General features: G+C 50.9%; 100 protein-coding genes, 1 other RNA gene and 1 other annotated feature. Of the genes, 91 read left to right on the top strand and 10 right to left on the bottom strand.

What is annotated here, in order from left to right:
• The 3 genes from L6H65_RS18530 to L6H65_RS18520 all read right to left on the bottom strand — a co-directional run.
• On the bottom strand, window positions 1–1,243 hold a 1,243-nt coding region (locus tag L6H65_RS18530), incomplete at its 3' end, for a transposase (RefSeq protein WP_236344138.1).
• A 179-nt stretch (window positions 1,244–1,422) separates the two neighbouring features.
• Window positions 1,423–1,611: a hypothetical protein gene (locus L6H65_RS18525; RefSeq protein WP_236344137.1), complete on the bottom strand. Its 189-nt coding sequence runs from the start codon at window positions 1,609–1,611 to the stop codon at window positions 1,423–1,425.
• 116 nt (window positions 1,612–1,727) lie between these two features.
• On the bottom strand, window positions 1,728–3,053 hold the full coding sequence (locus tag L6H65_RS18520; RefSeq protein ID WP_236344136.1) for an FAD-dependent oxidoreductase: 1,326 nt from the start codon (window positions 3,051–3,053) through the stop codon (window positions 1,728–1,730).
• A 385-nt stretch (window positions 3,054–3,438) separates the two neighbouring features.
• Between L6H65_RS18520 and L6H65_RS18515 the strand changes: the two genes are divergently transcribed.
• The 30 genes from L6H65_RS18515 (at window position 3,439) to rnpB (ending at window position 31,047) form a co-directional block, all read left to right on the top strand.
• A complete protein-coding gene (locus L6H65_RS18515) occupies window positions 3,439–3,840 on the top strand; it encodes a hypothetical protein (protein ID WP_236344135.1) in 402 nt (133 codons plus the stop codon).
• A 143-nt stretch (window positions 3,841–3,983) separates the two neighbouring features.
• Window positions 3,984–4,325, top strand: coding sequence for a histidine triad nucleotide-binding protein (locus tag L6H65_RS18510; protein WP_236344134.1), 342 nt, complete (start codon window positions 3,984–3,986; stop codon window positions 4,323–4,325).
• A gap of 129 nt (window positions 4,326–4,454) precedes the next feature.
• Window positions 4,455–4,628, top strand: coding sequence for a 30S ribosomal protein S21 (gene rpsU / locus L6H65_RS18505; protein ID WP_005547957.1), 174 nt, complete (start codon window positions 4,455–4,457; stop codon window positions 4,626–4,628).
• Window positions 4,629–4,643: 15 nt separating this feature from the next.
• Entirely contained in the window at window positions 4,644–5,087 is a 444-nt protein-coding gene (locus tag L6H65_RS18500) for a GatB/YqeY domain-containing protein (protein ID WP_236344133.1), read from the top strand.
• A 107-nt stretch (window positions 5,088–5,194) separates the two neighbouring features.
• Window positions 5,195–5,521: an MATE family efflux transporter gene (locus tag L6H65_RS26910; RefSeq protein WP_443093993.1), complete on the top strand. Its 327-nt coding sequence runs from the start codon at window positions 5,195–5,197 to the stop codon at window positions 5,519–5,521.
• 17 nt (window positions 5,522–5,538) lie between these two features.
• Window positions 5,539–5,811 (top strand): hypothetical protein, encoded by a 273-nt coding sequence (locus L6H65_RS26905; RefSeq protein ID WP_443093992.1) that lies wholly within the window; start codon window positions 5,539–5,541, stop codon window positions 5,809–5,811.
• A 164-nt stretch (window positions 5,812–5,975) separates the two neighbouring features.
• Window positions 5,976–7,361, top strand: coding sequence for an NfeD family protein (locus L6H65_RS18490; protein ID WP_236344132.1), 1,386 nt, complete (start codon window positions 5,976–5,978; stop codon window positions 7,359–7,361).
• 21 nt (window positions 7,362–7,382) lie between these two features.
• Window positions 7,383–8,372, top strand: coding sequence for a flotillin-like protein FloA (floA, locus tag L6H65_RS18485; protein WP_290370453.1), 990 nt, complete (start codon window positions 7,383–7,385; stop codon window positions 8,370–8,372).
• A gap of 62 nt (window positions 8,373–8,434) precedes the next feature.
• Entirely contained in the window at window positions 8,435–8,896 is a 462-nt protein-coding gene (locus L6H65_RS18480) for a YqfB family membrane protein (RefSeq protein WP_236344131.1), read from the top strand.
• Between the two features lie 148 nt (window positions 8,897–9,044).
• Entirely contained in the window at window positions 9,045–9,329 is a 285-nt protein-coding gene (gene yqfC / locus L6H65_RS18475; protein ID WP_236344130.1) for a sporulation protein YqfC, read from the top strand.
• Window positions 9,330–9,356: 27 nt separating this feature from the next.
• Window positions 9,357–10,550 carry a sporulation protein YqfD gene (yqfD, locus tag L6H65_RS18470; protein WP_236344129.1) on the top strand — a complete coding sequence of 398 codons (1,194 nt, stop codon included), beginning with the start codon at window positions 9,357–9,359 and terminating at the stop codon, window positions 10,548–10,550.
• Window positions 10,551–10,556: 6 nt separating this feature from the next.
• Window positions 10,557–11,534, top strand: coding sequence for a PhoH family protein (locus L6H65_RS18465; protein ID WP_236344128.1), 978 nt, complete (start codon window positions 10,557–10,559; stop codon window positions 11,532–11,534).
• A 1,106-nt stretch (window positions 11,535–12,640) separates the two neighbouring features.
• Window positions 12,641–14,848, top strand: coding sequence for an HD family phosphohydrolase (locus tag L6H65_RS18460; protein ID WP_236344127.1), 2,208 nt, complete (start codon window positions 12,641–12,643; stop codon window positions 14,846–14,848).
• Complete coding sequence (gene ybeY, locus L6H65_RS18455; protein WP_236344126.1) at window positions 14,845–15,348, top strand: rRNA maturation RNase YbeY; 504 nt, start codon at window positions 14,845–14,847, stop codon at window positions 15,346–15,348. Before L6H65_RS18460 ends, ybeY begins: the two co-directional genes overlap by 4 nt.
• Entirely contained in the window at window positions 15,348–15,710 is a 363-nt protein-coding gene (locus tag L6H65_RS18450) for a diacylglycerol kinase family protein (protein WP_236344125.1), read from the top strand. The genes ybeY and L6H65_RS18450 overlap by 1 nt, the downstream gene beginning before the upstream one ends.
• A gap of 249 nt (window positions 15,711–15,959) precedes the next feature.
• A complete protein-coding gene (locus L6H65_RS18445; RefSeq protein ID WP_236344124.1) occupies window positions 15,960–16,394 on the top strand; it encodes a cytidine deaminase in 435 nt (144 codons plus the stop codon).
• Between the two features lie 30 nt (window positions 16,395–16,424).
• Window positions 16,425–17,339, top strand: coding sequence for a GTPase Era (era, locus tag L6H65_RS18440; protein ID WP_236344123.1), 915 nt, complete (start codon window positions 16,425–16,427; stop codon window positions 17,337–17,339).
• Between the two features lie 121 nt (window positions 17,340–17,460).
• Entirely contained in the window at window positions 17,461–17,607 is a 147-nt protein-coding gene (locus L6H65_RS18435) for a YqzL family protein (RefSeq protein WP_236344122.1), read from the top strand.
• A gap of 56 nt (window positions 17,608–17,663) precedes the next feature.
• The gene (gene recO, locus L6H65_RS18430) at window positions 17,664–18,410 is read left to right on the top strand and encodes a DNA repair protein RecO (RefSeq protein WP_236344121.1); all 747 of its coding nucleotides are present in this window, start codon (window positions 17,664–17,666) and stop codon (window positions 18,408–18,410) included.
• An 82-nt stretch (window positions 18,411–18,492) separates the two neighbouring features.
• Window positions 18,493–19,911 carry an MATE family efflux transporter gene (locus L6H65_RS18425; RefSeq protein WP_236344120.1) on the top strand — a complete coding sequence of 473 codons (1,419 nt, stop codon included), beginning with the start codon at window positions 18,493–18,495 and terminating at the stop codon, window positions 19,909–19,911.
• A 435-nt stretch (window positions 19,912–20,346) separates the two neighbouring features.
• Window positions 20,347–21,234 carry a glycine--tRNA ligase subunit alpha gene (gene glyQ / locus L6H65_RS18420; protein ID WP_236344119.1) on the top strand — a complete coding sequence of 296 codons (888 nt, stop codon included), beginning with the start codon at window positions 20,347–20,349 and terminating at the stop codon, window positions 21,232–21,234.
• Window positions 21,227–23,308 carry a glycine--tRNA ligase subunit beta gene (gene glyS / locus L6H65_RS18415; RefSeq protein ID WP_236344118.1) on the top strand — a complete coding sequence of 694 codons (2,082 nt, stop codon included), beginning with the start codon at window positions 21,227–21,229 and terminating at the stop codon, window positions 23,306–23,308. Before glyQ ends, glyS begins: the two co-directional genes overlap by 8 nt.
• A 39-nt stretch (window positions 23,309–23,347) precedes the next feature.
• The gene (locus L6H65_RS18410; protein ID WP_236344117.1) at window positions 23,348–24,181 is read left to right on the top strand and encodes a pyruvate, water dikinase regulatory protein; all 834 of its coding nucleotides are present in this window, start codon (window positions 23,348–23,350) and stop codon (window positions 24,179–24,181) included.
• 78 nt (window positions 24,182–24,259) lie between these two features.
• Window positions 24,260–24,730: a YaiI/YqxD family protein gene (locus L6H65_RS18405; protein ID WP_236344147.1), complete on the top strand. Its 471-nt coding sequence runs from the start codon at window positions 24,260–24,262 to the stop codon at window positions 24,728–24,730.
• 41 nt (window positions 24,731–24,771) lie between these two features.
• Window positions 24,772–26,613: a DNA primase gene (dnaG, locus tag L6H65_RS18400; protein ID WP_236344116.1), complete on the top strand. Its 1,842-nt coding sequence runs from the start codon at window positions 24,772–24,774 to the stop codon at window positions 26,611–26,613.
• Between the two features lie 28 nt (window positions 26,614–26,641).
• Window positions 26,642–27,766, top strand: a complete 1,125-nt coding sequence (rpoD, locus tag L6H65_RS18395) for an RNA polymerase sigma factor RpoD (protein WP_236344115.1) — start codon at window positions 26,642–26,644, stop codon at window positions 27,764–27,766.
• 81 nt (window positions 27,767–27,847) lie between these two features.
• Window positions 27,848–28,675 carry a hypothetical protein gene (locus tag L6H65_RS18390; RefSeq protein ID WP_236344114.1) on the top strand — a complete coding sequence of 276 codons (828 nt, stop codon included), beginning with the start codon at window positions 27,848–27,850 and terminating at the stop codon, window positions 28,673–28,675.
• A 1-nt stretch (window position 28,676) separates the two neighbouring features.
• Window positions 28,677–29,459, top strand: a complete 783-nt coding sequence (locus tag L6H65_RS18385; RefSeq protein ID WP_307728367.1) for a tRNA (adenine(22)-N(1))-methyltransferase — start codon at window positions 28,677–28,679, stop codon at window positions 29,457–29,459.
• Entirely contained in the window at window positions 29,426–30,547 is a 1,122-nt protein-coding gene (locus tag L6H65_RS18380) for a Nif3-like dinuclear metal center hexameric protein (protein WP_236344113.1), read from the top strand. The genes L6H65_RS18385 and L6H65_RS18380 overlap by 34 nt, the downstream gene beginning before the upstream one ends.
• An 85-nt stretch (window positions 30,548–30,632) precedes the next feature.
• An RNA gene (gene rnpB, locus L6H65_RS18375) (RNase P RNA component class A) lies at window positions 30,633–31,047 on the top strand.
• Between the two features lie 89 nt (window positions 31,048–31,136).
• Here rnpB and L6H65_RS18370 read toward each other — a convergent pair.
• The gene (locus tag L6H65_RS18370) at window positions 31,137–32,999 is read right to left on the bottom strand and encodes a S8 family peptidase (protein WP_236344112.1); all 1,863 of its coding nucleotides are present in this window, start codon (window positions 32,997–32,999) and stop codon (window positions 31,137–31,139) included.
• Between the two features lie 187 nt (window positions 33,000–33,186).
• On the opposite strand from L6H65_RS18370, the gene L6H65_RS18365 reads away from it, so the two are divergent.
• From L6H65_RS18365 to thiI, 6 genes are all read left to right on the top strand, one after another.
• Window positions 33,187–33,687, top strand: coding sequence for a YpuI family protein (locus L6H65_RS18365; RefSeq protein WP_236344111.1), 501 nt, complete (start codon window positions 33,187–33,189; stop codon window positions 33,685–33,687).
• A 53-nt stretch (window positions 33,688–33,740) separates the two neighbouring features.
• Complete coding sequence (locus L6H65_RS18360; protein ID WP_236344110.1) at window positions 33,741–33,953, top strand: DUF1540 domain-containing protein; 213 nt, start codon at window positions 33,741–33,743, stop codon at window positions 33,951–33,953.
• A gap of 8 nt (window positions 33,954–33,961) precedes the next feature.
• Entirely contained in the window at window positions 33,962–34,342 is a 381-nt protein-coding gene (locus L6H65_RS18355; protein ID WP_236344109.1) for a hypothetical protein, read from the top strand.
• A 1,309-nt stretch (window positions 34,343–35,651) separates the two neighbouring features.
• Window positions 35,652–36,359 (top strand): lytic transglycosylase domain-containing protein, encoded by a 708-nt coding sequence (locus tag L6H65_RS18350; RefSeq protein ID WP_236344108.1) that lies wholly within the window; start codon window positions 35,652–35,654, stop codon window positions 36,357–36,359.
• A 54-nt stretch (window positions 36,360–36,413) separates the two neighbouring features.
• Window positions 36,414–37,691 carry a cysteine desulfurase family protein gene (locus tag L6H65_RS18345; protein WP_236344107.1) on the top strand — a complete coding sequence of 426 codons (1,278 nt, stop codon included), beginning with the start codon at window positions 36,414–36,416 and terminating at the stop codon, window positions 37,689–37,691.
• Window positions 37,688–38,908, top strand: coding sequence for a tRNA uracil 4-sulfurtransferase ThiI (thiI, locus tag L6H65_RS18340; RefSeq protein WP_236344106.1), 1,221 nt, complete (start codon window positions 37,688–37,690; stop codon window positions 38,906–38,908). The genes L6H65_RS18345 and thiI overlap by 4 nt, the downstream gene beginning before the upstream one ends.
• Before the next feature lie 57 nt (window positions 38,909–38,965).
• Here thiI and L6H65_RS18335 read toward each other — a convergent pair whose 3' ends face one another.
• Window positions 38,966–39,673 (bottom strand): TerC family protein, encoded by a 708-nt coding sequence (locus L6H65_RS18335; protein WP_236344105.1) that lies wholly within the window; start codon window positions 39,671–39,673, stop codon window positions 38,966–38,968.
• A 160-nt stretch (window positions 39,674–39,833) separates the two neighbouring features.
• Here L6H65_RS18335 and L6H65_RS18330 point away from each other — a divergent pair, with 160 nt between their 5' ends.
• The 7 genes from L6H65_RS18330 to L6H65_RS18300 all read left to right on the top strand — a co-directional run bounded on the left by L6H65_RS18330 (window position 39,834) and on the right by L6H65_RS18300 (window position 45,628).
• Window positions 39,834–40,511 carry a TerC family protein gene (locus tag L6H65_RS18330; protein ID WP_236344145.1) on the top strand — a complete coding sequence of 226 codons (678 nt, stop codon included), beginning with the start codon at window positions 39,834–39,836 and terminating at the stop codon, window positions 40,509–40,511.
• Window positions 40,512–40,615: 104 nt separating this feature from the next.
• On the top strand, window positions 40,616–41,101 hold the full coding sequence (locus L6H65_RS18325) for a hypothetical protein (RefSeq protein WP_236344104.1): 486 nt from the start codon (window positions 40,616–40,618) through the stop codon (window positions 41,099–41,101).
• Between the two features lie 56 nt (window positions 41,102–41,157).
• Window positions 41,158–43,002, top strand: coding sequence for a translational GTPase TypA (gene typA / locus L6H65_RS18320; protein WP_236344103.1), 1,845 nt, complete (start codon window positions 41,158–41,160; stop codon window positions 43,000–43,002).
• A gap of 32 nt (window positions 43,003–43,034) precedes the next feature.
• The gene (locus tag L6H65_RS18315; RefSeq protein WP_236344144.1) at window positions 43,035–43,322 is read left to right on the top strand and encodes a YlaH-like family protein; all 288 of its coding nucleotides are present in this window, start codon (window positions 43,035–43,037) and stop codon (window positions 43,320–43,322) included.
• Window positions 43,323–43,762: 440 nt separating this feature from the next.
• Window positions 43,763–44,035, top strand: a complete 273-nt coding sequence (locus L6H65_RS18310) for a hypothetical protein (RefSeq protein ID WP_236344102.1) — start codon at window positions 43,763–43,765, stop codon at window positions 44,033–44,035.
• Window positions 44,036–44,049: 14 nt separating this feature from the next.
• Window positions 44,050–45,096, top strand: a complete 1,047-nt coding sequence (locus tag L6H65_RS18305; RefSeq protein ID WP_236344101.1) for an LCP family protein — start codon at window positions 44,050–44,052, stop codon at window positions 45,094–45,096.
• Window positions 45,097–45,175: 79 nt separating this feature from the next.
• Entirely contained in the window at window positions 45,176–45,628 is a 453-nt protein-coding gene (locus L6H65_RS18300; protein ID WP_236344100.1) for a PNPOx family protein, read from the top strand.
• Between the two features lie 54 nt (window positions 45,629–45,682).
• Here the strand turns inward: L6H65_RS18300 and L6H65_RS18295 are convergent, their stop codons facing one another.
• A complete protein-coding gene (locus tag L6H65_RS18295; RefSeq protein WP_236344099.1) occupies window positions 45,683–46,198 on the bottom strand; it encodes a YhcN/YlaJ family sporulation lipoprotein in 516 nt (171 codons plus the stop codon).
• Between the two features lie 112 nt (window positions 46,199–46,310).
• Between L6H65_RS18295 and L6H65_RS18290 the strand changes: the two genes are divergently transcribed.
• Window positions 46,311–47,642: a PhoH family protein gene (locus tag L6H65_RS18290; protein ID WP_236344098.1), complete on the top strand. Its 1,332-nt coding sequence runs from the start codon at window positions 46,311–46,313 to the stop codon at window positions 47,640–47,642.
• Window positions 47,643–47,644: 2 nt separating this feature from the next.
• On the opposite strand, the gene L6H65_RS18285 is transcribed toward L6H65_RS18290, so the two are convergent.
• Window positions 47,645–48,142, bottom strand: coding sequence for a hypothetical protein (locus L6H65_RS18285; protein WP_236344097.1), 498 nt, complete (start codon window positions 48,140–48,142; stop codon window positions 47,645–47,647).
• A 146-nt stretch (window positions 48,143–48,288) separates the two neighbouring features.
• On the opposite strand from L6H65_RS18285, the gene L6H65_RS18280 reads away from it, so the two are divergent.
• Window positions 48,289–49,602 carry an extracellular solute-binding protein gene (locus tag L6H65_RS18280; RefSeq protein WP_236344096.1) on the top strand — a complete coding sequence of 438 codons (1,314 nt, stop codon included), beginning with the start codon at window positions 48,289–48,291 and terminating at the stop codon, window positions 49,600–49,602.
• Here the strand turns inward: L6H65_RS18280 and L6H65_RS18275 are convergent.
• Window positions 49,592–50,677: a coiled-coil domain-containing protein gene (locus L6H65_RS18275; protein ID WP_236344095.1), complete on the bottom strand. Its 1,086-nt coding sequence runs from the start codon at window positions 50,675–50,677 to the stop codon at window positions 49,592–49,594. The genes L6H65_RS18280 and L6H65_RS18275 overlap by 11 nt on opposite strands.
• A gap of 103 nt (window positions 50,678–50,780) precedes the next feature.
• Here L6H65_RS18275 and L6H65_RS18270 point away from each other — a divergent pair, with 103 nt between their 5' ends.
• Window positions 50,781–51,962 (top strand): class I SAM-dependent methyltransferase, encoded by a 1,182-nt coding sequence (locus tag L6H65_RS18270; RefSeq protein ID WP_236344094.1) that lies wholly within the window; start codon window positions 50,781–50,783, stop codon window positions 51,960–51,962.
• Between the two features lie 82 nt (window positions 51,963–52,044).
• On the opposite strand, the gene L6H65_RS18265 is transcribed toward L6H65_RS18270, so the two are convergent.
• Window positions 52,045–52,281, bottom strand: coding sequence for a DUF2626 domain-containing protein (locus tag L6H65_RS18265; RefSeq protein ID WP_236344093.1), 237 nt, complete (start codon window positions 52,279–52,281; stop codon window positions 52,045–52,047).
• 267 nt (window positions 52,282–52,548) lie between these two features.
• On the opposite strand from L6H65_RS18265, the gene L6H65_RS18260 reads away from it, so the two are divergent.
• From L6H65_RS18260 to L6H65_RS18090, 35 genes are all read left to right on the top strand, one after another.
• Window positions 52,549–53,196, top strand: a complete 648-nt coding sequence (locus tag L6H65_RS18260; RefSeq protein WP_236344092.1) for an RsfA family transcriptional regulator — start codon at window positions 52,549–52,551, stop codon at window positions 53,194–53,196.
• Between the two features lie 163 nt (window positions 53,197–53,359).
• Window positions 53,360–54,295, top strand: a complete 936-nt coding sequence (locus L6H65_RS18255) for a ketopantoate reductase family protein (RefSeq protein WP_236344091.1) — start codon at window positions 53,360–53,362, stop codon at window positions 54,293–54,295.
• A gap of 22 nt (window positions 54,296–54,317) precedes the next feature.
• On the top strand, window positions 54,318–54,713 hold the full coding sequence (locus L6H65_RS18250; RefSeq protein WP_236344090.1) for a DUF3397 domain-containing protein: 396 nt from the start codon (window positions 54,318–54,320) through the stop codon (window positions 54,711–54,713).
• A 117-nt stretch (window positions 54,714–54,830) separates the two neighbouring features.
• A complete protein-coding gene (bshC, locus tag L6H65_RS18245) occupies window positions 54,831–56,495 on the top strand; it encodes a bacillithiol biosynthesis cysteine-adding enzyme BshC (RefSeq protein WP_236344089.1) in 1,665 nt (554 codons plus the stop codon).
• Between the two features lie 15 nt (window positions 56,496–56,510).
• On the top strand, window positions 56,511–57,779 hold the full coding sequence (locus L6H65_RS18240) for an adenosylhomocysteinase (RefSeq protein ID WP_236344143.1): 1,269 nt from the start codon (window positions 56,511–56,513) through the stop codon (window positions 57,777–57,779).
• Window positions 57,780–58,695: 916 nt separating this feature from the next.
• Window positions 58,696–59,856, top strand: coding sequence for a DUF4349 domain-containing protein (locus L6H65_RS18235; RefSeq protein ID WP_236344088.1), 1,161 nt, complete (start codon window positions 58,696–58,698; stop codon window positions 59,854–59,856).
• 80 nt (window positions 59,857–59,936) lie between these two features.
• The gene (locus L6H65_RS18230) at window positions 59,937–60,242 is read left to right on the top strand and encodes a hypothetical protein (RefSeq protein WP_236344087.1); all 306 of its coding nucleotides are present in this window, start codon (window positions 59,937–59,939) and stop codon (window positions 60,240–60,242) included.
• Window positions 60,243–60,478: 236 nt separating this feature from the next.
• Window positions 60,479–60,916: a division/cell wall cluster transcriptional repressor MraZ gene (gene mraZ / locus L6H65_RS18225; protein ID WP_219870871.1), complete on the top strand. Its 438-nt coding sequence runs from the start codon at window positions 60,479–60,481 to the stop codon at window positions 60,914–60,916.
• 48 nt (window positions 60,917–60,964) lie between these two features.
• Window positions 60,965–61,897, top strand: a complete 933-nt coding sequence (gene rsmH, locus L6H65_RS18220) for a 16S rRNA (cytosine(1402)-N(4))-methyltransferase RsmH (protein WP_236344086.1) — start codon at window positions 60,965–60,967, stop codon at window positions 61,895–61,897.
• Window positions 61,898–61,954: 57 nt separating this feature from the next.
• Entirely contained in the window at window positions 61,955–62,356 is a 402-nt protein-coding gene (gene ftsL / locus L6H65_RS18215; protein ID WP_236344085.1) for a cell division protein FtsL, read from the top strand.
• A gap of 10 nt (window positions 62,357–62,366) precedes the next feature.
• The gene (locus tag L6H65_RS18210; RefSeq protein WP_236344084.1) at window positions 62,367–64,553 is read left to right on the top strand and encodes a penicillin-binding transpeptidase domain-containing protein; all 2,187 of its coding nucleotides are present in this window, start codon (window positions 62,367–62,369) and stop codon (window positions 64,551–64,553) included.
• A gap of 119 nt (window positions 64,554–64,672) precedes the next feature.
• The gene (locus tag L6H65_RS18205) at window positions 64,673–66,613 is read left to right on the top strand and encodes a stage V sporulation protein D (protein WP_236344083.1); all 1,941 of its coding nucleotides are present in this window, start codon (window positions 64,673–64,675) and stop codon (window positions 66,611–66,613) included.
• Window positions 66,614–66,856: 243 nt separating this feature from the next.
• Complete coding sequence (locus L6H65_RS18200) at window positions 66,857–68,344, top strand: UDP-N-acetylmuramoyl-L-alanyl-D-glutamate--2,6-diaminopimelate ligase (protein WP_236344142.1); 1,488 nt, start codon at window positions 66,857–66,859, stop codon at window positions 68,342–68,344.
• Window positions 68,341–69,801 carry a UDP-N-acetylmuramoyl-tripeptide--D-alanyl-D-alanine ligase gene (locus L6H65_RS18195; RefSeq protein WP_236344082.1) on the top strand — a complete coding sequence of 487 codons (1,461 nt, stop codon included), beginning with the start codon at window positions 68,341–68,343 and terminating at the stop codon, window positions 69,799–69,801. Before L6H65_RS18200 ends, L6H65_RS18195 begins: the two co-directional genes overlap by 4 nt.
• A gap of 15 nt (window positions 69,802–69,816) precedes the next feature.
• Window positions 69,817–70,773, top strand: coding sequence for a phospho-N-acetylmuramoyl-pentapeptide-transferase (gene mraY / locus L6H65_RS18190; RefSeq protein ID WP_236344081.1), 957 nt, complete (start codon window positions 69,817–69,819; stop codon window positions 70,771–70,773).
• A 1,285-nt stretch (window positions 70,774–72,058) separates the two neighbouring features.
• Complete coding sequence (gene murD, locus L6H65_RS18185; RefSeq protein WP_236344080.1) at window positions 72,059–73,498, top strand: UDP-N-acetylmuramoyl-L-alanine--D-glutamate ligase; 1,440 nt, start codon at window positions 72,059–72,061, stop codon at window positions 73,496–73,498.
• A 45-nt stretch (window positions 73,499–73,543) separates the two neighbouring features.
• Window positions 73,544–74,641 carry a stage V sporulation protein E gene (gene spoVE, locus L6H65_RS18180; protein WP_236344079.1) on the top strand — a complete coding sequence of 366 codons (1,098 nt, stop codon included), beginning with the start codon at window positions 73,544–73,546 and terminating at the stop codon, window positions 74,639–74,641.
• Between the two features lie 6 nt (window positions 74,642–74,647).
• Window positions 74,648–75,757, top strand: a complete 1,110-nt coding sequence (murG, locus tag L6H65_RS18175) for an undecaprenyldiphospho-muramoylpentapeptide beta-N-acetylglucosaminyltransferase (protein ID WP_236344078.1) — start codon at window positions 74,648–74,650, stop codon at window positions 75,755–75,757.
• A 175-nt stretch (window positions 75,758–75,932) separates the two neighbouring features.
• Complete coding sequence (gene murB / locus L6H65_RS18170; RefSeq protein ID WP_236344077.1) at window positions 75,933–76,838, top strand: UDP-N-acetylmuramate dehydrogenase; 906 nt, start codon at window positions 75,933–75,935, stop codon at window positions 76,836–76,838.
• 15 nt (window positions 76,839–76,853) lie between these two features.
• On the top strand, window positions 76,854–78,134 hold the full coding sequence (murA, locus tag L6H65_RS18165) for a UDP-N-acetylglucosamine 1-carboxyvinyltransferase (RefSeq protein ID WP_236344076.1): 1,281 nt from the start codon (window positions 76,854–76,856) through the stop codon (window positions 78,132–78,134).
• A gap of 82 nt (window positions 78,135–78,216) precedes the next feature.
• A complete protein-coding gene (locus L6H65_RS18160) occupies window positions 78,217–78,987 on the top strand; it encodes a cell division protein FtsQ/DivIB (RefSeq protein WP_236344075.1) in 771 nt (256 codons plus the stop codon).
• 228 nt (window positions 78,988–79,215) lie between these two features.
• Window positions 79,216–80,457: a cell division protein FtsA gene (gene ftsA, locus L6H65_RS18155; RefSeq protein WP_236344074.1), complete on the top strand. Its 1,242-nt coding sequence runs from the start codon at window positions 79,216–79,218 to the stop codon at window positions 80,455–80,457.
• A 17-nt stretch (window positions 80,458–80,474) separates the two neighbouring features.
• Complete coding sequence (gene ftsZ, locus L6H65_RS18150) at window positions 80,475–81,611, top strand: cell division protein FtsZ (protein ID WP_236344073.1); 1,137 nt, start codon at window positions 80,475–80,477, stop codon at window positions 81,609–81,611.
• A gap of 1,125 nt (window positions 81,612–82,736) precedes the next feature.
• Entirely contained in the window at window positions 82,737–83,807 is a 1,071-nt protein-coding gene (gene spoIIGA / locus L6H65_RS18145; RefSeq protein WP_236344072.1) for a sigma-E processing peptidase SpoIIGA, read from the top strand.
• Window positions 83,786–84,508 (top strand): RNA polymerase sporulation sigma factor SigE, encoded by a 723-nt coding sequence (gene sigE / locus L6H65_RS18140; protein ID WP_236344071.1) that lies wholly within the window; start codon window positions 83,786–83,788, stop codon window positions 84,506–84,508. The genes spoIIGA and sigE overlap by 22 nt, the downstream gene beginning before the upstream one ends.
• A 187-nt stretch (window positions 84,509–84,695) precedes the next feature.
• Window positions 84,696–85,478, top strand: a complete 783-nt coding sequence (gene sigG, locus L6H65_RS18135) for an RNA polymerase sporulation sigma factor SigG (RefSeq protein ID WP_236344070.1) — start codon at window positions 84,696–84,698, stop codon at window positions 85,476–85,478.
• 301 nt (window positions 85,479–85,779) lie between these two features.
• Entirely contained in the window at window positions 85,780–86,058 is a 279-nt protein-coding gene (locus tag L6H65_RS18130) for a PRC-barrel domain-containing protein (protein ID WP_236344069.1), read from the top strand.
• 98 nt (window positions 86,059–86,156) lie between these two features.
• The gene (pgeF, locus tag L6H65_RS18125) at window positions 86,157–87,032 is read left to right on the top strand and encodes a peptidoglycan editing factor PgeF (protein WP_236344068.1); all 876 of its coding nucleotides are present in this window, start codon (window positions 86,157–86,159) and stop codon (window positions 87,030–87,032) included.
• Window positions 87,029–87,757, top strand: coding sequence for a YggS family pyridoxal phosphate-dependent enzyme (locus L6H65_RS18120; RefSeq protein WP_236344067.1), 729 nt, complete (start codon window positions 87,029–87,031; stop codon window positions 87,755–87,757). The genes pgeF and L6H65_RS18120 overlap by 4 nt, the downstream gene beginning before the upstream one ends.
• On the top strand, window positions 87,754–88,206 hold the full coding sequence (locus L6H65_RS18115) for a cell division protein SepF (RefSeq protein WP_236344066.1): 453 nt from the start codon (window positions 87,754–87,756) through the stop codon (window positions 88,204–88,206). The genes L6H65_RS18120 and L6H65_RS18115 overlap by 4 nt, the downstream gene beginning before the upstream one ends.
• A gap of 7 nt (window positions 88,207–88,213) precedes the next feature.
• Complete coding sequence (locus L6H65_RS18110; RefSeq protein WP_236344065.1) at window positions 88,214–88,480, top strand: YggT family protein; 267 nt, start codon at window positions 88,214–88,216, stop codon at window positions 88,478–88,480.
• A complete protein-coding gene (locus tag L6H65_RS18105) occupies window positions 88,480–89,262 on the top strand; it encodes a YlmH family RNA-binding protein (RefSeq protein WP_236344064.1) in 783 nt (260 codons plus the stop codon). The genes L6H65_RS18110 and L6H65_RS18105 overlap by 1 nt, the downstream gene beginning before the upstream one ends.
• Before the next feature lie 117 nt (window positions 89,263–89,379).
• Window positions 89,380–89,874: a DivIVA domain-containing protein gene (locus L6H65_RS18100; RefSeq protein WP_236344063.1), complete on the top strand. Its 495-nt coding sequence runs from the start codon at window positions 89,380–89,382 to the stop codon at window positions 89,872–89,874.
• Window positions 89,875–89,947: 73 nt separating this feature from the next.
• Window positions 89,948–90,268 (top strand) — a binding site (T-box leader).
• 54 nt (window positions 90,269–90,322) lie between these two features.
• A complete protein-coding gene (gene ileS / locus L6H65_RS18095) occupies window positions 90,323–93,421 on the top strand; it encodes an isoleucine--tRNA ligase (RefSeq protein WP_236344062.1) in 3,099 nt (1,032 codons plus the stop codon).
• Window positions 93,422–93,587: 166 nt separating this feature from the next.
• Window positions 93,588–93,884 carry a DUF5665 domain-containing protein gene (locus L6H65_RS18090; protein WP_236344141.1) on the top strand — a complete coding sequence of 99 codons (297 nt, stop codon included), beginning with the start codon at window positions 93,588–93,590 and terminating at the stop codon, window positions 93,882–93,884.
• 21 nt (window positions 93,885–93,905) lie between these two features.
• Here L6H65_RS18090 and L6H65_RS18085 read toward each other — a convergent pair whose 3' ends face one another.
• Window positions 93,906–94,619: a TraR/DksA C4-type zinc finger protein gene (locus tag L6H65_RS18085; RefSeq protein ID WP_236344061.1), complete on the bottom strand. Its 714-nt coding sequence runs from the start codon at window positions 94,617–94,619 to the stop codon at window positions 93,906–93,908.
• A gap of 175 nt (window positions 94,620–94,794) precedes the next feature.
• On the opposite strand from L6H65_RS18085, the gene lspA reads away from it, so the two are divergent.
• The 10 genes from lspA (at window position 94,795) to pyrE (ending at window position 106,782) form a co-directional block, all read left to right on the top strand.
• Window positions 94,795–95,316 (top strand): signal peptidase II, encoded by a 522-nt coding sequence (lspA, locus tag L6H65_RS18080; protein WP_236344060.1) that lies wholly within the window; start codon window positions 94,795–94,797, stop codon window positions 95,314–95,316.
• Window positions 95,267–96,238 carry an RluA family pseudouridine synthase gene (locus L6H65_RS18075; RefSeq protein WP_236344059.1) on the top strand — a complete coding sequence of 324 codons (972 nt, stop codon included), beginning with the start codon at window positions 95,267–95,269 and terminating at the stop codon, window positions 96,236–96,238. The genes lspA and L6H65_RS18075 overlap by 50 nt, the downstream gene beginning before the upstream one ends.
• A gap of 133 nt (window positions 96,239–96,371) precedes the next feature.
• Window positions 96,372–97,607, top strand: a complete 1,236-nt coding sequence (locus L6H65_RS18070) for an LL-diaminopimelate aminotransferase (RefSeq protein ID WP_236344058.1) — start codon at window positions 96,372–96,374, stop codon at window positions 97,605–97,607.
• Window positions 97,608–97,992: 385 nt separating this feature from the next.
• Window positions 97,993–98,547, top strand: a complete 555-nt coding sequence (gene pyrR, locus L6H65_RS18065) for a bifunctional pyr operon transcriptional regulator/uracil phosphoribosyltransferase PyrR (protein ID WP_236344140.1) — start codon at window positions 97,993–97,995, stop codon at window positions 98,545–98,547.
• Entirely contained in the window at window positions 98,544–99,443 is a 900-nt protein-coding gene (locus L6H65_RS18060) for an aspartate carbamoyltransferase catalytic subunit (RefSeq protein ID WP_236344057.1), read from the top strand. The genes pyrR and L6H65_RS18060 overlap by 4 nt, the downstream gene beginning before the upstream one ends.
• Before the next feature lie 43 nt (window positions 99,444–99,486).
• Window positions 99,487–100,776, top strand: a complete 1,290-nt coding sequence (gene pyrC / locus L6H65_RS18055) for a dihydroorotase (protein WP_236344056.1) — start codon at window positions 99,487–99,489, stop codon at window positions 100,774–100,776.
• Window positions 100,777–100,918: 142 nt separating this feature from the next.
• On the top strand, window positions 100,919–102,064 hold the full coding sequence (locus tag L6H65_RS18050; protein ID WP_236344055.1) for a carbamoyl phosphate synthase small subunit: 1,146 nt from the start codon (window positions 100,919–100,921) through the stop codon (window positions 102,062–102,064).
• A complete protein-coding gene (carB, locus tag L6H65_RS18045) occupies window positions 102,051–105,269 on the top strand; it encodes a carbamoyl-phosphate synthase large subunit (RefSeq protein WP_236344054.1) in 3,219 nt (1,072 codons plus the stop codon). The genes L6H65_RS18050 and carB overlap by 14 nt, the downstream gene beginning before the upstream one ends.
• 126 nt (window positions 105,270–105,395) lie before the next feature.
• Complete coding sequence (gene pyrF / locus L6H65_RS18040; protein ID WP_236344053.1) at window positions 105,396–106,142, top strand: orotidine-5'-phosphate decarboxylase; 747 nt, start codon at window positions 105,396–105,398, stop codon at window positions 106,140–106,142.
• Window positions 106,135–106,782 (top strand): orotate phosphoribosyltransferase, encoded by a 648-nt coding sequence (gene pyrE, locus L6H65_RS18035; RefSeq protein WP_290370452.1) that lies wholly within the window; start codon window positions 106,135–106,137, stop codon window positions 106,780–106,782. Before pyrF ends, pyrE begins: the two co-directional genes overlap by 8 nt.
• Window positions 106,783–107,317: the final 535 nt, after the last annotated feature.

Raw genomic sequence — 107,317 nt, 5'->3', positions numbered from 1 at the left:
TCGAAGATGCAACAGGCGCAATCACTTCCAGGTTGAAAGCCTTCAGTTCGAATCGCTGTTTGCCGTGACCGTAGGCCGTGTCTCCTAAAACCGCTTTCGGTATGACCCCGAAAAAGGCTTGGACGGTTCGGAGCATGCCCGTCATCGCCTCTCGGTCATGCTCGGAACCAGGGATCGCCTTCGTCCCTAACACAACGCCCTGGGTGGTGCATAGATTTTGAGTTTTGTACCCTTTTATCGAGGTGGAGGCATTCTTCGTCCCTCGTCTAGCGTCCGTGTCATAGGGACTGATGATGCGATGTGAAGGTCTGTCCTTTCTAGGGATCTTCACATATGCCAGTTGTTCGGCTTCAGGTGCTTCAGAACTTGCCGTGACGGTCGCATCAGCCGCGTCCGTTTTTGTAGTCGGTGACGCATCTGTCCCTTCTGGCTCGAATGGCTTTGGGGGCTCAGGTAGATAAGGTTTTGCATTTTCCATTAGGATTTGCGCCAGCAGAGCCTGAAGTTCCAACGATTTCAACTGGGCGTTTTTTGGCTTCCAATCCCAGAACAAAGCACTATTTTCAAACCAGCTAAGCAGGCCGAATGCGTGGACGACCAGTTTACTGAACGCAGACAGCCTTGCTTGGGAAGTAGATCCCGGCGGCAGGCGGTAGGTCAGGGCCTCCAACGGAAGCTTATGACAAGCAAGATCAAATAAAGGGCGATTGAACCGCTTTGTATGCTGCAACAGTCGGAGCGCGGACTTTTGAACGAGTCGGTAAGATCCAACACAAGCGATGCGGGCCGTGGAAGGAAATGAGTCGATGATCCAACGTTCGTTCTTATCTCCCCACAGACCCAACTCAAGCATTTGCGAAAGGATATACAAGTGGCAGGCCTGCAGCAAAAACGACCCCATCCGGTCGCGATCTAAACCAATGGTGCTGTGATCGAATCCGAAGAAGTCCACTGGCAGACCCAAGAATCGCTTGATGAATAAATCACCGATGATTTTTTCCTCGGTCTGGCGATCGGTGAGGACGTAGTAGGCTTGAACCAAATGGATCTTTAGCTTGAGCGATGGAGCATAGGGACGCTGCCCGCGACCGGAATACAACCCGGCACACAGCTCATCGGCGAATGAAAAGTCAATTTTGGATTCGATGTGACTCCAAAAAGGATGGGCCGGAAGTTTGGAATAAACCAAAAAATCCTCAAAGGAGGGTTGATCAAATGTTTTAAACTGAACTTTATGAGCCATGCGCACCACGCTCCGAAATCCAAAATATTTACTTTTATTTTACCACGAAAACAGAAGCATTTTCGAGGAAACATGATGTTTTATTCAAAAAACAAACCATTTTGAATGAATATAAAGAAACCCCACATTAGATAACATGGGGTTTGTAAACGAATTAATCGACAGTCTCCAAAACAGCCTTACAGCGGCGCTGGTGTCGAAGGCAAGGCGCAGAACCGCAACAGTTCCCTCCCTGCCGGTACGAGCATTCCATCGATCAGCATAAGCAAAACAAAGAAGCAGGCGCATTCCACGCCTGCTTCTTTGCCATACAGCCTGAGCCGCCGAATATTTCCTAATCGTTCCCAATCGCTCGAAATCGTTCCCAATCGCTCGAAATCGCTCCCAATCGCTCGAAATCGCTCCCATTCGCTCCCATTCGTTCAGAAAATCATTCTGCCCCCGCAGCGGCTTCTATGCCTATCTTTCATTCAGCAGCTACCCGTTATTTATGCACTTTCTGCAGTTGCAGAAGCTCGGCAGCAATTTGCTCCGCGACAGCCCTTGCGCTGGAAAAAGCGCGTTCAGCGAGCTCGCCCTTGCCTTCGCAGCCGTCACCGCAGAAGTAGAACGGCATGCTCTCAATCCGGTTAGGCAGCAGCCGATTGCTGGCAACGTTTTTCACGCTTTGGACCATCGCTTTTTTCGATACGCGTTTGACGGCAACGCAATCACGCCATCCGGGATAATGTCTATCGAACAGAGCCTCCATCTTGGCGGTTCGCTCCTCCAAATAAGCTTTGCGGTCGCCGCCTTCAGCGTCAGACTCATCGTTCAGATAAGCGATCCCTTGAAGCAGCTGACCGCCCTCTGGTACTAGCGTGTAGTCTGTCGCGGACACATCTGATATGAACATTTTGCTGTTCATATCGCTAATATAACTGAATGGACGCGCCACAACTTCGCTCAGTCCGACATCGTATACCATAACCTCAGTCGCCGTATTATGCTCATACGGCTCCAGAAACGGCTCCCACGGCGTTCCGCGAAGCAGCTTCACGACCTGCTGAACCGGCATTGCGAAGATAATGCGGTCAAACATCTCTTCACGCGCCTTTGTTTTGAGCACATACTTGCCTTGCTCATAGCGTATGCCATCGACGCCCTCTTGGAGCGCAATAGACCAGCGGCTGCTTTGCTCGGTTTTCGAGCGAAGCTGATTTGTAATTACAGCCCAGCTGCCAAGCACATAGTTGACGGGACGATTAGATAGAAACAAATTGTGGTAGTAGGTGCTAATCACTGTCCCTGGCACGCGCCGAGCATCCTCAGGCGTAATGAAAAAGTTGCTGCATACGAGATGCTCCCACAGCTCCTTGACATCCTCGTCGGCGCCGGATTCGGCCAAATAATCGCCTAAAGTGGCATAATTCTTAAGCTGATGAATATTCGCGATGATGGCCGTTATTTCACCTACGAAACGAACCTTCTGCATCATAGTCAAAATATCGGTTTTCATCAAATTGACAAAATCGAGAGGCGCAGGCGTCAACTGCTCGCCTTTCTCGTACATAACCTTGCGGCGGTCGACCTGCTTGCTGCCGAAGGCAAGGTCTAGCTCACGCTCCATGACGGACAAGGTATGCCGGTCAAGGGCATAGATCGCATGAGCGCCGTAGTTCAGCGTAAAGCCGGCCTTTTCATATGTAAAAGCGCGACCTCCAAGCTGCGGACTGCGTTCAAACAGAACGCCTTTCATGCTTGTCTGCTCGGATAAGTATGCCGCTGCGGTCAGACCTGCAAGTCCGCCCCCGATAATTGCAACTTTCATTGGTGAATCCCCCTCTAGTTCTAGTGAAGCGCATAAACCGCTTCCATATCTGTCAGTATGGGCTGTATTTATTCCAGCGCCTGATGGAGCTAATCCTGTCCAAGCGCATGCATATAACATCTCATGCTCCTTCCGGAGCGAGAAGAGACAACGAACCGCTGGTTACAGCGCAAGGAGACATAGAATGGCCTCCAGTCGTTCATTGTCCATTATACGTGGGAAATTAGAGCCAATCCATCTCGATTTAGGCTGATAGTCTAATCAAATCGGCATGAATCGCTGTCAATGGGACGCAGCCTATTTTTTCGATGGTCAAGCGCCAACCGCCTGAGGGCGAATATCATGGTAAGAAGAGAAGATAATTTCCCGGGAGGTAATATTTTTAATGGAGAAGAAAATAATGACCGAGCCATTTCCGAAAAAAACTTCGACCGCACCGCTGCCAATAGCACCTGCGCCAATAGCGCCGCCGCCAGTCAAGCATGTAGAGAAGCACGAAATAAAGAAGTGGTGTACAGACCAGAAGTATCGGTATGTGCTCGTTCAAACGAGGGATGGCTGGTGCTGTGATGGCTTCATCGAGCATATTGATGATGAGACGCTGTGTATCGCAATTCCCCATTGTGGCCCGAATTATGATCCAAGAGGATTTGTTCCGTTTACTCCGTTCAACCCTTTCTTCCCTGCGCCATTCTTTCCAGGTCCCTTCTTCCCGCGCAGACGCTTCATTCGCCAGACCTTTCCTATAGCTGCTCTGCTTGGACTGTCATTGCTCCCGTTCTTCTAAGCTGCTATCTGAACCGATTGCGCCAGCGTATGTTGCGCTGGCCTTATTGAATTGGACGAACCCGGAATTAATAGGGATTTTAGCATTGGACGAGCCCGATAATTTTCGCTATTATGGAATGAAGAGGAAGCGGGGTGTGAACGATGGATTGTGTTTTTTGTAAAATTATCGAAGGATCTCTTCCTTCCAGACAGGTATTTGAGAATGAGCGCGTCATTGCGATTCATGACATTAAGCCCGAAGCTCCAGTACATATTCTCGTTATTCCGAAGAAACATATCCCAACGATGAATGACGTAACGGATGGGGATAATGAATTGATAGCAGAGATGTTTTCTGTTGCCAGAGCAATCGCCAAGGAGCAGGGAATTGCTGAAGCAGGCTACAGACTTGTCTTTAATTGCAATAAAGAAGGCGGGCAAATTGTTTATCATCTGCATCTCCATATATTAGGTGGAAAGCAGCTGACGACCCATATTGCATAGCGCAGGAATGCGAAGTCGAATAAGCTTGTCTTTTCGAGTTGACACTACCTTTTGTTATAACATATAATGAAGTTTGATGAGCCGTGTTATCTTTCTTGGACGGTCTGTTTTCGGAGGGAGGGAAAACTGGTGTCTGAAACAAAAGTTCGCAAAAACGAGACAATCGATGCTGCACTCCGCCGTTTTAAACGTTCCATCGCAAAGGATGGCGTGCTGGCTGAGGTGAAGAAACGCAAGCATTATGAGAAGCCTAGTGTCAAGCGCAAGAAGAAGTCCGAGGCTGCGCGTAAGAGAAAGTTTTAGGAGGATCCTTCCACAATGAACCTTAGCGAACGATTGAACGACGATATGAAACAAGCTATGAGAAGTCAGGAGAAGTTCAAGCTGACCACGATTCGAATGATTCGTTCTTCCATGAAGAATCTGGAAATTGACTTGAAACGACCTCTTGAGGACGCTGAGGTGCTTGATATCCTTAGTCGGGAGATCAAACAACGTAAAGATTCCCTCCAAGAATTTGAAAAAGCCGGCCGCGAAGATCTTGCGAAAGATGTCGCAGCAGAAATTGAAATTATTAGTGTATACCTGCCTCAGCAGCTGACTGAAGAAGAAATCAAAGTGATTGTTCAGCAGACCATCCAGGAAACCGGTGCTTCTTCGAAAGCCGAGATGGGGAAAGTCATGAGCGCTCTATTGCCGAAGGTAAAAGGGCGTGCTGATGGTAAACTAGTAAACACATTTGTGCAGCAATTTCTGCAATAACATAGGCTGAAAGCCAAACACTCCCTTGTTAAGGGGGTGTTTTTTCGTTAATAATGTAACCATCCCGTCAGGACTTAGAATACATCATGGAATGAGGCAACGGCACGATGCTGCGAAATTGGTGGAGCATTCTGGTTCTGGCCATTCCGTCACTGGTTTCCTTCGCAACGCAAACGGTGACAGGCACGGTTAACTTGATCATGGTTGGCCATCTAGGATTTATAACGATTGCAATTGTCGGTGTTTCGAACATCATTATGTATAACGCGTTTGCTATTTTTTCCGGCATCGGACATACCGTTAATTACTTGGTAGCTCAAAATTTCGGCGCTGGCGATATGCGCAAAGGAATTGAACGTACATATCTGGCTATGATCATGTGTCTGTTTTTTGCCGTCATTATTGCTCTGGCGGGTTGGGGAGCGGCTTTCTGATCAAGGTGTCGGCATATTTGCAAATTTTCGATGGCTTGCTGAATTACTACGCGGGCGGGCTGCGGGGAATCGGGGATACGACCTTTCTGCTGCGCATTTCGTTTTTGGTTAGCTGGCTATTGTTCGTGCCGCTGGCTTACATCTGTATTTTTGTACTTGATATGGGCAGCTTGGGCGCATGGCTCGCTCTATACTCCTTCCTGCTTGTGTTCGGAATTGCGGTTATGGTTCGCTTCTATCGTACCGACTGGAATGCAGTCAAGCTCAAACAGGCTGAGGGTGGCCACTGAGTGCGAGCAAGGGGTGCGCCCTCCGGGCTGCGGGTGGACTGAAACCGCTGCGCGGCTAGTTTTGAAACGTAACAGCTATCTGAACGTATCACTTATTATATAAGTTGATCTTATATTTAGTGCGATGCATGAGCTGGAAAATATACGTTTAGGAGGGGCATGAGATGCAGCAAACTGCACCAAGGCTTGGACTGAGAATGATTTCGGCAGCAGCACTTCTTGTCATGTTGTTCCTGCTGCTGCTGCCTGCCGGAGCTTATGCGGCAGACAATAGCAAGGAAAGCGCCTCGATCGGTCCGGCTGTCTATGTTATTCGGGCAGAGCAAACCGTTGAATCGGGGCTGCAGTCTTTTCTGGAGCGGGCTTATCAGGAGGCTGAGGAAGCGCGTGCAGAGCAGGTACTGCTTGTGATCAACACGTTAGGCGGCCGCGTGGACAGCGCGGAGGAAATCGGTCATCTTGTCCGCACGAGCAAGATCCCTACGACTGCCTTCGTACAAGGCAAGGCTGTATCGGCGGGAACGTACATCGCCCTTAATGCGCAGCGTATTATTATGGAGCCGGGGAGTGCAATCGGAGCGGCAGCAGTTGTTGACAGCTCTGGCGAGCTGGTCGACAATCCCAAGATCATCTCCTACTGGACGAAGGCGATGATGGAAGCGGCTGAACTGAACGGCCGCAATCCAGAAATCGCAGCCAAAATGGTTGATCCACGAATAAAGCTGGCATTGCCTCAGCTAGGGCAGACTTTGGAGCAAGGCGAGATTCTAACCTTATCTGCAACAGAAGCGGTCAAGGTCGGTTACGCCGAATTTACTGCCAAGTCCGTTGCAGAGGCGCTTCGTCATATCGGGCTTGAAGACCGGGATATTATCGAGATCAAGCCGTCTGTGGTGGAGAAGATCGGCGAGTTTTTAACCTCGCCGGTTATCGTTACGCTGTTGCTCATCATCGGAATTGTCGGTGTAGCAATTGAACTGCTAGTACCAGGCTTTGGTTTCCCAGGCATACTGGGTGTTGTCGCATTCACGCTCTATTTCTTCGGCCATTTCGTGGCAGGCTTCGCTGGGATGGAATCCGTCATTCTATTCTTGATTGGGCTCGTGCTGCTCGTAAGCGAGCTGTTCATACCGAGCTTCGGAATATTGGGGATATTAGGGACCGCCTCGCTTATTGGAGGCATATTGCTCTCAGCGGCGGATACCCGCACAGCTATCATTTCATTGGTCATTGCGCTTGCAGTTGCCGCGCTGATTGTTATCTTCGTAGCGATTCGGTTCAAGCATCTGGGAATATGGAATAAATTTATTCTGAAAGACCAGCTAACGACCGACGAGGGGTATGTATCGACTGCAACGAGGGCCACGCTTTTGGGCAGGACCGGAACCGCCTTGACACCGCTTAGACCTGCAGGAACGGCTGTCATTGAAGATGAACGAGTTGATGTGGTGACCTCCGGCGAGTTTATAAGCGCTGGCGCAGCGGTAAAAGTAGTGAAGGTGGACGGCGCCCGCATCGTTGTGCAGCAATGGAATGAAACGGGCAAATAATAAAATATTGGAGGGGTTTCTATGACATTGGATCCAATCGTCAGCATATTGATCATTGTTGTTCTGGCTGTTATTGCACTATCTGTATTTCTCAGCTTTTTCCCAATTATGCTATGGATTTCGGCGCTGGCATCCGGTGTGCGCGTCGGCATTATAACGCTGGTCGCAATGCGATTGCGGCGCGTAGTGCCAAGCCGTATCGTTAATCCGCTTATTAAGGCATCCAAAGCAGGACTCGGTCTAACGATTAACCAACTGGAGAGCCACTTTCTGGCCGGCGGTAATGTTGACCGTGTTGTCAATGCGCTTATCGCCGCCCAGCGCGCGAATATAGAGCTTGTGTTCGAGCGTGCGGCAGCAATTGACCTTGCAGGCCGGGATGTTCTGCAGGCTGTACAGATGAGCGTTAATCCGCGTGTAATCGAAACGCCAATCGTCGCTGCTGTAGCGAAAGACGGCATTGAAGTGAAGGTTAAAGCACGTGTAACCGTGCGCGCCAACATTGAACGGCTCGTGGGCGGCGCGGGTGAAGAAACGATCATTGCGCGTGTTGGTGAAGGTATTGTAACGACCGTTGGTTCATCCAATTCGCATAAGGATGTGCTGGAGAATCCTGATATGATCTCTCGTACTGTGCTTGGCAAAGGACTTGATGCAGGAACGGCATTCGAAATTCTATCCATTGATATCGCGGATGTGGATGTAGGCAAGAACATTGGCGCACATTTGCAAACCGAGCAGGCGGAGGCAGACAAACGTATTGCGCAGGCTAAAGCGGAAGAGCGCCGCGCAATGGCCGTTGCGCAGGAGCAAGAGATGAAGGCTCGTGTCGTTGAGATGCGCGCGCGCGTTGTAGAGTCAGAGTCGCAGGTTCCGCTTGCTATGGCGGATGCGCTTAAGAATGGCAAGCTTGGCGTTCTCGATTACATGAATTTGAAGAACATTGAGGCAGATACGCAAATGAGGGGCTCTATCGGCAAGCCAGATACAACCGCTACCGATAAAGAGTAATGTGCATGTAACGATTGCAGGTTTGGATGCTGATAGACTAATGATTCGTCGGAGGTGATGAATTGGACGAAATCATCGATTTTCTGAGTAATAATATGTTTATTGTTGCCATTGCGGTTGGGCTTGTCGTCTCGTTGTTCAACAAGAGCAGACAAAAGGGCGCTGCCCGAATGCCGGATTTCAGCGGCAGGACTGGGGCGCCTGCAACAGAGCAGCAGGCTTCGGAGCAGCAGATCTCGAATCAGCAGATCTCGAATCAGCAGATCTCGAATCAGCAGATCTCGAATCAGTATCGGGAGCATCGTCCCGCAATGGCTGCTGCTCCGCCCCCGCCTGTGCAGCAATACGGGGCTTCAACCCTTCGAACAGGCCAATTATCTTCGATGCACAATGCCTCTGATATGCAGCCAGCCCGTGAAGCTGAGGCATTCCGCATGCCTGAGGGCGACGAGCTGCGCAAAGCAATCATTGTTGCAGAGATACTCGGTCCTCCCCGGTCCAAGCGGCCTTATCGTCTCAAATAAATGATATCTACAAGCAACCGCCATTCTCATGGAGAAAGGGCTGGTTGCTTGTTTTTATGATAAGAGCTTCTTTCTGTGCCCTTCCTCCTCATAATTTCAGCGCTGCTCGCATATTTTGGTACAGTACGGAAAGGGGGCTTCTGCATACATGCGCCGCTTTAATCGCAAATTGCGTAAAATGGCCGCCGATCTGCTTGATTTGCCTCAGGACGTTGTCTTTGACCTGCCCCGTCTTACGATGATTGGCGATCGCCAGCTCTATATTGAGAATCATCGCGGCGTGCTTCATTTCTCCAGCGACAGGCTGAGGCTGGCACTCAGCAAGGGAGAGCTTGAAATAACAGGGCAGGAGCTTGTCATACGTACGATATGGACCGAAGAAGTGTTTGTGGAAGGCCAAATCAAACATATTGAAGTTCGCGATATGGAATAATCGTCAATCGTTAAGGAGGCGGCGGCAATGAATGCATCCTGGATGCAGTGGGTACGAGGGATCGTTACGATCCGGGTACGAGGCGAGGGGATGGAGGGGCTCGTTAATCGGGCGCTTGCAGCCGGTCTTCAACTGTGGTCGATCCGCTTTGCAAGCGGGGGGGAGCTTGAATGCGAGGTGACGGTCGGCGACTTCTTCCGTCTTCGTCCGATTCTAAGGGAGACAGGCTGCCGACTGCATGTTGTCGCACGTCTGGGGCTGCCGTTCTGGCTCGTGAAGGTGCAGCGGCGGCTTTTTTTTGCAGGGGGACTAGCCCTCTTCTTCGTCGGCATGTATTTGCTGTCTTCTCTGGTTTGGACAATTGAGGTCAAAGGAAACGAGCTGCTGTCCGAAGAGCAGATTCTACAGGTTGCGCGGCAGGAGGGGGTCTTTCCCTTCCAATGGTCGTTCAGGCTGGAGGGCACAGAGGTGCTGTCCAAGCGTCTCACCCAGAAGCTGCCGGGAGCGGCATGGATCGGTGTAGAGAAACGCGGCACCAAAATTACGATTCAAGTCGTCGAGACGAAGAACGCTGCGCCGAAGCCGCTTCTCAATCCGCGACATCTTGTGGCATCGATGGATGCGGTCGTTACGCATATTTTGGCAGAGAGCGGCAGACCAGTCGTCAAACGGAACATGAAGGTGAGAAAGGGCGATGTCCTCATATCAGGGATATATGGAGATGCTGCCCATACGAAGACAGTCGTAGCCAAGGGGACGGTCAAGGGTCTGGTCTGGCATGAATACAACATCGTATCACCGCTCCAGCGGGAGTTGAAAGTATATACGGGAAATACGGAGACAAGGTGGTATGCCGTCATTGGCGGACGAGCCTTCAAGGTAAGCGGGTTCGGCAAATCGAAGTTTGCCGCCTATGAAACAGCGAGGCATATGGAGAAAGTGACATGGCGTTCGAACGAGATGCCTCTCGGACGGATCAAGGAGACGGTCATGGAGGTGCGGAAGGACAACCATTCCATAAGCGCAGAAGAGGCAAAAGCAACGGGGCTGCTGCAAGCGCGTGCCGATATATTGGCGAAGGCAGGGTCATCTGCGGAGATTCGCGCGGAAAACATTTTGCATGAAAAGACGGACAATGGTAAAGTTTATATGAAAGTGCTTTTTGAAGTGGAACAATCGATTGTAGCAGAAAGACCGCTAGTTTATATGCAAGGGGAATGAGAATTTTTGTCGAATGAAACCAAGAGTATAAAGATCCCGCTAGCGAATGCGGCGGAAGGACTTGCACTGTTCGGTCCACAGGACAGATTTCTGAGACTGGTGCAGGAGCAGACAGATGCGGATATTTTGTCCCGAGAAGCGGAAATAACGATTACCGGTCGTAGTGAAGAGGTTGACACGCTTGAACAGCTGTATACCGTTCTGCAGCAGCTTGTTCGAGGCGGGTACACACCTTCCGAGCGCGATATTGCGTATGCGCTTGATTTGTCCAAGACATTGCAGGCTGATCAATTGCTAGATTTGTTCAAAGCGGAAATTACGACGACGTACCGTGGAAAGCCAATTCGCGTCAAAACGATTGGACAGCGTCATTATGTGAAAATGATCAAGCGGCACGATATTGTATTCGGCATCGGTCCGGCGGGAACAGGAAAAACCTACCTAGCTGTCGTATTGGCGGTAGCTGCGCTCAAGGAAGGCGCTGTAAAACGGATTATTCTGACACGGCCTGCTGTTGAAGCGGGTGAGAACCTCGGTTTTCTGCCGGGTGATTTGCAGGAGAAGGTTGATCCTTATTTGCGCCCGCTGTATGATGCGCTTCATGATGTGCTGGGTCCTGATCAAACGACTAAAGCGTTCGAACGCGGCTTGATTGAGGTTGCTCCGCTGGCGTACATGAGGGGCAGGACGCTTGACGATTCGTTCATTATTCTAGATGAAGCGCAGAATACGACGCCGGAGCAGATGAAGATGTTTCTGACGCGGCTGGGCTTTGGTTCGAAGATGGTCGTAACAGGCGACGTTACGCAAATCGATCTGCCGCGAGGCAAACGATCCGGATTGAACGAAGCAAGACGTATTTTGCAAAATATCGACGAAATCGGGTTTGTCCTATTCTCTGAACAGGACGTAGTGCGCCATTCTCTCGTCCAAAAGATCATCGTTGCCTACAACGGAGACGCCGAAGCACAGGAAAACCAGTAATGCCGCATATCTAGCAAATGCAGCTAGCTCATGCGGTCGACCGACCGCCGTCATGCAGCGAAACACCGCGCGCTGGGAGCTGCGTGCGACGCGAAAAGACATGCGTCCCAGAAGGACAGCATAATCAGGGCATTCAGGGCATTCAGGGCATTCAGGGCTTTTTTGCCCAGGAGCAGGAGCCATTGATGAGACGCTTTTATTTTATCGTGCTCGAATTCATTTTCCGATCATAGATCAAGCAACGAACCCGCTAGCTTTTACATGCTGTTAGGGAGATAAAACCCTCTTACAGCTGATCAAAAGCAGCAAAAGGGACTCTGTAAGCGGTAAAAACAGCTTTACAGCTCCAGAAAGGGCTGAATCACGGTCTGCTGGGAGCTGTTAAGCGTATAAAACCCTCTTACAGCTGATCAAAAGCAGCAAAAGGGACTCTGTAAGCGGTAAAAACAGCTTTACAGCTCCAGAAAGGGCTGAAATGCGGCCAGTTGGGAGCTGTTAAGCATATAAAACCCTCTTACAGCTGATCAAAAGCAGCAAAAGATACTCTGTAAGCGGTAAAAACAGCTTTACAGCTCCAGAAAGGGCTGAAATGCGGCCAGTTGGGAGCTGTTAAGCGTATAAAACCCTCTTACAGCTGATCAAAAGCAGCAAAAGATACTCTGTAAGCGGTAAAAACAGCTTTACAGCTACTTTACAGCTCCAGAAAGAGCTAAATCACGGAATGACGGCTACTCGTCGGTTATTGGGCTGTTTGACGCTATTTGACGCTGTTTTGACGGTTGTGAGAGTTGGTTGATTGTACAGTGAATTGAAAAGAGAACCACTTTTCAAGAACATTCAAGAGCATTCAAGAGCATTCAAGAACAATAAGCATGAAGACGGAGATTCATTAGGCGGGAAGCCCGTTCGTTCAAAGTGGAGGCCTGGCCCGTTCATTCGGGCAGAAATCCAATCGAGGGCGGGCTCATTCGTCTTGAAGGAATCCCCATTCACAGTGGATGTCCATTCATTTGAGTGGAGGCCCATTCATAGGGATGACTTTTCATCCGTGGGGTCCTTGTCCATTTCAGGATGATGTCCAAGTCCTGCTCATAGGGGGAATGCATATGAGATTAAGTAATTGGAAGCATAGTATAGCGGTGCGTTCGGTACTGCTTTTTCTATTTGTATTGCTATTTTATTTCAGCATGGCTCCGAGTCTGCTGCCCACGACCTATGATATTGAGCTGGGCAAGCGGAGCGAACGCAACATTGAAGCGCAGAAGGAAATCAAGGACGATAAGGCGAGACTTCAAGCGCAGGAAGAAGCGGCGGAGAAGGTTGAGCCGAAGTATGCGATTGTTGCGCTCAGGAGTGAGCAGCTGCTTGAACGGGTTTTCTCGCGGATGGAGCAGCTCAATCAAGATGACCAGGTGTCGCTTGAGAACAAGGTGACGATCTATCGGACCGAAATACCACGCCATTATAACGAATTTGTTGATAAATTCGTGGAGAATAATCATGGCAACGAAATTTATAATGATACACTGCTTGAGGAAATGTCGAGCATCGTGAAATCACAATCGTACCGTATTCCCGAGGAAACGTATTATAAGCTTCCATCGCTGAGCTCCACCCAGCTATCTGAGATGCGTGAGGTCGGTGTTGTTATTGTCCGCAAGCTGATGAGCGACCCGCTCCGTGAAGCGGAGACAGCGCGGACTAAGGTGGCAGAGCTCGTGAATGCCAGCACCCTTAGTGAACGGAAGACGAGGGAAATTGTTCAGGAGCTTGCACGTTATGCGATTATGCCGAACAAATTTTCCGATAATGAAGCGACGAATGCGGCGCGTGTTGCCGCCAAGGAAAATACGCCGGAGGTAACCATCAAGCAAGGCGAGGTAATTCTTCATAAAGGCGAGATGGTAACGAAGGAAGTCTATGACCGTCTATCGGCATGGGGCTTGCTGCAGGATAAGAAATCGTATTGGCCGCAAGTAGGCTTATTGCTGTTGTCTGCTCTGTTCGTACTCGTTATCTACAGCTATCTGGAGAAAACGTCAGGCATGAATGCGGCTGCGAGCGCCAAATATAATAATGTGCAGCTTTCCATGCTTTGGCTCATCTTCCTGCTGAACATTGTAGCGATGAGAATTGTCGAATTGACGCAGACGGAATCGATGCCGTACGTCGGATATTTGGCACCTACTGCGATGGGGGCAATGCTAATAACGCTGCTGCTTGATGTACAGCTGGCTGTTGTCAGCTCGTTCCTGTTTGCCATTGCTGGTAGTGTCATTTTCAACATGGATTCAAACCGAATTTTCGATTTCAACTACGGATTTGTGACGGCGGTTATTTCATTCGCAGCGATCTTTGCCATACATCGAGCAAGCCAGCGATCTACAATCTTGAAGGCCGGAATTATGGTCAGTCTATTCGGGTCCGGCTCGGTATTGGCATTGCTGCTGTTGAAGGATTTGCCGTCACAGTCAGAGGTTGTTCTAACAGTGGGCTTTGCTTTTGCCAGCGGCCTGTTGACCGCCGTATTGGTTATTGGAATTATGCCATTCTTTGAAATATCGTTCGGTATCTTGTCGGCGCTCAAGCTGGTGGAGTTGTCGAATCCGAACCATCCGCTGCTGCGCAAGCTGCTGACAGAGACGCCAGGGACCTATCACCATAGCGTGATGGTGGGCAATTTGTCCGAGGCTGCAGCTGAGGCGATCGGCGCGAACGGCCTGCTCTGCAGGGTCGGTTCCTTCTACCACGATATCGGCAAAACGAAGCGACCGAGCTATTTTATCGAGAATCAGTCCAATATGGAAAACCCGCATGATCATATCGAACCGAAGCTGAGCAAATCGATCATTATCGCTCATGCGCGAGACGGAGTTGAAATGCTCAAGAGCCATAACATTCCTAAGCCGCTTCGCGATATTGCAGAGCAGCATCATGGCACGACTTTCCTTAAGTTCTTTTATCACAAGGCGCTTAAGCTGGCAGAGGAAGCCGGCGAGGAGCCGGATTTCACTGAGGATGATTTCCGCTATCCTGGTCCCAAGGCGCAATCGAAGGAAGCGGCAATTGTCGGCATCGCCGATTGTATTGAAGCGGCTGTCCGCAGCCTGCGCCAACCGACGGTCGAGCATATCGAGTCGATGATCAACAAGATTATGAAGGATCGGATGGATGATGGGCAGTTTAATGATTGTGATCTGACACTCAAGGAATTGGAGAAAATTGCGCAAACGTTGAAAGAAACGGTATTCGGCATTTTCCATTCCCGTATTGAATATCCCGATGACGTGAAGCCAAAGGAGCGGCTGGTATGAGTTTAGAGCTTGGTTGGAGCAATAATCAGGACAAGCTGAACATTCCTGAGTCCTATATTGAGCGGCTGGAGCAGTTGCTTCAGCTTGCGGGACATGCGGAAGGCATTGAGGAGGGAGAGGTTACGCTCACCTTTGTCGATGATGAGGAGATTCATCAATTGAACCGCGACTATCGCGGTATCGACCGGCCAACAGATGTACTGTCATTCGCGATGCAGGAGGCCGGAGAGGACGAGCTGGAGATCGTATACGAGGTAGACAGCGAGGATGACCCCATTCCTGCCGAGCTGGAGAGCATGCTTGGCGACATTATTATTTCTGTTGAACGGGCACAAGCGCAGAGTGAGGAATACGGCCACTCGCTGGAGCGGGAAATCGGCTTCCTGTTCGTACACGGATTTCTTCATTTGCTCGGTTATGATCATGGGGATGAAGCGAGCGAGGCTGTCATGACTGGGAAGCAAGAGGCTGTATTGTCGCAAGCAGGCCTCCAGCGTTAATGGCCCGCTTCCTGCGAAGCGCGGGTTGGGCGCTGTCCGGCATCGGACATGCCCTTCGTACGCAGCGGCATATGCGATTCCATGTCATGATGGCTGTTCTTGTCATCGCCGCTGGATTATGGTTCAGAATATCGGGATTAGAGTGGGTCATAGTGCTGCTCACAGCAGCGCTTGTCATTGCCGCTGAGCTGTTCAACACAGCTATCGAGAGCATCGTTGATCTGGCAAGCCCGGGGCAGCATCCGCTGGCGAAAGCGGCCAAGGATATCGCGGCTGGCGCCGTACTCGTATTGGCCTTTGCAGCTGTTGTCATTGGCTTGATCGTGTTTCTGCCGCATATGCGGATATTGCTTTTTGACTGAGAGCAGCGCGCTATGCTGACAATTGTCTAATGAATGATGGACTATTTAAGGTGAATGAAAAAAGAACAACAGAGCGGAGCAGGAGAATGTTTCTGGAGAAGCGTCAGCGGTCGCCTTTGTTTCCGGAATTCGACCATGAACCACGTAAATTCAACAATTCCGGGAACAACAGCGATCGTAAGAACATTCCCCAGCGCAGCGACCCCCTTGTTCCTTTCAATCGTTCTTATATAGCAGGAGGGAACAGGAATGGATAAACCCCAACATAATACAGAGCTTCCCGAAGGATGGAAGGGGCTGCTCACTGAGGCATTAGAGGCCAGAAAGCGCGCTTATGTCCCTTACTCAGGCTTTCAAGTAGGCGCAGCGCTGCTTGGCGGAGACGGCAAGGTTCATTGGGGCTGCAATGTGGAGAACGCTGCTTACGGCCCCACCAATTGCGCTGAACGCACGGCGTTGTTCCGGGCTGTCGCTGATGGAGATAAGCCGGGTTCGTTCCAGGCGATCGCTGTTGTCGGAGAAACGCCGGAGCCCATTACGCCTTGCGGGGTGTGCAGACAGGTGCTGGCTGAATTGTGCCTGCCGGATATGCCTGTTATTATGGGGAATCTGCAGGGAGACTGGCGCGTAATGACGGTAGCAGAGCTGCTGCCGGGCGCTTTTTCATTGAATGTGGAGAAATAAGCTAGTCTGGAAGGGGAACAAGGCATCATTATGAGTGGATCAACAAAAGGCAAGGAGAAGTTTCATTCGGGTTTCGTCGCGATTGTCGGCCGTCCCAATGTGGGCAAATCTACCCTCATCAACGAAATGATCGGTCAGAAGATTGCGATTATGTCGGACAAGCCGCAAACAACGCGCAATAAGATTCATGGCGTCTATACGAAGGAAAACAAGCAAATTGTATTTCTGGATACGCCAGGCATTCACAAGCCGCAATCGAAGCTTGGCGATTTCATGGTGAAGGCTGCCGTGGGAACATTGGGCGAGGTTGACGCAGCGCTGTTTCTTATTGACGCATCGGAAGGTCTGGGCGGCGGAGACCGTTTTATTATCGAGCAGCTGAAAAATGTCAAAACACCGGTTATTCTCGTTATGAACAAAATCGACAAAATTCATCCAGAGGCGCTGCTGCCGCTTATAGCGCAGTATAGCGCATTGCATGATTTTGCTGAAGTTGTGCCGATTTCGGCTCTGCAGGGCAATAATGTAAATACGCTGCTGGATGTGTTGACCAAATATTTGCCGGAAGGACCGCAATATTATCCTGCTGATCAAGTGACTGACCATCCGGAGCAGTTCGTTTGCGCCGAATTGATCCGCGAAAAAATTCTGCATCAAACAAGGGAAGAAATTCCCCATTCGATTGCTGTTTCCATTGAGGATATGCGCGTTCAGGAGAATGGCGTGGTCAGCATCGGCGCCGTAATTTTCGTCGAACGGGATTCGCAGAAGGGCATCGTCATCGGCAAGCAGGGCGCGCTGCTGAAAGAGGTTGGCAGGCTGGCAAGGCGTGACATCGAGCTGCTGCTGGGATCGCGCGTCTTTCTGGAGCTGTGGGTAAAGGTGAAGAAGGATTGGCGCAACCATGACCGCGTATTGAAGGATCTTGGATTCCGCAACGACTGATAATTTGAATGGGCATCCAATTTAAGGGTTTCATGCCCTTTTATGCTTCGCATAGGCCGGCCCTGAACATCGCATTCTATCCGTATGCAGCATTTCTGATCGCGGAGAGGGATGAATACGAATGCGAGACTTTTCGTGGAAGTATTTTGCGCTGACAGGGGACGTGGACGCTTTTTTACTTTATAAAGAGATGGATGGCCTGCAGGCAGTGGACGGCGTGGACGAGGAAGAAGACGGTGAAGCTGCCTCAGAGCTCGAAGGTATGTGAATAATGGGTTGGGCAGTCAGGCCGCGCAAGCAAGCGCAGGTTAGGGGAGAAACGCTATGCAGTACCGGGTTGAAGGCATTGTCATCCGGAGCATGGATTACGGGGAAGGCAATAAAATTATTAACGTACTGACACGTACGAACGGCAAGGTCGGCATCATTGTTCGCGGAGCTAAAAAAACAAAGAGCCGTCATGGCTCGCTCGCGCAATTGTTTACGCACGGTGAATTTTTGTTTTTTCGCAATAGCGGGCTAGGTACGTTGACACATGGTGAGATTATTGAATCTCACCATCTTTTGCGTGAGCGGCTTGAGCTGGCGGCATATGCGTCATATGCAGCAGAGCTGACGGACCGCGCCTTGCAGGAGGATGAGTCCAGCGGTTATATTTTCGAACAGCTTAAGGCTTGCATGGCCGCTTATGCGGAAGGGAAGGATGCGGCAATTATTACACAGCTTTATGAGATGCGAATCCTTGAGGTGATGGGGTATGGTCCGGTATTCGATGCCTGTGTGTCCTGCGGAAATGTAGTCGGCTCCATGTCGCTCAGCGCCCACTCCGGCGGCGTCCTGTGCAGCAGGTGCGGGTACAAAGATTCATTCGCTCAACCGCTGGGCGACGGTGCGCTCAAGCTGCTAAGGCTGTTCAGAAGAATGGATTTGCGCCGTTTGGGATCGATTCAGGTGAAAGAGGAAACAAAAGGAGAGCTTAAGCGAGCTATGCGGCTCTTAGTGGATGCTAATTTAGGCTTGACGCTGAAATCACGCTCTTTTCTGGATCAGATGGATAAATTCCCATTGTAGGGACATATTCAGGACGTTGACCTTTCGCTGGCTAAGAGCATACAATCAGTTCGTTCAGAGTGAAAGGATGGATTGAAGCTCTATGGCCAAAGGAAATGTTCAACACGAGAAATTGAGACAAGAGACACCGGCCATATGGGCGCTTACATGGCCGATTATGGTTGAGATGATGCTTCAATTCATGCTGGGAACTGCGGACACCTTAATGGTAAGCCGTATCTCGGACGACGCTGTTGCTGTTGTCGGCATAGCGAATCAGTTTTTTAATGCGGTCGTTATTTTGTTTACACTTATTTGCGGAGGAGCGGGTATTCTTATTTCCCAGAAGCTTGGCTCTGGAAGAGCAGCGGATGCGCGAAAGATTGGCGTGATGTCGGTCGCATTGACCGCGATTATAGGCATCGGGGTTAGTGTGCTGCTGGCAACCTCCTCCCACACCTTTGCATCGATTCTGCAAGTGCCGGACGATCTGAAGGAAATGTCCTACACTTATCTGTCCATTGTGGGCGGCGGCATTATTCTGCTTGCGCTTAATTTGTCGCTCAGCTCTGCGGTTCGCAGTACTGGCGATACACGCTCACCGATGTATGTTTCTATCGGAATGAATATTTTGCACATTGTATTGAATTATGCTTTTATTTTCGGCGCCTTCGGGTTTCCGCAGTGGGGTTTGTTCGGTATTGCGATCTCGACGGTCATAAGCCGTTTTGTCGCCTTGCTGTTCCAGTACTGGATGTTTCGCAACGCCTTTGGAACGCCGATTGTGCTGCGGGAATTTGTCAGCTTCAACCGCAAACTGCTGAAGGAAATCGTCAAGATCGGTTGGCCGCTTAGTATGAACGGAGCCTCCTGGACGATCTCGCAAGTGGTGCTCTTTAGCATGGTTGCCTCCATGGGGCAGCTTCCGCTTGCTGCCCGTACGTATATGAATACGATGGAGTCGTTTGCCTTTCTATTCGGCTGGTCGCTGGCGCTGGCTGTTCAAATCCAGATTGCTCACTTGTATGGGGCAAACAAGCTAAAGGAAGCTTATTATAGCGCTTATCGCGTGCTGGGCTTCGGTATTCTGATCGTGCTGGCGAATACGCTCCTGCTCATCTTGTTCCGCAGCCCCATCATTACAACTTTCACGGATGATGAATGGATTATTGAGATGGTTGTTGCGCTTCTATGGCTCAATCTTGCGCTGCAGCCGGGTAAAATGCTCAATATGGCGCTTGGGCAATCGCTTAATGCGATTGGCGACGGACGCTATGTCATGATGACCGCGCTGACCAGCATGTGGATTATCGCGGTAGGTCTGGCCTTCGTACTGGGCATCGGTCTGGAATGGGGATTGTACGGGATCTATGTCGGCATGATTCTGGATGAATATACAAGGGGCATACTATGCTTTTTCCGTTGGCGCAAGCATCGCAGCAAGCTTGCTTTCGCGGAAGCATTTCGATCCGAAGACGCTGCATTGAAGAAGAACGAGAATGCGAATGGGGCTGCCTTTTAATCGGCAGGATAGATCTGGCTTGGCAGAGCAGGTTGAATCGATAATTAGGTTAGAATGACAGCGGAAATAGTTGTGGGCGGAAATAGTTGTGAGTTGACAAGCAATCAGATATTAGATATGATATAATATCATGTATATGGAACGATGATGGAGAAAGTAGTCGGTTACGGCCTATAGAGTATCAGCGATCCGGGGGAGGTGAGAGCCCGGAAGGACGGACTAGACGAAAGGCGCTCCGGAGTTTGCGAATTTGAAAGCGGGTTTCCTGCATCGCGCTAATGTGCGAGAGGAAGCCAAGTAGGGTGGAACCGCGGGAGAACAGCTCTCGTCCCTATGTCTGTCATCAGACGTAGTGGACGGGAGCTTTTTGTGATATCGTCTTATACAGCTGTCTGATGTGCGCCAATAGTTGACCAATAAGGAGAGACGCGCGTAATGAATTTTCAAGGTATGATTTTGACATTGCAGCAGTTTTGGGCCGAGCAGAATTGTATTCTCGTTCAGCCGTATGATGTTGAGAAAGGTGCGGGAACGATGAACCCGATGACCTTCCTGCGGACAATAGGGCCGGAGCCGTGGAATGTCGCTTATGTGGAGCCTTCCCGCCGCCCGGCGGATGGCAGATACGGCGAGAACCCGAATCGGCTGTACCAGCATCATCAGTTTCAGGTTATTTTGAAGCCGTCGCCAGACAATATTCAGGAGCTGTATCTCGAAAGCTTAAGCAGACTCGGAATTGATCCGCTCAAGCATGATATTCGCTTTGTTGAGGACAACTGGGAATCGCCGACGCTGGGCGCTTGGGGCCTTGGCTGGGAAGTATGGCTGGATGGCATGGAAATTACGCAGTTCACTTATTTCCAGCAGGTTGGCGGTATTGACGCAAATCCGGTTGCAGTTGAGATTACGTACGGGATGGAACGTCTGGCGTCCTATATTCAAGACAAGGAAAATGTATTCGACCTGGAATGGGTGGAAGGTGTAACCTATGGCGATGTCTTCCTCCAGCCAGAGTACGAGCATTCCAAATATACGTTCGAAACATCCGATGTCGCGATGCTGTTCTCGCTGTTCAATATGTACGAGGAAGAAGCGAAGCGAACGATGGAACAGAAGCTTGTATTCCCGGCTTATGATTATGTGCTGAAATGCTCGCATACATTCAACCTGCTTGATGCTCGCGGAGCAATTAGCGTAACAGAGCGCACAGGTTATATTATGCGTGTCCGCAATTTGGCTCGCTCCTGCGCGGCTACTTATTTGGAGGAGCGCGAGCGTCTCGGCTTCCCGCTGTTGAAGAAAGGGGTGAACGCTAATGGCTAAGGATTTATTGCTTGAGGTCGGTCTTGAAGAGGTTCCTGCCCGTTTCGTTCGCGGCGCCATGAACCAATTGAAGGAGAAAACGGTCAAATGGCTGGAATCGGCCCGTATCGGCCATGGTGAGGTTGAGGCTTACGGAACACCGCGCCGAATTGCTGTTCTTATCCATGATGTGGAGGAGAAGCAGGCCGATGTGAACGAGGAAGTGAAGGGTCCTTCCCGCAAAATCGCGCAGGATGCCGAAGGGAACTGGAGCAAGGCCGCGCTGGGCTTCGCAAGAAGTCAAGGCGTCGAGCCCCATTCGTTCTACTTCAAGGAGCTGGGCGGCGTTGAATATATTTACGCGAACAAGAGCAGCATCGGCACAGTAACGAGCGATGTGCTGCCTGAAGGCTTGTCGTCTCTGATTACCTCGATGTCGTTTCCGAAAAATATGCGCTGGGGCAGTCATGAGCTTCGTTTTGTCCGCCCGATCCGCTGGCTTGTCGCTCTGTTCGGAGAGGATATTATTCCGCTTGAAATTACCGGTGTGCAGGGCGGCAATGTGACGCGCGGCCATCGCTTCCTTGGCGGAGAAGCTGTCATCGCGCAGCCGTCTCAATATGTCGAGCAGCTTCGGGCTCAGCATGTCATCGTGAATGTCACCGAGCGGGAAGGCATGATCATGGAGGGCATTCATGCGCTTGCCGCCGAGCAAGGCTGGCAAATTGCCGTGAAGGAGGATTTGCTTGAGGAGGTATTGTTCCTCGTCGAATATCCGAGCGTGCTTTTCGGCAAGTTTGATCCGTCCTTCCTTAACATTCCGCAGGAGGTGCTCGTCACCTCTATGAGGGAGCATCAGCGGTATTTCCCGGTGCTTGATGATGGGGGCAAGCTGCTGCCGTTCTTCGTCACTGTGCGCAACGGCAATCGCGATGCTATCGAAGCGGTAGCTAAGGGGAATGAGAAGGTGCTTCGCGCACGGCTGTCTGACGCGAAATTTTTCTACGCTGAGGATCAGAAGCTTGCCATCGACGATGCGCTCGCAAAGCTGGAGAACATCGTTTATCATGAGGAGCTTGGAACAGTGGCCGATAAAGTACGCCGCATTCATGCCATTGCTGTGAAGCTTGCGGATACGCTGGGCGCAGATGCGCAGGTTTCGGAGGATACCGCGAGAACTGCGCTGATATGCAAATTCGATCTCGTAACTCAGATGGTCTATGAATTTCCTGAGCTGCAGGGCATTATGGGCGAGGATTATGCGCGTAAAGCCGGAGAGCGGGAAGAGGTGGCGCAAGCGATCAATGAGCATTATCAGCCGCGTTTTGCAGGAGACCGTGCACCGGCCTCATGGGCAGGCGCATTAGTAAGTCTGGCGGACAAAATAGATACGATTGCAGGCTGCTTCTCAATTGGCATCATTCCAACAGGCTCGCAGGATCCTTATGCGCTTCGCCGTCAGGCTGCCGGTATCGTACAAATTATTCTGGCTCATGAGCTTCCGCTGTCGCTTGATGTATTGTTCGGACTCGCCATTGAGGTGCATGCGGCAAAAACGTTGAAACGCGATGTGGACGATATTCGTAAGGAATTGTATGAGTTTTTCGGTCTGCGCGTTAAAAATGTGTTGACGGAGCAGGGGATTCGCTACGATGTCATCGATGCGGCAATGGCTAGCGGCTACAACGATCTTGGCAGAACGATCGATCGCGCTGCCGCGCTGACAGCAGCCGCCGCAGGGGAACGACGTGATGAATTCAAGGCTGTTGTAGATGCCTTGACTCGTATCTGCAACCTTGCTTCAAAAGCAACGTCTAAAGAAGTAAAGCCGGAATTGTTTGCGGATCATACGGAAAAAGAGCTGTATGAGGCATGGCTGTCGGTTAGAGACGAGATTGCCGCAGCGATTCAATCTGCTCAAACTGCCCGGGCAATTGCTAAGCTTGCCGGTTTGAAGGATGCCATCAACCATTACTTCGACGGGGTCATGGTTATGGCTGAGGATGAAGCCGTTCGGAACAACAGGCTGGCGACTCTGGCAGTCATTGCCGAGCAAATCAATGATGTAGCCGACTTCTCCAAGCTTGTCTGGTAAATGGCAACTCCCGCAAAACTTTGATTGGAGCGTGATTCGATGGCCGATTTAAAGCCTGAGGTGATCATCTATGTCGTCTCGGATTCTGCCGGTGATACAGGCGAGCTTGTCATTCGGGCGGCGGTCGCTCAATTTCATCCGATCTACGCCGATATCCGAAGAGCGGCATTTATACATGATGAAGCGACACTGGAGCGTGTAGTGATTGGGGCGAAGGAGCATAATGCGATATTATTGTATACACTCGTCATTCCGCATCTTCGCTCTGCCTTGATCCGGTTTGCCGAGCTGCATAAGGTTACGGCTATCGATTTATTGGGACCGCTGGTCAACAGTCTTGAGGAGAAGACAAGAAGGAAATCCAGGCAGGAGCCGGGTCTTAATCATGTGCTCGACGAGGATTACTTCCGCAAGGTCGAGGCTGTAGAATTTGCCGTTAAGTATGATGATATGCGGGATACAATGGGAATCCTTAAAGCCGATATCGTGCTGGTAGGCGTCTCCAGAACGTCGAAAACTCCGCTGTCGATGTACTTGGCGCATAAGAAATTCAAGGTTGCCAACGTGCCGTTAATGCCTGAGCTGTCGCCGCCGGCGGAAATATTCAGCATTCCGAAGGAGAAGATCATTGGGCTTACGATTGATGTCAATTATTTGAATGTCATTCGCAAGGAACGGCTGAAAGCGCTTGGCCTGCCTAACAGCGCAGCTTACGCGACCCCTGCCCGAATCGAACGGGAACTGTCCTATGCGGCAGAAATTATGGAGCGCATCGGCTGTGCCGTCATCGATGTATCGCATCGGGCGGTAGAGGAGACTGCAAGCCTCATCATGGAATGTATACAGTCGATTGACAGCCGAAAACAGCTTTGACGGCGCTAAGCAGGATTTTTTCATAATATGCCGTATATAATAGTACGGTACTTTAGAAGAAGATGCGGTGATGCATAAATCGTGACAACTATTCCTACGATTGTAGTGGATGCCGATGCGTGCCCGGTAAAGCGTCAAATCATTGATGTGGCACGCAAATTTGCTGCACCTGTGCTAATGGTTGCATCCTACGATCACCGGCTTGAGCCGGAGGCAGGGGTAACTATTGTGCAGGTTGACCGAAGCGACCAGTCGGTGGACCTCTATATTTCCAATCATGTTGCAAGAGGAGACATTGTTGTAACGCAGGACTTTGGACTGGCGACAATCGTGCTGGCCAAGGGAGCGATTGCATTATCGCCGCGAGGCCAGCAATACGATGACGGGAACATCGATTTCCTGATGGCGCGGCGGCATGAGCTGGCCAAGCTGAGACGAAGCGGAGGCAGATCCAAGGGGCCTAGAGCAATGAAGGACGAGGACCGCGAGCTGTTTCAGCAAAAGCTGACAAAAGTTTTGCGCAATCGGCAGGAGAATGATGAACGGTAGCGAATAGTTATACGTGTCATTTAGGATGAAGGTGAAGGTGTATGGCTTACAATAGAATACCAGAATCCATTATCGAGGAAGTACTCAGACATCATGATATCGTGGATACGGTAGGGAAGTACGTTCACCTCTCGAAACACGGGAAATATATGAAAGGCTTATGTCCGTTTCATTCCGAGAAATCGCCATCGTTTACGGTTACGCCGGAGAAGCAGATTTTCTACTGCTATGGGTGCGGTATAGGTGGGCATTCCATTAAGTTCATGGAGGAAATCGAGGGCTACTCCTTTCCTGAAGCAGTACGAATAATGGCAGAGGAAGCCGGTATTCCCGTCACATGGGCAGGAGCAACAGACAATCATGGGTCGGCCGAACATCGCGAGCGGGATAAGCTGATTGAAGCTCATGAGCTTACGGCTAAACTGTATAATTACTTGCTCAAGAATACGACACACGGACAACCGGCTCTGGAATATCTTCGCTCCAGAGGGGTCACTGACAAGCAGATTGATCAGTTCATGATCGGTTATGCGCCTCCTCAGTGGGATACATTGGTTCGTTTTCTGGAGAAGAAACAGTTTGATCCGGAGCAAATGGAGAAGGGCGGCTTATTCATTGCCAAAGGGGACGGCAGCGGTTATCTGGACCGTTTTCGCGACCGCATTATGTTTCCGATCTGGAGTCGGGAGGGGAAAGTGATTGCTTTCGCCGGCAGAACGCTGGGCGATAGCCAGCCGAAATATTTGAACTCGCCAGAAACCGTATTGTTCAATAAGAGCGGGATTCTATACAACTTCCACCAATCAAAGACGCTCATGCGCAAGAATCGGCGTGTTGTCTTGTTCGAAGGCTATATGGATGTCATCAAATCCTGGAGCGCAGGTGTTCACAACGGGGTTGCCTCAATGGGCACTTCGTTGACGGAGGAGCATGCGACCATTCTCCAGCGGCATGCAGATGAAGCCATCATCTGCTATGACGGAGATAATGCCGGACAAGCAGCCGTTCTTAAGACGATTCCATTGCTGGAGCGTGCCGGATTGAAGGTGCAGGTGGCGATGCTTCCCAAAGGGATGGACCCGGATGAGTATATAACGGCAAACGGAAAGCATCTCTTTATGAAGGAGATCATCGAGCATCCTGTATCTGTCACAAAATTTAAGCTACTATATGCTAGAAAAAACCATATACTCCTAGAAGAAGAGGGACGGAAGAACTATTCGCTGGAGGCTGTGGGCATTATTGCCCGATTGGAGTCGCCGACCGAGCGGGAATTTTATCTCAAACAATTGTCCCGTGAGGTCGATATATCTCTTGAGTCGTTGAAACAGGACTGCTTCAAGCATTGGCAGCAGCTGCAAAAAATGAAACCGCAAAGGGATAATAACGACAATTCGTGGAATAATGGTAGAAATGAAAACCGTCGCCCATCCTCTATGCCGCCGATGCTGCCAGCTTATCAAGTGGCGGAGCGCAGATTGCTGGCACGCATGCTGCAGGATGCAGAGACGGCGAGTACGGTGCACGACAAGCTTGGGGAAGCCTTCAACGTGGAGGATCACGCAGCGCTCGCTGCTTATTTATATGCTTTTTACGCGCAGGGCAATGATCCTAATGTAAGCCGGTTTATCGCATCGCTTCAGGATGACCGTCTCGAGCGGGCTACCGCTTCGATCTTAATGATGGATGATGATTTTCCATTCGACGAGCATCTGCTTGAAGATTATATAAAAGAAATTGTTAAAGTGCCGAAATTTCGCGAAATCGAGCAGAAAAAAGAAGAGATGGTGCGAGCGGAACGTTCCGGCGATATGCTGCTGGCGGCACAAATTGCAAGTGAGATTATAGCCCTGGAAAGAAAGCTTAAAGGACAGCAGGAATGATCGTTTCTAGGGAGGAGGGAGTCGGAATATGGCGAATGATCAACATACTGAAATGGATACCGAACAGAAGCTGGAGCTAGTTAAAGAGCAGCTGATTGAGCACGGTAAGAAAAGGTCCTCCTTAACGTACAAAGAGATTATGGAGAAGCTATCGCCGTTCGACCAGGATCCAGAGCAAATCGATGAGTTTTTTGAGCAGCTTGATGAGATTGGCATTGAAGTTGTGAATGAGAATGATGATCACCCGATTACCAGGGGGGAAGAGCAAGAGCGCGAGCATGATGAATTCAGCTTCGATGATGATTTGGCGCTCCCGCCTGGTATTAAAATTAACGACCCCGTCAGAATGTATCTAAAGGAAATCGGGCGTGTGCCGCTATTGTCCGCGGATGACGAGATTGAGCTTGCCAAACGGATCGAGCTTGGCGATGAAGAAGCGAAGCGCAGACTTGCAGAAGCGAATCTCCGGCTCGTCGTAAGTATAGCGAAGCGTTATGTGGGCCGCGGCATGTTATTCCTTGATCTCATTCAAGAAGGCAATATGGGACTTATTAAAGCGGTTGAGAAATTCGACTTCACGAAGGGCTTTAAGTTCAGTACGTATGCTACATGGTGGATCAGGCAGGCGATTACGCGCGCAATAGCGGACCAAGCGCGGACCATTCGTATTCCGGTACATATGGTGGAAACCATTAATAAGCTGGTTAGAGTATCACGCCAGCTGCTTCAGGAGCTAGGCCGTGAGCCAAGCCCGGAGGAAATTGCGGCAGAGATGGATTTAAGCACGGAAAAAGTACGGGAGATCATGAAAATCGCGCAGGAGCCTGTATCGCTTGAGACTCCGATCGGGGAAGAGGACGATTCGCATCTTGGCGATTTCATTGAGGATCAGGAGGCGCTTGCGCCAGCTGATGCTGCCGCTTACGAGCTGCTCAAGGAGCAGCTGGAGGATGTGCTCGATACGCTGACCGAGCGTGAGGAGAACGTGCTTCGTCTTCGTTTCGGACTGGATGATGGCCGTACACGGACGCTGGAGGAAGTAGGCAAAGTGTTTGGCGTTACGCGTGAGCGTATTCGTCAGATCGAGGCCAAGGCGCTCCGCAAGCTGCGTCATCCAAGCCGCAGCAAGCGTTTGAAGGATTTTCTCGAATAAGCATACGGACCTTTCTGCCTCGGCAGCAAAGGTCTTTTTTCAAAGATCGGTAAATCGCCGGTGAAAGGACGAACGGCCGACATGGATCAAGAGCGCAGAAAAGTGATTGTGAAAGAAATCGAGCATTGGCAGCAAAGCAAATTGCTTCCTGACCAATATTGTGATTTTCTTCTGAATTTATACCTGGAAGATAATGAGGAACGGACACCTACGACAGTGGCTGGCAGAGCGGTACAGGTAGTTAAGCATGCTTCGTGGAAACAATGGGTTCTTACATTTGGTATTTTTTCCTTCATTTGCTTTATTGCCCTTTATTTTAACGTTTTCCATCCGCTATTGCAAATTGGCGTGTCCGCCTCCAGTGTCTTTACGTTGATCCTCATCGGACAGCGCTACCGGCGCAAGAACGAATCGATGGGTCTGGGAGTCATTGGCACGGCTATGCTGCTGCTGCTCGGCTTAGGGCTCTATATGGTACAGCTGCATGAGCTGGAGGAATGGGGATGGAAGGCGGGCCTGCTTGCCTTCTGCTCGCTCTTCTGGATCATAACAGGCATCGGATTGCGCATACCAATGCTGCACTTGAGCGGCTGGTTGGCCTCCTTTCTTGTCTATGCGTGGCTGCTGTCTCATAATACCGAATCACCGGCATGGTATGAAATCCAGCTCTATTGGCTGCCTGCTTCTTTCGTTTTTGGCTGGTGCAGCTGGTTTTTCCATCGCTGGTCGCGGCCAGTATCGGCCATTCTATTCGTAGCTGGCGCATTTATTTGGTTTATGCCCGAATTGTACAGCGCTGTCTTTGCAGACGAGCAGGCTTGGCTGCAAATTCAGCTGTTCATCAAAATTATTGCAGGAGGGCTGCTGCTCTTCTCGCTTCGAAAACAATGGATTGCGTGGGTTGCTTGACATGATAAAGTTGTCCAAAAGATTGCAAAGTATTGCAGACCTTGTAACGCCTGGATCGCGAATAGCCGATATCGGCTCCGATCATGCGCTGCTTCCGGTTTATCTCGTACAAAGCGGTCGATGCCCGTCCGCTATTGCCGGGGAATTGAACAAGGGTCCATGGCAAGCCGCCGTTAGGGGCGTAGCTGAAGCAGGGCTGGCAAATGTAATTGACGTCAGACATGGCGACGGCATGTCCGTCCTGAATGCAGGCGATGCGGATACGGTGACGATTGCAGGCATGGGTGGAAGCTTGATGAGCATGATTCTCGAAGCCGGCTGGCAGGGAGGCAAGCTCCAGCAAGTGAAAGAGCTTGTTCTCCAGCCCAACGTAGGCGAGGATCTCGTTCGCAGATGGCTCGTTGAACGCCGATTCGCCCTTCAAAATGAAATCATTATGGAAGAGGACGGCCGAATTTACGAAGTGCTGCACGCGATTAAGGCAGCTAATGCCGACAGCCATAATGAAGCGTTGTATGATTCTTCCTTTCTGCCGTTGAAGCTGACTGAGTCAGCGGGCAGAAAGCTGCTGTATGCAATGGGGCCACTGCTTCTGAGGGAGCCGTCAGCATGTCTTGTTCGCAAATGGCAGCTTGAGCTGGCGAAGCTTGAGCGTATTTGCGGGCAAATGCTGCAATCCGATACATCGGAAGCAAGGGAGAAGGAAGCTGCATTCCGGCAAGAAATGAATCTGATCGGGGAGGTGCTGGCATGCTTGCCAACGGTCAAACCATCGTCCAGCTAATGGAGCAGCTTGCTCCCAAGCATTATGCTGTAGAGAATGACAAAATTGGTCTGCAGCTCGGTACGTTGAACAAAAATGTAAGTAAAGTGCTGGTTGCGCTGGATGTTACGGATGCGGTTGTCGATGAGGCGATTGCTGCGGGCGCTGAGCTGATTATTGCTCATCATGCGATAATATACCGGCCGCTGGCGAAGCTGGATACGTCCACTCCGGCAGGCAAGCTCTATGAGAAGCTGATCAAGCATGATATCGCAGTCTATATCTCGCATACGAATCTGGACGTTGCAGAAGGCGGCATTAACGATTGGATGGCCGATCTGGTGGGGATTGCCGCTGAAGGGCGGGCCTGTCTGGAGGATGTCCATACCGATAAGCTGTACAAGCTTGTTGTGTTTGTTCCGCAGACCCATCACGAGGGCGTGCTGCAAGCGATATGGAAGGCTGGCGCTGGCGGTATCGGCAGTTATGACTGCTGCAGCTTCAATATTGAGGGAACAGGCACATTCGTGCCTGGTGAAGGCTCGAAGCCTTATATCGGGCAGGAGGGCAAGCTGGAGCGCGTGCAGGAAATTCGTGTGGAGACCATCGTGCCGCAAAGCGCTCAGCGCAAAGTCATTCAAGCGATGCTAAAGGCGCATCCTTATGAAGAGGTCGCCTATGATCTGTATCCCATGGATCTGAAAGGACGTTCCTTCGGACTTGGCCGTGTTGGCAAGCTGGGTGAGTCGCTCAAGCTTGGAGAGCTGGCTGAACGGGTGAAGGACGTCTTCGACGTTCCCGCTGCAAGGCTAGTTGGCGACCCGGAGCGACAGGTGAAGAAGGTTGCTGTGCTTGGCGGTTCTGGGGCCAGATATTATCGCCACGCGCTTTTCGCTGGAGCTGATGTGCTCATAACCGGAGATATTGATTACCATACGGCGCATGATGCGCTGGCTGCCGGTCTATCGATCATTGATCCTGGCCACAATATTGAAAAAATCATGAAGCCGCGCGTGGCAGCATGGCTGAATGAAGAGCTGACGGAACGCAAATATGCGACGCTTGCTGTTGCTTCGACGATTGAGACGGAGCCGTTCGCCTTCGTCTAGCCCGCGTCAGGGATGATAAGGAAGAACGGGAAAGCTTTCTTCCTTGAGCTTTTGCCGCGTTCACAGTATACTAGCTAATACACGGAAAGTTTGACAGACAATCGCTGGCGGCCTCATAAGCCGCGAGAGGAAAGTCCGGGCTCCGCAGGGTAGGATGCTGGATAACGTCCAGTCGGCGCGAGCCGAAGGATAGTGCCACAGAAATGGACCGCCGATGGCCGGCCTAGCGCCGGCACAGGCAAGGGTGGAACCGTGGTGTAAGAGACCACGAGGACCGTTGGTGACAACGGTGCTGGTAAACCCCATCTGGAGCAAGACCGAGAGAACACAGCACGGAAGCTCACGCTTCCTGCACCCTTACCCGGGGCGTGTTCGGGTTGGTTGCTTGAGCGCGTCAGCAATGACGGGCCTAGATAGATGATTGTCGCTTCGTTAGTGGGAGGGTCGTTCCCGTTATCACCACCGGAAGCACAGAACCCGGCTTATGGCAAGCTTTCCGTAACGAATCTTATCTGCATAATGAACGAAAGACTGCACCATTCGTCCTCGGTTGCGAGAGCGAAGGGAGCAGTCTTTTTTGATGCGCTCTTTACTTGTATTTACTGGCGATTCCAGTCAGGCGGCGTTCCAGCTGCTTGGGGAACTGCTGCAAGGAAACGGCGGATTGACGTGCTTTTTCAAGTGCATGAACGACATCAATCTGACCATAGCCGAAATAGTTATCTTTGCCTGCATCGCCCAAATCCTGTGCGGAGGCACGCATGATCTTCATGACTTCCTCGTTGGAAAGATCGGGATTAATGGAGCGGATCAAACCGGCTAGAGCCGCGACATGCGGGCTGGCCATAGACGTTCCGGACAATGCCGCGTATTGACTGCCAGGATAGGTGCTGGCAATGCTGGCTCCCGGTGCAGCGACATCGATATAGTCGCCATAGTTGGAGAAGGATGACTTCGAACCGTCTGCATCTGTTGAAGCAACCGCGAACACCTCTGGATAAGCGGCAGGGAAGCCTGGGCGTTCTGTGTTGTCATTGCCGCTTGCTGCAACCAGCACGACATCATGCTCGTATGCATATTTGATCGCGTCATGCAGAAATTCGGCCTGCGCATAGTTGCCCAAGCTCATATTGATCACTTTGGCGCCATGATCGGTTGCCCATATAATGCCTTCAGCGACCGAATAGGTTGAGCCCGCCCCGCTGCTGTCGAGAACCTTGACTGGAAGCACCTTGTTGTACCATGAGAGTCCCGCGACGCCTTCTCCATTGTTCACAGAGGCAGCGATAATGCCTGCGACATGAGTGCCGTGACCGACATCATCATCAGGCGCTATACTGTCGTCCATAATGTTCGTGCCGGTCATCAGCTTGCCCTTCAGATCGGGATGGTCGGCCTGGACGCCTGTATCCAGAACGGCAATAATAACCTTCTCGCTGCCCTTGGTTAAATTCCAGCCCTTCTCCGTCTCTATAGAGGGCAGATTCCATTGGTATTTGGAATAAAGCGCATCGTTAGGCACAATGGAAGTGTCGTTCGTCAAATACAAATAATGCGGCTCTACATACTGCGGATTCCATGACTGATTGAAATATTGGATTAATGGCTTGGCCTCCAATTTTCTGGAACGAAAAATATAAGTGGCGCCAAGCTTTCGGACAGAATGTGCGGAGATATCATTCTTTATTTTGCTCAGCTCATCCGCGGAAGGCTGGCGATTGAACTTTACCACGACTTCATTGACATGATAATGACTCGCGTTGCCATTATCCTCGCCATCTTTGACTGTAATATCTACGGTGGAGTTGGGCAATACCGATTCAATCTTATATTTTCCTTCTGCCGGGTAAGGGAGGAGGCGCAAATTGCGCTTCTGATGCCGTTCGACTTGGTTAATAACATCTTGAAGCACGACGCCAAAGATGCCATCGCCCTTCCGCCGCTCATCCGGCACTGCCAGAACAAGGTAAGCCTGTCCATTCACAGTTATTGGCGGGGAGGTGTAATGCTGTCCGTTTGCGATGGCCGCTGTCGCTTGCTTGAGGCGGTTCTGCATCATTTCTGCTGCACCCGTCGGGAGCTTCCCCCTGACGAGCTCATGTCCTTTGTTAACCCAGCGTACATAGATCATTTGTTTATGCATGCTCATCATATGCTTCAGGTTGCTCTTCTTATCCTTCGAGGAAGTGTCCTGAAGCATAAGCTTATGCAAATTCCGGGCGCATTCTGCAGCACAAAGCATCGCAGTGGCATCCATATCCTGCTGGACGGTTTTGATCTTCATCTGCTGCTCTTGTGCAGCGGTTATGGGCTTAATTCCGCTCGTGCGGTTTATGTGGGTATTATTCTGCCTTGGTGCGACAGGGGCACGGGCAGTGAACCAAGGCGAGAGTGGGATGAGAAAAGCGGCCGCTGCCAATACCCCAGCAAAGCCGATCCATTTGCGTCGCATCGCGATTCTTCCTCCTCATTAGTGAATACGGCCTGCCTGCTTGGCCGCTCTTTGTTAGAGTTCGGTCTATTTCGGTAAAATATACGGCCAATCTCAGCAAAGGACAGTACCATAAGACAGCATTTTGTGGTACGATGTTGGTGGTTTGATTTAAGTACTGTTCTGGATTACGAAAGGGGAACTACCTATGCCTTCGACAAATGTGAAGCCACTCACTGAATCTACTAGAAACAAATTAAAAGAAGCAATCGGCCAATTGGAAATATTTCTTAATCAGCACGCGCTTCCAGGGCTGACAGCAGAGGATAATGGCAATGAGGCGGAGCTTTTCTATAAAGGGTTGCTATCCGATCTGCGCCACTTGCTCGTTTTTTCGGAAGTCGCCTACGAAAAGCTGGGAGTTGCCTTGAGACGCCCCAATTTCGATATTGAATTCGCGGAGCGCGTACTTTATGAAGTGTATCATCAATGTGTGAATGCGTTCTATTACCCTAAGAATGAATGCTACTCCGAGGATGGTCGTTACGCTTATACCGGTCAGGATGCGATACGTTTCCGTTCGAAGCCGCTGCGTGTGGCGAAGGAAATCGTCATGACGGTATCTAAATTTTATGAAGAGCTTCGCGACGACCTCGCCTTCTATGAGAGCGACTACATGACCCAACGTCGTATGCAAGGACAAAAATAAGGCAAGCATAAGGCACCCCCGGTACGGGCAACTTGATACCGGGGGTGATTTTTATGCCGAAGGGCGTTAGCTGCAGCGTTGCCAACTGTTCCTATTGGGCGCAGGGCAACCAATGTGGCGCTGATCAAATTATGATCGACATCGACAGTCATTCGAAGGTGAATTTGGATTCCGAATTTGCTGGGGAGGAGTTTGGCTCTAACCATCAGGATACAGCTCCTGAATCTGCTGACACTTGCTGCCATACCTTTAAACCTAAGGAGTGATGAGTGACATGGGGCATCATTCAAGAAACGGCTCGCATAATGGCAAGAGGTCCGAACGTTCGCATAAGCCCGATAAATCTCATCAGGAAGAAATGGCAGCGGAGCTGGCGGTTCCAGGAGTGATGGGTAATGCCTCGGATGGCGAGCGTCGCGAGTATGCAAGGAAAGAAACGCGTTCAGCCGGAGTTGCTGTAGGCTGGGCTGGCTTGGCAATCGCGCTGATATCATGGTTCATATGGCCAGTACTGCTTGGGATATCAGCTGCTGTTCTGGGCTTTATTGCCTTTCGTCAAGGCAGCCGCGGTCTCGGCACATGGTCAATTACGCTAGGTCTTATCTCAGCGCTTGCTTATTTGATTCTTATTCCGCTTTATTATGCTTTGACCTGATTCAGCACAACACATCGTACAGCGGTGTGTTGTGCGAAGGGGCTGTCCCGCATGTAGGTATTAACTACAGAGGGAGAGCCTCTTTTTCTTGGCTGCTTCACCTTCACGGAATTTTGGAACGACTCTTTGACACCTAAAGGGGCAGCAAGGAACGTTCCTGCACCGACAGTAGCAACAGGTGCGGCCTGAAACCAGGCGTGACGCGGTTGTTGCGATTTGCTGGATCAGGTTTGAGCCGAGCTCTCAAGACATCGATAACGTCACCCCCAGATTGAAACTGGGAGCTGAAAGTTGCTGTCATTTTACGTATAAAATCAGGCTCTAGAGAGAGTCAGTCTGAGTCAGTCCAGATACGTCGCAGAAAGCTCATCGTTCATCTCCATAAGGCGGAAATACCGCGTTACAACTCAGAAAAACAGACCGAAGAGAGCTGTAAAGCTGAAAAACCATCTTACGGATGACAAAGCATCGGAGAATGCTCTTCGGTCATCTCCATAAGGCGGAAATACCGCGTTACAGCTCAGAAAAATGGAGCGATGAGCGCTGTAAAGCTGAAAAACCATCTTACAGATGACAAAGCATCGGAAAATGCTCTTCGGTCATCTCCATAAGGCGGAAATACCGCGTTACAGCTCAGAAAAATGGAGGGAGGAGCGCTGTAAAGCTGAAAAACCAGCTTACGGATGACAAAGCATCGCAGAATGCTCTTCGGCCATCTCCATAAGGCGGAAATACCGCGTTACAGCTCAGAAAAATGGAGGGAGGAGCGCTGTAAAGCTGAAAAACCAGCTTACGGATGACAAAGCATCGGAGAATGCTCTTCGGCCATCTCCATAAGGCGGAAATACCGCGTTACAGCTCAGAAAAGTGGAGGGAGGAGCGCTGTAAAGCTGAAAAACCATCTTACGGATGACAAAGCATCGGAGAATGCTCTTCGGCCATCTCCTTAGGCGAAGATACCGTGATATAGCTACGAATAGTAACGCGAGGCGCTACGTGAGGCGTGCTGGAAAAGAGTTGCAAGCCAGAAGCGAAGTGTCCCCGTCATGTTCCCGGTCATGTCCCGGTCATGTGGTCGACCGACCTCTGTCATGCAGCGAAACATCGTGCTGGGAGCTACACGCAGTGCGTGATTTTCTCAACAGCCTGATTTTACAGCAATGGAATGCATGCGAACTTCTTCGTTTATTTCTGCCATTTCGGCACATTGAAGCTAGGACTAATTACTCACTGGCGAATATGGGGAAAACGGTGTAAAATAAGATCAAAGGTTGTCAAATTTTGATTGCCAATATGATGGAGGCTTACAATGAGCATAGATCCGCAGATCATGAAAACGCTGCTTAAACTTCAATGGATGCAAAATCTTGATCGGAATGGCAGCACATCGAATGTGCTCTCTCCAGATAGTCAGGATGGATCTTCTTTATTTGGTTCAATGCTAAGCCAGCTTCTATCCGGCGCGACTTCAAGCGGCTTTGGATTGGATTCAGGGGATGCTCTTTTGACTTCCTCAGGTACTGATGCGCTTATGCCAATGTTCAAAGGTGTAATGCCGCCAGCTGCGACATACGAGTTTAGCCAGACAGGTGCAAGCGAAACGACGTATGATGAATATATTCAAACGGCTGCGGCCAAATACAACGTCGACCCAACGCTCATTAAAGCGGTTATTGATACAGAATCCTCATACAATCCCAATGCGGTATCGTCTGCAGGCGCCAAAGGCCTTATGCAGTTAATGGATGGTACGGCTCGTGGTCTGGGAGTAAGCAATCCATTTGATCCGGTGCAGAATATCAATGGCGGAACGCGGTATTTATCCTACTTGCTTGACAAGTTTAATGGGAATGTACAGGCTGCGCTTGCTGGTTATAATGCCGGTCCTGGCCGGGTTGACCGTCTTGGTATCCAGACGGATGCAGATGTAGCAGATAAGCTGCACCTGCTGCCTCAAGAAACGCAGAAGTATATTGCGAAAGTGATGAACGCTCAGGCGATGTATATCTTTTCCTAATCTATATTCAATCATAAACCAAACGAACAGATCGCGGGGAAAGTGCTGCGCTTCATGCAGACTTACATCGTTGATCTTTTTATTTTGCGGCAAAGGGGAACGTCGGGATCGATGATTTATTTTGACCATTGCGCTTCAACGCCTCCACATGAAGAAGTTATACGCACACTGTCAGAGGTGATGCTGCTGCACTACGCCAATCCTTCCTCTTTGCATCGCAGCGGGATGGAATCGAGAAAGCTGCTCCAGCGTTCAAGAGGTCTTATTGGGGAGCTATTTCATACGGACGCGAAGGAATGGGTTTTTACTTCCGGTGGCACAGAGAGCAACAATCTGGCCATAGTCGGTGCGGCACGCCGCAGCAATGCGCGAGGCAAGCACGTGATAACATCGGCAATTGAGCATCCATCTGTATATGATGCATGTAAGAAGCTGGAGAGAGAGGGCTTCCGCATTACTTATCTGCCAGTGAATCGTGCAGGTTTTGTATCATTGAGCGATGTGGAGTCGGCATTGACAGAGGAGACTTCACTTGTCAGTATTATGCATGTCAATAATGAGGTCGGAGCTATTCAGCCCATTGAAGCGATCGGCTCGCTGTTGAAGGAGAAACGGAATGTTTACTTCCATGTCGATGGCGTGCAAAGTGTCGGCAAGCTGCCCGTTCGGCTGCGCGATTGGGGAGTGGACCTGTTCACGGCTTCTGCCCACAAGGTAAGAGGACCGAGAGGGGTTGGTCTGCTTTACGTCAGGGACGGTGTTCAATTGGAGCCGTTAATGGCGGGTGGAGGACAGGAAGACGGTCTGCGCCCGGGTACTGAGAACGTGGCGGCAATTGTAGCAGCTGCCAAGGCGTTCCGGATCGCCATGGGGGGCCAGAAGGAACGCCTCATGAGGATGAATGGGCTGCGCGATCGGCTCGTCCGCTGTGTTGGAGAGATTCCTGAGCTAGTGCTCAACGGACTCGGACTAGCATCCTCTGTGGCCGAGATGCCAGAGGCAGATGGGGCATCGAAGGGCGGTGGCATCTTGCAGGAGATGGCGCCTCATATCGTCAACTTCTCTTACCCTGGCATGAAGCCCGAAGTGTTTGTCCACATGCTGGAAAAGCATCGGATTCTGGCATCGACGAAGTCCGCTTGCTCCTCCAAGGATGACAAGCCCAGCCGTGTACTCCAAGCGATGGGACTGTCGCACGCGCAAGCCGCCAGCGGCATTCGCATCAGCTTCGGCGATGAGCATGGCGATGTGGAGCTGGAATGGCTTTGCCAGATGCTGCCGCTGGTCGTTAGCAAGCTCAAGCCGCTTGAAAGGAAGGGTCAACGAGAATGAATGCAGATATGATCTTGATTCGTTACGGCGAATTTACTTTAAAGGGACGCAATCGCGGCCAATTTGAGAGACGAATGCTGGACAAAGTTAAGCAGGTATTGGAGCCGTTCCCGAAGGCTGAGGTAACTCGTACATACGGCAGGCTGTATATTACTTTGCATGGCGAGCCCTATGAATCCATCGCGAAGGGTTTGAAGCATGTTTTCGGCATTCATTCCTTCAGCCCTGTCAGGCGAACCGAATCACAGCTTGAGATTATTCAGGAAGTATCGCTGGAGGTCATGCGCGCTCTTCCTAAAGCTCCCCGCACTTTCAAGGTGTCTGTACGTCGTGTTGAGAAGTCATTTCCCTATGATTCCCCTAAGATGAATCATTTGGTGGGATCGCATGTGCTTCGTGCATTCCCTGATCTGAAGGTCAATGTAAAAGAGCCTGAGATTGAGCTGCGCGTCGAGATTCAGCCGGAGGGCACTTATATTTTTAGCGAAATCGTGGAGGGTGCAGGAGGATATCCATACGGCACGAATGGAAAAGCCATGCTGCTGCTCTCGGGGGGCATAGACAGCCCCGTAGCAGGCTATCTGTCGATGCGCAAAGGCCTTGAGCTGGAAGCTGTGCATTTCCACAGCTACCCGTTCACAAGCGAGCAGGCCAAGGACAAGGTGATCGAGTTGACGAGGCGGCTATCGCATTACAGCGGTGTTCCGCTCAAGCTGCACATGGTATCCTTCACGGAAATTCAAACGGCACTCGCAGCTTGCAATCAGGAGCCGCTAATCATTACACTCATGCGCCGGTCGATGCTGCGAATTGCCCAGGGACTGGCGGAGCAATCCGGTGCGCTCGGCATCGTTACGGGAGACAGTCTGGGACAAGTGGCGAGCCAAACACTAGGCAGCATGAATGTCATCGGCAGAACAACCGACCTGCCGCTGCTGCGACCGCTAATTATGATGGATAAGAATGATATTATCCGTATAGCGGAGGAGATTGGGACTTACGAAACCTCTATACTGCCGTATGAGGATTGCTGTACGTTATTTGTACCCAAATCCCCGACGACAAATCCGAATTTAAAGGTAGTTCAAAAAATTGAAGCTTATATTCCAAGACTGGATGAAATGATTGCAGAAGCTATAGCCAGTGTCGAGACCATTGTGGTGGCTCCAGGATCGAGAGCATCCGCAGAAGACGCTGGGCAGGACGATTGGTTCTAATGGGACAGGTACGAGTAAATAATCGCGGATAATCGTGAGAAAGAACAAAGAGAACCGTCAGGGCGAACTTCCCTGACGGTTCTTTTTATTTGCAATCATCCGCAGTCGTAAATTGTTCTTCCATAACCCTGCGACGATGATGAGTATGATGACGAGAACCATGAACGACCATTTGAAAAGTGGGCTGCTCTGGAAGAAATGCTCGATCTTCGGCTCGTGAGTTATCATTTTGGCTGCCGTGTATGCCAGTACTCCTGAGCCCAGATAGACGATCCAAGGAAATCGGTTGATGACTTTAATGAACAGCGTACTGCCCCAAACGACAATCGGAATGCTGATAATGAGGCCGAGTATGACAAGCAAATAATTGCCATGGGCCGCGCCAGCGACCGCTATAACATTGTCCAAGCCCATGGCGGCATCGGCAATAATAATCGTGCGTATTGAAGCCCATAGTGTTTGGCCAGGCTTGATGTTCTCGTGGCTGTTCTCATCTACAAGCAGCTTATATGCAATCCATAAGAGAAGGATGCCTCCAACCATCAGCAGCCATGGAATATCAAGCAAGTAGACGACGAGTATTGTCGCGACTGCACGAATACCGACTGCACCGATCGTTCCCCAGATGACAGCGCTCTTCTGCTGATGATGAGGCAGGTTCCGGGCAGCGAGTCCAATGACGATCGCATTGTCGCCTGCAAGGATGAGGTCTATAAAGACGATCGTGGCCAGTGAGGATAAAAACGCCAGCGATAATATTTCCATCTGCCTGTCCCTTCCTTTCATATCTAATAGATGTGCTCGTTCTATGCATACGCTTCCGGGCGTGCAAGCATTCGTGTTATTTGACAATCATATCGGCGGGGACTTGGACATACATGTTGGATAAGCGTGTTTTTCAAGATACGCTTACTACTTGCCGCGGATGGAGGCGGAGCAACTGGACAACCTGCTTGTTTTTATTCAAATCGTGTTTATCAATGTGCTGTTAAGCGGAGACAACGCTATCGTCATTGCGCTCGCCAGTCAGCAGCTTCCGCCCTCCCAGCGCAGCAAGGCAGTTTGGTGGGGCACGGCGGCAGCTGTTTTGCTGCGCTGCTTGCTTACCCTTGTAGCCATCACACTGCTTGAGATTCCGTTCCTGCAGGCCGCTGGAGCCTTGATGCTCTTTATTATTGCTGTGAAGCTGGTGAGCGATGCTGCGGGAAGGAGCGGAGACGAGAGCCATCAGATTCGCAAATCGGTCTCCATTAGCGGAGCAATCCGCACCATTGTAGCTGCTGATTTTGTTATGAGCCTGGACAATGTGCTGGCTATTGCAGCGGTGGCAGAAGGCGAGCCCGTTCTTATGTTGCTCGGAATCGCGCTTAGCATACCTATGATTATTTGGGGCAGCCATGTGCTGGGCAGCCTGCTTCACCGGTTCCCATTCCTTGTTTATATAGGCGGAGGCTTGCTTGGCTTCGCGGCAGGGGATATGCTGGTGCACGATCCGGGAATTGCGAGAATATGGCTGCAGTCCTATTCCGCTGCGCTCGAAGCCATTCCGTTATTATGCGTTCCGCTCGTCATTATTGCAGCGCTTATCCGCCCTCGAAGCTGAAGGGCGGTATTTTTTTTGTGGAAATAGCCCATGGCACTGGTTTTTTGTCCGTCGTTCCTTTAAACTAGTAATGATAAAAAAGTGTCGAGAGAAGGGAATTTCGCATGTCGAAAAATCAATACGCTGTCGGCTTACTGTTTCTTGCTGTCGGCCTTGTCATTTTGCTTGGGAAGTTGGGCCTGTTTGCTTTTATAGGAACGAACATCTGGCCGCTTTTCGTGCTTATTCCCGGTATTTTAATGCATGTGCTGTTTTTCGGTCGGTTGCTGCCTGCTTTTATGCTGATTCCGGGCGCAATTTTAACGATTAACGCCTTAATATTCTTTTTTTGCATTGCATTCGGATGGAGCTATATGCAATTCATGTGGCCCTTTTTTATTTTAGGGGTCGCGGTTGGATTGTACGAATATCATCTGTTTGAAATGTCACACCCGAAATTTCCACTGACGGTCGCAATTATTCTTGCTTTAGTTGCGGCATCCTTTTTTGTCATCATGGTATTCTGGGGTTGGGGGATGTACATCATTGCAGCAGGGCTTATCGTCGCAGGAGGATGGATGATGACAGCCGGAAGGCGAGCTCGCTGGTGACACGGTTTACGGTTTTAAAGGATCAGACAATAATATAAGTGGAGTGGATAATTACAATGCAAGCCAGAGAAAATTTACGTAATATCGCAATCATCGCGCACGTTGACCACGGCAAAACGACACTAGTCGATAAACTGCTGCAGCAATCCGGAACATATCGCGATAACGAAGCTGTCCAAGAAAGAGCAATGGACTCCAACGATCTGGAGCGGGAGCGCGGTATTACCATTTTGGCCAAGAACACTGCAATTACGTACAAGGATTATTTGATCAACATTGTGGATACGCCTGGACATGCTGATTTCGGCGGAGAAGTAGAACGGATTATGAAGATGGTTGACGGTGTGCTGCTGGTCGTTGACGCGTTTGAAGGCTGTATGCCGCAAACGAAGTTCGTGCTGCGCAAGGCGCTTGAGCATCAGCTTACGCCAATCGTTGTATTGAACAAAATCGACCGTCCGAACGCACGTCCATCTGAAGTGGTTGACGAAGTGCTGGACCTGTTCATCGAGCTCGGCGCTAATGATGAGCAGCTTGATTTCCCTGTTGTGTACGCATCTGCTCTGATGGGTACGTCGAGCTATGACCCGGATAAGCAGGATGAGGATATGCATGCGCTGTACGAAACGATTGTCAGCCATATTCCGTCCCCGACAGAGAATGTCGACGCATCGCTTCAATTCCTTGTAACTCTTCTGGACTACAATGAATATATGGGCCGTATTGCGATCGGTCGCGTTAACCGCGGCATTATCCGCCAAGGGCAGACGGTAGCTGTTATGACGCGCGAAGGCGCGACCAAGCAAGCGCGTATTGAGAAGCTGTTCGGATTCCAGGGGTTGAAGCGTATTGAGGTCGAGCAGGCTGGCGCGGGCGATATCGTTGCCATTGCTGGTATTCGCGAGATTAACATTGGGGAAACGATTGCTGATCCGGCTAACCCAGAAGCGCTGCCAGTTCTGAAGATCGACGAGCCGACATTGCAAATGACGTTCCTCGTTAACAACAGTCCATTCGCAGGACGCGAAGGCAAATGGGTAACCTCCCGCAAGCTGCGCGAGCGTCTGTTCAAAGAGTTGGAGACAGATGTAGCGCTTCGTGTTGATGAGACCGAAAGCCCGGATGCATTCGTCGTCTCTGGCCGTGGTGAGCTTCACCTTAGTATTCTGATTGAAAACATGCGCCGTGAAGGCTTTGAGCTTCAAGTTTCCAAGCCTGAGGTTATCGTTAAAGTAGAAGATGGCGTCAAAATGGAGCCATATGAGCGTCTGCTGATCGATGTGCCGGAAGAGAGCACAGGCTCTGTCATGGAAAGCCTTGGCTCGCGCAAAGCCGAGATGGTCAATATGATCAACAATGGAACGGGCCAAGTCCGTCTAGAGTTTATCATTCCAGCTCGCGGCTTGATTGGCTACCGCACACAATTCCTGACGCTGACGCGCGGTTATGGAATTATGAACCATGCATTTGACAAGTACGGCCCGCTTGCAGGCGCTTCGGTTGGCGGTCGTCACCAAGGCGTATTGGTTGCCAGTGAGAATGGTACGAGTACGTTCTACGGCATGCTGGGAGTAGAGGATCGCGGAATTCTGTTCCTTGAGCCAGGTGTAGAGATATATGAAGGCATGCTCGTTGGCGAGCACAATCGCGACAGCGATATTATCGTCAATATTTGTAAGGAAAAGCAGCTTACGAACGTACGCTCCGCGTCCAAGGATGACACGGTTCGTCTGAAAACGCCGATTCTGTTCTCATTGGAGCAGGCGCTGGAATATTTGAACGATGATGAATATTGCGAAATCACCCCTAAATCGATCCGTTTGCGCAAAAAGCTGCTCAACAAGAGTGAGCGCGAGCGTGCGGACAAACAGCGCAAGCAGGCAGCTCAATCGGGCGTATAAGCAATTGAAGGAACGAAGGGAGGATGAACAAGGTGCAGGATTGGTTTCAAGCTCACCCCATCATCTCGTATATTTTGATCCTATGCTTGACAATGTATATCTTCAATGCGGTATTCCGTGTACAGCGGCTGCCGCTTATTAAAGAAATAATGGTCCATCTTGTTATGGCGATTGGAGCATTCGTGCTGTTCGTTCTGCAGATTGACAAGCTGCCGATCATTCAATGCATGTCCGTGGCGGTAGCGATGATGCTCATGCTGCGCGGCCGCCAGCTCTACGACAAGTGGAAGGGCAGAGGGAAAAACACGAAGACTACGTAAGTTAAGCCGCTGCGGGTACGGAGGGTTCTTACGATCGCTGTTAAAGCCCGATTTCTTCATTGTAAAGTGATGAAAGGTTGAAATCGGGCTTTAAAGGCGAACACTACGTTTCTTCAGAATCCCTCCGACCCTCCGCTTTTGTTCTTACGTAAAGTCAACCTTGTTTTTAAGAAAGAGATGCAAGGGAATTATCAAACTTTATAACCAATAAGTTTGATGTTGTTGTTAGTAGTGTAGAGGATATGACGCGTTAAATAAGATGTGGAGCAGCAAGCGGGCGGAATCGTTCTGGAGAAGCGCAGCGTTCGCCTTTGTTCCCGGATTTCAACTGTTCAAGTTGATAATCAATGAAGAAATCCGGGAACAACAGCGATCGGAAGAACGATCCGCCCGCCCAGCGCTCCATAAATTTTTACCGGAGTATAAACGGAGGTGTGGTCATGCGTCTCGACGATGCGCTGTTCAATTGGCTTCAGATTCAAATCGTTGCGGATGCGAGGCCGGATGACCAGGCCGCTATAGATACCCGTGATTTTTTTCTACAGATCTTAACAGAGGATCATGGTCTGACGAGTATATCCGTTGATCGGGTAGACGATACGATGATACATATCCGTTACGAACGGGAAGGGCGCAGCAAAGTACAGATGATCCCGCGCGAAGCGGGAGAACAGCTGCTCAGCGACATTGACGCGAACCCGAAATATAATTAACGAAGGTGAATGCGATGAGCAACAAATCTTCTTTGCCGCCACGATCTGCATCACGAGGCGCCAAGGGATCTAGTGGCTCCAAGCCTCCCAAGAAACCGGCTCGCTGGTTTCGGCGCTTCATGTTTCTGCTGCTGCTGATTCTTATTGGTATTGCCGCTTATCTTGGTTACCTGTATAAGGAGTCCAAGGAAGCGATTCAAGTGATAACTTCGGACGCCGATCCGACAATTGTCATTCCTGAGGATCAGTCAGTGAAGGTGAAGGGTGTAACGTTCCTGCTGATGGGCATCGACACACGCAAGGAAACGGGAAGCTTGAATACGGACGTCATGATGATAGCATCCTTTAATCCGAATACGAAGTCGGCGACAATTGTGTCTATCCCGCGAGATTCCAAGATTGAGCTGGATGGGTACAAAAGCCGGAAAGCGAATGCCTATTATGCGAACTTCCTAAGCAGTGCGAAGAACGATGGCTTGAAGAACAAGGAAGCGGAGCAGAAGGCCAAGCAGGATCTGCGCAAAATGTTCGGGAAGTACTTCGATATCCCGATCGATTATACGGCAACGATCAATTTCCAAGGGTTCGTCGATATCGTCGACGCGGTTGGAGGGGTTGAAGTTGATGTTGATATGAACATGCGTTACGTGGACAATGCGGACGGCACGAATATTAATCTGACCAAAGGCCGTCATACACTTCATGGCGATGATGCGCTTGATTTCGTGCGTTACCGCAAATCTAACGATGGCAACAACATGTCAAGCGATTTTGACCGTAATAAACGTCAGAGTCAAGTGATTGCAGCGATTACAGATGAGCTGAAGTCGGTCTCCAGCGTTACGAATATTTTCAGTGTTCTTGAAGCTGTGGGCAACAATATGCGTATGGATATTCCGGCAAGCGAAGTTGAGAATATGATGTTTACCTATTTCAGAATGGGCCGGAGCGACATTACATTTATCCCGCTTGAGGGCAAATGGAGAAGTCCTTACGTCAGACTGGAAGAAGATAAGCTGCAGGCTGCCAAGGCTGCTCTTCAAGCAAAACTGGCGGAATGACCTGTGGTGGATCGATCCTGGCTATGTTATAATATTGGCATCGGAGCGCTCTAAACCATGTATGCGAGGAGGCCAGCGAATGACCGAACCCGTCACGACACTGTCCGAAGATTTATTCAGTCAATTACAGAAGGAATCGTTCGTTCTATTGCATACGACCGATGTGGACAGCAGCTCGCCAACGTCGAGCGCTATTTCATGGGTTTATGCGCCTAATGACTCGACACTCCGTTTCGCGATTGACGGCCGTTCGAGGCTCAGCGCGAATATGTCTGCTCATGCAGGAGTAAGTGTTACTGTGTTTGCGCCTGGAACCGTACAAACGATTTACGGCAGGGCCAAGCTCGTTACAGACGCGCTTCAGGACGTACCCTTCAAACTGGTATGCTACGACATTGAGATTGATGTTGTCCGCGATGCGATGTTCTACGGCGCTCGCTTGTCCACATTGCCTCAGTATGAGAAAACATACGACAAGCGAGCCGCTGAGAAACTGGACGGCCAAGTGTTTGCCGCCATGAAGAAAGCCTAGTGAATATTCACTAGGCTTTTTGTGATCTTATGGGGTTCTCGCCTTTACAAAAACTTATTTGGATCGCGGTTCGGTTCTAGGTTTCGTATCACGCGGCATCTGAGGAACGATACGTCCGATGATATCAGCCATCTCCTCAGCGAATCCGCTAATTGGACGGCCGCGCTGAAAGTCCTTGCGAACCTCCTGCAATCGATTGGACAAATCAATATCTGCAGTTACCAGCGCATTAATGCCATAGGGATCCTTGCGCAGTGCTTCAGCAACCGCATATTTGATTGTACCCACTCGCGAGCGTTCCAAAGTGCCATTGACATTAATACCGACAATTGCGGTATTCTGGAACACAACACAATGTGCGCTCTTTACGCCGGGAACATGCAGCGCCAATGATTCCAGATGAGCGGCGACCTTCTTCGAGTCTTTAATGGTTTCCTTGCGTGGAGCGCTCTGCTGCGCGCGCACACGCTCATCATTCTGTGGAGAGGGTGATGTCTCATTGCGAGCGACAGTACCGCAGCCTGTCGCCAGCAAGCAAAGGACAACAGCCGATACTAGCCGCTTGCGCATTATGGCCACCTGACCTTTCCTTATCGCATTGTCTGTTCGAGTATAGGTTGCCCTAAGCGGGTTTCACTATGTATGCCTTTGAAACGAAATTCCAGCGCCAGGAGGGATTAAGATGAAGAAAATATTTGTACTCGATACGAATGTGCTCTTACATGACCCGCAAGCGATAACAGCATTTGACGATAATGAAATTATTATCCCCGCAGTGGTGTTGGAAGAGATTGATTCGAAGAAAAGGCTGGCCGACGAATTGGGGCGCAATGCGCGCTCTGTTTCCAGACTGCTTGATCATATGCGTGAAAGCGGACGCCTCCATGAAGGAATTGAGCTGGATAATGGGGGGCTGCTGAAGGTGGAGCTCAACCATCGAAGCTTCGTGCGGCTGCAGGAAATGTTCGGGGAAATGTCTAACGACAACCGGATTCTCGCCGTAGCTTTGAATTATCATCTGGAGGAGCAGGAGAAGGAGGCGCCCAGACCGGTCGTCATCGTCAGCAAGGATGTGCTTGTTCGAATCAAGGCTGATGTGCTCGGCTTGAGCGCTCAGGATTACTTGTCGGACCGGGCGGTCGTTCCTTCAGAGGTGTATGCTGGTTATTTGACGCTGTTTGTCCATCCGGCCATCATAGATGAATTTTATACGTATCGGTTTTTGACCGTTAAAAATATGAATCTTGCGACTGTGCTTTATCCGAATGAATTTGTTATTCTGCGCGATGAGATGGGCACGTCCAAATCTGCTCTGCTCAAGGTTAGCGGAGACGGAACGAAATTGGAGCCGCTTTATTTGAGCAATGATCCTATCTGGGGCATTACGGCCCGCAACGCACAGCAGAGAATGGCGCTTGAGCTGCTTCTAAACGACGATATACCGCTCGTAACGCTGACAGGCAAGGCAGGAACAGGCAAGACGCTGCTGGCGCTGGCAGCCGGCCTTATGAAGGTCGAGGATGAGCATAAGTACAAGAAGCTGCTTATTGCCAGGCCAGTTGTTCCTATGGGCAAGGATATCGGATATTTGCCGGGTGAGAAGGAAGAGAAGCTAAGGCCTTGGATGCAGCCGATCTATGACAATCTGGAGTTTCTGTTCGATACGAAGAAATCTGGTGACATCGATAAAATATTAATGGGACTTGGCAGTATACAGGTGGAGGCTCTGACCTATATTCGCGGCCGTTCGATACCAGGGCAGTTTATTATCATTGATGAAGCGCAGAATCTGACCCGGCATGAAGTGAAAACAATCGTCTCGCGGGTTGGAGAGGGCAGCAAAATCGTGCTCATGGGCGATCCGGAGCAGATTGACCATCCGTATCTGGATGCCATAAGCAACGGTCTTACGCATATTGTAGAGCGGTTCAAGCAGGAGGGCATAAGCGGCCATATGACGCTTGAGAAGGGAGAGCGCTCCAAGCTCGCCCAATTGGCCGCTGATTTGCTGTAGCATTATAGGACAGAATGACACTTGCACTTGTACGCACGGGCTATGCCTTGAATAAGCTCAATCTGATGACGGTCAACAGCAAGCAGCTGCTGGCCGTCTTCTTGCGATTGTGCGGCTGCAATTGCATGCTCCTCTGCCTGCAGCAGTGCCGAGGGCAGATCGGACTCAGGACCCTCAGCAGATATCGCGACGATAGCGGCGAGTGCAAGATCGAGATAATGATTGCCGAAGCGAGTTTGCAGTCCATAGTCCGTGAACAGCCGGTCGCTTAGCTTCCAAGCACCATCCAATTGCAGCCAGATTCCTCGGTCACACTCGACCCGGTAGCGCTCTGCGAAGGTTTCGACCGCATCGGCGTCTGCGGCGCTTTTCACGAACAACAGTGTTTTGTCCCGATCGACAACTGTTACGGTATTTGCAATTCCTTTTACAATTTGCGCGTAATAGCCCGGCAGCTTGTCGTCCGGCAAATGAAGCTCAACGCTGTACAGTGGTTGCATGCGGCGTTCTCCCACCTTATCCTTGTTACCGTTCATTATGACGGAAGAAGGCGGGGGAAGCAATGAGCTTCCCAAATGACAGGCGACAAGACAGCGCTTTCTTGCTACAATGGATATTAGGTCAAAAGTTGGAAAGGAAGGGAAAGGTGGCACGCAGGAAATACATGCTGTTTCTAATGGCCCTGTTCACGATATGCGGTGTGCTGCTTGTCCAGATGCTTGGCAGCTCTGGTTCAATGAAGGCGACCTTGGAGGGTATTCCATATGAATATCAGCCGCAGAGGCTTGATAATGTCCATGATGAAGCTGCACCGATTCAAGTTGCTGTCTCTATGGATGATCGCGAATTTCAGTATTGGGAAAGAGTCAATATAGAGATCGGGAATGAATATCCCGATTTGGAAGTTGAACTAACCAATTTCAATAAAGACGAAGCATATGAGTCCTGGCTGCAATCAGCTCAGTTGGGCGGGTCATTTGATATTATAGTAATGGATAATCATCTGGTACAGGAGTTCGCGGTGAATGGCTTCCTGCTGCCGATGGATGATCTGTATGCAAGAGACTCGCTCGTCGACCATTTGAAAGCGCTAACAGAACCGCTTCTTTGGAATGGATCGATTTGGGGAGTGCCAGTGGACAGCGATCCGATTGTGATGGTCTGGAACCAGGAGCTGCTGAATATTGTCGGGCAGAAGCCTCCTGCAACTTGGGAGGGCTTTCATTCCTTGTTCACCGGGATGAGTAAGTCGAATCCTTCGTTGAAAGCGGTCAATATGCACACAGGCAGCGCTGCGCATATGGCAGCCTGGCTGGGTGCTTTCACGGGTTCTATTGCAGAATCGGCTAATCTGTCTCTGTTCAACGACGTTATGAAGGCGCAGATCAGATTTGCGCTGATGGAGTCTTCGAGTCTTGATCCGGGTCATGAGAAGGCGGAGCTTCTTCAACAGTTCCGAGACGGCAATCTGCTCTCGGCTGTTATGCCTTGGTCGCAGTATAAGCAGTTGTCTGGCGAGGAGCTGAACGGGATGAATGTAGTTTCAGGTGTTCCTTCATTTTCCTGGGATGGGGGAAGAAGCTTTGTCGTCATGTCTCAGACGAGCCAATTGCAGCGTTCACGTCAATGGATCAATATTATGACGACGTCTTCCCGTCAATTAGATCGTTACGGTGAGCTCGGCAAGCTTCCGACAAGACATTCTGTCTATACAAAGGAATATGTATCGAAACCGATTGTAAGTCGTCCGCCTAATTGGATTGTGGAGCCGTTGCAGCAGCCCGTGTTTAGACCTGACCCCTTGTGGTCGGAACGGTGGAAGAAATGGCAGCAGCTGTGGAGCAGTCCTATGCTTGGGCTCTCCAATGCGGAGCAGGCTGAGTACTTAATCAGGGAGTGGAATGGACAAGAGGGAAGAAAGCGGCGCCGTGAAGACGCCGCAGAAGGGGCTATAGACTAATGGAGAGCTTGACGATTAGCTTGCCCTCTTCGATGACGACAGATTTGGTCTTGAGAAAGTTAACGATCTTTCCAGGATAGAAGCCAAGATCGAATTCCTTCTCTAGCGACTGCTTCGTCGTATCCGGCAAGGCAAGCCCGTTGAATATGAGTTCATCGACATGGAACCGAATTCCGTTCTGGGGCTCTTCCTCTACGGTGTAATGACCGGATATCGTCACCTCCAGCCCATCCCGCTGGCCTGTAACGGTAACGGTATCCTGCTTGAATTGAAAGGCGAAATTGTTGAACAGCTCATTCTGCTCGCGCAGAAATGCATTAAGTTCCGCTTCTTGCACCGTTAGTGTGTAGTTGAAGCCGTTGATTTCGAGCATGTCTTTATTGCCCTGAACCCAGCTTGGCATCTCCTTCATCGCACCGGCAAGAGCCTTGAAGTAGCGCTTCACCTCGTAGAGACCGACATTCTTCCAGAAGCCTGTAAGCTCTTCGATCATCAGATGCAGCCTGTCTGCATCTGATCGTCCGCTCAGCTTGTCATCTACATCCAGCTGCAGGGCAAGAACGCGCTGCCGCTGCGCGCTTAACCGAGTCTCGACCTCATCAAGCTGCCGGGATTGCTCTCCCAGCTCCTTGATGACTTTTTTTATGTCCTGGTATTGTTTCAAATAGCTGTTCAATGTATTGTGATCATTAGAAAAGATAATGTTAACATAGTCCATCATGGTGAAAAAATCCCGAAGGGAATGAGCCGAGAACAGCGCGTTTATAAGCACATTCCGGTCACCGGTATAATAGGAGCGAAGCACTCGGCCGACATCATCGCGCTGTGTGTCGATGACCTGTTCCTGCTGCACAAGCTCTTCATTGGACTGTTTCATCCGTGCCGCAACCAGCTGCTGCTGTTCGGCTATTCGATCAATTTCTTTGTCCAGCTCAACTAAAGAAAGGCTTTTCTCTAATATTTGTCTTACCTCTTCATCTTCGGGAGATTGGGCGAGGACGGGGAAGATGGTCAGCCAGACTGCAAGTGCGATTACCGCGCAAGACAGCGTCTGGCGGCGTATTATTTCTTTCACAACGGCTCCCCCTTCATCTCTTGTTGTATGGACTACTATATGTATGCAATCAATCTATTATATCTTGAAAAGGGAATTTTGTCCTTGCTTGGGAGGCGTTTTTATGGTGAGCGGCACAGAAGCTCTTGTGGAACGGATCAGGAGCCGGATAGAGCTGTCCGAATTTGCTGGCTGGTACATAGATCCGCTCGGAAGCAAGAGAACCGTCTCATGCATCAGCTTTCATAAATATATGGCTATGTGTCTCTATGACTTGGAGAGCGGTTATTACCGCTCGGGTGCGGTGCGAATAGGCAAGTCAGGCGATTTCTATACGAGCTCCGGTATTGGCAACGTATTGGGCGATAAGCTCGCATCTTATATTACTGGCCTTCTGGAATCGTATAATGGCTATGGGGATGTATCGGAATGGGGTGCAGGCACAGGCAGGCTATCCCGGCAAATTTTGAATGCGTGGCGCAAGCAGGGGGTATCATGGAGAGATCGAGGAGATATGACCTACACGCTTGTGGATGGCGATCCGGTCCATTTGGAAGAGGCGAGAAAGTCATTTGATGATGAGCAGCAGGATGAAGGGGTCTGGAAGCTGCGTTTCATGACTCCCGAGGAGGCCAATGCCGATGGCTGGGTCAGCAGCAAGCCTATGATCGTGCTTGCCAACGAGCTGCTGGATGCATTTCCTGTTCATCGCGTTGTGATGAAGGAAGGACAGTTGTGGGAGCTTGGCGTCTGCTATGAGCACGAGGGGGATGCGTCAAGCTGCTTCCGCTACGTATATATGCCGCTTTCAACGGAGAGAATTTGTAATTCATTGCATCGGGATGGAATTGAGCTGAGGGATGGACAAGAGGTGGAGGTTAATCTGGCAGCCGAGGATTGGATCGCTCAGCTTGGCGAGGGGATCAATGAAGGCGCAGTTATTCTAATTGACTACGGACATTCTGCAAAGGAGCTTGCCGCTCCCTATCGGATGAGGGGCACTCTGATGTGTTATCGGAATCATATTGCTCACGAGGACCCGTTCGTTTCAATCGGCGAGCAGGATATTACCGCGCATGTCAATTTCACAGCATGTGAACGAGCGGCGCTATCTGCAGGATGGAGAGTTGAATATTACGGCACGCAGCGGCAATTTCTACTGGATCAGGGGGTTCTGGACGATCTTATGCCGCATGATGGGAGCAATCCCTTCGGTGAGATCGCACGGCGGAACAGAGCCATCCGCCAGTTGCTTCTAGGGGACGGAATGAGTGAGACATTCAAGGTTATGGTGCTGCGCAAATGATCGGAGATAAGGAAAAAGGGCTGTTTCAGGTAGCTTGTCCCCTGAAACAGCCCTTTGTGTGTTTGGCTGTAATATGTGGTATTTAGAATGGGTTGCCCATTACAAAAACGGACCAATATGTGAAGCCAACAAATGATAACACCATATAACCCCAGAACATTAGGATGTAGGTTCTTTCGGAAAAGTTCAAATACCCTAACAAGACAAATGCGACTGTCTGGGCAAAGAACAAGATCGCCATCTCAGTCATGCCGCCGGCAAACGACATAAGAGCAATAACTAGCGTCCAAAAGCCGAGCACCCGAAACATGCGTGCCATGGTTTCATCCCCCTTCTTCAGTTTCGACCCGATTACTATTGCCAATTATAACGTTTACGGTAACGACTGTAAACCCAACAATCGTGACGAAATGACAAACTTTTTGACGAGTTTCAGAGCCATATTTCAAGTTTGCATCAATTGTCATCAAAACATGTATGAGCCATTAAAAAAATGGATATACAAATTAGTATCCGATAGATTCTATGAACTCTACCAAGTGCATAGAGATAAAGTAAGCGCCTAATGTTGGGAGGTTATGGTTGCATGACAGCAGTCAGACAAGATGCTTGGAGCCCGGATGATGATCTCATCCTGGCGGAGGTGACTCTCCGCCATATTCGGGAAGGCAGCACACAGCTTGCCGCTTTCGAAGAAGTAGGAGAGAAGATCGCGCGGACTTCCGCCGCATGCGGATTTCGCTGGAACAGCTGTGTCCGCAAGCGTTATGAAGATGCTATACAAATAGCGAAGCAGCAGCGGCAGAAACGTAATTATATGAAGAAGCAAGCGTATGTCGCAGCTCCTCATGTATCATCGGTCGGTACGATGGATGCGGAAGAGCGGACTTACAAGAGCGAGCCTATAACGGAAGAATCGTTCTCCATTGATACGGTTATTCGTTTCCTCCGTCAATGGAAAGGCACTTCTCAGGATTTGTATAGGCAGATCAAGACGCTTGAACGGGAGCTTCGCGAGAGGGAAGAAGAATTATATACGCTCAGGGAACAGAATGCGAAGCTTTCACTTGAGGTCAACAGTGTCCAAACGGATTATCGTACTGTTAATGATGACTACAAGACACTCATTCAGATTATGGATCGGGCGCGCAGATTAACAGTATTGACAGAAGAGGACGAGGCGAAGCCTCGCTTCAAAATGGATGCGAACGGTAATTTGGAACGCATTGAATAACGTTGCGGCACGCACTGCATGGGGTCGTCCATTAAGTAGATTGCTACTTAATGTGACGGCCCCATGTTTTTTACCAGGCTGAGGAAGGCTGTAACGCCTCGAAGTGTGTTGTAAAGTCTGGTAACATGGAGGCAGAAGCGCTAGAGGAAGGGAAGATTCACAATTGCGAATATGGATAGTTGGGGCAGGAGCAATCGGGCTTATGTACGCTTCCCGGCTCGCACGCGCCTCTGTGAACGTTACGATGCTGACACGAACAGCTGCGCAAGCAGAAGCGCTGGGCCGTAAAGGCATTTTATTCGAGGCATATGGTTCAGGAGCAAAGCATGCTGTTCCTGTACAGGCGAAGCCGATTGCAGAGCTCAGGGAAGTCGCAGAATCAGAGGATTGGATCTGGCTAACCGTCAAGCAAACGCATCTCACCGATGATTTGTTGACCGCCCTTGCAAGGCTAGGCTCCGGCGGCGCTTCAGTTCTATGCTTGCAGAACGGCATTGGCCATATGGAGAGACTTCGGGAAGCGCTCCCGGAAACACAGCTTTATGCCGCGATTTCAACAGAGGGCGCGCTCCGCACGAATGAAGCGGCGGTAAGGCATACCGGGGCAGGGGAACTCGTATTCGGAATGTGGCAGCAAGCGGCTGCAGAGACGTTGGCAACGCAAAAAATGTTGTTGGATATACTCGAAGCGGCAGGAATTGAAGGCTTGATGTCGAATGAGATGGTTAATCGTGTCTACCAAAAATTGCTGATAAATGCTGTCATCAATCCATTGTCGGCCATTTTCGGAGTAACGAACGGAGAACTGCCAGCCGATCCCGGCCGAAGACAGCTCATGGCCGCCCTTCACGCTGAAAGTGAAGCGGCACTGATTGCTGGAGGCATGAATGGAGACGGGGATGCTTGGGAACGGCTTCTTACCGTCTGCAGACGAACGGCGCGGAATGAATCCTCCATGCTTGCGGATGTGAAATCCGGTCGGATGACCGAAATTGATTCCATCAACGGAGGCATTGCCACGATTGCTAGAGAGCATGGTCTCAAGACACCGCTTAATGATGCACTGATCACAATAGTAAAAGCGCTAACATTGAACTGAATCGAAAGAGGGGCGGACCGTCATGCAATTGATTTGGGAGAGTATCAAACATGTCTATGCATCTCTGGCCGTCATTCCGATCGTTCCTTTTCTACTTATTTATTTCGGATATGGGGCCTATTCTGGAGATCGCAAGAAAGCGTTCCGTTTGGCAATGGATGTAACGACAGTGCTTCTGATCGGCTGTGTCGCCGTCCTGTTTAATCGTATTTTTGACAGCTCGTTCGGGCTGTATGGCATCATTCTCATCATGCTGCTGGGCGGAGGATTGCTTGGCAATGTGCAGTATCGCTCGAAGGGCAATGTAGATATGAAGCGGGTTGCGCGCGCGATTTGGCGGATGGGATTTTTTCTGATGGGCGTCTTTTACATACTACTTATGTGTATTGGAATTGGCAGCAGTCTGTTTACCGTCTAGAGGTGTGATCGTGCGGGCTCTTGCCTCCCTTTAAGGGGGGCGATTTTTTTTGACGGTGCGGCTGTCGTTGTGTACAATCAATAGCAGACGGAAAAGATAGAGAGGTTGAGGCTGCACATGGAAACTGAATCTGTTCAGCTGCCAATCGGCCAGCCACTGACGGAAGCATACATCAAGCGTTCCGACGTCCGTTTGGATTCGATATTCGGAAGCCATCCCGAAGCGGAGGGCGACTGGAAGCGCAGGCTTCAGTGGTTGAGAGAGCAAGCTGATTCTCGTGTGTCGCCGGACAAGCTGGCCCGCACGCTGAAGGAATATAATAAGCGGTTTAACTGGAGTCCCGCTGTAGCCCAAAGCATTGAGGCGCTCGCAGGTGGCGCGCCGGTTATCGTCGGTGGACAGCAGGCTGGACTGTGGACAGGCCCGCTTCTGGTTATACATAAAGCAGTATCGATTATACGCGCGGCAGAGGAAGCGTCGCGAAAGCATGGGGAGACGGTTGTGCCGGTCTTCTGGATTGCCGGTGAGGATCATGATTGGGATGAAGTCAATCATGCATTGCTTCTGGCTCGGGATTATGGGATGGACAGAATCGCAATAGACCGTCCTGAAGGGGCTAGACGATCTGTAAGCCAGACAGTCCTGACTCAGGAATGCATGGCTGCGGCTATCGCGCAGTTGAGCGCTGCGCTTGAGGATACGGCGTTCAAGCCGGAGCTGCTTGAGCGGCTGACGCTGTATGCGAAGCAATCACAATCATTGTCCGACTGGTTCGCTCACATAATGGGATGGCTGTTCGGCGCGCAAGGCCTCGTGCTGCTGGATGCCGATGATCCTGATCTGAGACGTCTGGAAGCTCCGATGTTCAAAGCGTTGATTCAGCATAATGATAAGCTTGAGGATGCCTATCTGAGAGGTGCGCAGGCGGTTCAGGAATGCGGCTATTCGCAGCAAGCGGAGGTTGTGCCGGGAGGCGCTAATTTATTCATTTACCGCGGGGCGCAGGATGGTATTGATCGGAATGACGCGGAAGGCGAGCGAACCTTGCTCTTCAAGCGGGACGGCCGCTTCGAGAATCGCAGAGGGACGGTCTCCTGGACGAAGGACGAGCTGCTTGCCATTGCAGAATCGGCCCCTGAGCGACTGAGCAACAATGTGCTGACACGGCCGCTTATGCAGGACTATGTGCTGCCTGTGCTTGCAACTGTGCTGGGTCCTGGCGAGATCGCCTACTGGGCATTGACCGCCGAAGCATTCCGCGCTCTGCATATGCAGATGCCGATTGTTGTGCCTCGCATGTCATTTACCTTTGTTGAAGGTACGGTGGCGAAGCATATGATGAAATACGGTCTGACCTTCGAGGATGTCGCATGCCGATTCTCCGCGATTAGAGAAGCATGGCTGTTGAAACAGGATGAATTTCATATTGAAAGTCGGTTTGCTGAAGCAAAGGAGAAATTCGCAGATCTTTACGAACCGCTGCTTGAGATGGTATCATCTGTGCAGGCAGGATTATCCGATCTTGGCCAAAGAAATAAGGCAAAGATTCTAGAGCAGATTGCATTCCTTGAATCGCATACGAAGGAGGCTCATGCTATACGTTTCAACGCAGGCCTCAGACAGCTGGATCGCATTGCTCTGTCACTCTGGCCGGAAGGCAAGCCGCAGGAGCGGACTGTCAATGCGGCGGTGTATTGGAATCGATATGGAAGAGCGTGGCTGCAGCGGTTGCTGGAGGCTCCCTTCGATATTCGCGGAGGCCATCGATTAATCTATCTATAGAAGGGTTGTTGGATGATGAGTATTCATGCTAAGGAAACAAGTATTGTTACTGACCTGGCGCTTGCGCCGGAAGGTCATTTGAAAATTGAATGGGTTGCGGCGCATATGCCGGTATTGAACCGGATTCGTGAGCAATTCGAGCAGGAGCAGCCTTTTAAAGGACTGAAGGTTGCAATTTCTCTTCACTTAGAGGCAAAAACCGCTTATCTGGCTAAAGTAGTGCAGGCGGGAGGAGCGGAGGTTACCATTACAGGCAGCAATCCATTGTCCACACAGGATGATGTATGCGCGGCGCTCGTAGAGGATGGCATTACAGTATTCGCCAAATATAACCCGGAGCCGAAGGAATACAAGGAGCTTCTTATTAAGACGCTCGAAACGAAGCCCGACCTCATTATTGACGACGGCGGCGATCTGATCTCTATTCTGCATGCGGAGCGTCAGGACTTGATGACTCAGGTGCGCGGAGGAGCGGAAGAAACGACGACAGGCATTCTGCGTCTGAAAGCAATGGAGAAGGACGGGGAACTCAAATTCCCGATGGTTGCAGTTAATGATGCATTCTGCAAATATTTGTTCGATAATCGTTACGGTACAGGTCAATCCGTATGGGATGGCATTAATCGGACGACGAACCTTGTGGCAGCGGGCAAGACGGTTGTTGTTGTCGGCTACGGCTGGTGCGGCAAAGGGGTTGCGATGCGTGCCAAGGGTCTTGGCGCGAACGTTGTCGTGACCGAAATTGACGGCATTAGAGCGGTAGAAGCCTATATGGATGGCTACACCGTGCTGCCGATGATTGAAGCAGCCAAGGTTGGCGATATTTTCGTAACAGTAACCGGCAATCGCGACGTTATCCGTGGCGAGCATTATGAAGTGATGAAAAACGGTGCAATTCTGTCCAATGCAGGCCACTTTGATATCGAAGTGAACAAGCCGGAGCTGGATGCGCTTACAGCTGAGAAGCGCGTCGTGCGTCGCAATATCGAAGAGTACAAGTTGAAGGATGGACGCAGCATCTACCTGCTGGCGGAAGGGCGTCTTGTTAACCTGGCTGCTGGGGACGGACATCCGGCAGAGATTATGGATATGACTTTTGCGCTTCAGGCGATGTCTCTCAAATATGTGAACGATAATTACAAAGCGCTTGGCGGTACAGTTGTCAACGTTCCCTATGCACTTGATGAGCAAGTAGCTCGCTTCAAGCTGGAATCGCTTGGCATCGGCATCGATAAGCTGACTGAAGAGCAGAAAACTTATCTGGAGAGCTGGACCGAGCATTAAAATTCTGTATGATGCAAATGGATGCGATTGATCCATTGAAATCTTTCGGGATGCAAATTGAATCGGTTGATCCAATGAAATCAATGAAATCAATGAAATCAATGAAATCAATGAAATCAATGAAATCAATGAAATCAATGAAATCAATGAAATCAATGAAAATGATCCAATTGCCGTCTGGGCTGAATTCTAACGAATTCGGGCTCAGGCGGTTTTTTAACTCTTCAGAAAGTATAAAATTGCTACCCTAATCAAGAGAGAGTGGACTGTGGGAATCCAAAGAATGGACTCAAGCTGTTCGTGTACGAAGGTTGTCATGTTATGCGTGGAGTGCGAGGCGTCGATGCCGGAGACTACTGTAAGCGGACAAATCCTGCTTAAAGCTGCTGCAAGGAACGCGACCGGTTGTTTAAGCAGGAGAAATCGTCTTACAGCGCGAGCGAGCGAGTGAATGGGGCTGCGGTGGAGACGATAAGCGGACAAAAACCGCTTACAGCTGCCAGAAAGCGGGTGATCCTTCGTATAAGCGGGAAAAATCGTTTTACAGCCTGGCCCGAATGAGTGAATGAGATGTGTTTCGAGTATTAAAGAGGTGTACTAGAGTGCGAAGTTGAGTTGCATCTATTCTCCAAATCCAAAAGGACCGTCAGGATGCCCCCCCCGCCCCTTCCCTGACGGTCCTTTTATTATAGTCATACCACTTGGAGAATCAGGAAGCATGCCTTGGGAATACACCGAAAAGAGGCGAAATGGAGTTACTGCCTCAGCTGCGCTTCAAGTTGCTTTTCAGTTGCTAACCAGTTTGCATTCGGAGTTGTTTTATCCTTCAGCCTCTCGCCAACTTTGCAACTTCTTCCATTGTATAAACGTCTAGTGGATATCATCAGAGTCGCATATAGATAAGGGGGACTAGAGAATGTTGGATGATCGCAAAGGAATGTATTGGGGGAGGCTTGGCATCATTGCTGCCATCTTGGTGACGCTGGCGATTGTTGCCGGATGCGGAGGGAACGATAACGAAGCAAGCGAACAAGGAAACAATAAAGCATTTAACGGTGCAGCGAGCACGAGCCAGAGTCAGGTAAATGAAGTTTCGCTAGAGAGCCCCCAAGAGGCTAAAGCTCTTGAGGGGGAAACTTCAGGAGTTTCCGCGAATGCGAATTCATCGACCACAGCAGATCGGGCTGCCGATACAGCTGCGGGAAGTGAAGGCGCTAGAGGCAGTGGTGGAGACGCATTGGCAGCGGATCAAAGCAGTCAAAAGCGCAAGCTCATTTATTCAGCAAATATTAATATGGAGGTTGAAGATTACGCGAAAACCAGAACTGCTTTACAGAACATAATCAATTTATCTGGTGGATATGTGCTGGATTTCGCGGATCAGAAGTCGACCTATGAGCTTGGCGGCACGTATACGATCAAGGTTCCTTCCACTGGCTTTACGCCATTTTTGGCACAGCTGGAGGGGATCAGCCATTTGAATTATGAAAGCAGTATGAAGGGTACGGATGTGACGGAGGAGTATGTCGATCTGGAATCGAGGCTGAAGGCGCGTCAGATTGTGGAGAGCAGGCTTATCGCTTTTATGGAGAAAGCGACGAAGGCTGATGATCTGGTCAGATTCTCAACCGAGCTCGGGGATGTTCAGCTGGAGATTGAACGTATTAAAGGAAGAATGCGTTATTTGGACCAGAACGTTGCTTTCTCTACAATCGAATTAAGGATCTATCAGCTGCTAGAGCCGACAGTGAAGGCTGCGGAAGAAGAGAAGCCTGGTTTTCTGGAAAGAATAACCGATGCTTTAACAGGCAGCGCGAATGTTGTCTATGCGTCTATTCAGGGTCTGCTGGTCTTTATTGCCGGGGCACTTCCGGTATTAGTAGTGCTTGCTGTAATAGCTGTTCCGGGATATATGATCTATCGTCGCAATCGCAGAAGATTCGGCGGCAGCAGGCCAGCTAGCGGAGGTGGCTATGGAATGAAAGTGGATACGACACCTGAGAGCAATGATAAGACAGCGGGAGAGCAGGGGAATCAACGGCCAGCGGAATCCGATGCCGACAAGGATACAAAATAATGAAAAAAAGAGAGAGAGCTGCATCACCTGCCTTGAGGGGATGATGCAGCTCTCTTTTCTATTTATCGAGTGATGTATAGATGTCAATGGTATTGCAGGCGTTTGCTTGCGCGCTGCAGGGCGCAGCGGATGGCTGCTTGTTTGGCGAGCTCTCGTCGATCCTCGTCGCTGCTGCTGGCAAACTGGGGAGAGCGGTACAGCTCGATGAGCGCTTCTTCGCTTGCGGCGGCGGCTTCGGCATCATCACCGAGCAAATAGTGAGCAACCTGATAGCAGAGATGCTCGACGGGGCGCAATTGCTCTATTCTGTATTCAGCAGTGGCGTTCATAACGTCAATCATTCTCTCCTTTGCAGCTTGCAATCATTCTTGGCACAACGGATTTAAGGGGCGATAACAGCTATTAGGGGTCAGTAAATATAATTTGCGAATATTGACACTCATAGCTTACACGAACTGGCGAAGGAAAAAGTTTCAAAATTGTAACAAGATTAATCGCATAAAATATTTTTAATATTATGGCTGCAGGAGCAGGAATTTTGTTTTGAGTGGCGAATAGTTCAACTCTAGTGGTGAAAAGTGGGGCTAAGTGGTGGATTAGGGGGAAGGGGTGGAGCGGCCTTATGTTTATGGGAGAGCATCAGCATAGTATTGATGACAAAGGCCGAATCATTATCCCAGCCAAATTCCGCGACAGTCTGGGTGAACAGTTCATCGTTACCCGGGGTCTCGACAACTGCTTGTTCGTTTACCCGATGAGCGAATGGAGTGTGCTGGAGCAGAAGCTCAAGGCGCTGCCGCTTATGAAGTCGGATGCCAGAGCATTCTCCCGTTTCTTCTTCTCGGGTGCTACAGAATGCGAACTTGATAAACAGGGAAGGGTAAACCTACCGAATACGTTATGCGAATATGCGAAGCTGGATAAGGATTGCATCATACTCGGTGTATCGAACCGGGTGGAGATATGGAGCAAGCAAATATGGGAGGGCTATTTCAAGCAGTCGGAAGAAACATTCAATGACATTGCAGAGAAGCTCGTTGATTTTGATTTTAATTTCTAGATCGCTTGCGGCTCTTAGCGGCGACTTATTAGCCGGGAGGGCTGCATCATGTTTGAACATATTACGGTACTTAAGGAAGAAGCAGTCGATGGTTTGGCTATTAAGCCAGACGGAATTTATGTCGATTGCACGCTGGGCGGAGCGGGACATAGCGAGCTGATCGCATCCAGGCTTGGAGCGGGCGGAAGACTGATTGCGCTAGACCAGGATGACTGGGCGCATGAGAATGCGGTTGTCCGATTGGCTCCATACATAGACAAGGTGACATTAGTCAAGCGTAATTTCCGCTATTTGGAGCAGGTGCTGCGCGAGCTTAATATTGCCGGTGTAGATGGCGTGCTGTTCGACTTGGGCGTATCCAGTCCGCAGCTTGATGAAGCGGATAGAGGATTCAGTTATAACCATGATGCGCCGCTTGATATGCGGATGGATCAGCAGGGGATGCTGACAGCTGGCGACATTATTAATACGTGGGAAGAGCGTGAAATATCCCGCATCCTTGCAGACTACGGAGAAGAGCGATTCGCCCGCAATATTGCGAAAAAAATTGGGCTGGCGCGTCAGCAGAAGAGCATCGAAACGACAGGCGAGCTTGTAGAGCTTGTGAAAATGGGGATTCCTGCGGCCGCGAGGCGTACAGGGCCGCATCCAGCCAAGCGGACTTTTCAAGCGCTGCGTATTGCAGTTAACGATGAGCTCGGCGCAGAGGAATCAGCGCTGGAAGCGACGATCAGGGTGTTGAATGCTGGTGGAAGAGCATCAGTCATTACGTTCCACTCGCTGGAAGATCGTATTTGCAAGCAGATGTTTGCGAAATATATTGAAAAGTGCAGCTGTCCGCCAGATTTTCCGATGTGTGTCTGCGGGAGCAACGGCGTGCTGAAGCTTATTAACCGCAAGCCGATCGTGCCAAGCGAGGCGGAATTGGAGCAGAATCCAAGAGCCCGTTCGGCCAAGCTGAGAGTTGCAGAGAAACTATGAACATAAACTTTTGCACCAATAGATATCAGGAGATTAACAGGGAGGGAAATAGATAAGATGGCATATGTGAATGGTAATCTGGCACTTCAGCCCAAGAAGAAGACAACACCGCCGCAAACATTTCGTGAGACCAAAAAGGTAGTTGTGAAACGGAAGTCGCTGCCTGTCCAGGAGAAATTGCTGTACATGTTCACCATTCTTGTATGTGTGCTTGTGGCGAGCGTCATTCTATTTCGTTATGCGCAAATCTATGAGATGAATGCAGATGTTAGAGATATGACGAGAAAGTACGAAAAGATGGCAGTTGAGATGAAGGAGCTGCAAATACAGGTCGAGAAGCTCAAGAATCCGGAGAGAATTACTGAGCAGGCAAGAAAGACAGGCATGATTGAGAATGATCAGGATCCGATTAAAGTGAAGACAGGGGATAACTATAACGAGACTGCAATGAAGGAATAAGGAGACCGCTATGACAAAACGGATAAAGCTGCGCACATTGCTGATCGGAGGGTTCATTACCCTCTTTTTTGCTGTTCTGGTAGGTCGAGTCTATTGGGTACAGGTTGTTGAAGCAGAGTTCTGGGCAGACAAGGCAAGAGAGAGTTGGTCAAGATCCGAGAAGCTCATTCCAACTCGGGGAACAATCACAGACCGGGATGGCAACGTGCTGGCTATGGATGCCCAAGGCTATACGGTTGCGGTCAATCCACAGTTGATTAACAAGCTGGGGCTGGAGGATGTCATCGTCAGCAAGCTGCATAACGTATTGGGCAAGCCCGAATCCGAGGTGCGTGAAATTGTTACCTCCAAGAAGGAGAACGGCGAGTTCCGGCAGCAGCGCGAGGTGCGCAACGAAGGTTGGAAGATTGACAAGGAGCCTGCCGATCGCCTTGAGAGGTTCAAGGAGGAGCTTGAGGAGCAGTATGATGTGAAAGACGTCGGAATCTACTTGATTAAAGAGCAGAAACGCTATTATCCTAAGGACAATATGGCTTCACATATAATAGGCTACGAGGATAAGTCAGGCGAAGCCAAAATGGGGCTTGAAGCAGCTTTGGATGAAGTGCTGCGCGGTGAAGAAGGAGAAATCAAGTACGAGAAGGACGGCAACGGCGTCATTCTTGAGAATGGCAAGGTTGAATTCAAGCCGTCGAGGGACGGGAAGAACGTCAAGCTGACAATCGATGCGGAGATTCAGCATTATGTGGAGTCAGCCATCAAGGAAGCTTACAATAAGTACCAGCCGAAAAGCATTACAGCGATAGCGGCAGATCCTCAGACGATGGAAATATTGGGGATGGCGAACCTTCCCGATTTCAACCCGAATCAATATGGGGATTTCAAGCCGAAGGACTTTGCTAATCATGCGACCAGAGCGCTTTATGAACCGGGCTCTACCTTCAAGATCGTAACTTTGGCCGCGGCCATTGAGGAAGGCTATTTCGACCCTAATGCGACTTATCAATCAGGAAGCATTCGTGTACCGGGCTCGTCCAAACCTATCTTTGATCACAAAAGATCAGGCTGGGGACCGATCAGTTATCTGGAAGGATTGAAGCATTCCAGCAATGTCGCGTTCGTCAAGCTAGGATATGAGATGCTAAAGGCTGATAAGCTGAAGGATTATATTACAAGGTTCGGCTTTGGTCAGAAAACAGGCATTGAGCTGAGTGAGAATAGGGGCAACGTCGGCTTTAATCTTAGCCGGAATATCGAAGTGGCGACAGCGGCGTTCGGTCAGGGTGTTGTTCAGGTTACAGGCATTCAACAGGTTGCGGCCGTAGCAGCCGTTGCCAATGGCGGCAAGCTGATGGTGCCCCATCTGGTGAAGGAGATCGAAGATCCTGTCACGAACAAGACGGAGATTATTGAGTCGAAGGTTGTGCGCAAGGTCATCTCCGAGAATACTGCAAAGCTGGCTGGCGATTATTTGGAGCAGGTCGTATCCGACGGTACAGGGAAAAATGCTTATATCGAAGGATATCGTATTGCAGGCAAGACAGGAACAGCGCAGAAGGTTGAGGGCAAGGGTTATTCGACAGATAAATATGTCGTCTCCTTTATCGGGTACGCCCCGGTTGAAAATCCCAAAGTGATCGTCTATGTCGTTGTCGACGAACCGAATGACAGCAACTTAGGCGGCGGCGCAGTTGCTGCGCCTGTATTCAGGGAGATCATGCTGCAAAGCCTCCGTCATCTGGGTGTCAAGGCCAGTCATACAGATTCAGAGAAGGCGATTGAGCAGAAGGAGCAAACTGTGAAGGTTCCTGATCTGACCGAGCTTAAGCTGGCACAGGCTGAAGCTGAGCTTAAAGGCCGTTCACTCAGCAGTGTGGTAGTCGGGAAAGGCGGCACTGTACTGCAGCAAATTCCGAAGGCAGGAAATACTGTTAGCCCTACGCAGCGAATTTATCTTATTACGGAGGATCGGACGAAGCTCTCGATCCCCAATATGAGTGGTTTATCGCTTCGCGACGCGCTTGAAATTTGTTCTCTTCTGCAAATTCGCGTTTATACCGAAGGACAAGGCTTCGTAACCTCACAAATGCTCGCGAAACAGAATGGCGAGCGAGTGATCAAGCTCAAGCTGTCTCCTCCAGATAAGGAGATGCTGGTTGCAGCGGCAGATGAAGAAGCCGGGAACAAGGAAGAGTAGACGCCTGAGCAGGTGTCTACAGCTTGTTCTATCCCCCTGTCATTCCGAATAGGCTTGGATTAAGCAATGGGATGGGTATCATTCCGTTACTTGCTTGCCATTTTGGAGGGGGGCTGCAAATGAAGGTTTCGAACGCAACGATAAGACGTCGTTTATTCATTGCGCTGCTCGTTGCAGTGCTTGCTTTTACAATGCTGGCTGGCAGATTGGGCTATGTGCAGCTGTGGACGGGAGAGGAATTGGCCGCCAAGGCGGAGAATTCCTGGCGCCGGGAAATTCCATTTTCAGCGAAGCGGGGAGAGATTAGAGACCGAAACGGCATCGAACTTGCGTATAATATAAGCTCCCCCACTATTATGGCGATTCCGGCACAGATTAAAGATGCGCCCTCAACTGCCGCTCAGCTGGCTGGAGTGCTGGGCATGCCAGCAGATAAAGTGCTGGCAACCATCAAGAAGAGGCAGTTGATTGTGCGCATACAGCCGGGCGGTCGCAAGATCACGACGGACAAAGCGAAGCAAATTAGAGATCTGAATCTGCCGGGCATCGTTGTAGCAGAGGACAACAAGCGTTATTATCCGCTTGGCAGCTTCGCTTCTCATGTCCTTGGATTTACGGGGATCGATAACCAAGGCCTGACGGGGATTGAAGCCAAGTACAATGATATGCTTGTAGGGATAAACGGCAACATCTCTTATCTTGCAGATGCCAAGGGACGGCTGATGCCGGGCTCCTCTGATACGTACTTGAAGCCGAAGGATGGCCTGAATCTGGAGCTTACGATCGATAAAGGGGTACAGATGATTATGGAGCGGGAGCTGGACCAGGCGATGGTCAAGCTTCAAGCCGATAACATTATCGCGATCGCGATGGACCCTAATAATGGCGAGATACTGGGCATGGCCAGCAGACCAACGTATGAGCCGGACAAATACCGCGAGGTGGACTCGCAAATCTATAATCGCAATTTGCCGATCTGGATGACGTATGAGCCAGGCTCGACCTTTAAAATTATTACGCTGTCTGCAGCATTGGAAGAGGGCAAGGTAGACCTCAAGCACGATCATTTCTTTGATCCCGGCGCTGTAGAAATCGGCGGAGCCCGTCTTCGCTGCTGGAAGAAGGGCGGGCATGGCAGCCAGACATTCCTTGAGGTTGTGCAAAATTCCTGCAATCCGGGGTTCGTCGCACTTGGCAACCGATTAGGCAAGGACAAATTGTTCGAATATATTAAAGGGTTCGGCTTCGGCAAGAAGACAGGCATTGATCTGGGCGGCGAAGAGAACGGCATAATGTTCAAGATGAGCCAGGTTGGCCCCGTGGAGCTGGCAACGACCGCATTCGGCCAAGGTGTTTCGGTAACGCCGATCCAACAGATTACTGCGGTTTCTGCTGCTATTAATGGCGGAACCTTGTATAAGCCCCATGTTGCGAAGGCGTGGATTAATCCAGACACCGGCGAGGTTGTCGATGAGGTAGAGCCTGAGGTCGTGCGCAAAGTGATCTCGGAGCGAACGAGCCAGCAGGTGCGCGAAGCGCTGGAGATGGTTGTGGCAAAAGGGACCGGACGCAACGCTTTTATCGACGGTTATCGTGTGGGGGGCAAGACAGGCACAGCCCAGAAGGTTATTAACGGCCGCTATTCGCCTAATGAGCATATCGTATCCTTTATTGGCTTTGCTCCGGCGGATGATCCGAAGATTGTCGTCTATCTCGCTGTTGATAACCCGCAGGGCATTCAATTCGGAGGTGTCGTTGCTGCCCCGATTGTCCATAATATATTGGCTGACGCCTTGCCATATATGGGCATACCCCCTCGTCAGAAGCAGATAGAACGGGATTATAAGTACGGTGAGACGCGTATTGTGACCGTGCCGAATCTTATAGGCAAGACGGTATCCGATATCTATGAGGATTTGAACATGAACTTTAACCTGACCTCAGCGGGAAGCGGCGATACAGTTATTCGCCAGGCGCCGGCTGCTGGATCACGCGTGGAGCGCGGGTCGACGATTCGGATCTATTTGGCCAAGGATGATGATGAAACACACAATCATTGACTATAATGATAGAGAGGCTGCATAATCGGCTCGACAGCTCGACAGCTCGACAGCTCGACAGCTCGACAGCTCGACAGCTCGACAGCTCGACAGCTCGACAGCTCGACGGCTCGACGGCTCGACGGCTCGACGGCTCGATTGATCAACAGCCCGACAGCCAAATAGTTTGACGACTTGACAGATGATTACGGAGCGCTGAATCGGTGTATGCGCTTTTGCTGGATAGAGGAGGAACATAAGATGATGCAACTGGAACAGCTGGCTTCCCTGCTGCTGACATCCCGAATTATTGGCGACAAAAAGGTAGCGGTGAACGGTATTCAATTTAATTCGCGAAATGTTGTTCCTGGCGACTTGTTTCTATGCTTGCCGGGCCATAAGGTCGATGGCCATGATTTTGCTGCTCGCGCAGTAGAGCAAGGAGCTGTGGCGCTTGTAACAGAGCGTGAGCTTCATATTGCTGTACCGCAGCTTATCGTGAACAATAGTCGGCTTGCTATGGCAATAATCGCGGATTATTTCTTCGGACAGCCAAGCCGGAAGCTGAAGCTTATTGGTGTTACAGGGACGAATGGCAAGACAACGATAACTTACTTGCTGGAGCGTATTTTTGCAGATGCAGGGTTTATGCCGGGTGTTATTGGAACAGTAGAAACACGTTATGGCTCCACGACACTGCCGATGTCCGGCACTACGCCGGAGGCGCTTGATCTGCAGCGTTATCTTGCCGAGATGGCTTCGGCTGGAACGGATTATTGCGTCATGGAGGTTTCCTCCCATGCGCTGGATCAAGGACGGGTGAAGGGGTGCCGTTACCGGACAGCGATTTTTACGAATTTGACGCAGGATCATTTGGATTATCACGGTACGATGGAGCGTTACGCCGCTGCGAAGGGACTGCTGTTCTCCCGCCTTGGCAACTGCTATAGCGAATCGCCGGAGGAGCGATCCTATAGTGTGCTGAATGCGGATGATCCGGCTTCAGAGGCATTCGCTGCAGTAGCCGCAACCGAGGTCATTACATATGGCGTGGATCGCGAAGCAGATGTGAAGGCGACCAATATTCGCATTACGGCGCAGGGCACTTCCTTTCATGCGGAGACGTTCAAGGGCAGGGCGGAGATCACTTTGCGCATGGTTGGCAAATATAATGTTTACAATGCGCTAGCTGCCATTTGCGCGGGATTGATTGAGGGTATTCCTTTGGAACAGATAAAGCAAAGTTTGGAAGCTCTCCCGGGTGTGCCGGGGCGCGTGGAATCCGTCAACGAGGGGCAGTCCTTCGCAGTTATTGTTGATTACGCGCATACACCTGACGGGCTCGAAAATGTGCTTCGCGCGGTCAAGGAATTTGCGGTTGGCCGTGTCATATGCGTCTTCGGCTGCGGTGGCGACCGAGATCGGACGAAGCGCCCCATCATGGGTCAGATGGCGGTACGGTACGCCGATTATGCCATCGCAACCTCGGACAACCCGAGATCGGAAGATCCCGAGCGCATTCTAGCCGATATTGAAGAGGGGTTTGTGCAGGGAGGAACTCCGCGATCGAAGTACCAGATATTGCTAGATCGACGGCAGGCGATTCAAAAAGCGGTTGAAATGGCCAGCCCTGACGATGTAGTATTGATTGCGGGGAAAGGTCATGAAACGTATCAAATCATTGGCGGTGTCACGTCCGATTTCGATGATCGTGAAGTGGCCAAAGAAGCGATAAGGAGTCTTACATTGTGATAAAACGAACGTTAGGGGCCATTGCCTCCATGTGCGGAGGAGCATTAAGCGACCCAATCTTTGCCGATATCGGTATCGTTGGTGTGACGAAGGATTCGCGCGATGTCAGGCAAGGCCAGCTGTATATACCGTTAGTCGGAGACAATTTTGACGGTCATGATTTTGCTGTCAGCGCACTGGAAAACGGTGCAGCGGCTTGTTTGTGGCAGTCAGATCGGCCACTGCCGGAATCATTGGCAGCAGTGCCGCTGGTGCTGGTTCAGGATACGCTTGTCGCGCTTCAGCGGCTCGCATCCAAATACCGTGATGAGCTGGACATTCGCGTCATTGGAATAACTGGAAGCAACGGCAAAACGACGACCAAGGATATGGTAGCGTCCGTGCTTGGCGCTGTTTTTCGCGTTCATAAAACCGCTGGGAACTTGAACAACCACATCGGACTGCCGCTGACTGTGCTGCAGCTGGACGAGACAATCGATATTGCGGTATTGGAGATGGGGATGAGCGGATTCGGTGAAATTGAGCTGCTGGCCTCGATCGGCAAGCCGGATATCGCGATCATTACGAATATAGGCGATGCACATATGCTGCAGTTGGGCTCACGCCAAGGCATTGCCAAAGCGAAGCTGGAGATCATTGCCGGATTGAAGCGCGGCGGGCTTCTCCTAATGAATGGCGATGAGCCGCTTCTGACTGACAATGCGGAGCTGCACAATATGCTGTCTGCTGCGGGGGCGAAGGTGCAGACTTTCGGACTTGAGGCTGGCAATGACTGGCGCGCTGCTAATATGTCAATAACGACAACGGCCTCCGAATTTGATATTGTGGCTGGAGAAAATATGCAGGATAACACGGCGGCAAGCGGGCTCCGAGCTGCTTCCATCCCGCTTCCCGGGCAGCATAATGTGGCGAATGCATTGGCAGCGATTGCGGCGGCAATCAGGCTCGGAGTAGATGGCGAGAGTATCCGGCAGGGGCTTCAAGGAATCGAGCTGACTGGAATGCGCATAGAGCCCGTACGCGCGTACAATGGTGCGATGGTGCTCAATGACGCCTACAACGCGAACCCGACAGCTGTTCGTGCGGCAATCGATCTGGTAGCGCAGTTGGACGGATACAGGCGCAAGTGGCTCGTATTGGGCGACATGCTGGAGCTTGGGCCAGACGAAGCGGAGATGCATCGTGAAATAGGGATGTATATTACGCCCGATAAAGCCGATGCAGTGCTTACATTCGGAGAACTATCGAAGCAAACAGCGCGAGGCTCTGCGGAGCAGTTCGGCATTCAAGCCGTGTCATCAGACGAAGCGGGCGAGCGTGCAGTTCAATCATTTGACGATAAAGAACGGCTTATAGAAAGATTGCATGCACAGCTTCAGCCGGAAGATCTTGTACTTGTGAAAGGATCGCGCGGCATGCGTATGGAACAGATCGTTCATGCGCTGCAGCGCGATTAAAGAGGTGGGGTCAACATGGACATCAAGGTTATATTGCTGTCAATCGGCGCAGCCTTCTTGCTAGCGATATTATTCGGGCCGCTGTTCATCCCGGTGCTCAGACGAATGAAATTCGGGCAGCAGATACGAACGGACGGTCCGCAGAGCCACCTGAAGAAGTCGGGCACGCCAACGATGGGCGGAGTTATCATCATGCTGGCGATGCTGCTGGCATTTCTCAAATTTTCAGATAAAACCGCTGAGTTCTGGGTGCTGCTAGTCGCGTCGCTTGGCTTCGGGCTGGTTGGATTTCTGGATGATTATATCAAAATCGTCTTCAAACGTTCATTAGGCTTGACAGCTCTTCAGAAGCTGATTGGGCAATTTTTATTTTCCGTAATCATATGTGTCCTACTCTATCAGATGGGTCATAGTACAGAGGTTAGCATTCCAGGAACCGAGATGGCATTCGAGCTTAGTTGGGGCTATTATCTCCTGGTCGTCATCATGCTGTTCGGAACAACGAATGCGGTTAATTTTACCGATGGCGTAGATGGTCTGCTGGGCGGGACTGGCGCGATAGCCTTTGGCGCATTTACAATATTGGCAATGCATGTGAGCGAGCATGAATCCGCTGTATTCTCAGCTGCTATGGTGGGGGCATTGCTGGGCTTTCTTGTGTTCAACGCGCATCCGGCGAAAGTGTTCATGGGGGATACTGGATCACTTGGAATCGGCGGAGGGATGGCAGCAGTAGCAATTTTGGCTAAAATGGAAATACTGCTTATTATTATAGGCGGCATTTTTGTTATCGAGATGCTGTCAGTGATCCTTCAGGTTGGCTCGTTCAAGCTGAGGGGCAAGCGCATATTCAAAATGAGTCCGATTCATCACCATTTTGAGCTATCCGGCTGGACCGAGTGGCGTGTAGTTACCGTATTCTGGTTCGTAGGACTGCTATTCGCAGCCATCGGACTAGTGCTGGGAAGATAATCAGCAATCGCTGCGCTGCAGCAGAACTAACACATCGCAAACGGAGCATAACTGCAAAAGTAGCACGATGCTTCGCGAACGGAGCACAGCTAGAAAAGTAGCACGATGCTCCGCAAACGGAGCATAGCTGCAAAAGTAGCACGATGCTTCGCGAACGGAGCATAGCTAGAAAAGTAGCACGATGCTTCGCGAACGGAGCACAGCTAGAAAGTAGCACTATGCTCCGCAAACGGAGCATAGCCAGAAAGTAGCACGATGCTTCGCGAACGGAGCAATAGCTAGAAAGTAGCACGATGCTTTCGCGAACGGAGCATAGCTAGAAAGTAGCACGATGCATCGCGAACGGAGCATAGCTAGAAAGTAGCACGATGCATCGCAAGCGGAGCATTGCTGCAAAAATACATCAAAATTCGTCAAAACAGAGGGAAAAGAACAAGCTTACTGCAAAAATACAGTTAAATCCGAAGTATTTGAGTAAAAAGAGTGCAAGCCATTCATTTAGATGTATTTTTGCAGCAACGAGGCTCAAAACGAAGAGATCACTGATTCATAACTGTATTTTTGCAGTAATGGTTGAAGCCTTACAAGTAACTTGGTTGAAATTTACATGGTTGAAGCCTTACAAGTAACTTGGTTGAGATTTACATGGTTGGAGCTTTAAAGTGGTTGCAGTTGAAACTCAACATGAGCGGGTCTTACCACGAAGTTTTAGAAAAAGCTATCGTGTAACATTGAGCTTCGGTGGAAGAGCGACTGTAAGTGCTGCGTATGCGGCAGCATATGGAACTATAGGATTTTCGCGTATGGAGCAGGTGCATGCGGCAGCAGGCACAGGCAGGCACAGGGGAGCGTCGTCGATAGCTGTCAAATCGTACAGAGCTAGCGGGGGAGATTCGCGGTAAGGTGAGCGAGTTTACCGGCATCACGCACCGCGTACAGCTCTTAGAGCGCGGTTTCGCTGCATGACGGCGGTGGTCCGCCGACCACTAACAAGGCGTAGTAGAGCGTGTCCCGGAGGGACGAAAGCGACAAAATAGGAAGAAAGCAGAACAAAAGAGAGGCTCTGCAGCTGGGACGTTAATTGGGACGTAGTCGTCGTAGCTGGGGAGCGGGAGCAGATGAGTGTGTCCCGGAGGGACGAAAACGGGAAAATGCGTCGAATAATGTAGGGAGCGGCGCATGAGAGCAATCGACAATCGTCGGGTGTCCAGAGGGCGGAGCCCTTTGGGGTCCCCCTTACCAAGGGGGATTTAGGGGGTTGTCACCTATTTAGGAGGGAATAAACATGGAGAGTCCGGCATCATACCGGGATAAGCGCATCGTCGTGCTTGGCCTCGCCAAGAGCGGCGTCAGCGTCGCCAAGCTGTTCCATAAGCTTGGGGCACAGGTTACCGTAAATGACAATAAAGATCGGCAATTATGCCCCGAAGCGGACGAGTTGGATGCTTTGGGTGTTTCTGTTATATGCGGGGGTCATCCTGAAGGACTGATAACGAAGGAGACGGCGCTTGTTGTCAAAAACCCGGGCATACCCTACAGCGTGGAGCCGGTGCGCCAAGCGCTTGAGCTCGGCATCGAGGTTGTGACAGAGGTTGAGGTTGCCTACCTGCTGTCGCCAGCACCGATTATAGGCATTACAGGCTCCAATGGAAAAACAACGACGACAACATGGATAGGCGAAATGCTGGAAGCAGCGAATATGCAGCCGATTGTCGCAGGTAATATTGGAACGCCACTATGCGAAGCGGCTCAGTCGGCAGAAGAGGACAATTGGATCGTTGCCGAGCTCAGCAGCTTCCAGTTGAAAGGAACGACCCAGTTCCAGCCCAAGGTGTCACTGCTGCTCAACGTAGTGGAAACCCATTTGGACTACCACGGTGGAATGGACGATTATATCGCGTCCAAAGCCAAGCTTTTTGCGAACCAAGCATCTGAGGATTGGGCCGTTCTTAATGCGGACGACCCTGTTTGCCGACATATAATAGAAGAGGGAAATATTAAGGCGCAAATTATCCCCTTCTCCATTACACAGACGCTTACATACGGCGTATTTATAGAACCGCCATTTCCTGAGGACCTCGCTGCACCCGCAGATAGTGCGGCGGAGCGTATGATTGTACATCGGGACCGTGATGGCATTGCACATCCGATTCTTCCTGTCTATGAGCTCGGCATTCCAGGTCGCCACAATGCGGCGAATGCGCTTGCCGCTATCGCAGGCTGTCTGGCAGCCGGCGCAGAGCTTCAATTACTGCTGAAGCCGCTGCGGGAGTTCCGCGGCGTCGAGCATAGATTGGAGCTTGCAGGAGAATACAAAGGAGTTGCTTATTATAACAACTCCAAGGCGACCAATTCTGCAGCCACGATTATTGCGCTGCGTTCATTCCCAGGACGCATTGTACTCATCGCCGGAGGATTGGATCGGGGCTCTGATTATTTGGAGCTGCTGCCCCATTTCCGCGATCAGGTGAAGGCGGTCGTGCTGCTGGGCGAGACACGAAGCAAGCTGGCTCATGTTGCGGAGCTCGCAGGTTTAACAACGGTCATTATCGTCGAACCTGAGAAGGACGCCGAAGCGACGCTGCACCGGGCGGTGCGCGAAGCCGCCTCCATTGCGGAGCCGGGAGATATTGTTCTCCTCTCTCCAGCCTGTGCGAGCTGGGATATGTTTAAATCCTACGAGCAGCGCGGGAGAATGTTTAAGCAATCGGCGCATACCTTGTAAGTAGGGGGCTAGTCCCTACTTACGGATGCAAGAGGTGTTTGCGCGATGGCAAAAGCCAAGTCCGCTCCCGATGTATGGATGATCGGTTCAATTACACTTATACTCGCCATTGGCCTAGTAATGGTTTACAGCGCGAGTGCAGTGCTCGCCTTTCATGAGTTTGGCGATCCTTACTATTATGTGAAACGGCAATCACTATTTGCGCTGCTAGGTGTCGCAGCAATGTTTGTCACGATGAACACGCATTATTCGATGTGGAAAAAGTGGTCGAAGCCAGGTCTGATTATCTGCTTCGTATTGCTGGTGATCGTTCTGATACCTGGCATCGGAGTAGTTAGGGGCGGTGCGCGAAGCTGGCTTGGGATCAGTTCGTTCGGTATTCAGCCCTCAGAATTTATGAAGCTTGCCATGGTTATTTTTCTGGCCAAAATGCTGTCGGAGAAGCAGCAGGCCGTCACACTTTTCGCTAAAGGGCTGCTGCCCCCGCTAGGCATACTCGGCCTTGCGTTCGGAATTATTATGATGCAGCCTGATCTCGGCTCAGGAGCTGTAATGGTTGGTGCTTCTCTTATTGTCATCTATACGGCAGGGGCGCGGCTGGCTCATCTTGGCTCGCTCGCCATGATTGGCGTGCTGGGTCTCGTTGGTCTAATTATTGCGGCTCCTTACCGCATGCTGCGCATCACGGCATTTCTGGATCCATGGGGTGATCCGCTGGGCGCAGGTTACCAGATTATTCAGTCGTTGTATGCGATAGGACCAGGCGGCTTAGTCGGTCTAGGTCTTGGCATGAGCCGTCAGAAGTTCAACTATTTGCCTGAGCCGCAGACGGACTTTATATTTTCTATCGTCGCGGAGGAACTGGGATTCATAGGCGGGGCCGCAATTATTCTATTATTCGCCATCCTGGTATGGCGTGGAATGCGGGCCGCAATAGCCGCTCCGGACACATTCGGCAGTCTGCTGGCAGTAGGAATTGTCGGCATTGTCGCTGTACAGGTATTTATTAATATTGGCGTCGTTATCGGCATGCTGCCGGTGACGGGCATTACACTGCCGCTGGTGAGCTACGGCGGGTCATCGCTGACGCTGCTGCTGACAGCGCTTGGCATCCTGCTTAATATATCCCGTTATTCGAGGTGAATTGACATGCGTATCGTATTGACAGGCGGCGGAACAGGCGGCCATATCTACCCTGCTCTTGCGATCGGCAAACAGGTGGTGGAGGAGGATGGGAGCTCGTCCATTCTGTATATCGGATCTCCTAACGGATTAGAGAGCCGGATTGTGCCCGCTCAGGGCATCCCTTTTGAACCCGTCGAGATATCAGGGTTCAGACGCAAGCTTTCTTTTGAAAATATTAAAACCGTCATGCGGTTTCTAAAGGGAGTCCGCAGATCCAAGCAGCTGCTGCGCAAGTTCAAGCCGGATGTCGTAGTCGGCACTGGCGGCTACGTATGCGGACCAGTAGTCTATGCGGCAGCGAAGCTGGGCATACCGACGCTTATCCATGAGCAGAATGCTGATCCTGGATTAACGAACAAGTTCCTCGCCCGCTACGCGGGCTGTGTTGCAGTGAGCTTCAAGGAGTCGCTGCCTCGCTTCAACGCAGCGAAGCGGATTGTCAATACTGGCAATCCTTGCGCAACGAATGTTGTGCGCGCGATCGCTGACAATGGCTATCAATCGCTGGGCTTGCAGAGCGGAAGCCGGATCGTGCTGATGGTTGGCGGGAGCCGGGGCGCGAAAGCGATGAATGATGCCATGGTGGACATGGTGCCGCTGCTGGGGCGGTTGCCGGATGTCCATTTTGTATTTGTTACTGGAGAGAGCTATTATGATGGGACAATGGAACGGATGAAGAGGGTTATGCCGCGTATTTCGAACAACATTCACCCCTTGCCTTATTTGCATAATATGCCGGAGGTGCTGGGCGCTGCAACACTTATAGTGAGCCGCTCCGGGGCATCATCCATTGCGGAAATTACGGCATTGGGCATACCATCCATCCTCATACCATCACCCAACGTGACGAATAACCATCAGGAAGCCAATGCTCGCAGTGTTGCCCAGTCAGGCGCAGCCGAGATGATTATAGAGAAGAATTTGAGCGGGGAGTCGCTTTTTGAGCATATTTATTCGATTATGACGGATGAGCAGCGGTTAAGTACAATGAGTGAAGCCTCTTTGAAGCTTGGCATGCCGCAGTCTGCCTCCATGATCGTCAGTGAGCTGAAGAAACTAATAGAGGACCGATAAGCGTCATATAGGCGGTTGTCACACTCCTGTGCGGGAGGGCATAGTATACCCTATAATCGTGACCGTCACCCGGCGGGCCCGCCATCCGAGGATGGTGTTCTCAGGAAGGGGCTTCCCGGCTTGACAACGAACGCCAGTAATCTGACAATCGCTTAAAGCTAAGGAGGTACGACAAATGAAGCAACTATTGACAGAAATGCAGCAAACGAATATTGGCAAAGTGTTGTTGAATGAACCGCTTTCTGCCTATACAACATGGAAAATCGGCGGACCCGCCGACGTTCTTGTCATTCCCCACAACAAAGAGCAGCTTATGTCAGTCGTCCGCCTGCTTCATAAGAATGGCATGTCGTGGACCAATCTTGGGCGCGGCTCCAACCTTTTGGTTAGCGATAAGGGGATTCGAGGCGTCGTCATCCAGCTGGGGGAAGGATTCAATTACGTGCAATTCCAAGGCTCGCTCGTTCACGCCGGAGCCTCTCATTCCTTCATCAAGCTGTCTGTATTGGCGGCAAAAGAAGGACTGACAGGCTTGGAATTTGCAGGAGGGATTCCTGGTTCCGTTGGAGGAGCCGTCTATATGAATGCCGGTGCCCTCGGTTCGGATGTGTCACGCATTTTCAAATCAGCAGAGCTTGTGCTGGATACAGGGGAATTGGTAAACCACAACCTTGAGAGGATGGCGTTCTCCTATCGCCATTCGGTATTGCATAAGCAGCAGGGGATTGTTGTCAGCGCTACGTTCGAGCTGAAGGAAGGCGTCAGGGGAGAGATCGCATCCTGCATGGCTTCTAACAAAGAACGCCGGCTTCGCACGCAGCCGCTGCAGTTGGCAAGCGCAGGCAGCGTTTTCCGCAATCCGCCGAATGATTATGCCGCGCGTCTCATAGAGGAGGCAGGGCTGAAGGGTCTTCGCACCGGGGGAGCGGAGGTATCGACGCAGCATGCCAATTTCATTGTCAACACAGGGCAAGCGACAGCTGAGGACGTTCTCACCCTCATGGCAACGATTCGCAGCACGATTAAGGATCGGTATGGAATCGATCTGGTGCCGGAAGTATTGGTTGTGGGTGAGCGGTAATTCGGAGGTGATACATTGGACAAATTGGTGATTGAAGGCGGGAAACCACTCTCAGGAACCATTGTTATCCAAGGAGCGAAAAATGCCGCTTTGCCGATCTTAGCTGCCAGCATGCTGGTGGAAGGAAAAGTGACGATCGATCACGTACCCAAGCTGCTCGATATCGACGTCATGCTGAACATATTGCGCGATCTGGGATGCCGAGCAGAGCACAGCAATGACACTGTCATGATTGACAGCTCCTCAGCTGTTTCCTCTCATGTTCCGGAAGAGCTCATGCGTTCCATGCGTTCATCCATCTTCTTAATGGGGCCTCTTATTGCTCGATTTGGCGAAGTGACCATTTATCAACCAGGCGGCTGTGCGATCGGCGAGAGAAAGATCGATCTCCATCTGCGAGGCTTGATGTCGCTAGGCGCACAGATTGAAGAGAAGGGCAGCCGAATTGTCTGTCATGCTAAACGGCTGAAAGGCGCGGAGATCCATCTGGATTTCCCAAGCGTGGGTGCAACGGAGAATATTATGATGGCCGCTGTTCTGGCGGAAGGGTTAACGACAATCAGCAATGCCGCTCGCGAGCCAGAGATTCAAGATCTGCAGCGGTTTCTCAACACGATGGGCGCCAAGATTATCGGTGCAGGCACAGATACGATTACGATCGAAGGCGTTGAGAAGCTCACTCCCTGCCGGTATCAGGTCATTCCTGATCGAATTGTGACGGGGACGGTCATGGTTGCAGCAGCGGCTACACGCGGTCAGGTCACCTTGCAAAATACGAACCCCGCCCACCTGACATCCCTCATTCATGTGCTCAGGCGCGCAGGTGTTCAAATCGCAGTAGACGGTGATATAATTAAAGTCGGCTGCGCCAACCGTCCCAAGGCGATAGAGCGGATTGTAACCTCGCCATATCCTGCATTTCCAACCGATTTGCAGTCGCAGGTCATGGTAATGCTCGCACTCGCAGATGGTGTAAGCGTGATGAAGGAGACCATATTCGAGGGGCGCTTCAAGCATGTTGAAGAGCTGTCGCGCATGGGCGCAGATATACGGGTGGACTTGAATGCAGCCTTTATCAGAGGTGTTCCGCGGCTATACGGAGCAACGGTTGAGGCGACAGATCTGCGTGCGGGCGCTGCGCTTGTCATTGCCGGATTGGCGTCGCAGGGCAGGACAGTCGTAGAGCAGGTGCATCATATCGACCGCGGGTATGACCGCATAGAAACGATGCTGGGCCGACTGGGAGCGCGTATTTCGCGGCAATCACCCGTTCCGAATAATGGAATCGTTCCTTAGTTGATTAGATGGATATATCGTGAACGGCGGCGTTCTTTCCAGGCGTCATGCCGTTCTCGTTTGCACGGAGAGGGGACAAGCTATGCAAGAGAAAGTGCCCGTACTGCGGGAGCCTGTCCGAAAGAAACGACGAGGCGGCCGCAATTTACTTATCGTTATTATATTGCTGTTCATCGTCATACTATGCGTTCTATTCTTCAACTCTTCGATCAGCAAGGTTTCTGCCATTTCTGTAGAAGGGCAGAAATATTTGACGGAGCAAATGATTCAGCAGGCGGCAGGAATTGTATCTGGCGATGCCTATTTCGGCACTTCGGCGTCTGCCATCGAAGAGCGTATCAAACAATTGAAGCCGATTGAAAAGGTTGAAGTGACTAAATCTTTTCCGGGACGCATTCAAATAGTGGTGCAGGAATATCCTACAGTCGCATACGAGCTGTCCGATAAAGGAGAGCTTACTGCTATATTGTCCAATGGCGTCAGCGTTGCCGCTCCAAGCGGCGACTTGATTGTGGACAAGCCTATACTCTCCGGCTGGGAGCCGGGCGACCCCTTGAAGACAGAATTAAGCAAACAGCTGGCGAGTATACCTGCTGCTTCGTTAACTGATTTCTCAGAGATTATTCCATCCCCTACGAAGTCATTCCCGGATCGTATCCGCATTTATACGCGCACCAAGTTTGAGATCATAACGGCTGCTTCGCTGCTGCCTGACAAAATTTCGATCCTGAACAGCGTGGTAGAGACGCAGGAACCGGGGCTGGTGACGATGTTAATCGCGGATACATATGAATCTTTTGTACCAGAAGAAGTAGAAAATGAGGAAACAAATCAAAAAGAGGCTACTCAATAGCTTCAAAGAGTGATAGAATTTTAATTATGGGAATTTACAAACTCTTTTTTCTTTCTTAACAAGTTCTTGTACGGAATAAGCCGCATGCAGCGGCGCTGGAAACATTTGCAACCTTGAAAACTTTGTTGAAAAAAGAGGGAAAATATAAACCGCGTTGAATTAGTAGGAAAAGTGCGCGGAACTAACATATGACTGTACCAAAAACTGTTGAAACGGAGGTGCCACGGCTTGAGCAGCAACGACATCATCGTTAGTTTAGACATCGGTACATCCAAGGTTCGAGCTATTATTGGCGAAGTGAGCAACGGAGCCATTAATATTATTGGAGTTGGATCTGCCGACTCGGAAGGCATTCGCAAAGGCGCTATTGTTGATATTGACCAAACCGTGCAATCCATACGCAATGCGGTGGATCATGCAGAACGCATGGTTGGTATTCAAATAAGCGACGTTTACGTCGGAATTCAAGGCAATCATATCGCGTTGCAGACCAATCATGGCGTTGTAGCTGTATCGAACGAAGACAGGGAGATCGGCGAGGATGACATCGAACGGGTGCTGCAGGCGGCGAAGGTAGTCGCGCTTCCGCCTGAACGGGAGATTATTAACCTTGTACCGAAGCAATATCTGGTCGATGGTCTGGAAGGAATCTCTGATCCCAGAGGAATGATCGGTGTTCGCCTTGAGGCTGAAGCAACGGTCGTGACCGGCGCTAAGACGGCGATACATAATTTAGTCCGATGTGTGGAGAAAGCCAATCTGCGTATAGCTGGCGTCATTCTGATGTCGCTGGCATCCGGTCAAATGGCGCTCACCAAGGATGAGAAAATGATGGGAACCGTTCTGGCCGATATCGGGGCAGGGCAGTGTACGATCGCAATCTTTGAAGGCGGCAGCATTACGGCCACCTCTACGCTGCCTATCGGCGGCGAATATGTGACAAGTGATATCTCTTACGGACTCCGAACTCAAACGGAGCAGGCGGAGAAAATTAAGCAGAAGTTCGGCTGCTCGCTTATTGACGATGCTGCCGAGGATCAGAAGTTCAAAGTTATGCGAATGGGCAGTAATGTAGAGAAAGAATTTTCACAAGTCGATTTGGCCAATATTATCGAGCCGCGAATGCAGGAGATCTTTCATCTCATTCATCAGGAAGTGCGGCGTCTTGGATACGGGGACAAAGTGAACGGCTATGTTCTAACCGGCGGCTCCGTAGTTATGCCAGGAACGCTTGCACTCGCCCAGAGCGAGTTGGAATCATCAGTACGCATTGCGGTACCCGATTATATCGGCGTAAGAGATCCAGCATTCACAAGCGGCGTGGGGATGATTCAATACGTCTCGAAGTACATGCGTAACCGTTCTGTCAGCACAGCTAAGAAGAGCGCTAACAAGAAGACGGGATCCACTGCGTCGCCGAAACCCGGACTGTTCGAGCGGCTGAAAAATATGTTTAGCGAATTCATTTGAACGGGGGATACAACAGAATGTTGGAGTTCGATTTCGATATGGAGCAACTGGCCCAGATCAAAGTTATCGGTGTTGGCGGCGGCGGAAGCAATGCAGTCAACCGAATGATCGAGAATGGCGTTAAAGGTGTAGAATTTATAACGGTGAATACGGATGCGCAAGCACTCCATATGGCCAAATCCGAGCAAAAGCTGCAAATCGGCGACAAGCTGACTCGCGGACTAGGCGCAGGCGCAAATCCTGAGGTCGGCAAGAAGGCGGCTGAGGAATCGCGCGAGACGGTCATGAACACGCTCAAGGGCGCGGACATGGTATTCGTAACCGCAGGCATGGGAGGCGGCACAGGCACAGGCGCAGCGCCCGTTATTGCTGAGATTGCCCGCGAATGCGGAGCGCTCACAGTTGGGGTTGTCACTCGCCCGTTCACCTTCGAGGGCCGCAAACGTTCCGGTCAAGCTGAGCTTGGCATCGAGGCGCTCAAGGAGAAGGTCGATACGCTTATCGTCATTCCCAATGACCGCTTGCTGGAAATCGTAGATAAGAAGACGCCGATGCTCGAAGCATTCCGCGAAGCGGATAATGTACTGAAGCAAGCGGTGCAAGGCATCTCCGATCTGATCGCTGTTCCAGGCCTCATTAATCTTGACTTCGCTGACGTGAAGACCATTATGACAGAGCGCGGTTCTGCGCTTATGGGCATTGGCGCAGCAACAGGAGAGAACCGTGCGGCGGAAGCTGCGCGCAAGGCGATTCAAAGCCCGCTGCTGGAGACGTCCATTGACGGAGCGCGCGGGATCATTATGAATATTACAGGCGGAGCTAATCTGTCTCTCTATGAAGTGAATGAAGCTGCTGAGATCGTTATTTCTGCATCTGATCCTGATGTGAATATGATCTTCGGCGCAAGTATTGACGAGAACTTGAAGGAAGATATTAAAGTGACGGTTATCGCGACAGGTTTCGAGCATCGCGGAAGCCAAGCGCTTCGCCGTTCGCCAGGTGCTCAGACTGCGGAGGCTCCAGTGGAAACACGTCAGCCGTCGACAGGTACGAGCACAAGCACGGGTCCTAAGCCTTTTGGCAGCAACAACATTTCAAGTGACCAGCTTGATATTCCAGCATTCCTTCGCAATCGTCGCAACAACGATAGATAATTCTATCCATGCGAACCAAACCGTTTTCCGGATATTCGGAGAACGGTTTTTTCATGTGAAAATCAAGCTCAAAACTCAGCGGTTGACGTATCGAAGAACAATCCGCTAGGAGGCTCCGGGTTCGGAGGGTTCTTCCGATCGCTGTTAAAGCCCGATTTCTTCATTGTAGGGTGATTATAGGTTGAAATCAGGCTTTAAAGGCGAACACTATCGTTTCTTCAGAATCCCTCCAACCCTCCGCTGTGCCCGAACGCAAAGTCAACTACTGAATTTGAAATAGAGCTCAAATTGAAATAGAGCCCAAAATGAAATAGAGTCCAAAATGAAATAGAGTCCAAAATGAAATAGAGCCCGAAATGAAATAGAGCCCTCATATGCGTAACAGGATGAAAGATAACGGACAAAACCGACTACAGTGTTCTGAATGATGAGTGAACGTTGTAAAAGCGTGAAAAACCGGCTCGCAGAACGAGCGAGGGGATAGAAAGCGTCGATGATCTATGTTTACTGAGAGCGTCGCAGCTATCTTCAAACGTATAAGGACTGTCAGGGCTTCGCTGACGTTTTTCTACCTGACAGAAAGTATAAAATCGCTGCCCTATAGAGGAGAATTTGGTCTGTGGGAATCCAAAGAATGGACTCAAGCTGCTCGTGTACGAAGGTTGTCATCATATGCATGGAGTGCGGGGCGTCGATGCAGGAGACTACTGTAAGCGGGAAAAGCCTGCTTAAAGCTGCTGAAAGGAACGCGATCGGCCGTATAAGCGGGAAAAATCGTTTTACAGCCTTAGCGAGTGAGTGAAATGGGCTTCGGTGGGGGCTATAAGCAGACAAAAACCGCTTACAGCTACCAGAAAGTGCGCGATTCTTCGTGTAAGCCGGAAAAATCGTTTTACAGACCGGCTCGAATGTGTGAATGTGATGTGTTTTGGAGGTATCTCTTTTCACATCAATTGGGACTGACTCATTGGACATTGGACTTATCGGACAGCCCTGTTTTTTCTTATGCTGTCTGACGATATGGGCCGGTGGATGAAGCGGGCGGCATCGACAAAAAAAGATGGCTGGTGACGGCATGTTTAGACAGACATTGTAATAGGCTTTAACTATACTAGACACAAGCTGATGATCCTTATCCGAGCGCTCGGCAGGAGCAGCCTCTGGAATGGGAATGAAGGGCAGGAAGGTGAGTGTCTGGACGCTGTCTATATCGATGTGTATTTCATGATCAATCTGCTCATTGATGGCTCCGCTCTCCTTATGACAGCATGGGTACGGAACATCAGGGCCAAATGGTGGCGTGTGCTGCTGGCTGCCTCTATAGGAGCGCTGTACGCAATCATGCTTGTATTCCCGCCGTTGTCCTTTATGTTCACCATTGTGATCAAGGTGGCGCTGTCTATCGTCATGCTGCTCACCGCGTTCGGCTTCGGAAGTATACAGCAGTTCATGCGGCATATCGGCGCTTTCTACGGGGTGAATTTTGCTGCTGCTGGCGCTGTGCTGGGGGTTCATTACTTATTAATGAGCGGTTCAAAGGAATTATGGAATACGATGACGTTCGTGAACGGTACGGTTCAGCCTAAGCTGAAGCTGGGCATCGTGTTTCTGTTCAGTGTAGTTTGCGTCAGCTTCTACATCTATCGTTCCGTTATGACACAGCGCAAGGAACGAGATCTTGTCGCTAATCATCTTGCGGAGGTGAAGGTAACGATAGGCGAGCTGGAGCATCGCTGCATCGGACTCATTGATACAGGCAACCAGCTGTATGAGCCGCTCACGCGCACACCTGTCATGGTCATGGAAACAGCGGTATGGAAGGAGCAATTGCCGGCTTCATGGATCGCCCGTATCCGCGAATCGCAGGTGGATAAGCTGATTGCAGAGATGAGTCATGAGGAGGGTGATTCGTTCCCCTTGCAGGATCGTCTGCGGCTTGTGCCGTATCGGGGTGTCAATCGTGGAGCGCAATTCATGCTCGCCATTAAGCCGGATCTCGTGGAAATTGTGCGGGAGGGCGAAAGGTTTCAATCGCGCAAGGTGCTTATCGGATTGGATGCTGGCAAATTAGTCGCAGATGGGGCTTATCAGGCAATTATCCATCCATCATTACTGAACAATCGCGTTGCCACGGTCGAACCAGTACACACTTCTTCGGGGAGGGATGGAGCAGCATGCTCGTCAAATGGAAATTAGTCCTGCAGTTATATTATTATCGTGTTTTGTTTTTATTCGGATTGAAGAGTGAGGAAATCTATTATATTGGTGGAAGTGAAGCGCTGCCGCCGCCTCTTACTCGTGAAGAAGAGGAATATTTGCTTGAGAAGCTGCCTACAGGCGACACAGCCATTCGCGCCATGCTCATTGAGCGCAACCTGAGACTGGTCGTTTATATTGCCCGCAAGTTCGAGAACACAGGTATTAATATTGAGGATTTGGTGTCTATCGGAGCCATTGGTTTGATTAAAGCAGTGAATACGTTTGATCCTGAGAAAAAAATCAAGCTTGCCACCTATGCATCTCGCTGTATTGAGAATGAAATCCTCATGTATTTGCGCCGGAACAACAAGACGCGAACAGAGGTTTCCTTCGATGAACCGCTTAACATTGACTGGGACGGGAACGAGCTGCTGCTGTCTGATGTGCTCGGCACCGAGAACGATACGATATACCGCAATATCGAGGAGCAGGTGGACCGCAAGCTGCTGCATAAGGCGCTGGATAAGCTGACAGATCGGGAACGGACGATTATGGAGCTCAGGTTCGGGCTGGCTGACGGAGAGGAGAAGACTCAGAAGGATGTCGCAGACCTGCTCGGTATCTCGCAATCCTACATTTCAAGGCTGGAGAAGCGGATCATTAAACGGCTCCGCAAGGAATTCAACAAGATGGTCTAGCTGTACGGCTGCTTGGGCGAATATAAATTTTTTAGTTCGGGTATAGATGGCCAAGTATGCCTCTAAGTAGTGATATGAACGGCTTCTCCTGCTTTTTTAATAGCGGAGAGGCCGTTTTTTCATGGGAATAAAATGGGGGGACGGGGAGATACTGTACATTAATGTTTCTCCTTGGGAGGTAATCACGTTGACCCGAAACAAAGTCGAGATTTGTGGAGTGGATACCGCGAAACTGCCTGTTTTGACTAATGCTGAAATGCGAGAGCTGTTCACCGCATTGCAAACGAAAAATGAATGGGCGGCAAGAGAGAAATTGGTCAACGGCAATTTGAGATTGGTGCTAAGCGTCATTCAACGGTTCAATAACCGTGGCGAATTTGTCGATGACCTGTTTCAAGTGGGATGTATCGGATTAATGAAGGCAATTGACAATTTCGATCTGGGCCAGAATGTGAAATTTTCGACTTATGCGGTGCCGATGATTATCGGTGAAATCCGCCGTTATCTCCGGGATAACAACCCGATTCGCGTGTCGCGCAGCCTGCGGGATATCGCGTATAAAGCGCTTCAGGTGCGGGATAGCTTGACGAACAGAAATTCAAGAGAGCCGACGATTCTGGAAATATCAGAGGCGCTTAACGTCCCGAAGGAGGATGTCGTATTCGCACTTGATGCGATTCAAGACCCGGTCTCATTGTTCGAACCGATTTATCATGACGGTGGCGATCCAATCTATGTGATGGACCAAATCAGCGATGAGAAAAATAAGGATGTATCTTGGATTGAGGAAATCGCGCTGCGCGAAGCTATGCATAAGCTCAACGAACGTGAGAAAATGATTCTGTCCATGCGGTTCTTCGAAGGGAAAACACAGATGGAGGTAGCCGATGAGATCGGCATCTCGCAGGCGCAGGTGTCCAGGCTGGAGAAATCGGCCATTCAACAGATGCAGAAGCATGTGAAAACGTAATTCGGCGCGCCATGCGCCGCTCAGATTGCTGAGACATTTAATCAAGCAAACAAGAAGTTGAGGGCGGGGATTAACCCCGCTTCAACGCCCATAAGAGATCGTCTCCAATTCTGCTTTCTTGGCAGTATGGAAGGCGATCTTTTTAATGCCGTCAGCATGTGATAGCGGCTGAAAAATATCCCAAGGAGCTTTAAGCGATGACTTTTTCAGTGGGGACAGGACATTTTGCCGGGTACGGGCATATAGTAATAATAAAGGCAAATTGGACGAAATCTCTGAGGGAAACGTGGTGAGCGACGGGATGAAAATATCTGATTTCCAGACGAAGGATGTTATCAATATCGTGGATGGCCGCAAGCTCGGACAGGTGAGCGATCTGGAGCTTGACCTGCGGCAGGGGCGCATCGATTCCATCGTTGTGCCGAACTATACGAAGTTTTTCGGCCTGTTCGGCGGCGGCGGTACTGATGTGGTGATTCCTTGGCGGAATATCGTGAAGATTGGCACCGATGTCGTACTTGTGCGAATGGATGATGCGAAGGCATTCCGCGGTGACGAGGATGAAGCGCAGGCGCGCTGATTCGAGAGGGCTCTTGCGTCCGTGCGGGTGATGAAATTGGCTTCCTCACTCGCATCGGTGTCCGCAGCTATGGTACACTTGTGGCGAGGTGAGGCTGGATGGAGGCTTTTAAACGCAACGATTCCGCGAAGGGACCTTCGCTTTTTTTATTAGAGAAATGGATGCATGCAGATAATCGGTTGACCAGCGGATTTACGAGCCGTATGGGCGGGGGGAGCGGGGAGCCGTGGACTTCGCTCAATTGCGGGCTTCATGTGGGCGACGCGTCTGAGGATGTTGTTCGCAATCGGCAGCTGATTGCGGATGCGCTGGATTGGCCTTTCGATGCGTGGACCTGCGGAGAGCAGGTGCATGGCAATCATGTTCACATCGTGAGGACAGCGGACAGGGGCAGCGGGCGGGCTGATCGCGGCAGCGCTGTTGCGGATACGGATGCGCTGATTACAGCGGAGAAGGATGTGCTGCTGACCTCCTTCTATGCGGATTGTGTTCCGCTCTATTTCTACGATCCGGTCTGTGAGGTTATTGCGCTGGCGCATGCAGGGTGGAAAGGAACGGTTATGGAGATTGCGCTGGAAACCGTTGCGGCCATGCAAACCGGGTTTGGCTGCTTGGCTGAGAACATACGCGGGGCTATCGGTCCTTCTATCGGAAGCTGCTGCTATGAGGTCGATGGAATCGTGCTGGATCGGGTAGAGCCGCTTGTGAAGGAGCTTGCCCGCTCGCAATCGCAATTCGGAGCGGACTTCGAAGTCATGGTGAAGCATGTCGGAGAAGGGAAAGCGCACATAAACTTGAAAGAAATAAACCGACAGCTTATGATAAAAGCAGGAATTTTGCCGATCAACATCGAAATGACTGAGTGGTGCACTGGTTGTTCGACGGATATCTTCTTTTCCCATCGTATGGAAGGAGGAGCAACTGGGCGAATGGCTAGCTGGATCGGCATGAAAAGAGGTGAAGCGAGCGCGTGACATTATTGGAGCGTATTGAAACGGTAGAGCGTCGTCTCGCCGAAGTATGCCAGCGCAGCGGAAGAAGCAGAGAAGATGTGCAGATTATAGCTGTAACCAAATATGTCGGCATCGAACAGACGGAGGATACGCTTCGCCACGGATTGCGCCATCTCGGCGAGAACCGCTGGCAGGATGCTTCCGCCAAGTGGAATGCGATCAGCGGAACAGGGGCTGAAGGCAATGACAGGTCCGCGATCGACGGACAAGCTATCTGGCATTTTATTGGCTCGCTTCAGACGAACAAGGTGAAGGACGTCATTGGTAAATTTACATATATACACTCACTGGATCGGCCTTCGCTTGCTGGAGCTATTCAGAATCGGGCGGAGCAGCTCGGTATTGTTGTACCGTGCTTTATACAGGTCAATGTATCAGGCGAGGACAGCAAGCATGGATTAGCGCCTGAAGGCTTGAAGGAATTCGCAAGGTCGCTGGCGGATATGCCGCATATCGAACCTGTAGGCCTTATGACAATGGCCCCATTGGATGGCGAAGCTGAACAATCGAGACCTGTGTTTCGCGGCTTGCGGCAGCTTAGGGATGAACTGAACGCCGCAGCGGTGCTTAGGAAGCCGGTGAATGGGTTATCGATGGGTATGTCGGGTGATTATGAAGTGGCGGTTGAAGAGGGCGCTACATGGCTCAGGCTGGGAACAATATTAGTGGGGAGGAATACGAGATGAGCGTTATGAACAAGTTTATGCATTTTTTCGGACTGCAGGACGAAGAGGAAGTTATAGAACGCGAAAGAATTGATCAATATGAAGAACAAGAGGTTGAAACTTCTCCTTTCGAAGCGCGTAAACAATCAACGAAGAGCAATAATGTCGTCAGCATTCATTCGCAGAAGAACGTGCGCGTTATTCTGAACGAGCCGCGTTCGTATGATGAAGCGCAAGAAATCGCTGATCACCTGCGTTCGCGCCGATCTGTCGTCGTTAATTTGCAACGGGTGCGCACGGATCAGGCAGTCCGGATTGTGGATTTCCTGAGCGGTACAGTATACGCGCTTAATGGCAGCATTTCGAAGCTGGGTTCGAATATTTTTCTGTGCACGCCGGAATCTGTTGAAATTCAAGGTGCTATTTCTGAAATACTGGCAGACGAGAATGACTACAAAAAAATGAGGTGACCTTGAGTTGGATCAAGTTGAATCTTTTGTTGGAACGCTAGTCTATATATATCGCATATTGATCATCGGCTATATCCTGCTTTCCTGGCTTCCGAATGCAAGAGAAAGCTTTATCGGCGAATGGCTGGGCAAGCTTGTCGAGCCTTATCTGGCACCGTTCAGGCGCGTCATACCGCCGATTGGCGGCATGATTGATATTTCTCCAATCGTTGCTCTGCTCGCTCTCCAGTTCGTTGCGATGGGGATTGTCGCGATTATCGGTATATTCGTGTAATGAAGAACGACCTGTACGTGCATTTTCATCCCAATGAGCGTCCGTTCGTCGATCGGGCCTCTGAATGGGTGGAGCGGGCAGCTTATGCGCATGAGCTGAAAGCAACGGATTTTCTAGATCCGCGCGAGGCTCAAATCTTGCAAAGCCTGGTCAATCGCAATCCCGATGTTGGACTCAGGCTTGTGGGCGGTTATGAGGGTGCGGAGCGTAGGCGGGCATTCATAGCCCCGGACTATCGGGTGTTGGACGATGAGCCGGATCGTATCGCACTTCTCAAGATTACCGGCGGCTCGCAGGGACATCTGGAGCTGGACCATGGCGATTACCTGGGGGCGCTGCTCGGCCTTGGCATCAAGCGCGATCGTATTGGCGATCTGCATGTTCATGATACGTTCTGCCATTGTCTCATCATTGAAGAGATTGCCGATTATTTGAACATTCATTTGCGGCAAGTCCACCGGGTTCATGTCCTGACGGACATCATTCCTTTATCCGAGCTGCAGGTTGCGAAGACGGCGCTGGAGGAAATGAACTTGTCGGTGGCTTCTTTGCGTCTTGATGGCATATGTAGCGATGTGTACCGAATCAGCCGCTCCAAAATCGTCGACCCCATCCGTGCCGGAAGGTGCAGAGTGAACTGGAAGGTGGAGGAGGACCCGTCGGCGCAGCTCAAGGACGGAGATGTCATTTCGTTCAAAGGGCTGGGCAGATTCCGTGTGCTGAACGTAGAAGGGATAACGAAAAAGGGCAGGCTTCGAGTCAAAATCGGCAAATATATATAAAAGGTTTGCAGGATTTTGTGCGGAACTGTCGAATCGCTAACGAAGAAAGATTTCTTCGAAAACTCGGATTATGCTTACGAAGATCGTTTTCTTCGAAAACTCTTAGGAGGTGCGCCAATGCCGCTTACGCCATTGGACATACATAACAAAGAATTTGGCCGTCGTCTGCGCGGTTATGACGAAGATGAAGTGAATGAGTTTCTGGATCAGGTCATCAAGGACTATGAAACACTCATTCGCGAGAATAAAGAGCTGCAGAATCAGTCGCTTGCCCTTCAGGAGAAGCTGAATCATTTTTCCAATATTGAAGAAACGTTAAGCAAAACAATCATCGTCGCGCAGGAAGCTGCAGATGAGCTGAAGAGCAACTCGAAGAAGGAAGCACAGCTTATTCTCAAGGAAGCGGAGAAAAATGCGGATCGCATCATTAACGAAGCGCTCTCGAAATCCCGCAAGGTTGCGCTTGAAGTGGAAGAGCTGAAGAAGCAGGCCTCCATCTATCGTGCACGGTTCCGTACTCTCGTTGAAGCGCAGCTTGAGCTTCTCGGCCTGGAGGGCTGGGATTCTCTGGAGGGTGGCAGTGCCCCTGCCAGAGAAATAAATCGAGATTAAACGGCCTCATCATGTCAATTGACATTCTTTTGCGAATGGCGTATAACTAGGTATAATAAGTTGGCTTAACAGGTTAATTTCGTTGATGAGAACAAGTACGCTAATGATGTTTGCTCCCCAGAGAACCGGCCTTGCGCTGAAAGCCGGTGTGCAAACCGTGGCGGAATATCCTCTCTGAGAAGCCGCGCCGAAACCGGAAGCGTCAGCCAGATTGCTGCCGCACTGTAGTAAGCGCCGTGCCGGATGTCCACCGTTACAGGGACCGCGGATGTATAGATCCGTGACTAAGGTGCCGAATGAATGACGGTGCAGCTATCGTATCCTTGGGATGCGGACAGCTTGCAGGTCATGAATCGGAACAAGGGTGGTAACGCGAGCAGGCCTCGTCCCTTTACAGGGATGGGGCTTTTTTTATTTTCCAACGAGAATTGAAAGGGGATTGACTGCAATGGAACGCGTAGATGTGAAGGAACGGGCAAGAGCCCGCGACATGCGGATACTAGCCAAATGGAAAACGGAGGATACGTTCAAGCGATCGATCGACCATCGGGAGGGCAAGCCGAATTTTGTCTTCTATGAAGGACCGCCAACCGCTAATGGGGCGCCGCATATCGGCCATGTGCTGGGACGGGTTATTAAAGATTTTATTTGCCGCTACAAAACGATGGCGGGTTATCGTGTCGTCCGCAAAGCGGGATGGGATACGCATGGATTGCCGGTTGAGCTGGGCGTTGAGAAGCAGCTCGGCATTTCGGGCAAGCAGGAGATTGAGAAATACGGCATTGAAGCCTTCGTCAAGAAATGCAAGGACAGTGTGTTCGAATATGAGCGCCAATGGCGGGAATTGACCGAGGCGATCGGCTATTGGACGAATATGGATGATCCGTATATAACGCTGGACAACAATTATATCGAGAGTGTATGGCATATTCTTTCGAACATTCATGAGAAGGGGCTGCTGTACAGAGGCCATCGCGTCAGCCCGTACTGCCCATGCTGTCAGACGACGCTCAGCTCGCATGAGGTTGCGCAGGGCTATGAGGATGTCAAAGATTTGAGCGCGACGGTGAAGTTCAAGCTGGCCGATTCCGATGCTTCGATTCTCGCATGGACGACGACGCCATGGACACTTCCTGCGAATGTAGCGCTGGCGGTCAACCCTGCTCTGGACTACGCAAGAGTTAAGCAGGATGGCGAGACCTACATCGTTGCAGAGGCTCTCGTGGAGAGTGTGATGAAGGGCGAGTATGAGGTGGAATCAACCGTTAAGGGCGCGGAGCTTGTCGGTCTGAAGTATGCGCCGCCATTCCAATATGCGCAGCTGGAGAAGGGGCATATCGTTATTCCAGGCGATTTCGTCAGCGATGCGAGCGGTACAGGCATCGTCCATATCGCGCCGGCTCATGGCGAGGACGACTACAAGGTCGCACGGCAGAACGGCATTGACTTCCTGAACGTTATTGACGGAAGAGGGCACTACAACGAAGAGATAACAGATCTCGCAGGTCGTTTCGTCAAGGATTGCGATATCGATATTGTCAAAATGCTTAGCGAGCGCTCGCTGCTGTTCTCGAAGGAGCGTTATGAGCATAGCTATCCGTTCTGCTGGCGCTGCAAATCGCCGCTGCTCTACTATGCGACGGAGAGCTGGTTCATTGAGACGACGGCGATCAAGGAACAGCTTATCGCCAACAACAATGAGGTGAACTGGTATCCCGGTCATATTCGCGAAGGCAGGTTCGGCAAGTTTCTGGAGGATCTCGTCGATTGGAACATCAGCCGCAACCGCTACTGGGGCACGCCGCTGAATGTGTGGGTGTGCGAGAGCTGCGGCGGGCAGCATGCGCCCGGCAGCAGAGCGGATCTTGCGGCACGCTCGGTGGAGCCGATCTCGCCGGATATCGAGCTGCACAAGCCGTATGTCGATGAAGTGAAGCTGAACTGTCCGCATTGTGAGGGCGGCGTCATGACGAGAACCTCGGAAGTGATCGATGTTTGGTTCGACAGCGGCTCGATGCCTTTTGCGCAGCAGCATTATCCTTTTGATAACGAGGCGGCATTCCAGGATCAATATCCTGCGGACATTATTTGCGAGGGCATTGACCAGACGCGCGGCTGGTTCTTCAGTCTGCTGGCGGTTTCGACGCTCTATAATGGCAAAGCGCCTTACAAGGCGGTTCTCTCCACAGGCCATATTCTCGATGAGAACGGACAGAAGATGTCCAAGTCCAAGGGCAATGTAATCGATCCGTGGGAGATCATTCATGAATACGGCACGGATGCATTCCGGTGGGCGCTGCTTGCCGACAGTGCGCCGTGGAACAGCAAGCGCTTCTCGCGCGGCATCGTGGGCGAAGCTAAATCGAAGGTTATCGATACAATCGTCAATACACATGCGTTCTTCGCGCTGTATGCGACGATAGACGGCTATGACCCGCTGACTCAGCCGTATCGCGTCTCCAGCGGCAAGCTGGACCGCTGGATCGTATCGCGTCTGAATAGTCTGGTCCGTGAAGTGAACAAGGAGCTTGCCGAGTATGACTTCTTGAATTCCGCCAAGGCGATTGAAATCTTCGTAGATGAGCTGAGCAACTGGTACATTCGCCGTTCGCGCGACCGTTTCTGGGGCAGCGGGCTGTCGGATGAAAAGCTGGATGCGTACGGAACGCTGCGCCATGTGCTGCTCACCTTGTCGCGCTTGATCGCTCCATTCGCTCCGCTGCTGGCTGAGGATGTATACAGCAATCTCGGAGGCGTCGGCGAAAGTGTCCATCTTGCCGACTACCCAGAGGTGGACGAGGCAGCGATTGACGAGACGTTGGAGCGCGATATGGAAACAGCTCGCGTAATCGTAGAGCTTGCTCGCAATGTTCGCAACGAGACAGGCATTAAAACCCGCCAGCCGTTGTCAGAGGTTATTGTAGCTCTGGACCGTGATGATTTCGAGCTGTCGCCATACGAGGGCATTATCAAGGATGAGATCAATGTGAAGACGATCACGATTGCAAGCGGCGATAGCGGCTTCGTTGATTTCTCCTTTAAGCTGAACCTGAAAACGGCGGGGAAGAAATACGGCAAGCTTGTTGGTCCGATTCAGGCGCATCTGAAGACGTTAACCGCTGATGAGACACGGGCAGCTGTGCAGAGCGGCGAGCTGACCTTTACGACGGCGGAAGGCGAGGCGCTTCGGATCGAACTGGAGGAGCTGCTTGTAGAGAAGCAGGCTAAATCCGGCTTCGCATCAGCGTCGGGCTCCGGGCTGACGGTTGCGCTTAACACGGATATTACGCCGGAGCTGGAGCAGGAAGGGCTTGTGCGCGAGGTGATCCGCGCAGTTCAGGATACGCGGAAGAAGCTGGATCTGGCCATCGAGAAGCGGATACAGCTGCTGCTGGATGTGGATCAAGAGCTGCATGCGGCTCTGCAAGCGTTCGAGCATGTGCTGTTCGAAAATGTTTTGCTCAGCAGTGTGGACTATGGAAGTCGTGATGGAATGGAACGGGTTTCTCTAGGCGATAAAGAAATTGGAATTCTAATCGGCGGTTAAGGGAATACTGCCCATACAGATGTTAAATAACGAACGCCCATGCGATAATGACCTGCGAGCGGAGCAATCCGCTGGCGGTCATGCACGGGCGTTTGTTGTTGCCAGCCCCAAGCTGGGGCACGTTGGAGGAATGTTGATGACAGAGGAGAAGAAGGATATTGCTGCGATGCGGCGTATTGTCGATTCGCTCAATAATCGGCTGGAGAAGGTAGCTATTGACCTGGAACGCTCGCAAATGGCTGATTATGTGGATTTGCTCAACAGGCCGTTCTCGCTGATGTGGCGCAATCTTCTGGCTGGAACAGCCAGAGGTGTTGGTATCGCCATCGGCTTCACGTTTTTTGCCGCGACGATTCTTTATGTGCTTCGACTGCTGGGTGCTTTGAACCTGCCGATTATTGGCGACTACATTGCCGATATTGTACGTATCGTTCAGCATCAATTGGAGGGCAAGGCATATTAATGTATGGAAGAGGGCTGAAGCTTAATCCTGCTCCAGCCCGTAATCGCCTTCCTTATGATCCAGATATTCATAGTAGGCTTTGTTGCGGATAACACTGACATAAGTGCCTGTAATGTCGGTGGCGAGAAAGCTTTCAAGGGGCTCCACGTAACCATCGGCTTCATCGGCCTCAATTCCGATATCATCATAGGAAAACACGTCGCGATTCTCGGACATGGCCGGTGAATCGGAATTGCCCCATTGCTCGACAATTTGCCAAGCATCCTCGCCATCGAATCCATTGTAGCCCTCGCGTTCATCCAGACTGGAGCGGCCGAATGGCGGTGTAAGAAATTGTTCCTCGATCGGCCTGCGATCCGAGGGCTCCTGTCTCGGCGCGTGATCGATACAGTGCAGCGTATCGGGCAATGCTTGCAAGCGCTTGAATGGGATCGGAATGCCGCATGACAGGCAAGTGCCGTAAGTGCCGCTGCTCATAGCTGTCAGGGCGGTCTCGATCCGGCTGAGCCTCAGATCCTCCTGTTCAAGCAGGGCGATATCCTTGCCCCGTTCATACATCTCGGTCGCCAGGTCGGCAGGATGATTATCCATCGTTGACAGCTCGCCTGTTTCATCCCGCAGAGAGGAAGCAAGTCCATAATGCTCGCTGTCTGCCAGACGCTTCTCAGTCATGGTCTTGTCGGATTGGAGCCGTCTGCGAAGATGATCGATTTGTTTCCTGGTAAGATGGGGCATAAGCGCACGGCACATCCCTTCAGTCTAATGTATGAGCGTATGAATGTTGATACAGCCATTAGCTTTAGCATCTCCGTTCTATTTTACAAAAGGGCATGTCTGGGGGGGCTGGAATTGCTAGTCTGACACAGGGAAAATGTGCTACAATGTGTTGGGAACAGGAGGGGACGACGAGGTGAAATATTACTATTATTGGATCGCCTTAATTGTATTCGCAATCGATTATGTGACGAAGGAGATCATTGAACAGAAGCTTGAAATTGGTGAAAGAATAAATGTTCTGGGTGAATTCTTCATCATTACTTCGCATCGCAACAAAGGGGCTGCCTTTGGCATTCTGCAGGAGCAGACGCTATTGTTCATTTGTGTTACTGTGGTGGTTCTCATTGGAATCATCTGGTACGCTCACACGAACCGCAACTCCGGCAAGACGATGCTGCTCCTTGGCTTGGGGCTGGTATTAGGCGGAGCGTTTGGCAATTTCCTCGATCGCGCGTTGTATGGCGAGGTTGTCGATTTCCTGCAGTTCACTTTCGGAAGCTATATCTTCCCGATCTTCAATGTGGCCGATATGGGGATCGTATGCGGCGCTGGACTAATCATACTGGATGCATTCCTCTCCATGAAAAATGAGAACGGAGATTCTAATGAACGAGATAAACGAAACGAACAAGATGGACAGCAAACCGTCCACTGAGGAGCCGCTTGAATTTATTGTCGGCGAGAGCGAAGCAGGCGAGCGTCTTGACAAATATGTAACGGAAAGTCTGGAGGAAGGCGCTGCCGTATCCAGAACACAGGTGCAGGAATGGCTGAAGTCAGGCGCCGTGAAGGTGAACGGCCGCCAGATCAAAGCGAATTACAAGGTCATGGCCGGTGATACGGTTGCCGTTGCCATTCCTGAGCCCGTAAGCGCTGTTATTGAGCCGGAAGACATTCCGCTCGATGTGGTGTTCGAGGACAGTGATGTCATCGTTATTAATAAGCCACGGGGAATGGTTGTGCATCCTGCGCTTGGCCATTATTCGGGAACGGTCGTTAATGCGCTCATGCATCACTGCAAGGATCTGTCCGGCATCAATGGTGTGATGCGGCCGGGCATCGTGCATCGGATCGACAAGGATACCTCAGGACTCCTTATGATAGCGAAGAATGATGCCGCACATGCCTCGCTTGCTCACCAATTGAAGGAGCATACCGTGACCCGCAAGTATATGGCGCTCGTTCACGGCAATGTGCCGCATGAGAACGGAACGGTCGATGCGCCTATAGGACGTGATCCGCATGACCGCAAGCTGTTTACGGTAACCGATCGCGGAAGCAAGCATGCGGTGACGCATTTTGCTGTCGTTGAGCGGATTGGCGTGGATTTCACCTTGCTGGAGCTGCAACTGGAGACGGGACGGACTCACCAAATTCGTGTACATATGAAATACATCGGATACCCGCTTGCTGGAGATCCTGTGTATGGACGAAACAAAACAATCGGCCTGAAGGGCCAAGCGCTGCATGCGGCCGTACTTGGCTTCATTCATCCTCGCACTGGCGCAGAGATTATGCTTGAAGCTCCGATTCCGGAGGATATGGAGCGGGAGCTGGCGATATTGAGATCCCGATAGCAGACGATAGACGATGGTCAAAAAGTGCAAACTTTTGGCCATTTTCTTTATTATGCTGGATGTCTGAATTAGGCTATGATGAATGCAATTGTTGCATAAGCATTCAGTAGCTAGAAAGGTGAGGATGATTCTAATGACACAAATCAATCATTATTATACAGAGCTGCAGGGCAGCTACCTGTTCTCGGAAATTGCGAAGAGACGTACGAAGTTTATGGAGGAAAATCCAAACGCAGCCATTATCAGCCTTGGCATTGGCGACGTTACACGCGGCCTTCCCGAGGCGGTAGTGAAGGCGATGCATGCTGCTGTTGACGAGCTGGCGAACCCGGGATCATTCCGTGGCTACGGACCGGAGCAGGGCTATGATTTTCTCATTCAAGCGATTATCGACAATGACTATAAGGCGCGCGGCATCGACATCGCAAGCAATGAGGTGTTCGTCAGCGACGGCTCCAAATGCGATGTCGGCAATATCCAGGAAATATTCAGCCAGGATGCGGTTGTTGCTGTTCAAGACCCTGTGTATCCTGTCTATGTAGATACGAATGTTATGGCTGGCCGTTCAGGCAAGTTCAATAAGGAAACGAATCAATATGAGAATATTGTATACCTGCCATGCAGCGCTGAGAACAATTTCACGCCGAGTCTTCCAGACCGCAAAGTAGATCTGATCTATCTCTGCTACCCCAACAATCCGACGGGTATGACGCTGACGAAGGAAGAGCTTAAGCGCTGGGTTGATTATGCCAAAGCGAATGATTGCATCATTCTGTACGATTCGGCCTATGAAGCGTTTATTCAAGAGAAGGACGTGCCCCGCAGCATTTACGAAATTGAAGGCGCTCGCGAGGTCGCGATTGAATTCCGCAGCTTCTCCAAGACGGCTGGCTTCACTGGCGTTCGCTGCGCTTACACGGTTGTGCCGCGCGAGCTGCAAGCCAAAGATGCGAACGGCAATGTCGTGAAGGTCAACGATCTGTGGAACCGCCGCCATACGACAAAATTCAACGGCGTTTCCTATGTGACACAGCGCGGCGCTGCTGCGATCTTCTCGCCGGAAGGCAAAGCGCAAATTGCATCCATCGTCGACTATTACATGACGAATGCACGGATTATCCGCGACGGACTGGCCTCGCTTGGCCTTGAAGTGTTCGGCGGCGTGAATGCGCCGTATATTTGGCTCAAAACGCCGAACGGCCTGGATTCATGGGCATTCTTCGATAAGCTGCTCTCGGAAGCCAATATCGTCGGAACGCCAGGTGTCGGCTTCGGTCAAAGCGGTCAAGGCTATTTCCGTCTGACGGCTTTCGGAAGTCTTGAGAATACGGAGAAGGCCATAGAGCGGATTACGAAGCTCAGTCTGTAATAGCGGCTGGACTTTTCGACAACATTCATGGCAGTAAATGATGCGGAAGTATTGACATCAATTGTCGAACGTGGGATAATTCTTTTGATAAACAGCAGTACCTTTAACTCAGTCCAGAGAGGCTGGCAAGGTAAGCGTTAATAATTGAATCCCGCGAATAGATTGGACGAACCGCTGGCGACTTGTGCGCAAGCGGTGCTTGTCTGAATATCTGCGTGTCGATTCATATGAATTACGCACTCCTTGCGCTTGCCCGCAAGGAGTTTTTTGTTTGAGTGAAGATCGTGCAGGCTTGAGGAGGCGGACGACGCGCATGGATGAGGAACATCGAATCATCAGAGATGAGGAACATCGAATCATCAGAGATGAGGATCATCGCATCATTATGGATGAGACTGCGATCCGCCGGGCTCTTACACGAATTGCGCATGAAATTGTCGAGAAGAACAAAGGAATTGAAGACTGCGTTCTGATCGGCATTCGCACAAGGGGGATTTATTTGGCGGAACGGCTTGCCCAGCGAATTCATGAAATTGAGGGGCATCCAGTCGAGGTTAGCGAGCTGGATATTACCTCCTATCGCGATGATCGCAAAGCAATCATCAAGTTAGCTGGGGGAGAGTCAGCTGCAGCTGCAGAATCGGGCATTGTCGCCAAGCCGATGATTGTGCAGGACAAACGGGTAATACTGTTTGACGATGTGCTGTATACCGGTCGAACGATTCGGGCAGCGATGGACGCGCTGATGGACTGCGGCAGACCGCAAAATATTCAACTGGCGGTGCTGGTGGACCGCGGGCATCGCGAGCTTCCGATCCGCCCGGACTATGTCGGCAAGAATGTGCCAACCTCCAAGCAGGAGCAAATTGTCGTGTCGCTGCAAGAAGTGGATGATGAGGATAAAGTGACGATAATCCATCAAAGGGGGCACACAGGATGACGCTAACAACTTTAAAACAACGGAGTTTACTGGGACTAAAGGATTTAAGCAAAGATGAGATTGTTTCGCTGCTTGATCGGGCTGCCCACTGGGAGGCGCAGCCGGTCAAGGTGAATCCGGTGCTGCAAGGCAAGTTCGTGGCCAATATGTTCTTCGAGAACAGCACGCGGACGAGATTCTCCTTCGAGGTTGCGGAGAAACGGCTTGGCACAGAGGTGCTAAACTTCTCGGCAGCGGTCTCCAGCGTCCAGAAGGGCGAGTCGATCTACGACACTGTACGCACCTTGGAATCGATGGGTATTGATGCAGGCGTTATCCGCCTCAAACCAATCGGAGTTCTGGCTGACCTAGCGACAAGAATCAAAGTACCGCTCATTAATGCCGGAGACGGCAACAATGAGCATCCAACACAAGCTTTGCTTGATATCTATACGATGCGGAAGCAGTTCGGTGAGCTCAAGGGGCTGACAGTGGCCATAATCGGTGATATTTTACACAGCCGGGTAGCCCGTTCGAATCTGTGGGCGCTGCAAAAGCTTGGCGTGAATGTGCGCTTCTGCGCTCCTCCGAACATGGTAGCGACAGAGCTGGACGCAGCCTACATTTCAATAGAAGAAGCACTGAAGGCGGATGTCATCATGATGCTTCGCGTTCAACTGGAACGGCATGAGAATGGGATGATCAAATCTGCTGAGGAGTACCGTGAGCAATACGGTCTGACTGTAGAACGGGCGAAGAGGATCGCACCGCATGCCATTATCATGCATCCTGCGCCAATCAACCGCAATGTGGAAATCGACGATGAGTTGGTCGAGCATCCGCAATCACGCATTTTTCCCCAGATGGAGAACGGCGTACCCGTACGCATGGCTGTTATTGAACGGGCTTTAGGGTAATAGACTTGAAACGCTTGAAGGCGCCGAAAGGAGAATGTAACGAATGTCAACCTGGATACTGAATGGACAAGTGTGGAATGAGGCTGCCGAGCAGCTGGAGGTCAAGCATGTTCGCGTGGAGAACGGTGTAATCGCAGCGATCGCAAGCGGTGCAGACGGTCTGCCGGATACAGCCGGACATGAGACGATTGATGCGAAAGGAATGCTCCTCTCCGCAGGATTTATCGATATGCACGTCCATCTGCGCGAGCCGGGCTTCGAATATAAAGAGGATATTGCAAGCGGTACGCGATCGGCTGCGCGCGGCGGCTTCACAACTATCGCCTGTATGCCGAACACAAGACCGGTTATTGATACGCCGGAGACGATCAAGTACGTGCTGGACAAGGCAGCGACAGAAGGAATCGTGCGCGTGCTGCCTTATGCCGCGATTACGAAAAACGAGCTTGGCCGCGAGCTGACCGACTTTGCAGCGCTGAAGGAAGCTGGCGCGATCGGGTTTACGGATGATGGCGTGGGCGTTCAGAATGCGCAAATGATGAAGGACGCGATGAGCTTGGCCGCTTCTATGAATATGCCGATCATCGCGCACTGTGAGGATGACACACTCGTTGTTGGCGCTGCGGTAACCGAAGGCAAATTCGCACAGAAGCACGGACTGAAGGGAATACCGAATGAATCCGAAGCGATTCATGTCGGCCGTGATGTTCTGCTGGCTGAAGCGACAGGCGTTCATTACCATGTTTGCCACGTCAGCACAGAGCAGTCTGTCCGCCTCATTCGCCTGGCGAAGAGTGTCGGTGTGAAAGTAACCGCAGAGGTATGTCCGCATCATCTGATTCTGTCAGATGAAGATATTCCGAGTCTGGACGCCAATTGGAAAATGAACCCGCCGCTACGTACACCGCGCGATGTGCAGGCGGTTATCGAAGGGCTGGAGGACGGAACGCTTGATATGATCGTTACCGACCATGCGCCTCATAGCGCTGAAGAGAAAGCGCGCGGCATGCTGCTTGCGCCTTTCGGCATCACGGGCTTCGAGACTGCGTTTCCGCTCATGTATACGCATTTCGTGAAGAACGGCAAATGGCCGCTTGGCTTCCTGCTGAAACGTATGACGACAGATCCAGCGCGCGTGTTCGGACTGCCGACTGGCTCTTTGGCTGTAGGCGCGCCTGCGGATGTCACGATTGTAGATCTGGAGGGTGAGCGCGAGGTAGATCCGCAAGCCTTCGCTTCAAAAGGAAAAAACACGCCGTTTGGCGGTTGGAAATTAAATGGATGGCCAGTTCTGACGATGGTGAATGGCGCTGTCGTTTGGTCGGAGCTGTAAGCAAGCAAGACAATAAGCAAGCAAGTCAATAAACAAGACATGATGGAAATCAGCTTAGAATAGCGAAGGCTTCCTCCGAAGCGAGTTTTCTGCTCGCACATAAATTGGAGTTTCGCAGAAAACCTTTGAAGGAGTGATACGGATGCAAGCAAGATTGTTATTGGAAGATGGAACATTGTTTACGGGTCTGGGATTCGGCGCTGAAGGCCAATCATCCGGCGAGGTTGTATTTAATACCGGTATTACAGGTTATCAAGAGGTTATCTCCGATCCGTCATACTGCGGACAAATCGTTACGATGACCTACCCGCTTGTCGGCAACTACGGCATTACGCGCGATGATTTCGAATGCATCCATCCTTTCATTCACGGCTTTGTCGTACGCCGTCATGAGCCGATGCCAAGCAACTGGCGCGCTGAATATTCTTTGGACCGCTTGCTTAAGGAATACGGCATTATTGGCATCAGCGATATCGATACCCGGATGCTGACCCGGATTCTGCGTCATCATGGTACGATGAAGGGCATTCTGACGACTGGCGCGGAGCGCGTGGAAGAGCTGCAGGAGCGTCTTGGAGCTTCACAGCTTATGACGGATCAAGTAGCGCGTACTTCGACGAGCAGCATTTTCTCAAGCCCGGGCAACGGCGAACGTATCGTGCTGGTTGATTTCGGCGCGAAGAGCGGCATTCTGCGCGAGCTGACCAAGCGAGGCTGTGATGTTGTTGTCGTGCCTCATGATACGACAGCAGAACAAATCCGCCGCCTGAATCCTGATGGCATCCAGCTGTCCAACGGCCCTGGAGATCCCAAGGATGTGCCTCAAGCAGTCAAGATGATTAGCGAGCTGCTTGGCGAATATCCGATCTTCGGCATTTGCCTCGGACATCAGCTGTTCGCTCTGGCTTGCGGCGCTGACACAGCGAAGCTGAAGTTCGGCCATCGCGGCGGCAACCATCCTGTGAAGGAGCTGGCAACGAATCGCTGCTACATCACATCGCAGAATCATGGCTACACAGTGCTTGAGGATTCCGTCAAGAATACGAAGCTGGCCGTAACGCATATCAACAACAATGACCGCACAATCGAAGGTCTGAAGCATACCGAACATCCGGCATTCACGGTGCAATACCATCCCGAAGCCGCACCAGGTCCATTCGATTCAAGCTACCTGTTTGATGAATTTCTGGAGATGATCCGCGAACATAAGAGAAATAACCCGAAGAAACCGCGTCAAGCCCAGCTTGCGGAATCGCTGAGAGGAGAGCTGCTGTATGCCCAAAAATAATGAACTCAAAAAGATACTCGTCATCGGCTCTGGTCCTATCGTTATCGGTCAGGCGGCTGAATTCGATTACGCCGGCACGCAAGCTTGCCAAGCGTTGAAAGAAGAAGGCTACGAGGTAGTCCTTATCAATAGCAATCCTGCAACCATTATGACCGACACGAATATGGCGGATAAAGTCTACATCGAGCCCATCACGCTGGAATTCGTAACGCAAATAATTCGCCAAGAGCGTCCGGATGGCTTGCTGCCGACATTGGGCGGACAAACCGGCCTTAACATGGCCGTTGAGCTGGCACGCGCAGGCGTGCTGGAGCGCGAGAAGGTGAAGCTGCTCGGAACGCAGCTTACAGCGATTGAGAAAGCAGAAGACCGCGACTTGTTCCGCGATCTGATGCGTGAGCTGGAACAGCCGGTTCCTGAGAGCGTCATCGTTACGACGGTAGAGGAAGCGGTAGACTTCGCTAATGAAATCGGCTATCCCATCATCGTCCGTCCTGCCTATACATTAGGCGGAACAGGCGGCGGTATTTGCTCCAGTGAGGAAGAGCTGCTGGAGATTGTGGCATCGGGTATTCGCTACAGCCCGATCAGCCAATGTCTGATCGAGAAATCGATTGCCGGCATGAAGGAAGTCGAATATGAGGTTATGCGAGACGCCAATGACAGCTGTATCGTTGTCTGCAACATGGAGAACTTTGATCCTGTTGGCGTTCATACCGGCGACAGTATCGTCGTAGCGCCAAGCCAAACGCTGTCCGATCGTGAATATCAGATGCTTCGTTCGGCATCGCTCAAGATCATTCGCGCGTTGAACATTGAGGGCGGCTGCAACGTCCAATTCGCTCTTGATCCTTTCAGCTATCAATATTATGTCATCGAAGTGAATCCACGGGTTAGCCGTTCTTCCGCACTGGCCTCCAAAGCAACTGGCTATCCAATTGCGAAGATGGCTGCGAAGATCGCAATCGGCTATACGCTGGACGAGATCGTCAATCCGGTTACAGGCCAAACTTATGCATGCTTTGAGCCAACATTGGATTATATCGTTTCCAAAATCCCGCGCTGGCCGTTCGATAAATTCATCTCTGCAAACCGCAAGCTGGGTACGCAGATGAAAGCAACCGGCGAAGTAATGGCTATCGGCCGTACCTTTGAGGAATCCATTCACAAAGCGGTTCGCTCGCTGGAGATCGGCGCGCATCGCATTCATTTGAAGGAAGCGTCCCAGCTTAGCGACGATACGCTTCGCTTCCGTCTGAACAAGCCGGACGATGAGCGAATGTTCCTTGTTGCGGAAGCATTCCGCCGCGGTTACGAGCTGCAGGACGTTCAGAATATTACGAATATCGACTGGTGGTTCCTGGATAAGCTCGAAGGCATCGTTCGCTTCGAGAATGAGCTTCGGAGCGCGGCAGAGCTGACTTCTGAGCTGCTGTATGCAGCCAAGCGCAAGGGCTTTACCGATCGCTCCATCGCAGAAATCCGCAGCGAAGGCGGACATCAATTACTGGCAACGGAGCAGGAAGTACGCGAGTTTCGAGTTAAAGCAGGCTTCAAGCCTGTTTACAAAATGGTAGATACCTGTGCGGCCGAATTCGAAGCGACAACGCCTTACTACTACTCGACTTATGAAACTGAGAATGAAGTGATCGAGTCAAATAAAGAGAAGGTTCTTGTGCTAGGTTCCGGTCCTATCCGGATCGGCCAAGGCATCGAGTTCGATTACTCTACCGTTCATGCAGTATGGGCCATCCAGGATGCAGGCTATGAAGCGGTCATTATTAATAACAATCCGGAGACGGTATCAACCGACTTTAGCACATCTGATCGCTTGTACTTCGAGCCGCTCTTCTTCGAGGACGTGATGAACGTAATCGAGCAGGAGAAGCCGATCGGCGTTATCGTTCAGTTCGGCGGGCAAACGGCGATTAATCTGGCTGCGCCGCTTACCAAAGCAGGCGTTCGCATTCTGGGCTCCTCTCTGGAGAGCATCGACAATGCAGAGGATCGCAAGAAATTCGAAGCTTTGCTTCGCAAGCTGGATATTGCTCAACCAGAAGGGAAAACAGTCGTTTCCGTGGACGAAGCGGTCGAAACGGCACAGGGACTTGGTTATCCGGTGCTTGTAAGACCTTCTTATGTTCTTGGAGGACGCGCGATGGAAATCGTATATTCCGATGAAGAGCTCCTTACTTACATGGAGCAAGCGGTGAAGATCAATCCAGAGCATCCGGTTCTGATTGACCGTTACATGCTGGGCAAGGAAGCAGAGGTTGACGCGATCTGTGATGGCGAGACAGTGCTTATTCCAGGCATTATGGAGCATGTGGAGCGCGCAGGCGTTCACTCCGGCGATTCTATCGCGGTCTACCCGCCGCAATCGCTGTCCGAGGATCTCAAGCAGCAGATGATCGACATCACGATCAAAATCGCCAAGGAATTTGATGTTATCGGACTCGTCAACATCCAGTTCGTTATTTATAAAGATCAAGTGTACGTGATCGAGGTAAATCCGCGCTCCTCCCGTACAGTGCCGTTCCTGAGCAAAGTAACGAATGTGCCGATGGCGAATTTGGCGACCAAGGCGATTCTGGGCACGAAGCTTGCAAGTCTGGGCTACTCCGAGGGCTTGTGGCCGGAGGATGATTATGTATCGGTTAAGGTTCCTGTATTCTCCTTCGCGAAGCTTCGCCGCGTAGACCCGACGCTGACTCCTGAGATGAAATCGACGGGCGAGGTAATGGGACGCGACCAGCAGTATGCAAAAGCACTGTACAAAGGCTTGATCGGTGCAGGCATGCGCATCCCGCCGACAGGCGCGATTATTGCGACTGTTGCGGACAAAGACAAGCCGGAGGCGATTGAAATTTTGCGCGGCTTCTACGAGCTGGGCTACAATATTATTGCAACAGGCGGAACGGCGGACTCGCTTGAAGAAGCGGGACTGCGCGTGAAGCGTGTGAACAAGCTGAGCGAGGGCTCGCCGAACATTCTCGATCTGATCCGTGACGGTCAAGCGCACTTCGTTGTCAATACGCTGACGAAGGGTAAAACTCCAGAGCGTGACGGATTCCGTATCCGCCGTGAAGCGGTTGAGAACGGCGTCGTCTGTATGACCTCGCTGGATACTGTTCAGGCGTTGCTCACGATGCTCGAAACGATTAACTTCTCCTCGCGGCCTATGCCGGTGCTGCAGAAGAAATAAGCTTTGCGGATATGAACGGCCAACGTCGGCCGAGACATCGCCTGCCTTTCGGCAAGCTGTCTCGGTGCGGATGGGTGGCCGTCTCGTCTGTACATATCACATTTTCGCCAAGAGGGGGCAATGCAGATGACAGGTTTGACGCGAGAAGAAGCGGCTGGACGAATAATGGTCGCGCTGGATTATCCGGAAGCAGGGGCTGCAAAGAAGCTGCTGCGCGACCTTGAGGGAATTCCTTGCTACATCAAGGTTGGCATGCAGCTGTTTTATTCCGCTGGACCAGCGTTTATCGCTAGTCTGAAGGAAAGCGGCTACCGCGTTTTCCTCGATCTGAAGATGCATGATATTCCGAACACCGTTAAGGGCGGAGCAAGCAGCATTACGAAGCTTGGCGTCGATATGTTCAATGTGCATGGCGCGGGCGGCAAGGAAATGATGGAGGCTGCTATGGAAGGTGTAGATGCTGCGCTGGCAGGGGGTTCTACCGGCGGGTATCGTCCGACTGTCATTGCGGTCACTCACCTGACAAGCACTAGTCAAGTTGTGCTCAATTCCGAGATTGGCATAGCCGGTTCCGTCGAGGATGCGGTTATCCGTTACGCAACGCTTGCCAAGTCAGCGGGCTTGAACGGTGTTGTCGCATCTCCGCAGGAGGTGCAGCTCATCAAGGCCGCTTGCGGCGCTGAATTCAAGACAGTAACGCCGGGCATCCGTCCGGCAGGAGCAGCACTGAACGATCAATCCCGCATTATGACTCCCAGCGAGGCGCTTGCGCAAGGCACGGACTATATGGTAATTGGAAGGCCGATAACAGGGGCTGCTGATCCCCGTGCGGCCATCGAATCTATTATTGAGGAGCTGGTTGGAAATGAGTAAGGAATTGCTGGAACAATTGCCATATGATATTGCCAAAGGACTGCTGGAAATCAACGCGGTTGCTCTGCGTCCGAATGATCCGTTTACGTGGACTTCCGGAATGAAATCGCCGATTTATTGCGACAATCGCTTAACGATGTCTTATCCGGCTATCCGCGATTCCATCGCTGAAGGCTTCGCGGCAATCATTAGAGAAAGCTACCCCGACTGCGAAGCGGTTGCCGGCATTGCGACAGGCGGCATTCCGCATGCAGCATGGGTTGCACAGAAGCTGAATCTGCCGATGCTGTACGTCCGCGACAAAGCAAAGGGACACGGTAAGACGAATCAAATCGAAGGCCATTTTACACCCGGTCAGAAGGTTGTTCTTATCGAGGATCTCATCTCTACGGGGGGAAGCTCGCTTAAAGCGGCTGTTGCTGTTCGTGAAGCAGGCTGCGAGGTTCAAGCTGTTGTAGCGATCTTTACTTACCAATTTGCGCATGCGATAGAAGCATTCGAAGCTGAGAACATTCCGCTCACGACGTTATCGAATTACTCCGCATTAATCGATGTGGCGGTGAAGAACGGTGCTGTGCAAAGCAGCGATGTCGCTGTTCTGCAGGCATGGCGCGAGAATCCACAATCGTTCGGGGCATAAGCGCCGTCATCGAACGCACACCACGCGGTGGGCGCTGAGAGCTGGACGCAGTGCGGAAAATTAGGATCTGACAAATCGAGGCTGTCCCATAAGTAGCTGCTCACTGCTGCTAATGGGACAGCCTCGTTGCCGCTTAAGAGGCCAATACGTCGACTGCCGCTAAGAATCGTTGAAAATGGAGCGGGGAGTTTTTTTTATTCTCGTTTAAAGTCAGGTTGCAGAGAAAGCCAGTCCTGTATAAGGCGGAAAAACCGCTTTACAGCACGGAAATGAGGATCGAGGCGCGCTGTAAAGCTGAAAAACCCTCTTACAAATGCCAAGGCATAGCAGAATACTCTTCGGCTATCTCCATAAGGCGGAAAAACCGCTTTACAGCTCGAAAAAATGGATCGAGGCGCGCTGTAAAGCTGAAAATGGACCTCTGTCAAGAAAGTAGACACCAACTAACGTTGCTTACAAATGCTTTTATAGTACTCAGCTTCAAATCGGTCAGGAGATAGGTAACCCAATGAACCGTGGATTCGCTTCCGGTTAT

The organism is Paenibacillus plantiphilus, from assembly GCF_927798095.1.
GTDB classification, from domain to species: domain Bacteria; phylum Bacillota; class Bacilli; order Paenibacillales; family Paenibacillaceae; genus Paenibacillus_Z; species Paenibacillus_Z plantiphilus.
This window is presented reverse-complemented; position numbering and strand designations above follow the sequence as displayed.

Bases quoted from the DNA above. Each gene is read 5' to 3' on its own strand.
- L6H65_RS18520 (WP_236344136.1), bottom strand. From the start codon at position 3,053: ATGAAAGTTGCAATTATCGGGGGCGGACTTGCAGGTCTGACCGCAGCG.
- L6H65_RS18515 (WP_236344135.1), top strand. From the start codon at position 3,439: ATGGAGAAGAAAATAATGACCGAGCCATTTCCGAAAAAAACTTCGACC.
- L6H65_RS18510 (WP_236344134.1), top strand. From the start codon at position 3,984: ATGGATTGTGTTTTTTGTAAAATTATCGAAGGATCTCTTCCTTCCAGA.
- L6H65_RS18500 (WP_236344133.1), top strand. From the start codon at position 4,644: ATGAACCTTAGCGAACGATTGAACGACGATATGAAACAAGCTATGAGA.
- L6H65_RS26910 (WP_443093993.1), top strand. From the start codon at position 5,195: ATGCTGCGAAATTGGTGGAGCATTCTGGTTCTGGCCATTCCGTCACTG.
- L6H65_RS18490 (WP_236344132.1), top strand. From the start codon at position 5,976: ATGCAGCAAACTGCACCAAGGCTTGGACTGAGAATGATTTCGGCAGCA.
- floA (WP_290370453.1), top strand. From the start codon at position 7,383: ATGACATTGGATCCAATCGTCAGCATATTGATCATTGTTGTTCTGGCT.
- yqfC (WP_236344130.1), top strand. From the start codon at position 9,045: ATGCGCCGCTTTAATCGCAAATTGCGTAAAATGGCCGCCGATCTGCTT.
- yqfD (WP_236344129.1), top strand. From the start codon at position 9,357: ATGAATGCATCCTGGATGCAGTGGGTACGAGGGATCGTTACGATCCGG.
- L6H65_RS18460 (WP_236344127.1), top strand. From the start codon at position 12,641: ATGAGATTAAGTAATTGGAAGCATAGTATAGCGGTGCGTTCGGTACTG.
- ybeY (WP_236344126.1), top strand. From the start codon at position 14,845: ATGAGTTTAGAGCTTGGTTGGAGCAATAATCAGGACAAGCTGAACATT.
- L6H65_RS18450 (WP_236344125.1), top strand. From the start codon at position 15,348: ATGGCCCGCTTCCTGCGAAGCGCGGGTTGGGCGCTGTCCGGCATCGGA.
- L6H65_RS18445 (WP_236344124.1), top strand. From the start codon at position 15,960: ATGGATAAACCCCAACATAATACAGAGCTTCCCGAAGGATGGAAGGGG.
- era (WP_236344123.1), top strand. From the start codon at position 16,425: ATGAGTGGATCAACAAAAGGCAAGGAGAAGTTTCATTCGGGTTTCGTC.
- L6H65_RS18435 (WP_236344122.1), top strand. From the start codon at position 17,461: ATGCGAGACTTTTCGTGGAAGTATTTTGCGCTGACAGGGGACGTGGAC.
- recO (WP_236344121.1), top strand. From the start codon at position 17,664: ATGCAGTACCGGGTTGAAGGCATTGTCATCCGGAGCATGGATTACGGG.
- L6H65_RS18425 (WP_236344120.1), top strand. From the start codon at position 18,493: ATGGCCAAAGGAAATGTTCAACACGAGAAATTGAGACAAGAGACACCG.
- glyQ (WP_236344119.1), top strand. From the start codon at position 20,347: ATGAATTTTCAAGGTATGATTTTGACATTGCAGCAGTTTTGGGCCGAG.
- glyS (WP_236344118.1), top strand. From the start codon at position 21,227: ATGGCTAAGGATTTATTGCTTGAGGTCGGTCTTGAAGAGGTTCCTGCC.
- L6H65_RS18410 (WP_236344117.1), top strand. From the start codon at position 23,348: ATGGCCGATTTAAAGCCTGAGGTGATCATCTATGTCGTCTCGGATTCT.
- dnaG (WP_236344116.1), top strand. From the start codon at position 24,772: ATGGCTTACAATAGAATACCAGAATCCATTATCGAGGAAGTACTCAGA.
- rpoD (WP_236344115.1), top strand. From the start codon at position 26,642: ATGGCGAATGATCAACATACTGAAATGGATACCGAACAGAAGCTGGAG.
- L6H65_RS18390 (WP_236344114.1), top strand. From the start codon at position 27,848: ATGGATCAAGAGCGCAGAAAAGTGATTGTGAAAGAAATCGAGCATTGG.
- L6H65_RS18385 (WP_307728367.1), top strand. From the start codon at position 28,677: ATGATAAAGTTGTCCAAAAGATTGCAAAGTATTGCAGACCTTGTAACG.
- L6H65_RS18380 (WP_236344113.1), top strand. From the start codon at position 29,426: ATGCTTGCCAACGGTCAAACCATCGTCCAGCTAATGGAGCAGCTTGCT.
- L6H65_RS18370 (WP_236344112.1), bottom strand. From the start codon at position 32,999: ATGCGACGCAAATGGATCGGCTTTGCTGGGGTATTGGCAGCGGCCGCT.
- L6H65_RS18365 (WP_236344111.1), top strand. From the start codon at position 33,187: ATGCCTTCGACAAATGTGAAGCCACTCACTGAATCTACTAGAAACAAA.
- L6H65_RS18360 (WP_236344110.1), top strand. From the start codon at position 33,741: ATGCCGAAGGGCGTTAGCTGCAGCGTTGCCAACTGTTCCTATTGGGCG.
- L6H65_RS18355 (WP_236344109.1), top strand. From the start codon at position 33,962: ATGGGGCATCATTCAAGAAACGGCTCGCATAATGGCAAGAGGTCCGAA.
- L6H65_RS18350 (WP_236344108.1), top strand. From the start codon at position 35,652: ATGAGCATAGATCCGCAGATCATGAAAACGCTGCTTAAACTTCAATGG.
- L6H65_RS18345 (WP_236344107.1), top strand. From the start codon at position 36,414: ATGCAGACTTACATCGTTGATCTTTTTATTTTGCGGCAAAGGGGAACG.
- thiI (WP_236344106.1), top strand. From the start codon at position 37,688: ATGAATGCAGATATGATCTTGATTCGTTACGGCGAATTTACTTTAAAG.
- L6H65_RS18335 (WP_236344105.1), bottom strand. From the start codon at position 39,673: ATGGAAATATTATCGCTGGCGTTTTTATCCTCACTGGCCACGATCGTC.
- L6H65_RS18330 (WP_236344145.1), top strand. From the start codon at position 39,834: ATGGAGGCGGAGCAACTGGACAACCTGCTTGTTTTTATTCAAATCGTG.
- L6H65_RS18325 (WP_236344104.1), top strand. From the start codon at position 40,616: ATGTCGAAAAATCAATACGCTGTCGGCTTACTGTTTCTTGCTGTCGGC.
- typA (WP_236344103.1), top strand. From the start codon at position 41,158: ATGCAAGCCAGAGAAAATTTACGTAATATCGCAATCATCGCGCACGTT.
- L6H65_RS18310 (WP_236344102.1), top strand. From the start codon at position 43,763: ATGCGTCTCGACGATGCGCTGTTCAATTGGCTTCAGATTCAAATCGTT.
- L6H65_RS18305 (WP_236344101.1), top strand. From the start codon at position 44,050: ATGAGCAACAAATCTTCTTTGCCGCCACGATCTGCATCACGAGGCGCC.
- L6H65_RS18300 (WP_236344100.1), top strand. From the start codon at position 45,176: ATGACCGAACCCGTCACGACACTGTCCGAAGATTTATTCAGTCAATTA.
- L6H65_RS18295 (WP_236344099.1), bottom strand. From the start codon at position 46,198: ATGCGCAAGCGGCTAGTATCGGCTGTTGTCCTTTGCTTGCTGGCGACA.
- L6H65_RS18290 (WP_236344098.1), top strand. From the start codon at position 46,311: ATGAAGAAAATATTTGTACTCGATACGAATGTGCTCTTACATGACCCG.
- L6H65_RS18285 (WP_236344097.1), bottom strand. From the start codon at position 48,142: ATGCAACCACTGTACAGCGTTGAGCTTCATTTGCCGGACGACAAGCTG.
- L6H65_RS18270 (WP_236344094.1), top strand. From the start codon at position 50,781: ATGGTGAGCGGCACAGAAGCTCTTGTGGAACGGATCAGGAGCCGGATA.
- L6H65_RS18265 (WP_236344093.1), bottom strand. From the start codon at position 52,281: ATGGCACGCATGTTTCGGGTGCTCGGCTTTTGGACGCTAGTTATTGCT.
- L6H65_RS18260 (WP_236344092.1), top strand. From the start codon at position 52,549: ATGACAGCAGTCAGACAAGATGCTTGGAGCCCGGATGATGATCTCATC.
- L6H65_RS18250 (WP_236344090.1), top strand. From the start codon at position 54,318: ATGCAATTGATTTGGGAGAGTATCAAACATGTCTATGCATCTCTGGCC.
- bshC (WP_236344089.1), top strand. From the start codon at position 54,831: ATGGAAACTGAATCTGTTCAGCTGCCAATCGGCCAGCCACTGACGGAA.
- L6H65_RS18240 (WP_236344143.1), top strand. From the start codon at position 56,511: ATGAGTATTCATGCTAAGGAAACAAGTATTGTTACTGACCTGGCGCTT.
- L6H65_RS18235 (WP_236344088.1), top strand. From the start codon at position 58,696: ATGTTGGATGATCGCAAAGGAATGTATTGGGGGAGGCTTGGCATCATT.
- L6H65_RS18230 (WP_236344087.1), top strand. From the start codon at position 59,937: ATGTCAATGGTATTGCAGGCGTTTGCTTGCGCGCTGCAGGGCGCAGCG.
- mraZ (WP_219870871.1), top strand. From the start codon at position 60,479: ATGTTTATGGGAGAGCATCAGCATAGTATTGATGACAAAGGCCGAATC.
- rsmH (WP_236344086.1), top strand. From the start codon at position 60,965: ATGTTTGAACATATTACGGTACTTAAGGAAGAAGCAGTCGATGGTTTG.
- ftsL (WP_236344085.1), top strand. From the start codon at position 61,955: ATGGCATATGTGAATGGTAATCTGGCACTTCAGCCCAAGAAGAAGACA.
- L6H65_RS18210 (WP_236344084.1), top strand. From the start codon at position 62,367: ATGACAAAACGGATAAAGCTGCGCACATTGCTGATCGGAGGGTTCATT.
- L6H65_RS18205 (WP_236344083.1), top strand. From the start codon at position 64,673: ATGAAGGTTTCGAACGCAACGATAAGACGTCGTTTATTCATTGCGCTG.
- L6H65_RS18200 (WP_236344142.1), top strand. From the start codon at position 66,857: ATGCAACTGGAACAGCTGGCTTCCCTGCTGCTGACATCCCGAATTATT.
- mraY (WP_236344081.1), top strand. From the start codon at position 69,817: ATGGACATCAAGGTTATATTGCTGTCAATCGGCGCAGCCTTCTTGCTA.
- murD (WP_236344080.1), top strand. From the start codon at position 72,059: ATGGAGAGTCCGGCATCATACCGGGATAAGCGCATCGTCGTGCTTGGC.
- spoVE (WP_236344079.1), top strand. From the start codon at position 73,544: ATGGCAAAAGCCAAGTCCGCTCCCGATGTATGGATGATCGGTTCAATT.
- murG (WP_236344078.1), top strand. From the start codon at position 74,648: ATGCGTATCGTATTGACAGGCGGCGGAACAGGCGGCCATATCTACCCT.
- murB (WP_236344077.1), top strand. From the start codon at position 75,933: ATGAAGCAACTATTGACAGAAATGCAGCAAACGAATATTGGCAAAGTG.
- L6H65_RS18160 (WP_236344075.1), top strand. From the start codon at position 78,217: ATGCAAGAGAAAGTGCCCGTACTGCGGGAGCCTGTCCGAAAGAAACGA.
- ftsZ (WP_236344073.1), top strand. From the start codon at position 80,475: ATGTTGGAGTTCGATTTCGATATGGAGCAACTGGCCCAGATCAAAGTT.
- spoIIGA (WP_236344072.1), top strand. From the start codon at position 82,737: ATGATCCTTATCCGAGCGCTCGGCAGGAGCAGCCTCTGGAATGGGAAT.
- sigE (WP_236344071.1), top strand. From the start codon at position 83,786: ATGCTCGTCAAATGGAAATTAGTCCTGCAGTTATATTATTATCGTGTT.
- L6H65_RS18130 (WP_236344069.1), top strand. From the start codon at position 85,780: ATGAAAATATCTGATTTCCAGACGAAGGATGTTATCAATATCGTGGAT.
- pgeF (WP_236344068.1), top strand. From the start codon at position 86,157: ATGGAGGCTTTTAAACGCAACGATTCCGCGAAGGGACCTTCGCTTTTT.
- L6H65_RS18115 (WP_236344066.1), top strand. From the start codon at position 87,754: ATGAGCGTTATGAACAAGTTTATGCATTTTTTCGGACTGCAGGACGAA.
- L6H65_RS18105 (WP_236344064.1), top strand. From the start codon at position 88,480: ATGAAGAACGACCTGTACGTGCATTTTCATCCCAATGAGCGTCCGTTC.
- L6H65_RS18100 (WP_236344063.1), top strand. From the start codon at position 89,380: ATGCCGCTTACGCCATTGGACATACATAACAAAGAATTTGGCCGTCGT.
- ileS (WP_236344062.1), top strand. From the start codon at position 90,323: ATGGAACGCGTAGATGTGAAGGAACGGGCAAGAGCCCGCGACATGCGG.
- L6H65_RS18090 (WP_236344141.1), top strand. From the start codon at position 93,588: ATGCGGCGTATTGTCGATTCGCTCAATAATCGGCTGGAGAAGGTAGCT.
- L6H65_RS18085 (WP_236344061.1), bottom strand. From the start codon at position 94,619: ATGCCCCATCTTACCAGGAAACAAATCGATCATCTTCGCAGACGGCTC.
- L6H65_RS18075 (WP_236344059.1), top strand. From the start codon at position 95,267: ATGAACGAGATAAACGAAACGAACAAGATGGACAGCAAACCGTCCACT.
- L6H65_RS18070 (WP_236344058.1), top strand. From the start codon at position 96,372: ATGACACAAATCAATCATTATTATACAGAGCTGCAGGGCAGCTACCTG.
- pyrR (WP_236344140.1), top strand. From the start codon at position 97,993: ATGGATGAGACTGCGATCCGCCGGGCTCTTACACGAATTGCGCATGAA.
- L6H65_RS18060 (WP_236344057.1), top strand. From the start codon at position 98,544: ATGACGCTAACAACTTTAAAACAACGGAGTTTACTGGGACTAAAGGAT.
- pyrC (WP_236344056.1), top strand. From the start codon at position 99,487: ATGTCAACCTGGATACTGAATGGACAAGTGTGGAATGAGGCTGCCGAG.
- L6H65_RS18050 (WP_236344055.1), top strand. From the start codon at position 100,919: ATGCAAGCAAGATTGTTATTGGAAGATGGAACATTGTTTACGGGTCTG.
- carB (WP_236344054.1), top strand. From the start codon at position 102,051: ATGCCCAAAAATAATGAACTCAAAAAGATACTCGTCATCGGCTCTGGT.
- pyrF (WP_236344053.1), top strand. From the start codon at position 105,396: ATGACAGGTTTGACGCGAGAAGAAGCGGCTGGACGAATAATGGTCGCG.
- pyrE (WP_290370452.1), top strand. From the start codon at position 106,135: ATGAGTAAGGAATTGCTGGAACAATTGCCATATGATATTGCCAAAGGA.